The 114,364-nt window shown below is 23.0% G+C and carries 97 protein-coding genes, 1 tRNA gene and 1 other RNA gene; 63 read left to right on the forward strand and 36 right to left on the reverse strand.

The features are described 5' to 3' along the window. The 8 genes from N3A58_02185 to N3A58_02220 all read left to right on the forward strand — a co-directional run. The coding region (locus N3A58_02185) for a hypothetical protein (protein MCX8058206.1) at positions 1-469 on the forward strand (469 nt) is incomplete at its 5' end. Between the two features lie 208 nt (positions 470-677). Further along, positions 678-1,562, forward strand: a complete 885-nt coding sequence (gene dapA / locus N3A58_02190; protein ID MCX8058207.1) for a 4-hydroxy-tetrahydrodipicolinate synthase — start codon at positions 678-680, stop codon at positions 1,560-1,562. A gap of 56 nt (positions 1,563-1,618) precedes the next feature. Next, the gene (locus N3A58_02195; protein MCX8058208.1) at positions 1,619-2,266 is read left to right on the forward strand and encodes a class II aldolase/adducin family protein; all 648 of its coding nucleotides are present in this window, start codon (positions 1,619-1,621) and stop codon (positions 2,264-2,266) included. Between the two features lie 36 nt (positions 2,267-2,302). Then, a complete protein-coding gene (locus N3A58_02200) occupies positions 2,303-3,427 on the forward strand; it encodes an Ldh family oxidoreductase (protein ID MCX8058209.1) in 1,125 nt (374 codons plus the stop codon). A 221-nt stretch (positions 3,428-3,648) separates the two neighbouring features. Beyond that, positions 3,649-4,944: a malate dehydrogenase gene (locus N3A58_02205; GenBank protein ID MCX8058210.1), complete on the forward strand. Its 1,296-nt coding sequence runs from the start codon at positions 3,649-3,651 to the stop codon at positions 4,942-4,944. Positions 4,945-5,080: 136 nt separating this feature from the next. After that, positions 5,081-7,771 (forward strand): pyruvate, phosphate dikinase, encoded by a 2,691-nt coding sequence (gene ppdK / locus N3A58_02210; GenBank protein ID MCX8058211.1) that lies wholly within the window; start codon positions 5,081-5,083, stop codon positions 7,769-7,771. Positions 7,772-8,016: 245 nt separating this feature from the next. After that, complete coding sequence (locus N3A58_02215; protein MCX8058212.1) at positions 8,017-8,556, forward strand: macro domain-containing protein; 540 nt, start codon at positions 8,017-8,019, stop codon at positions 8,554-8,556. A 33-nt stretch (positions 8,557-8,589) separates the two neighbouring features. Then, positions 8,590-10,476 (forward strand): HAMP domain-containing histidine kinase, encoded by a 1,887-nt coding sequence (locus N3A58_02220; protein ID MCX8058213.1) that lies wholly within the window; start codon positions 8,590-8,592, stop codon positions 10,474-10,476. Between the two features lie 14 nt (positions 10,477-10,490). Here the strand turns inward: N3A58_02220 and N3A58_02225 are convergent, their stop codons facing one another. Continuing rightward, positions 10,491-11,249, reverse strand: a complete 759-nt coding sequence (locus N3A58_02225; protein ID MCX8058214.1) for a transporter substrate-binding domain-containing protein — start codon at positions 11,247-11,249, stop codon at positions 10,491-10,493. Positions 11,250-11,418: 169 nt separating this feature from the next. Here N3A58_02225 and N3A58_02230 point away from each other — a divergent pair, with 169 nt between their 5' ends. The 3 genes from N3A58_02230 to N3A58_02240 are packed head-to-tail and all read left to right on the forward strand — an operon-like array spanning position 11,419 to position 14,308. Then, positions 11,419-11,730 (forward strand): hypothetical protein, encoded by a 312-nt coding sequence (locus N3A58_02230; protein ID MCX8058215.1) that lies wholly within the window; start codon positions 11,419-11,421, stop codon positions 11,728-11,730. An 8-nt stretch (positions 11,731-11,738) separates the two neighbouring features. Next, positions 11,739-12,656 (forward strand): GNAT family N-acetyltransferase, encoded by a 918-nt coding sequence (locus tag N3A58_02235; protein ID MCX8058216.1) that lies wholly within the window; start codon positions 11,739-11,741, stop codon positions 12,654-12,656. Between the two features lie 8 nt (positions 12,657-12,664). After that, positions 12,665-14,308, forward strand: coding sequence for a FapA family protein (locus N3A58_02240; protein MCX8058217.1), 1,644 nt, complete (start codon positions 12,665-12,667; stop codon positions 14,306-14,308). Positions 14,309-14,329: 21 nt separating this feature from the next. Here N3A58_02240 and N3A58_02245 read toward each other — a convergent pair whose 3' ends face one another. The 6 genes from N3A58_02245 to N3A58_02270 form a co-directional block, all read right to left on the reverse strand. Beyond that, positions 14,330-17,167: an ATP-binding protein gene (locus tag N3A58_02245; protein MCX8058218.1), complete on the reverse strand. Its 2,838-nt coding sequence runs from the start codon at positions 17,165-17,167 to the stop codon at positions 14,330-14,332. 67 nt (positions 17,168-17,234) lie between these two features. Further along, positions 17,235-18,011 (reverse strand): alpha/beta fold hydrolase, encoded by a 777-nt coding sequence (locus N3A58_02250; GenBank protein MCX8058219.1) that lies wholly within the window; start codon positions 18,009-18,011, stop codon positions 17,235-17,237. 122 nt (positions 18,012-18,133) lie between these two features. Next, entirely contained in the window at positions 18,134-18,874 is a 741-nt protein-coding gene (locus N3A58_02255) for a hypothetical protein (protein MCX8058220.1), read from the reverse strand. 77 nt (positions 18,875-18,951) lie between these two features. After that, positions 18,952-19,998, reverse strand: a complete 1,047-nt coding sequence (locus N3A58_02260) for an ABC transporter ATP-binding protein (GenBank protein MCX8058221.1) — start codon at positions 19,996-19,998, stop codon at positions 18,952-18,954. A gap of 26 nt (positions 19,999-20,024) precedes the next feature. After that, complete coding sequence (locus N3A58_02265; GenBank protein MCX8058222.1) at positions 20,025-21,437, reverse strand: hypothetical protein; 1,413 nt, start codon at positions 21,435-21,437, stop codon at positions 20,025-20,027. Between the two features lie 2 nt (positions 21,438-21,439). Then, entirely contained in the window at positions 21,440-23,002 is a 1,563-nt protein-coding gene (locus tag N3A58_02270) for a VCBS repeat-containing protein (protein ID MCX8058223.1), read from the reverse strand. A gap of 177 nt (positions 23,003-23,179) precedes the next feature. On the opposite strand from N3A58_02270, the gene N3A58_02275 reads away from it, so the two are divergent. Both N3A58_02275 and N3A58_02280 read left to right on the forward strand, forming a co-directional pair. Then, complete coding sequence (locus N3A58_02275) at positions 23,180-24,610, forward strand: AAA family ATPase (protein MCX8058224.1); 1,431 nt, start codon at positions 23,180-23,182, stop codon at positions 24,608-24,610. A gap of 26 nt (positions 24,611-24,636) precedes the next feature. Continuing rightward, positions 24,637-25,638 (forward strand): site-specific DNA-methyltransferase, encoded by a 1,002-nt coding sequence (locus tag N3A58_02280; GenBank protein MCX8058225.1) that lies wholly within the window; start codon positions 24,637-24,639, stop codon positions 25,636-25,638. Position 25,639: 1 nt separating this feature from the next. On the opposite strand, the gene N3A58_02285 is transcribed toward N3A58_02280, so the two are convergent. Together N3A58_02285 and N3A58_02290 are read right to left on the reverse strand one after the other, a co-directional pair. Further along, positions 25,640-26,821 (reverse strand): permease, encoded by a 1,182-nt coding sequence (locus N3A58_02285; protein MCX8058226.1) that lies wholly within the window; start codon positions 26,819-26,821, stop codon positions 25,640-25,642. A 68-nt stretch (positions 26,822-26,889) separates the two neighbouring features. Next, the gene (locus N3A58_02290) at positions 26,890-27,135 is read right to left on the reverse strand and encodes a thioredoxin family protein (protein ID MCX8058227.1); all 246 of its coding nucleotides are present in this window, start codon (positions 27,133-27,135) and stop codon (positions 26,890-26,892) included. Between the two features lie 172 nt (positions 27,136-27,307). On the opposite strand from N3A58_02290, the gene N3A58_02295 reads away from it, so the two are divergent. Next, complete coding sequence (locus tag N3A58_02295) at positions 27,308-28,912, forward strand: DUF4147 domain-containing protein (protein MCX8058228.1); 1,605 nt, start codon at positions 27,308-27,310, stop codon at positions 28,910-28,912. A gap of 78 nt (positions 28,913-28,990) precedes the next feature. Here the strand turns inward: N3A58_02295 and N3A58_02300 are convergent, their stop codons facing one another. The 4 genes from N3A58_02300 to N3A58_02315 form a co-directional block, all read right to left on the reverse strand. Further along, positions 28,991-30,427: a TolC family protein gene (locus N3A58_02300; GenBank protein ID MCX8058229.1), complete on the reverse strand. Its 1,437-nt coding sequence runs from the start codon at positions 30,425-30,427 to the stop codon at positions 28,991-28,993. 125 nt (positions 30,428-30,552) lie between these two features. Then, a complete protein-coding gene (locus N3A58_02305) occupies positions 30,553-31,836 on the reverse strand; it encodes a carboxypeptidase-like regulatory domain-containing protein (protein ID MCX8058230.1) in 1,284 nt (427 codons plus the stop codon). A 16-nt stretch (positions 31,837-31,852) separates the two neighbouring features. Beyond that, a complete protein-coding gene (locus N3A58_02310; GenBank protein ID MCX8058231.1) occupies positions 31,853-35,008 on the reverse strand; it encodes an efflux RND transporter permease subunit in 3,156 nt (1,051 codons plus the stop codon). 5 nt (positions 35,009-35,013) lie between these two features. Next, positions 35,014-36,072, reverse strand: coding sequence for an efflux RND transporter periplasmic adaptor subunit (locus N3A58_02315; protein ID MCX8058232.1), 1,059 nt, complete (start codon positions 36,070-36,072; stop codon positions 35,014-35,016). Between the two features lie 235 nt (positions 36,073-36,307). On the opposite strand from N3A58_02315, the gene N3A58_02320 reads away from it, so the two are divergent. After that, positions 36,308-36,952: a lactate utilization protein gene (locus N3A58_02320; GenBank protein ID MCX8058233.1), complete on the forward strand. Its 645-nt coding sequence runs from the start codon at positions 36,308-36,310 to the stop codon at positions 36,950-36,952. Between the two features lie 26 nt (positions 36,953-36,978). Continuing rightward, positions 36,979-37,875 carry a PHP domain-containing protein gene (locus N3A58_02325; GenBank protein MCX8058234.1) on the forward strand — a complete coding sequence of 299 codons (897 nt, stop codon included), beginning with the start codon at positions 36,979-36,981 and terminating at the stop codon, positions 37,873-37,875. Here the strand turns inward: N3A58_02325 and N3A58_02330 are convergent. Together N3A58_02330 and N3A58_02335 are read right to left on the reverse strand one after the other, a co-directional pair. Next, the gene (locus N3A58_02330) at positions 37,842-39,152 is read right to left on the reverse strand and encodes a TIGR04013 family B12-binding domain/radical SAM domain-containing protein (protein ID MCX8058235.1); all 1,311 of its coding nucleotides are present in this window, start codon (positions 39,150-39,152) and stop codon (positions 37,842-37,844) included. The genes N3A58_02325 and N3A58_02330 overlap by 34 nt on opposite strands. Positions 39,153-39,192: 40 nt before the next feature. Continuing rightward, the gene (locus tag N3A58_02335) at positions 39,193-39,732 is read right to left on the reverse strand and encodes a flavin reductase (GenBank protein ID MCX8058236.1); all 540 of its coding nucleotides are present in this window, start codon (positions 39,730-39,732) and stop codon (positions 39,193-39,195) included. Between the two features lie 463 nt (positions 39,733-40,195). On the opposite strand from N3A58_02335, the gene N3A58_02340 reads away from it, so the two are divergent. From N3A58_02340 to N3A58_02370, 7 genes are all read left to right on the forward strand, one after another. After that, complete coding sequence (locus N3A58_02340) at positions 40,196-42,358, forward strand: sodium-translocating pyrophosphatase (protein ID MCX8058237.1); 2,163 nt, start codon at positions 40,196-40,198, stop codon at positions 42,356-42,358. Between the two features lie 125 nt (positions 42,359-42,483). Next, positions 42,484-42,571, forward strand: a tRNA-Ser gene (locus tag N3A58_02345). 10 nt (positions 42,572-42,581) lie between these two features. Next, positions 42,582-42,677, forward strand: an RNA gene (gene ffs / locus N3A58_02350) — signal recognition particle sRNA small type. Positions 42,678-42,801: 124 nt separating this feature from the next. Beyond that, entirely contained in the window at positions 42,802-44,664 is a 1,863-nt protein-coding gene (mnmG, locus tag N3A58_02355; protein MCX8058238.1) for a tRNA uridine-5-carboxymethylaminomethyl(34) synthesis enzyme MnmG, read from the forward strand. A gap of 32 nt (positions 44,665-44,696) precedes the next feature. After that, positions 44,697-45,344, forward strand: coding sequence for a 16S rRNA (guanine(527)-N(7))-methyltransferase RsmG (rsmG, locus tag N3A58_02360; GenBank protein MCX8058239.1), 648 nt, complete (start codon positions 44,697-44,699; stop codon positions 45,342-45,344). Beyond that, positions 45,329-46,090, forward strand: coding sequence for a ParA family protein (locus N3A58_02365; protein MCX8058240.1), 762 nt, complete (start codon positions 45,329-45,331; stop codon positions 46,088-46,090). Before rsmG ends, N3A58_02365 begins: the two co-directional genes overlap by 16 nt. Before the next feature lie 48 nt (positions 46,091-46,138). Beyond that, complete coding sequence (locus tag N3A58_02370; GenBank protein MCX8058241.1) at positions 46,139-46,996, forward strand: ParB/RepB/Spo0J family partition protein; 858 nt, start codon at positions 46,139-46,141, stop codon at positions 46,994-46,996. A 10-nt stretch (positions 46,997-47,006) separates the two neighbouring features. Here the strand turns inward: N3A58_02370 and N3A58_02375 are convergent, their stop codons facing one another. Further along, positions 47,007-47,864, reverse strand: coding sequence for a lipoate--protein ligase family protein (locus tag N3A58_02375; GenBank protein MCX8058242.1), 858 nt, complete (start codon positions 47,862-47,864; stop codon positions 47,007-47,009). 159 nt (positions 47,865-48,023) lie between these two features. Between N3A58_02375 and N3A58_02380 the strand changes: the two genes are divergently transcribed. Further along, positions 48,024-48,605 carry a SelB C-terminal domain-containing protein gene (locus N3A58_02380; GenBank protein ID MCX8058243.1) on the forward strand — a complete coding sequence of 194 codons (582 nt, stop codon included), beginning with the start codon at positions 48,024-48,026 and terminating at the stop codon, positions 48,603-48,605. Here N3A58_02380 and N3A58_02385 read toward each other — a convergent pair. Then, entirely contained in the window at positions 48,576-49,760 is a 1,185-nt protein-coding gene (locus N3A58_02385) for a phosphoribosyltransferase family protein (protein ID MCX8058244.1), read from the reverse strand. The two genes, N3A58_02380 and N3A58_02385, sit on opposite strands and share 30 nt — an antisense overlap. A gap of 569 nt (positions 49,761-50,329) precedes the next feature. Here N3A58_02385 and metK point away from each other — a divergent pair. From metK to glgP, 15 genes are all read left to right on the forward strand, one after another. Continuing rightward, positions 50,330-51,481, forward strand: coding sequence for a methionine adenosyltransferase (metK, locus tag N3A58_02390; protein MCX8058245.1), 1,152 nt, complete (start codon positions 50,330-50,332; stop codon positions 51,479-51,481). Between the two features lie 160 nt (positions 51,482-51,641). Continuing rightward, positions 51,642-53,510, forward strand: coding sequence for a methyl-accepting chemotaxis protein (locus N3A58_02395; protein ID MCX8058246.1), 1,869 nt, complete (start codon positions 51,642-51,644; stop codon positions 53,508-53,510). A 269-nt stretch (positions 53,511-53,779) separates the two neighbouring features. After that, entirely contained in the window at positions 53,780-54,208 is a 429-nt protein-coding gene (gene rpsF / locus N3A58_02400) for a 30S ribosomal protein S6 (GenBank protein ID MCX8058247.1), read from the forward strand. Positions 54,209-54,220: 12 nt separating this feature from the next. Continuing rightward, entirely contained in the window at positions 54,221-54,757 is a 537-nt protein-coding gene (locus N3A58_02405; protein ID MCX8058248.1) for a single-stranded DNA-binding protein, read from the forward strand. A 70-nt stretch (positions 54,758-54,827) separates the two neighbouring features. Next, complete coding sequence (gene rpsR / locus N3A58_02410; protein ID MCX8058249.1) at positions 54,828-55,076, forward strand: 30S ribosomal protein S18; 249 nt, start codon at positions 54,828-54,830, stop codon at positions 55,074-55,076. Between the two features lie 112 nt (positions 55,077-55,188). Next, positions 55,189-56,166, forward strand: a complete 978-nt coding sequence (locus N3A58_02415; protein ID MCX8058250.1) for a hypothetical protein — start codon at positions 55,189-55,191, stop codon at positions 56,164-56,166. Continuing rightward, complete coding sequence (rplI, locus tag N3A58_02420) at positions 56,163-56,723, forward strand: 50S ribosomal protein L9 (protein MCX8058251.1); 561 nt, start codon at positions 56,163-56,165, stop codon at positions 56,721-56,723. Before N3A58_02415 ends, rplI begins: the two co-directional genes overlap by 4 nt. Positions 56,724-56,726: 3 nt before the next feature. Continuing rightward, on the forward strand, positions 56,727-58,079 hold the full coding sequence (gene dnaB, locus N3A58_02425) for a replicative DNA helicase (protein ID MCX8058252.1): 1,353 nt from the start codon (positions 56,727-56,729) through the stop codon (positions 58,077-58,079). A gap of 15 nt (positions 58,080-58,094) precedes the next feature. Further along, the gene (locus N3A58_02430; GenBank protein MCX8058253.1) at positions 58,095-59,900 is read left to right on the forward strand and encodes a hypothetical protein; all 1,806 of its coding nucleotides are present in this window, start codon (positions 58,095-58,097) and stop codon (positions 59,898-59,900) included. 67 nt (positions 59,901-59,967) lie between these two features. Then, entirely contained in the window at positions 59,968-60,681 is a 714-nt protein-coding gene (locus N3A58_02435; protein ID MCX8058254.1) for a TrkA family potassium uptake protein, read from the forward strand. Between the two features lie 93 nt (positions 60,682-60,774). Next, the gene (locus N3A58_02440; GenBank protein MCX8058255.1) at positions 60,775-61,764 is read left to right on the forward strand and encodes an asparaginase; all 990 of its coding nucleotides are present in this window, start codon (positions 60,775-60,777) and stop codon (positions 61,762-61,764) included. Between the two features lie 159 nt (positions 61,765-61,923). Then, positions 61,924-64,047, forward strand: coding sequence for an amylo-alpha-1,6-glucosidase (locus tag N3A58_02445; protein MCX8058256.1), 2,124 nt, complete (start codon positions 61,924-61,926; stop codon positions 64,045-64,047). A gap of 147 nt (positions 64,048-64,194) precedes the next feature. Further along, entirely contained in the window at positions 64,195-65,511 is a 1,317-nt protein-coding gene (locus N3A58_02450; protein ID MCX8058257.1) for a glycosyltransferase family 4 protein, read from the forward strand. A 43-nt stretch (positions 65,512-65,554) separates the two neighbouring features. Next, a complete protein-coding gene (locus N3A58_02455; protein MCX8058258.1) occupies positions 65,555-66,760 on the forward strand; it encodes a glycoside hydrolase family 57 protein in 1,206 nt (401 codons plus the stop codon). 301 nt (positions 66,761-67,061) lie between these two features. After that, positions 67,062-69,590: an alpha-glucan family phosphorylase gene (gene glgP, locus N3A58_02460; protein ID MCX8058259.1), complete on the forward strand. Its 2,529-nt coding sequence runs from the start codon at positions 67,062-67,064 to the stop codon at positions 69,588-69,590. Between the two features lie 10 nt (positions 69,591-69,600). Here the strand turns inward: glgP and N3A58_02465 are convergent, their stop codons facing one another. Then, the gene (locus N3A58_02465; protein ID MCX8058260.1) at positions 69,601-71,166 is read right to left on the reverse strand and encodes an HD domain-containing protein; all 1,566 of its coding nucleotides are present in this window, start codon (positions 71,164-71,166) and stop codon (positions 69,601-69,603) included. Positions 71,167-71,186: 20 nt separating this feature from the next. Next, a complete protein-coding gene (locus tag N3A58_02470) occupies positions 71,187-72,254 on the reverse strand; it encodes an HDOD domain-containing protein (protein MCX8058261.1) in 1,068 nt (355 codons plus the stop codon). A gap of 199 nt (positions 72,255-72,453) precedes the next feature. Here N3A58_02470 and N3A58_02475 point away from each other — a divergent pair, with 199 nt between their 5' ends. The 3 genes from N3A58_02475 to N3A58_02485 are packed head-to-tail and all read left to right on the forward strand — an operon-like array spanning position 72,454 to position 75,078. Further along, positions 72,454-73,071, forward strand: coding sequence for a hypothetical protein (locus N3A58_02475; GenBank protein ID MCX8058262.1), 618 nt, complete (start codon positions 72,454-72,456; stop codon positions 73,069-73,071). A 32-nt stretch (positions 73,072-73,103) separates the two neighbouring features. Next, positions 73,104-74,465 (forward strand): MiaB/RimO family radical SAM methylthiotransferase, encoded by a 1,362-nt coding sequence (locus N3A58_02480; protein MCX8058263.1) that lies wholly within the window; start codon positions 73,104-73,106, stop codon positions 74,463-74,465. Continuing rightward, positions 74,449-75,078: a ribonuclease HII gene (locus N3A58_02485; GenBank protein MCX8058264.1), complete on the forward strand. Its 630-nt coding sequence runs from the start codon at positions 74,449-74,451 to the stop codon at positions 75,076-75,078. The genes N3A58_02480 and N3A58_02485 overlap by 17 nt, the downstream gene beginning before the upstream one ends. Here the strand turns inward: N3A58_02485 and N3A58_02490 are convergent. Continuing rightward, positions 75,075-76,175 carry a sensor domain-containing diguanylate cyclase gene (locus N3A58_02490; protein MCX8058265.1) on the reverse strand — a complete coding sequence of 367 codons (1,101 nt, stop codon included), beginning with the start codon at positions 76,173-76,175 and terminating at the stop codon, positions 75,075-75,077. The genes N3A58_02485 and N3A58_02490 overlap by 4 nt on opposite strands. Before the next feature lie 20 nt (positions 76,176-76,195). Continuing rightward, positions 76,196-77,929 (reverse strand): proline--tRNA ligase, encoded by a 1,734-nt coding sequence (locus N3A58_02495; GenBank protein ID MCX8058266.1) that lies wholly within the window; start codon positions 77,927-77,929, stop codon positions 76,196-76,198. Positions 77,930-78,080: 151 nt separating this feature from the next. Between N3A58_02495 and N3A58_02500 the strand changes: the two genes are divergently transcribed. Continuing rightward, on the forward strand, positions 78,081-78,860 hold the full coding sequence (locus tag N3A58_02500; protein MCX8058267.1) for a hypothetical protein: 780 nt from the start codon (positions 78,081-78,083) through the stop codon (positions 78,858-78,860). Here the strand turns inward: N3A58_02500 and N3A58_02505 are convergent. Further along, on the reverse strand, positions 78,857-79,576 hold the full coding sequence (locus N3A58_02505) for a DeoD-type purine-nucleoside phosphorylase (protein MCX8058268.1): 720 nt from the start codon (positions 79,574-79,576) through the stop codon (positions 78,857-78,859). The two genes, N3A58_02500 and N3A58_02505, sit on opposite strands and share 4 nt — an antisense overlap. Before the next feature lie 228 nt (positions 79,577-79,804). Here N3A58_02505 and N3A58_02510 point away from each other — a divergent pair, with 228 nt between their 5' ends. The 3 genes from N3A58_02510 (at position 79,805) to N3A58_02520 (ending at position 81,472) form a co-directional block, all read left to right on the forward strand. Continuing rightward, complete coding sequence (locus N3A58_02510; GenBank protein ID MCX8058269.1) at positions 79,805-80,431, forward strand: hypothetical protein; 627 nt, start codon at positions 79,805-79,807, stop codon at positions 80,429-80,431. A gap of 59 nt (positions 80,432-80,490) precedes the next feature. After that, positions 80,491-80,793 carry a transcriptional regulator gene (locus N3A58_02515; protein ID MCX8058270.1) on the forward strand — a complete coding sequence of 101 codons (303 nt, stop codon included), beginning with the start codon at positions 80,491-80,493 and terminating at the stop codon, positions 80,791-80,793. A 91-nt stretch (positions 80,794-80,884) separates the two neighbouring features. Next, on the forward strand, positions 80,885-81,472 hold the full coding sequence (locus N3A58_02520; GenBank protein ID MCX8058271.1) for a hypothetical protein: 588 nt from the start codon (positions 80,885-80,887) through the stop codon (positions 81,470-81,472). A gap of 170 nt (positions 81,473-81,642) precedes the next feature. Here N3A58_02520 and csrA read toward each other — a convergent pair whose 3' ends face one another. The 5 genes from csrA to N3A58_02545 form a co-directional block, all read right to left on the reverse strand. After that, positions 81,643-81,888, reverse strand: a complete 246-nt coding sequence (gene csrA / locus N3A58_02525) for a carbon storage regulator CsrA (GenBank protein MCX8058272.1) — start codon at positions 81,886-81,888, stop codon at positions 81,643-81,645. 90 nt (positions 81,889-81,978) lie between these two features. Beyond that, positions 81,979-82,428: a flagellar assembly protein FliW gene (fliW, locus tag N3A58_02530; GenBank protein MCX8058273.1), complete on the reverse strand. Its 450-nt coding sequence runs from the start codon at positions 82,426-82,428 to the stop codon at positions 81,979-81,981. A gap of 146 nt (positions 82,429-82,574) precedes the next feature. Then, the gene (gene flgL / locus N3A58_02535; GenBank protein MCX8058274.1) at positions 82,575-83,798 is read right to left on the reverse strand and encodes a flagellar hook-associated protein FlgL; all 1,224 of its coding nucleotides are present in this window, start codon (positions 83,796-83,798) and stop codon (positions 82,575-82,577) included. A gap of 20 nt (positions 83,799-83,818) precedes the next feature. Further along, a complete protein-coding gene (gene flgK / locus N3A58_02540) occupies positions 83,819-85,642 on the reverse strand; it encodes a flagellar hook-associated protein FlgK (protein MCX8058275.1) in 1,824 nt (607 codons plus the stop codon). Between the two features lie 11 nt (positions 85,643-85,653). Continuing rightward, on the reverse strand, positions 85,654-86,151 hold the full coding sequence (locus N3A58_02545; GenBank protein ID MCX8058276.1) for a flagellar protein FlgN: 498 nt from the start codon (positions 86,149-86,151) through the stop codon (positions 85,654-85,656). Between the two features lie 148 nt (positions 86,152-86,299). Between N3A58_02545 and N3A58_02550 the strand changes: the two genes are divergently transcribed. The 11 genes from N3A58_02550 to N3A58_02600 all read left to right on the forward strand — a co-directional run bounded on the left by N3A58_02550 (position 86,300) and on the right by N3A58_02600 (position 97,321). After that, the gene (locus N3A58_02550; GenBank protein ID MCX8058277.1) at positions 86,300-87,463 is read left to right on the forward strand and encodes a hypothetical protein; all 1,164 of its coding nucleotides are present in this window, start codon (positions 86,300-86,302) and stop codon (positions 87,461-87,463) included. Between the two features lie 45 nt (positions 87,464-87,508). Then, positions 87,509-88,654 (forward strand): hypothetical protein, encoded by a 1,146-nt coding sequence (locus N3A58_02555; protein MCX8058278.1) that lies wholly within the window; start codon positions 87,509-87,511, stop codon positions 88,652-88,654. Then, positions 88,644-89,684: a DegT/DnrJ/EryC1/StrS family aminotransferase gene (locus N3A58_02560; protein ID MCX8058279.1), complete on the forward strand. Its 1,041-nt coding sequence runs from the start codon at positions 88,644-88,646 to the stop codon at positions 89,682-89,684. The genes N3A58_02555 and N3A58_02560 overlap by 11 nt, the downstream gene beginning before the upstream one ends. Positions 89,685-89,840: 156 nt before the next feature. After that, positions 89,841-90,191 carry an STAS domain-containing protein gene (locus tag N3A58_02565; GenBank protein MCX8058280.1) on the forward strand — a complete coding sequence of 117 codons (351 nt, stop codon included), beginning with the start codon at positions 89,841-89,843 and terminating at the stop codon, positions 90,189-90,191. A 108-nt stretch (positions 90,192-90,299) separates the two neighbouring features. Continuing rightward, the gene (locus tag N3A58_02570; GenBank protein MCX8058281.1) at positions 90,300-91,220 is read left to right on the forward strand and encodes an NAD(+)/NADH kinase; all 921 of its coding nucleotides are present in this window, start codon (positions 90,300-90,302) and stop codon (positions 91,218-91,220) included. Next, entirely contained in the window at positions 91,217-92,926 is a 1,710-nt protein-coding gene (gene recN / locus N3A58_02575; GenBank protein MCX8058282.1) for a DNA repair protein RecN, read from the forward strand. The genes N3A58_02570 and recN overlap by 4 nt, the downstream gene beginning before the upstream one ends. Before the next feature lie 25 nt (positions 92,927-92,951). Then, positions 92,952-93,617: a hypothetical protein gene (locus N3A58_02580; GenBank protein MCX8058283.1), complete on the forward strand. Its 666-nt coding sequence runs from the start codon at positions 92,952-92,954 to the stop codon at positions 93,615-93,617. 182 nt (positions 93,618-93,799) lie between these two features. Continuing rightward, on the forward strand, positions 93,800-94,600 hold the full coding sequence (locus N3A58_02585) for a hypothetical protein (GenBank protein MCX8058284.1): 801 nt from the start codon (positions 93,800-93,802) through the stop codon (positions 94,598-94,600). After that, positions 94,590-95,780, forward strand: coding sequence for a ribonuclease H-like domain-containing protein (locus N3A58_02590; GenBank protein ID MCX8058285.1), 1,191 nt, complete (start codon positions 94,590-94,592; stop codon positions 95,778-95,780). The genes N3A58_02585 and N3A58_02590 overlap by 11 nt, the downstream gene beginning before the upstream one ends. A 6-nt stretch (positions 95,781-95,786) precedes the next feature. Continuing rightward, positions 95,787-96,788 (forward strand): hypothetical protein, encoded by a 1,002-nt coding sequence (locus N3A58_02595; GenBank protein MCX8058286.1) that lies wholly within the window; start codon positions 95,787-95,789, stop codon positions 96,786-96,788. Positions 96,789-96,790: 2 nt separating this feature from the next. Then, on the forward strand, positions 96,791-97,321 hold the full coding sequence (locus N3A58_02600; GenBank protein ID MCX8058287.1) for a hypothetical protein: 531 nt from the start codon (positions 96,791-96,793) through the stop codon (positions 97,319-97,321). 99 nt (positions 97,322-97,420) lie between these two features. On the opposite strand, the gene speE is transcribed toward N3A58_02600, so the two are convergent. Next, the gene (gene speE, locus N3A58_02605; protein ID MCX8058288.1) at positions 97,421-98,275 is read right to left on the reverse strand and encodes a polyamine aminopropyltransferase; all 855 of its coding nucleotides are present in this window, start codon (positions 98,273-98,275) and stop codon (positions 97,421-97,423) included. Between the two features lie 67 nt (positions 98,276-98,342). Continuing rightward, positions 98,343-98,726 carry an adenosylmethionine decarboxylase gene (speD, locus tag N3A58_02610; protein MCX8058289.1) on the reverse strand — a complete coding sequence of 128 codons (384 nt, stop codon included), beginning with the start codon at positions 98,724-98,726 and terminating at the stop codon, positions 98,343-98,345. Between the two features lie 480 nt (positions 98,727-99,206). On the opposite strand from speD, the gene N3A58_02615 reads away from it, so the two are divergent. Further along, positions 99,207-99,944 (forward strand): hypothetical protein, encoded by a 738-nt coding sequence (locus tag N3A58_02615; protein ID MCX8058290.1) that lies wholly within the window; start codon positions 99,207-99,209, stop codon positions 99,942-99,944. A gap of 57 nt (positions 99,945-100,001) precedes the next feature. Here the strand turns inward: N3A58_02615 and N3A58_02620 are convergent, their stop codons facing one another. The 3 genes from N3A58_02620 to N3A58_02630 form a co-directional block, all read right to left on the reverse strand. Then, on the reverse strand, positions 100,002-101,528 hold the full coding sequence (locus tag N3A58_02620; GenBank protein ID MCX8058291.1) for an LPP20 family lipoprotein: 1,527 nt from the start codon (positions 101,526-101,528) through the stop codon (positions 100,002-100,004). Positions 101,529-101,717: 189 nt separating this feature from the next. Beyond that, positions 101,718-102,815 (reverse strand): tRNA 2-thiouridine(34) synthase MnmA, encoded by a 1,098-nt coding sequence (mnmA, locus tag N3A58_02625; protein ID MCX8058292.1) that lies wholly within the window; start codon positions 102,813-102,815, stop codon positions 101,718-101,720. Between the two features lie 31 nt (positions 102,816-102,846). Beyond that, positions 102,847-103,533, reverse strand: coding sequence for a hypothetical protein (locus N3A58_02630; GenBank protein ID MCX8058293.1), 687 nt, complete (start codon positions 103,531-103,533; stop codon positions 102,847-102,849). 135 nt (positions 103,534-103,668) lie between these two features. Here N3A58_02630 and N3A58_02635 point away from each other — a divergent pair, with 135 nt between their 5' ends. Beyond that, positions 103,669-105,072 carry an SLC13 family permease gene (locus N3A58_02635; protein ID MCX8058294.1) on the forward strand — a complete coding sequence of 468 codons (1,404 nt, stop codon included), beginning with the start codon at positions 103,669-103,671 and terminating at the stop codon, positions 105,070-105,072. Here the strand turns inward: N3A58_02635 and N3A58_02640 are convergent. Further along, on the reverse strand, positions 105,035-107,614 hold the full coding sequence (locus N3A58_02640) for an AAA family ATPase (protein ID MCX8058295.1): 2,580 nt from the start codon (positions 107,612-107,614) through the stop codon (positions 105,035-105,037). The two genes, N3A58_02635 and N3A58_02640, sit on opposite strands and share 38 nt — an antisense overlap. A gap of 585 nt (positions 107,615-108,199) precedes the next feature. Here N3A58_02640 and N3A58_02645 point away from each other — a divergent pair. Both N3A58_02645 and N3A58_02650 read left to right on the forward strand, forming a co-directional pair. Further along, positions 108,200-108,928, forward strand: coding sequence for a DUF3300 domain-containing protein (locus tag N3A58_02645; GenBank protein ID MCX8058296.1), 729 nt, complete (start codon positions 108,200-108,202; stop codon positions 108,926-108,928). A 188-nt stretch (positions 108,929-109,116) separates the two neighbouring features. Further along, positions 109,117-109,845: a hypothetical protein gene (locus N3A58_02650; GenBank protein MCX8058297.1), complete on the forward strand. Its 729-nt coding sequence runs from the start codon at positions 109,117-109,119 to the stop codon at positions 109,843-109,845. 123 nt (positions 109,846-109,968) lie between these two features. Here the strand turns inward: N3A58_02650 and N3A58_02655 are convergent, their stop codons facing one another. The 3 genes from N3A58_02655 to N3A58_02665 form a co-directional block, all read right to left on the reverse strand. Next, positions 109,969-111,099, reverse strand: coding sequence for a SpoIID/LytB domain-containing protein (locus N3A58_02655; GenBank protein MCX8058298.1), 1,131 nt, complete (start codon positions 111,097-111,099; stop codon positions 109,969-109,971). A gap of 70 nt (positions 111,100-111,169) precedes the next feature. Continuing rightward, entirely contained in the window at positions 111,170-111,964 is a 795-nt protein-coding gene (flgG, locus tag N3A58_02660) for a flagellar basal-body rod protein FlgG (GenBank protein MCX8058299.1), read from the reverse strand. A gap of 36 nt (positions 111,965-112,000) precedes the next feature. Further along, entirely contained in the window at positions 112,001-112,804 is an 804-nt protein-coding gene (locus tag N3A58_02665; GenBank protein MCX8058300.1) for a flagellar hook-basal body protein, read from the reverse strand. A 187-nt stretch (positions 112,805-112,991) separates the two neighbouring features. On the opposite strand from N3A58_02665, the gene N3A58_02670 reads away from it, so the two are divergent. Then, positions 112,992-113,849 (forward strand): hypothetical protein, encoded by an 858-nt coding sequence (locus N3A58_02670; GenBank protein ID MCX8058301.1) that lies wholly within the window; start codon positions 112,992-112,994, stop codon positions 113,847-113,849. A 97-nt stretch (positions 113,850-113,946) separates the two neighbouring features. Beyond that, positions 113,947-114,364, forward strand: a 418-nt coding sequence (locus N3A58_02675; GenBank protein MCX8058302.1) for a PTS sugar transporter subunit IIA, incomplete at its 3' end; no start/stop codon positions are given.

The following is a 114,364-nucleotide window of genomic DNA, read 5'->3' on the forward strand; positions in this document are numbered from 1 at the left end:
TTATATAATTTCAAAAGCAAATATGTTAATAATGTATTCATATTATAAAGATAATATTTTGTATCTTGAAAATGATATACATTTAATTCCAGAAAAACTGTATAATGAACTAGATATCCCAGAAAAAGCAAAACTTCTTATTTTCAACGATTATTTTAATTATAATAAAAAAAATGTTTCTATAACTTTTTTTGAGGATCTAATTAATTTAGACTCATATAAAATTAAAGAAGATTTAATCCCACTAAAAAGTGAAGATAAAAAAAATATTTTAAATAAATTTATTTTAGAAAATAAAGATAAATTAGAAAATTTTTACTTACTTACTGAAGAAGAAAAAATATTTTTTATAAATTATTTTTATCATCAAATACTTGAAAAAATAATCAAAAAATACCCTGAAAATTGGATGCTCATTCATGAAAGATGGAAAAAACAGCCTGAAAATTTTAGTAATCTTTATAAATAATATTACAATTGAAATAATAAACTAAATAAATTTATTAAAAATAATAAATAAAATAAAGACAGACTCATTTTAATAAAATATAAACTTTGTTTACAAAGTTATTAATTATATTGCTTAAATTTTTTTTTGATATATAAAATTGATTGATTTATCTTAAATATAAATTTTTTTAAAATAAAAAAGGTTTTATTATAAAAAAGGAGAGTTTATGTTTAAAGGTGTTTATACGGCAATTATTACTCCATTTAAGAATGGAAAGATTGATTTAGATAATTTTGAAAAATTGATTGAAAGGCAAAAAAATGCTAAAGTTTCTGGAATAGTAATAGGTGGTTGCACAGGGGAATCTTTTACATTAACTTTAGAAGAAAAAATTGAATTAACTAAATCCGCCTTAAAATTCAGAGATAAAGATTTTAAAATTATTGTAGGAACAGGAACAGCTTCAACTTCAGAAACCATTGAGACCTCAAAAAAGATTGAATCTTTAGGAGTTGATTGTCTTCTTATTATTACTCCATATGGTAACAAACCATCTCAAGAAGGTTTATATAATCACTATAAGAAAATCGCAGAAAATGTTTCAACACCTATTATGTTATATAATGTGCCTGGTAGAACTTCTGTAAATATGCTACCTGAAACTATTGCAAAACTTTCAAATATAAAAAACATTGTTGCTCTTAAACAAGCACTAAATGATATGGATACAATGAGTAAAATATTACAAATTGCACCAAATATAGATTTATTGTCGGGTGAAGACTCTATAACATATCCTTTACTTGCAATAGGTGGTAAAGGAGTAGTTTGTACATGTTCAAATATTATTCCAGAGACTATGGTGGAGTTATGTAATTCATTCTTTAATTCAAACTTAGATAAAGCAAGAGAAATCCATCTAAATATACAAAATTTTATTAAAGCTTGCTTCATAGAAAGTAATCCTACTCCATTAAAATATGCTTATAAATATCTTAACCTTTCTAATGGAGAACTGCGAGAACCTTTAATTGAAGTATCTGAGTCATCAAAAAAAGTTATAGAAAATGAAATAAATAAGCTTAAAGAGATAGGATATTTAAAAATTTAAAAAATATAAATTAAAACTATAAATATTAATTAATAATTATTTAATTAAGGTAAAGAATGAAATATTTATATGAAAGAATAATTTTATTAAAAACATTAAAAAAAGTTCAAAAAGAAAATTTAGTAATAGGAACTTGGGGCAACTTTTCTATAAGAGTTAACGAAAATATTTTTATAATCACACCTTCAGGAATGAATTACAATAAAATAAAATTAAATGATCTAGTTGTCCTTGATATGAATGAAAATATTATCGAAGGTAAAAGAAAACCATCTGTTGAATATTTCCTTCATTTATCAATATATAAAAACAGAAAGGATATATATGGAATTTGCCATACTCATTCTGACTATGTAAAAGTTTTTTCTATTTTAAGAAAACCTATTCCTCCAGTATGTGAAGATCTTGTACAACTTACAGGAGGCGAAGTTCCTGTTGCAAATTATTTTTTACCTGGAACAAAAGAGCTTGGTAAAAACGCTGTTTTAACTTTGAAAGATAAAAATGCATTAATTTTACCCAACCATGGTCTGGTTACTTGTGGAAGAAATATTGATGAAGCCTTAAAAATAGCAGAAGTAATTGAAAGAAATTCAAAAACAATAATCTTATCCTATATTATTGGAAATCCCATTCCATTAGATCAAAATGATATTGAAACCATGAGAAATTTTTATATAAACAAATATGGACAAAAAAAGTAAAAACCAAAAATTTTATATAAAATGAGGAATAAATATATGGAAATTCTCAATGAAGAAAAAGTCTGGTGGGTTCAATTCGATCTGCTTGAAAAATTTATGGTAGATGTATTTAAATGTGTTGGTGTACCTGAAGAGGATGCAAAAATATGTGCAAAAGTATTGATAAATTCAGATAAAAGAGGAATAGATTCTCATGGAATTGGTAGATTTAAACCTATTTATATTGATAGAATTGATGCAGGACAAATTAATCCTGTAACAAAAATAGATATAATAAAAGAAACTGAAACAACTGCAGTTATTGATGGTAATAATGGAATGGGGCAAGTTATTGCTCATAGATGCATGGAAATTGCAATTGAAAAAGCAAAAAAATATGGACTTGGAATGACAGTTGCTAGAAACTCAAATCATTATGGAATAGCTGGTTATTATGTCTTAATGGCCATTGAAAATGATATGATTGGTATAACTGGAACAAATGCAAGACCATCAATAGCTCCAACTTTTGGAGTTGAAAATATGTTAGGAACAAATCCATTAACTTTTGGTATTCCTACAGATGAAGAATTCCCATTTGTACTTGATTGTGCAACTTCCGTCACACAAAGAGGTAAGATTGAAGTTTATGCAAGATTAAATAAAGAGATTCCAGATGGATGGGTAATTGATCAAAATGGAAAATCAAGAAGAGATTCCAAAAAGATACTGGAAGATCTTATTAAAGGAACATGTGCTCTTGTACCCTTAGGAGGTATAGGTGAAGAAACTGGGGGTTATAAAGGATATGGTTATGCAACAGTTGTAGAAATTTTATCCGCAGCTCTATCAAATGGTTCATATTTAAAAGATTTGCTTGGTTATGATAAAAATGGCAATAAAATTCCATATAGATTAGGTCATTTTTTTATAGCAATCAATATCGAAAGTTTTATAGAACCATCCATATTTAAAAAAATAGCTGGAAATATTTGTAGAGAACTTAGAAATTCTAAAAAAATGCCTGGAGAAAATAGAATATACACAGCTGGAGAAAAAGAATATCTTGCTTGGTTAGAAAGGAAAGAAAAAGGAGCTTTAGTTGATGAAATATTAAAAGATCATATAATTGAATTAAAAAAAAGATTTAATTTAAATAAATATAGTTTTCCATTTGAATAATAATCTATTAGATATTAAAAATATTCTATAAAAATTTTATTTTAATAAAAAAAATAAATCTTATTATAAAAGAATCTTAAAATAAATAATTTTAATAAAAAATTTAATTTAATAATAAAATAAAAAAAATCATTTTTTTTAAGAAAAACAATATAAATAAAAAATAATAATAAAAATAAATTAGATTATAAATTTATAGCATTAAATTTTAAGGTATAAAAATGAAAATTAACAATTTAAAAGAAAAATCTCTTATATACCATTCAGAACCAATTCCTGGTAAAATAGGAATAGAATTGTTAAAAAGTTGCAAAGATGCTTATGATCTTTCATTAGCTTATACCCCTGGAGTAGCATATGCTTCAATAGAAATTGCAAATAATTTAGAAAATGCTTACAAATATACAAATAAAGGGAATTTAGTAGCTGTTATATCAAATGGAACTGCAATTTTAGGTCTAGGAAATTTAGGAGCACTTGCTTCTAAACCTGTAATGGAAGGAAAAGCTGTTTTATTTAAAAGATTTGCTGATATAGATGTATTTGACTTAGAAATAGATACAAAAGATCCAGATAAATTTATTGAAATAGTTAAATCCTTAGAACCTTCATTTGGAGGAATAAATCTAGAAGATATAAAAGCTCCTGAATGTTTTTATATTGAAGAAAAATTAATAGAATTAATGAATATCCCAGTATTTCATGATGATCAACATGGAACAGCTATTATTGCAGGAGCTGGACTTATAAATGCACTTGAAATAGTTAATAAAAAAATAGATGAAATTAAAGTTGTTTTTAATGGAGCAGGAGCCGCTGGTATATCCTGTGCAAAACATTTTATTTCTTTAGGTGTTAAAAAAGAAAATATTATTATGTGCGATACAAATGGCGTCATTTATGAGGGAAGAAAAGAAAATATGAATAAATATAAAGAATACTTTTCTATAAAAACAAATTTAAGAACCCTTGAAGAGGCAATAAGAGGGGCTGATGTTTTTGTAGGAGTTTCTGTAAAAGATTGTTTAACACCAGAGATGTTAAAATCAATGAATAATAAACCTATTGTTTTTGCTATGGCAAACCCGGATCCAGAAATAAAATATGAACTTGCTAAAGAAATAAGAAAAGATATAATAATAGCGACAGGGAGATCTGATTATCCAAACCAAATCAACAATGTATTAGGATTCCCATTCATTTTTAGAGGGGCCTTAGATGTTAAAAGTAGAAAAATATCTGAAAAAATGAAAATTGCTGCAACATATGCTTTAGCAAATTTAGCAAAAGAACCTGTAATAGAACCTGTTAAATTAGCATACAATGGTGAAAATTTTAGTTTTGGACCTAATTATATTGTCCCAAAACCTTTCGATCCAAGAGTTATTGAATGGGAAGCTTTTGCTGTAGCTAAAGCTGCTTGTGAAGAAGGAATTGCAAAAGATCCAATAATAAATTGGGATAAATATAAAAATGATTTAAAAAAAAGAATTGAAAAATATTGGAAAACCTATTAAATTTTTTTAGGTTAAATTTTTATTTTATAAATTAAAAAATAGATTTCTTTAATTATATTTAAAATTATTAACTTTTAAATAATTTATTGATTTATTAAGCATAAAATTTATTAAACATAAAAAAGGAGGATAAAAAATGGCTAAAAAGAAATATGTTTATTTTTTTGGTAATGGGAAAGCTGAAGGTAACAAAGATATGAAAGATTTATTAGGTGGGAAAGGTGCTGGATTAGCTGAAATGACAAGCATTGGATTGCCTGTGCCAGCTGGATTTACTATTACAACTGAAGTTTGTGACCTTTACTATAAAAACAATAAAAAATATCCTGAAGGATTAGAAGAGGAAGTATTAGAAAATATTAAAAAACTTGAAAAAGTTACTGGTAAAAAATTTGGTGATCCAGAAAATCCTCTTTTAGTATCTGTTAGATCTGGAGCTCCTATATCGATGCCAGGAATGATGGAAACAATTTTAAATCTAGGGTTAAATTCAAAAACAGTTGAAGGTTTAGCAAAAAAAACTGGTAACAGAAGATTTGCCCTTGATGCTTATAGAAGATTTATTATGATGTATGGTTCTACTGCAAGAGGAATCGAAAGAGAAAAATTTGATCATATTTTTAATGAAATTAAAGAAAACTACACAAGGAAAAGATTATCTATTCCTTCAGATAAAAAAGTAAATGATGTTGATGTTAATGCCGATGAACTACAAATTGTTGTTGATAAATTCAAAGAGTTATATAAAAAAGAGTTAAATGAAGATTTTCCAGAAGATCCTATGGTACAATTATGGGGAGCTATAGATGCTGTTTTTGGTTCATGGATGGCTGAAAAAGCAGTTACATATAGAAGAGTTGAAAATATAAAGGGAGTTATCGGTACAGCAGTTAATGTTGTACAGATGGTTTTTGGAAATATGGGTGATAATTCCGGTACTGGAGTTGCATTTACAAGAGATCCTAACACAGGGGAAAATGTTTTTTATGGGGATTACCTTATAAATGCTCAAGGTGAAGATGTTGTTGCTGGAATTAGAACACCAATGAAACTCTCAGAACTTGAAAAAAAGGACCCATCTGTTTATAAACAATTACTTGACATTAGAGATAAACTTGAAAGACACTACAAAGAAATGCAAGATATAGAATTTACTGTAGAAGAAGGAAAACTTTACATGCTCCAATGTAGAAGTGGTAAAAGAAATGCAAGAGCTGCATTTAAAATAGCATATGATATGGTAAATGAAGGGTTAATAACAAAAGAAGAAGCTATATTAAGGATAAAAGATAAAGATATAGAAGGTTTGTTTTATCCTATTATCTCCCCCGAAGAAAATGAAAATAAAAAGAAATATCTTCTTGTTACTGGTATAGATGCAGTTCCTGGAGCTGCTTCTGGCAAAGTTGTTTTTGATGCTAAAACAGCTGAACAGTGGGCTTCAAAAGGCGAAAAAGTTATTCTTGTGAGAAAAGAGACAAGTCCAGAAGATGTTGGAGGTATGCATGCTGCAGTTGGTATTTTAACTGCTACCGGTGGGAAAACTTCACACGCTGCAGTTGTAGCTAGAGGGTGGGGAAAATGTTGTATTGTAGGATGTGAAAAACTAAATATTGATTACAATAAAAAATTAATGAGTGTTGGAGATAAAATAATAAAAGAAGGCGATGAAATTACTTTAGATGGTTCTACAGGTGAAGTTTTCTTAGGTTCCTTAAAGCTTGTTAAACCAGAATTCCCTAAAGAATATTACGAAATTATGAAATGGGCTGATGAAATCAGAAAAATAAAAGTTAGAACAAATGCTGATACCCCCTATGATTCTGAAAATGCTAGAAAACTAGGCGCTGAAGGAATAGGTTTATGTAGAACAGAGCATATGTTCTTTGACACTGAAGAAAGAAGATTAGCAATCCAAGAAATGATTTTAGCAGATAATTTAGAAGGAAGAAAAAAAGCACTAGATAAATTGCTTCCTTTCCAAAAAGAAGATTTCATAGGTATTTTTAAAGCAATGGATGGTTATCCTGTAACCATTAGACTTATCGACCCACCTCTTCATGAGTTCGTGCCTCATGATGAAAAAGGACAAAAAAAATTAGCAGAAGTTACAGGAATACCATTTGAAAAAATAAAGTCAAGAGTTGAACAATTACATGAAGCAAACCCTATGCTTGGTCATAGAGGTTGTAGATTATGTATTACATATCCAGAAATTCTTGATATGCAAGTAAATGCTATTATTCAGGCTGCAATAGAATGTAGTAAAAATAATGTTAAAGTCTACCCAGAAATAATGATTCCACTTACAATAGATGCAAAAGAATTTCATATTTTAGAAGAAAGAGTTAGAAAAATAGCAGATGACTTAATAAGTAAATCTGGGTTAAAAATTAATTATTTAGTTGGTACTATGATTGAAGTTCCGAGAGCTGCACTACTTGCAGATAAAATTGCAGAATATGCTGAATTTTTCTCTTTTGGAACTAATGACCTAACTCAAATGACTATGGGGTTATCAAGAGATGATGCTGGAAGATTTCTTCCAGACTATGTAGATGAAAAAAAGACTGGTATCTTTAAATATGACCCTTTCCAGGTTCTTGATCAAGAAGGAGTTGGACAATTGGTAAAACTTGCAATTGAAAGAGGTAGATCAACAAGACCAGAACTTAAAGTTGGAATTTGTGGTGAGCACGGTGGTGAACCAAAATCTGTAGAATTCTGTGTCAATGTTGGAATGAATTATGTTTCATGTTCACCATTTAGAGTACCTATAGCAAGACTTGCTGCAGCTCAAGCAGAGATAAGAAAGAAAAAAAATTAATAAAATAAGTATTAAATTAAAAAAATGGGAGAAAGTGTTAAAACTTTCTCCTTTTTTATTGTTTTTATTTAAAATAATAAAATTTATTTAATAAATGCTCTTCAAATTAATGTTTTATTCATTAATTTTTATTAATTTTTTTATTTAATATATTGAAATAGTTAATTTTTAGTAATAAAATTATTTATATAAAAATATTTTGTTTTCTTTTTAATATATATTTAAAATAGATTAATATAAATATTATGATTGAATTATTCAAAAAAAAACTAATTATTAAAATAGGCGATATTACTGAACAAAATACTGATGTAATTGTTAATGCAGCAAATCCTTCTCTAATGGGTGGAGGGGGTGTCGATGGAATGATACATAAAAAAGGAGGACCTAAAATCTTAGAAGAATGCATTAAAATTAGGAAAACAATATATCCAGAAGGACTACCTACTAGCAAAACTGTTGTTACATCAGGTGGATTGTTAAAATCAAAATATATAATTCATACTGTAGGACCTATTTGGAAAGGAGGAAATGAAAATGAAGAAAATTTATTATATGATACTTTTTTAAACTGTATGAAGGAAGCTGAAAAAATTAAAATTAATTCTATATCTTTTCCATTCATTTCCACTGGAGCTTATGGTTTCCCTAAAAATATTGCTGCAAAAGTTATATTAAATTTTTTCGAGAATTATTATAAAGAAGAAAAATATATTATTACCAATCTTATTTTATTTTCCAATGATGATTATCAAATATTTTATAACTTAGTTAATAAAAAATAATCAATATTAAATTAAATATTAATAAATTATTAGATGAAAATTTCCAAAAATAGCAAAATTACCTTAATATATGCAACTTCAATAAACCTTATAAAAATAATTACTTTATTAAATATTATTGGATTAATAATTTTATTTTCTTACCAATTTATAAATACCAAAAATAACTTAAATGAAGAATTTAAAGTTCTTTTTGAACAAATTAAAGAAACTTTAACTCCTCATATTTGGGTTTATGATGAAAAGGAAATAACAAAAATTCTTAATTTTTATATTAAATATGATATAATTTATCAAATTCAATTATTCTATAACCCATATTTTCACATAAAAACAAAAGAATATAAACCCAACTATTTTAAATTATTTGAATCCCCAATAATTTTTAATAATAATGAAATAGGATATTTAAAAATAATATTTTATTATGATTATCATTTTAATTTATTAATCAAAAGATATATTATATACTTTTTGATATTTTTTATATATTCACTTTTAATAACATTTATAATGAATCTTATAATAAATAAAAAATTAAAAAAAACATTTGATGAACTTGAATATAATCTTGAATCGATTTCTAAAGGATTCTATAAAATTAAAATAAAAAAGTCTAAGTATTATGATATAAATAAAATTCTTGAAAGTTTTAATAGAACTATAAACGAAGTAGAAAAAAGAGAACTTAAACTTAAAGATTTATATAACTATTTTAGGAATACCCTCAATTCTTTTTCATCAATGATTTTAATTTGTGATTCTTCATTTTTAATTGAGTTTATAAATAAAAATATGTATAATTTTCTTTACATGCTCATAGATTATAGATTCATTAATCTATCATATGAATCATTAAATGACATTTTAGAAAAACAGGATCCATCAATTTACAATAATAATTATAATATGTTTGAATTACTTCCTTTTTTAAATAATAAAGAGATTCTAGATAGCCTTAATTTAAAAGATCACTTTTCCAAAGTTAATTTCCACCTTATAATAGATCAAAAAAATAGCAATAAAAATATAGAGTATTATTTAAATATATTTATGGATAAACTATTAATGGGAGAAGAAATAAAATATATATTAAGGATAGATGATAATACTTCAACATATTTTACTTACAAAAAGTTAGCATTTCTCGATAAAATTAATACTTTAAGTTTATTTATAAATTCTTTAACCCATGATTTAAATAATATAATTTCAGCAATTTCACTTTTAAATAATGATTCAAAACATATTTTAGAAAACAATCAATTTATTAAACAAAATGAAAAAAATGAATTGTTAGAAAATATTAACTATATTGAAAATACCTTAGACAAAGCTAGAGAGCTAACAAAAAAATTTATAAATTTATCAAAATCCAAAGAATTTAATGAATCTAAATTTGAAAAAATAAATCTAATAAACCTTTTAAATAATTTATTAGATATTACAAAAAAATCATATAAAAATATCAAAACCGGTTTAGTTAATGAAATTGAATATGAACCTTATTTATTAGGAGACTATCCATTGCTTGACAATGCATTTTTAAATATAATAATAAACGCATTTCACGCTATGACAATAATGAAACAAGAAAAAGGAGAAAAGGAAGAAGGTGAATTAAAAATTATAATAAAAAAATTTGATAATAAATATTATAATTTTAATTTAAATTTAAATCCTAATACAGATTATCTAATTATTGAAATTAAAGATAATGGAGTTGGAATAAAAAAAGAGCATATAAGCAAAATATTTGAACCTTATTTTACCACAAAAAAAGAAACCATCGGGTCTGGTTTAGGACTTTTTATGGTATACAATACAATTCATTTGCATAATGGGGCAATTGAAGTAATATCAGAAGAAGGCAAAGGAACAACATTTTATATTATTTTGCCTGAATTTAAAGGAAACTAAATATAGTTTTCAATTTATTTAAAATTATATTTGATAAAAATATCATTATAAGTTTTAGTTTTTTTAAATTCCGCAAATACTTTATCAAATTTTTCAACAAAATGTTTATCTAAATTAATTCTTGAAAAAGCTATATATAAAGGTTTTCTAGAAATAAAAGGAGTCAAAAATTCAATTTTACTTCCATCTATATTTAATTCCTTAATAATAAATTTTATAACATGAATATTTCCAATCCCTAAATCTATCCTCTTATTTATAAGCATTTTGACTATGGTTTCATCATCTTTTAGATATATTTTTTTTAAGTCTTTTTTATTATCAAATTTTTCCTCATATGAATAACCTAGCACACATCCTATCAAATAATTCTTTAAAGAATCATAATTATTATTCCATTTAATTTTATTCTCTTTAAGTGTAAAAAAAACATTTTCTTCAAAAGAAAGATATTCTTTTGGATAAAGCAAGAATTCAGCTCTTTCTTTTGAATATAAGAGAGAAAAAATAGCATCAGCTTCACCATACTTTAACATATTTAAACATCTTTCCCAAGGGAGTTGATTAAATAAAATTTTAATATTTAATATTTCGAAAGTATTTTTAACAAGTTCATAATCAATTCCTTTCATTTGGTTATCTTTTTGATCTAAATATTCATAGGGTGGATAGTAACTAAAAACAACTTTTAATTCCATAGATGCTTTTACTTCTTTTATATATATCAAAATTATAAACAATAATAATATAAAAATAAAATTTAATTTTTTCATAAAATTACCTCTAATTTTTAATTTCAAATAAAAATAATATATTATTAAGAAATATATAATCAATTTAAACTATAATATAAATTTTTAATTTTTATATTTTTATTTTTAATTTAAATAATAAATTTTAATATATATTGACATTTACAAAGCTTATTATATAATATTTTATATGATTAAAGAAGAATTTTCTATTTTTATAAACTACAATTTAAACCCAAATACTATTCAAATAGAAGCAAATATTGCATTAAAATTTAATTTAATCAACAGTGAATATAAAATAAATTTATTAATTTCAAAATCATTGGATAATCTTAAAAATAAAATTATTGAAAAACAAACCGTTAATTTTCAAATTATTAATAATTTTAATCAAAAAACATTATCAATAAGTTCAAATTTATGGAAAATACTTGATAAACCAAAAATTGTTCTACTAATACTTAAAAATGAATGTTTTTTTTTAATAAAAAAAGAATAAAAAAGAAAATGTATTATCAAAGAAACTCAAAAACAATCAATTATTTAACTAAAATTATTGATAGAGATAAAAATAATATTATTAGAAATTTATATGAAAACAATTGTACTAATGTTTACTTATTATATAATATATATAAACACCTTAATAAAATAAATTGTCTTTATAAAATAGATTTATCTTTTTTTTTAGCATATAATTTTCAAACAAAAGAGTTTTTTGTATTTTTTAAAGATAATGATTTTATTAATATAATAACAAAAGAAATTATTGAAGAATATCTAACTAAATTTAGCAATATAAGATATATTTCTGGAGATTCTTTATCGTTGAATTTATTTCTTACAAAATTTAATTTTTTAAAAAAGGATATAATATTTGATGAAGATTATTTTACATATAAATTTGAATTAAATGAAAAAAGTATTATTAATTTATCAAAGAACTTATCAAATATTTTAGTAAAAAATTCTATTAATTATGAAGATATAAAATTTATTGTACCATTCGATTACAAATCTATAATAAATTTAGTCAAATTACAAGAGGGATATTTGATTGAGGAAATGAGATTTTCATCTGAAAAAATAAATAAAATTGCAAAAGAAAAAATTTCTAATATTTTTAAAAATTTTAAAATATTTTATATAACTTATAATAATTACCCTGTTGCTAAATGTGAATGGAATGCATATACAGAAGATATTTTTCAAATAGGAGGGGTATATACAGATAAGTTCTTTAGAAATAAAGGTTTTGCTTCAGTTTTATTAATAGAGATGTTAAAATACTGTTATTATAATTTAAATTATAAATTTGCAAATCTTTTTGTTCGAAAAGATAATGTAAAAGCAATAAATTTATACGAAAAAGTAGGCTTTGAAAGAAATTTATCTCTATTAAGATGGATAATATTAAAAAATTAGGGAAATAAATGGGATTAAAAGATGCAATATTTTTAATTGAAAAATCTGTAAATGTAAAAAATACAATAAATGAAATATTAAAAAATCCTAGGGATAACTCTTTATTTGATAAATTAAAAAATAATTTTGTCCTTCCAAATCAATTGATCATTCAAGGGACAGGAATTGAAAATTATTTTAAGTGTGAAGATTTATATTACAATTTTTCATTAGGTGGTTTTTGCTCAAATAAATTTGGTTTTGCTCAATTTCTTGGAGTTTCTGTTCAAATAATTTCACCTCTTGTAGCAACTAATAAAAATATGTTTCTATATCTCATATTGCCTCCATTAAATGAAAAAACATCATCTTTAACAACTGAATTAATAATGGAAGAGATAGATAAGCTTAAAATAAAAACAGAAGTAAAAAAAGAAAATATAGAAAAAGCAATTAATATAGCTAAAAGTGGCAAAGGATTTGTAACTTTGTTAACAAAAGGGAAGGAACCTATTAATGGATCAGTTTATAAGGTAAAACTTTATTTTAATCCAACTGCTGAAATAGGTCAAAAAAAAGAAGATGGTTCAATAGATTTTAAAGAAAGACACATAGTTAAAAACATTAAAAAGGGGGAAATATTAGGAGAATATACTCCAGAAATCAAAACAGAAGATGGTTACGATATATTTGGAAATAGAATAGAAGCTAAAAAAGATACTAATTATACTTATATTGTTGGTAATAACATTCAAATGACTGAAAATAATAAACTTGTATCACTTATTGATGGAATATTTCAATTAAATGATAAAACTATCTCTATTTCAGATACTCTTGTTATACCTCAAGACATTGATTTGACAATTGGAAATATTAACTGTTTAGTATCAGTCCACATTAATGGGAAAATAAATCAAGGTTTCAAAATTGAAGTAGGCAAAGACCTTATAGTGGATGAATTTGTTAATAGATCAGACCTAAAAGTTTTAGGAAATTTAAAAGTCAAAAATGGACTAATAGGAGAAGGAGATAAATATAAAATTATTGTGAGAAATAATATAGATGTTGAATATATTGAAAATTGTTATGTTTGGTGTGGAGGAGATATTAATTTTGATAAAAATATTACTCACTCAACTATAAATTGCGGTGGTAAAATTATAGCAAAGGGGAAAGGAGTTATAATTGGTGGTAAAATATTAGCATCTAAAGGAATAGAAATTAATGAATTGGGATCTAAAATGTCTGTAGCTACAGCGGTAATAGTAGGAATTGATATTAAAAAAGATATAAGAAAACAGGAAATAGAAAAAAAATTAAAATTATTAGAAATTCAAATATCTAAATTAAAAAACGATATTGGAGATGCCTATTTTAATAACCCCGAAGATTTTATAACTAAATTACCTGATGATAAATTAGAAAAATACGAAATTCTTATTAATAACTTCACTAATTTAATGGAAGAAAGAAAAAACCTATTAAATGAGCTAGAAGAATTAAATAAGAATTTAAATTTTAAAGATGCAAAGGTTATTGTTAGAAACATAGCTTATGAAAATGTATCAATATATTTTGGAAATACTAAATACGAAATAAAAAATCCTATTAGAACTACTGTATTTTTTTGGGATGATAAAGAAAAGAAAATTGCTACAAAACTTCTATAAAAATATTATTGAAATTTAATTTTAATTTTTTTTCTTTATTTTATTAACCTCAATTTTAAGTTTTTCATAAAGTTTTTTTAATTCTATAAAATCCTCATTTTTACAAGCCTCTGATATTTTTTTACCAATTATTCCAATTGAATTAAAACCAAAAATAGGTGCTGTGCCTTTTAAATTATGACCTATAAACCTAATATCTGTTATATTTTTATCATCTATGCATTTTCTAAATGAAATAAGCTTTTTTTCAGTTTCTTCTATAAAAAGTTTTTTTAATTTATCATAATCTGAAACACCAATATAGTCATTAATTTTTTTATTTTTTATTTTATCATTTTTTAAAGATATTTTTTTATTTAATTTTTTTATATTTAAAATTTTTTCCTTCTCTTTATTGGTTATTAATTCATTTTTATTGTCTTTCTCATACTTTAATACTCCAATATGCTTTATTAATATTTTAAGAATTTTTTCCTCATTATATGGTTTTTGATATATTTCATCAAAATAGATTTTATTTTCATTTTCAATGAAATCTTCATCAAAAGCAGTAAAACCCACAATAGTAATTGGTAAGGCCATTTTTTTAAGATTTTTAGAAAGTTCTATCCCATCCATTTTAGGCATTTGTACATCTGTTATTAATAACTTATAAATATTATTATTTTTTAATTCTTCTAAAGCTTCTTCTCCATTTTTAACAATTTTGTATTTTATCTGTTTAATATTTTTGAGGATATTATCGATTATATTAATATTTATATCATTATCCTCTGCTATTAATATATTTGCATCAATAAAATTGACATTTTTAATATTTTCCAAACACTCATTTTTACTATAAGGAATTAATTTCTCTATTTCTTCTTTATCTGGTATTTCAAGGTTTATGTCAAAAAAAAACTTAGTACCTTTTCCTACTTCAGATTCACATTTTATATCTCCATTCATTAATTCAATCAATTTTTTAACTATAGAAAGACCTAGACCTGTTCCTCCATATTTATATTTTATTTCTTCATTCTCTTGTTCAAATGGTTCGAATATCTTATTTATCTTGTCACTTTTTATCCCAATCCCTGTATCTTCTACCTTAAAAAATAGTTTTATATAATTCCTCTCTATAAAATTACAAGATACACTTAATTTTATATAACCTTTTTCTGTAAATTTTGATGAATTACCTAATAAGTTATACAAAATTTGTTTAATTCTTAAGCTATCTCCAATTAAATATTCAGGCACATTATTTTCTTTTTCAAAAATTAATCTAATATCTTTATCTGCAATTTTAGCTGAAATATTATCATAAAGTTCTTTTAATAATTCATCAAAATTAAATAATTTTTTAGATAAAGTTAACTTACTTTCTTCAACCTTAGAGATTAACAGTAAATCTTCGATTAATGAAATTAGAGTTTCTATTGATCTCTTCATCTTAAATAAAATATCTATTTTATTTTTATCTTTCTCTATTTTGATTAGATTATCTAGCATAGAATCAATACCATAAATAGGTGTTTTTAAGTCATGAGTAATCGAAGCAAAAAACTTACTTTTAATTTTTATTGCTTCATCAGCTCTAATTTTCTGAATCATTAAATTCTCAGAAGTTCTATTTAAATCATTAAACAAATTAAATAAATTGCTTTTTGTTTCCTCTAGAGAATTTTGTAATAATTTTATTTTATTATTAAAGTCTCTATTTTTTATAGAGAGTATTTCATTTTCATATATCAAATTATTATAAAGTTCAAAAAAAACTGTCGGATAAATTGGATTATTATTATCAATTGAGATTTTACTTTTGGTTAGCATAGATCTTATTAGGGATTCAATATAATTCTCCAAATATTTTTTATCAACATTAACACTTCTATTCGATTCTATTTCATAGTTTACTTTTACATTATTATTTTCTTTTCCTTCCAATTCTTTATTCTTAATTTTTTCATCAATTAAATTTTTTAAACTTTCATTAGATAAATTTTTTAAATAAATAAATGGCAAAATATAGTCTTTTTTATCAGCAACTTCTCTTATTAAATCTTCATTATAAACAAAATTATTTTTTAAATCCTCAGAAATTAAAAATATCTCATCAATTGAAATTCTATTATATATTTTATTAAAATCTGCCCAAAAATCTTGATTATTAATAAATATATTTAGCCCTAAAAAAAGATTTTGAAAAAAATTCACTATATATTCTTCTTGCTTTTCTAAAATGTAATCGCTTAGATAAAAATTAATACAATTGCAAGATATATCTTGTTCTACTAAATTAGAAACTATTCCTAAATTTTTTTTAATAATTTCAAAACTATATGGTGCTATCGATAAACCAATATTTATATCCTTTTTTTCAAAAAAATATTCTACATCTTTTTCGTTAGTTGTTTTAAAAATAATTCTTTGATATGAAAAGTTATTATTTTTTAAATAATTTAAAATAAAACTTTTAAAATATTCACTATCCTCTGGAATTCCTGCAACAATTTCACATTCTTCAAATGTACTTGACCTTTGATCTCTATGTAAAAGTAAGCTCTTATTAAAAAATATTTTATAAAAATTTTTAAAAGCAAAAGGATATATTAATATTTTATTAATTTCTTTAAAAAGACTTAACTTTTTATAATTTGGTTTTAATTCATTATTAAATTTTAAAACATTCTCAGAATATCCTGAATCACACAATATGATATCAAAATATCCTATTTCAAAAAGTGACTTAAGGACTCCATAATTATCAACTGGAATGAAAGTAGGATTAATCTCTCCAAAAAATCCTTTATCTTTTATAAAAGAAAATAAATAAAAGAAAATATTATTTAAAACTCCAATTTTAATATTCATAATTTTATTAAAACTATTAATCCTAATAATTTATAAATAAATTATGATTTAATAATAAATTATATAATTAAATATTAAAAAAGCTACATATATTATCAAAAATAATATCGACCTCATAATCAAGAGAAAGTACATGATTTGATTTTTTAAGATAAATTAATTGTTTTCTCTTTGATCCAATTTTATTATAAATCATTTGAGGAGATCTATAAGAAACAATTTTATCTTTTTCAGAATGAAAAATAATAGAGTCCGCTTTTACTTTTTTCAAAATTTTTCTAAAAAAATTAATAGTTTTTTTAAGTTCAATTAAAGATTTTATAGAATAATAGTCTTTATAATATATCAAATAATTTTTATTATTTAAGTTATTTAAGGCTGGAGCACTATTTGGTTGTTTAATTCTATTGAAAAAAGGTTTAATTAACCATAAATATTTAAATTTTTTATCAGGGTAATCATAAGGTGTTGCAAGAAGTGCAATCTTTTCTATATTAAAAAGGTAAGCTAAATAACTTGAAAGTATTCCTCCCATAGATAATCCTACTAAATAAACATTCTTAACTCTTTTTGAAAATTCAAGATAAGCATCAGTTGCACACCTAAACCAATCTTGCATTTTAGTATCTTCAAAATCCTGAAAATTTGTACCATGTCCTGTAAGTCTTGGGCAGTAAACAGAAATCCCCCTATCTTCAAATTTCTTAGCTAAAATAAGCATTTCAGATGGAGATCCACTATATCCATGAAATAAAATTATACCTCTTTCCTTATTTTTTATATTTTTATATGACTCGGCTCCATCTATAATCTTATAATCACTCCCTATTTTTTTTGTTATCATAAAAAACCTTTAAATACATTTTATTTTTTTAATAACTTTTATTTAATTTGGTTCTTTAAATTATTTAACAAAAAATTCATAATAATTTTTTATATAAAAATTATAATTATATATCAAAAATTTCAAAATTCTCTTTTATTAATATTTTTAATAATAATAATTAAAATTAAACTATTTGCAATTACTAAAAACAATATATATCTTATTATTTCTTTTTCAATTATTTGAAAATTATTATAAAAATTGTTATGAATAATTATTTTAGAAAAAGGATAAAATATTGACATAATATTTTTAAATGGAGATAATAAAAGATAAAGTACAATAAAAACATAAAAAATTAGAGAAAGGGATGATAATTTGAAAAAAAAACCTGAAAAAAATGTAATATTTGCAATAAAAAAAAATAGTGGTAAAAGTAAAAGATAATTTGTTATAGCATTTTGCAAAAAAAGATTTTTATCCATATAGTTACCATTTAATAATATGGGTAACCTACCAAATGGGTAAGAAGCTATTAGATAAGAGTATAAATAAAATAAAAGCATAAAAAAACTAAAAAATATGAAATAAAAAAAAACTTTACCAATATAGAATTCAATTCTTGTAATATTTCCTGTTAATAAAAAATATATTTTATTTGTATTTATTTCGTCTTTAATATCAAAATCAAATAAAAGTGAAAAAATAAAAAAGAGAAAAATAAAACAATAATAAAACAAAAAACCACCATAAGAAATATTTAGTGGTACATTTTGATTTCCACTTGAACCAATTCTTGTAAGATGGAAAATAAAACCAAAAACAGTATAAAATATTAGAAAAATTATAGAATATATAAACAAATTAACATTTTTTTTCATTTTAATAATTTCCGATAAAAAAATACTTTTAATCATAAAAAATAACCTCAAAAATTTTTTAATTAATTTATTATTTTTCAACTTTGGCAATGTTCAACTTCATCTATAAAAAAGCACTCAAGAGATTTAACTATAGGTTCTATATACAATATTTCATTCGGAAGTAATTCATTTATTTTACTATTTAATAACCCCAAAATATTTTCTTCAAAATCTTTATAATTATTAGAAAATAAGATATTAATTTTATTTTCATATTTAAATTCCAAATTAATACTTTCATTCAAAATATTGTATAAATTACCATAATAAAATTTATCTTTAATTAAATCCTTATTATTATTTACGAATGAAAATATTAGATTTATTATATTTTCTTTTTTAAATATATCTTTTATTTTTTCATTTATCTCTAAGTTTTCAAATAGATTTCTTTTAAATATATAACTTACGCCAATTCTTGCATTTTTTCTAAATTGATAAATATTGTCATCAAATAATTTCTTACCTTTATTAATAATTATAATATGATCAGATAATCTTTCTATCTGCTCAAGATAGTGGGAGGATAATATTATTGTTGTTCCATAATTTTTATTTAAATCTTTAAAATATTTTTCAAGCTCCATTATTCCTTCAATATCAAGACCATTTGTTGGTTCATCAAGAATTAATAGTTCTGGTATACTCATTTCAGCCATAGCTATCGCCAACCTTTGTCTCATCCCTCTTGAAAATTTTTTAACAGTAGAATTCACCCACTTTGATAAACCAACCTTCTCAAGACTATCTATTATCTTCTTTTTATTATAAATTCCATTATATCTAGATATTATTTCTAAGTTTTCATATGCAGTTAAATTTTCATAAAAATTTTGATTATCAAAAATAAATCTAACTTCAGGTAAGCAACCAATATTTTTTTTTCTTTCTCCCTTATATATTATTTCCCCTTTATATTTAGTTAATAAACCAGCAAGTATCTTTATAGTAGTAGTTTTACCTGATCCATTTGGCCCAAGATAACCGACAATATCTCCTTTTTTTATATTAATACTTATTTTATCCAAAGCTTTAAATTTACCATAATATTTTTCAAGTTCTATAATTTGTACTAAATACATAATTTTCCTTTAATAATTTTATTTTATTAGAAAAAAATATTTACAGGAAAAAAATTTATTGTAAAAAATTTATCTTCAAAAAATTTATCTTGCCATCCATATTTTAGAATAATATCAGAACTAAAATTAAAAATAGATATATTCAATAAAATATTAATTCCAAATAAATTTATCAGATTATTTTTATAATAAAAAAAATCATAAAACATTCCTCCATAAAGATTAAAAAAATAAATTTTTAATAAATTATAAAAAAAAGAATTCTTAAATAAAATAGCAAATTTCTCAGTATAAATATCACTAAAATACTTAATATTAAATTTACTTAAATCAGATACAAAAAATGGAATTGTTAAATAATTAGAATTTGTAAAATATATAAATTGATTATTTAGAGTTAAATTAAATATTCTTTCATTTTCACTATTGCTTTTAATTATATATAAAAATTCAAAACTGAAATAAAATAGAAACTTTTTAATTTTTAATTTTTCAAGAAGATCCATTCCTAAATAATTTTTATATTTATTACTTTTATTATAAAATGAAAAAATGAAATTATTATCTAAATTTTTTATTTTTTTATTATTAAAATAAAAAATTCCATACAAAAACTCATAATTCAATGTAGGATTAAGATTTATTAAATTTTTATCAAGAAAACTTTCATAACTCAAAAAAATATAAAAGTCTCTAAATATTTCTAAACCTACAAAAAATCCAAAACTATAGGGCATATTAAAATAATTATTAAAAAACTCCATATTATAAAATAATCTTTTAATATAAACTTTTGAATATATACCTATAAAATACGAGGAAATTATAAAAGGTTGCTCAAAAAGTAGGGAAAGTCCTATACTATCATACATTATTAGCCCAAAAGAAAATTTTCCTTTCCTTGTAAGATTTATATAAATTTTTAACGAATCTCTTTCCTCTTTTATATCAATATTTAAATTTGAAAAATATTTTATATTTGAAATATTTTTTAAGTCTTCTTCAAGATATATTGGATTAAAAGGTTTATTAACTTTAGTTTTAAAAAAAATAAGCAAAGAATCTACTTTAAACTTATTTATAAATAAATACAAGCCTTCTATTACCTTATTTTCAAAAACAATGATATTAATGATAACATTATTTTCTTCCTCAAGATCAAAAGATACAGTAACAGATGAAAAATAACCCCAACTTTTTAATTTCTCTTCAATATTAAGAAAAAAATCAATTTGATAAAACTTTTGTTCTTCTATTTTCAAATATTCAATAATTTCTCTTTTTTCAAGATATTTTAATCCATATATTTTTATTTCTTTAACTTTGTAATAAACATCATTTGCATATAATCTATTTATAAAAAAAGAAAAAAATATAAAAATTACTTTAAAGAAAATAAAAATTATCTCAGCTTTTAAAATCTTATTTATTCTTCTCATAACTAAATTTCAATTAAATAAATTTTACCCAAAGCTTTATTAATAATAAGTAACACATTTTTGTTTTTTGCAAACAAAAATTCTGAATATGGTCCAGCCAAATAATATATCTTTTTTAAATCATTTGATACAAAAATAATATTATCCTCTTTTTTATTAAAAATATTTGGGTTTTTTAAACTTGAATAAAATATAGAATAACTCCCATCAAAATTATAAACAAGTAAATCTATTATACCATCATTATTAATATCTGTATTAAATTTTCCAAATATAGAATTAAAAAAATCTGTTAAATTTATTATAGCATAACTGGAAAAATCTATTTGACTTGAATCCTGAGTAGTTTCAGAATCAAGAGATATATTCCTGCTCAAACTATATAATGGAGATAAATTAATGTCTCCCTCTTTACTTACAGAATAAATATTAATACTAATAAGGAATGATCTCTTAACAGTTAAACTTAGGATAAAATTTGAAGAAAACAGTTTCGTACCAATATTTATCAAATCCTTAACCCCATCTTTATTTACATCATAAAAAAGAAAAAAACTTTCAATTCCAGACATTTCATTTAAATAAATCTTCTTATCTGGTTGCTCTTTCCAATTTCCATCATTATTACCATAAAAAATATATACAATAGTTCCAAGTTTATCTGTGTTAAAAACAGCAGCCATAGAAAAATTCATCACAATAACATCTATTGTTTTATCTCCATTAAAATCATCAAGTATTATGTATTTATTTATTGGAGAATAACCAGATCTAATTGTTACATAATTTTTTAAATTTAAATCCTGGTTTTTTAAAAATCTTTTGCCCTTATCATAATAAATATAAGATATTAATTTATCCTGAAAAATTAAAACGAAGTCTCCAAAACCATCATTATTAAAATCATTAAAAAATATATCTGGAATTAAAATTGTTATAGAATGAATAACATTAAAACCGCCAAAACTTAAGCTATAATCATAAAATGCTCTTAAATCAATATTAATTTTTTGTATTAAGTTTTTATCTTTATATATATTTATTCCACTTTCATCAAAGATAAAAAATTCATCCTTTTCATCATTATCAATATCATATGAAATATTTAAATATGGAAATCTATCATCAAAATTAAACTTATATATATGATTAATATCAAATAATTTTATAATCTTTTTATCTTTTGATAAATAAAATAAAGAATTCTTTGATAAAAATACTATATTAAAGAATTGCGATGATTCTATTTTTGAAAATGAGAAACAATAGTAAATATCTTCAACTTCTTCATCAAAAATTTTAAATAAGTTATTACCCTGATATTTATATATTGAAAAATAAATTTTCTTTTTAAACAAATTTTTATAAATTATTATAAATTCTTCATCTTTATCCTCATCAATATTTTTTTTAAAATATTCTATAATTTTTCCTCCAATTGATATAGATTTTGCTTCATTTTGCCCAAAACAAAGAATTAATTCACCAAAACTTAATGAAAAAATAACTAAAATAATCAATACTATTCTAATAAATAAAATTCTTGAGACAATATTATTTTTCATAAAAATAACCTTTTATATTTTATCATTATTTTATTTAAAAATTTAATCTATTTTTTATTTTTTCAAACATATATTTTTGATTATTTACAAAATTAAATAAAAAATTATATTTACATTAATAAAAAATAAATAAAGTTTTATTTTGATTAATAAATGGTTTATCTATAATTAAATTTTATGAATACAAAAAAATTACCTTTAGCTGAAAGAGTCAGGCCAAAAAATATTAACCAATTAATAGGTCAAAAACATTTACTTGGCCAAAATAAACCTTTATATAATATATACAATGAAGGAATCTTACAATCATTTATTTTATATGGACCCCCTGCAACAGGAAAATCAACATTTGCAAAATTATATTCTGAAAAATTATCTATTAAAACTTATTATTTAAATGCAAATATTTTGAATAAAAAAGAACTATCTGATATTATAAAAAATACTGAAAAAGATAAAAGTGTATTAAAAAAAAAAGAAGAGGATTTATTTCAATTAAATAACACTTTTAATAATTCACATAATAAAGATAAAATTATACTTATTATAGATGAAATTCATAGAATTTCTAGACCAAAACAAGATACTCTTTTAGAACCCTTAGAAAAAGGAGATATTTTAATTATTGGAACAACTACAGAAAATCCTTTTTTCTTTCTTCAACCTGCTTTAAGATCAAGAATTTTTATCTATGAATTTTACGATCTTTCTTATGAAGAAATTAAGGAAGCAATTTTATCTTCATTAGAAAGAGACATTTTTTTTAAAAATTATGCAATAAATTTTGAAGAAGAAGCTTTATTTTCTCTTATAAATAAAGTAAAGGATATAAGAAAAATCCTTAATATAATTGAAATAATTGTTAATTCAAAAATTAAAAATAAAATATTAGATAAAAGCACAGAAAATATTAATATATCAATAAATGATCTTTACAATTTTCTCGAATTAAAAAATACAAAGTTAATAAATAACTATTCTCTTAATGATGCTATTTCTGCATATATAAAATCTATGAGAGGAACAGACCCTGATGCTTCTATTTATTATTTATCTTTAATGTTAGAAAACGGAGAAGATCCAGAATTTATTGCAAGAAGGCTTATCATCTTCGCTTCAGAAGACATTGGACTTGCATATCCTTATGCTTTACCTATTGCTACATCATGTCTTGAAGCAGTTAAAAATATAGGTATGCCTGAAGCAGCAATCATTTTATCTCACATAACCATATTATTCTCTTTATTAAAAAAAAATAATTCTACTTATAAAGCATATTTAAATGCAAAAAATTTTATTCAGAATGGAAATTTTTTAAATATTCCTTATTACTTAAGAGGTGGAGCAAGAAAACTTTTTGATAAATATTTAATGAAAGATATTAATTCTGAAAATAATAAATTAAATAATACTACTTTAAATGAAAATTTACAAAATGATGAAAATATTGAAGAATATTTATACCCTCACGATTTTCCAGATCATTATATAAAACAAAGATATATAGAAAAAGAAGTTAAATTTTATTTCCCAGAATTAATTGGATTTGAAGTTGACTTGATTAAATGGTATGAATATTTACAAAATAAATATAATAAAAAAAATTAATAATTTTCATTACTAAGGGAAATCAAATGAATAAAAATAAATACAGAGCTCCAAGAAATAGAACTCTTTTTTTATCAAAAGAAGAAGAAAATTTTTACTCTTCTAAAATCTTATATATCAATGATTATGACTTGAACTCAAATGGAAGAAAAAATAATAGATTTTATTTAGAGGATATTTTAAATAAAACCATATGTGCTGATTTTTTCAAAGTTATAGAATATTTTCCATATGAAGTATTTGATTTAATTATACTCGATCCACCATATAATATCTCGAAAAAATTTGATAAATTTGAATTTAAAGAGATAGATGAACTTGAGTATAAAAATTATTTTGAAAATATTATAAATAAAATATTTCCTCTCTTAAAAAAAACTGGTTCAATCTATGTATGTTGTGAATGGAAAACTTCTTATGCAGTTTATGAAGTCCTGAAGAAATATTTTAAAATCAGAAATAGGATTACATGGGAAAGAGAAAAAGGTAGAGGAGCAAAAAAAAATTGGAAAAACTGTTCTGAAGATATATGGTTTGCTACAAAATCTAACAAATATTTTTTTGATGTTGAAAAAGTTAAATTAAAAAGAAAAGTAATAGCTCCATATAGAGAAAATGGATTACCAAAAGATTGGATAGAGGTTGAAAATCACAAATATCGATTAACTTATCCTTCTAACTTATGGTCTGATATTACGGTACCATTCTGGAGTATGCCTGAAAATACTGATCATCCAACTCAAAAACCAGAAAAACTTATTGCAAAACTTATCTTAGCATCTACAAAAGAAGAGGATTTTGTATTTGACCCATTTGCTGGTTCTGGAACTACTCCTGTTGTTTGTAAAAAACTTGGAAGAAATTATTGTGGCATTGAAATTAATGATTATTATGCTAAAATTACTGAAAAAAGACTGCTAATGGCTGAAAATGATAAAACGATACAAGGTTATTATGATGGATATTTTTTAGAAAGAAATATGTATAATGCTTTTTTAAGAAAATTAAAAATAAAAGATAAAAATTAGATTAAAAAATGATCATTCCCACTATCCAACCAACAATAGTAGACATCAAAATAACTAAAAAGATATAAGCTAAAGTTTTTTTTGCACCAAGCTCTCCCCATATTACAATTATAGAAGGTAATGATAATGATGGTCCAGCAAGCAATAAAGCTAATGCAGGCCCGTAACCCATACCTGCACCGATCAATCCCTGCAAAATTGGAATTTCTGTTAAAGTTGCAAAATACATTAATGCACCTGATAAACTTGCAAAAAAATTTGAAAATAAACTATTGCCACCTACAAGCTTTATTATCCATTCATTTGGAATCAAAGCCATATGTCCTGGCCTACCAAGCAAAAAACCTGCTATTAATATTCCAAAAAATAAAAGAGGGACAATTTGTAAAGCAAAATCTCTCGTTACGAAAACCCAATTATTTAGTTCATCTTTTTTAAACCAAAGGCCTAATATTAAAAATAATATTAATAATAAAATACCAGAAATTATCCATTTATTTTTATAAATAATATCCCAAACAGGAAGGGTGCCTTTACTTGGTGCCCAATTTAAAAAAATTAAAATTAGGATCATCACAACCATAAAAATAATTTGTTGCCACAATTTTCTAGATTCTGAGATTTCAAATTTAAACATTTTTTCATCTTTAAATCTAACTTCATCTTCTTTTTTAAATAAAAGATGCATTACTATTCCTATAACAAAGGCAAAAATTATAGCTCCAATAATCCTTGCAACTCCAAGCTTAAATCCTAATACTTTTAATGATAATATCATAGCAAGGATATTTATTGCTGGACCTGAATATAAAAAAGATATAGCAGGACCTAAACCCGCACCTTTTTTATAGATACCTTTAAAAAGGGGTAGAACTGTACATGAACAAACTGCTAAAATACTTCCTGATATTGAAGCAATTGTATAGGATATAAACTTATTTGCATTTGGGCCAAGATATTTTAATATAGCATTTTGATTTATAAAAACACTTATAGCTCCAGCAATAAAAAAAGCGGGTATTAAACAAAATAAAACATGCGACTTTGCATAATCAAGTAACATTTCAAATGACTCTAATATTGCACTATGAATAATTTTATTTCCAGGAGGTAGAAAATATAGTATAAAAAATATAAATAGATAAAAAAAAGTTCTTTTATTTTCATTTTCTTTTAAAAACATCAATAATACCTCTTATTAATTAATAATTTAAACAATATTTTAAAGAGCAAAATATCAAAATAAAATAACTATTTCCTTATCTCTTTCTTTATTAATTCTATAATCTCATTTTTACTTAACACTTTGCCTGAACTTTTTACTTCTCCATCTATAGCAAATCCTGGTGTTCTTAAAACCCCCATTTCAATTATTCTATCAATATTTGATATTTTTTCAAATTCTGCATCAATGCCTAATTCCTCAACTGCTTTTTTTGCATTTTCTTCCAATTTCTGACAATTTATGCAACCCTTGCCAAGTATTTGAATTTTCATAAATATCTCCTTTAACAAATAATTAATTTAAATTAATTTATTTTAAAAAAACTTCAATCCCAACTATATTTTTTATTTATTGAGTTTAATAAATAAACTATCTTTTCATTTAAAAAAATATCTATAAATTATTTTTTTGTTATATTATAGAAAATGAAATTTTAACACTATTATGAAAATAAAAATTAAAAAATATATAAAAAAAAATTCAATAAAAAAATTAAAAACTATTAGAAAGGATATTCTGGAAAGTTTAAATTTTGGATTAAAAAGTATTGATCCTATTAATTTATTAAATAATTTTATAGACGAAAAAAGGAATATATTAAAAATTGATTCAAAATATATAAAATTAGAAAATTTCAAAAATATCTACTTAATTTCAACCGGAAAAGCAGCTATTAAAATGGGTATTTCTATAATTAACAAACTTAAAATAAAAGAAGGATTAATTGTATCAAATGAAAAAATCAATAATTTAGAAAAAAAGATAATTCATATAATTAAAGAAAATCATAATAATGGAATTTTTAACATTAAACTTATTAAGGAAAATATTAAAAAAATAAATTATATAAATGGAGGACACCCTTTACCTGATGAAAATTCTGTTATAGCAGGCAATAACATTTTAAAAATTATTAATAAATTAGAAGAAGATGATTTACTTATATTTCTTTTATCAGGAGGAAGTTCTTCTATAACAGAAGTTCCTTTAATACCTCTTGATATCTTAAAAAAATTAACTATCGATTTATTAAAAAGTGGAGCTGATATTTACGAATTAAATACTATTAGAAAGCATCTATCAAAATTAAAAGGAGGAAAATTACTTAAAATAGCAAAGTCTACAATTATTTCTTTTATTCTTTCTGATGTACCAGGGGACAACCTTCAGATTATAGGGTCGGGCCCAACTTATTTTGATAATTCAAACTTAATCAATGCTTATTCTATACTCAAAAAATATAATTTGGATAAAAAATATAAAGAAGTATATCTATTTTTTAATAATAAAATTAATAATGAAAATTTTGAAACTTTAAAAGAAGAAGAATACAATATTTTAGTTTCACAAAATAAACTCTACAATATTTTAATAGCCTCTAATTCTTATTGTTGTTATAATATATCAGAATACTTATTAAATAAAAATTATAATATAATCCAAATTAATGAACCTTTATCAGGGAATGTTAAAAAAATTTCTAATTTAATCTTAAATATTCTTTATTATTTAATAAATAATAAAATTGAAAATAACAATAATATTTTTTTAAATTTTTATGGTAAGATTTTAGAAAAAAATATAAAAACTGATTTTCCTATTGCAATAATTTGGGGAGGTGAATTAACAGTAAAAATTAAAGGTAAAAGTGGAATTGGGGGAAGAAATCAGCATTTTGTTCTATCTTTTTTAAATAACATTATAAAATCAAGAAATATTAAATATTTAGATTTACTATATATTCCAAGTTTTAAATTTAATAAAAAAAATAATAAAAATAATGAATCAAATTTATATGAAAAATATTTATTTTGTATTGTAAGTTTTGGAACTGATGGTATTGATGGAGTTTCAAAAGCTGCTGGAGCAATCGCTGATAATTGGACTTTAAGCTATATTTATAAAAATAAGATCAAAATAGAAAAATATATTAATTCTTTTGATTCATTTAATTTTTTTAATAAGATAAATGATTCTATAATAACAGGTCCCACAGGAACAAATGTTGCAGATGTTGGAATTTTAATAATAGATAAATTCTTATTATAAAAAAATTTATTAAACTTTTTTAATAACCAATATAATTAATTAATTTAAATAATACTTAATTTCAAAAAATATTTGTCTTTAGTTTTCTATGTAGAGAAAAGCTTCAAGGTTAAAATAATTCAAATAGTAATCCATTAATTCTAAATAAAAAGATATATTATCTAAACAAAGAGCCATTTTATATTTTAAAAAATCAATTTCATTTAGTTCTCCTTGTTGAAATGCAAACTCTTTTGATTTTATCAATTCTATATCTGCAATAATTTTAGAAAAATAATAATAAATTTTCATTTTATTTATTTCTAACTTATAAATTAAAGACTCAAGAAAATTTATTATATATTGATTAGAATATTCAAGCTGCCCAATTACCTTTTCAATTTCATTTCTAGCCTGTTTAATTTTATAATCTAAAGTTCCTGCATCATAAATTAACATAGATATTCCAAGAGAAATTGTTATATTGAAATCATTTGAAGTATACCATCCTATCTCAACCAATGGTATTCTTGGACCATTATAAGAAATCTCAACTCTTAAACCCAAATCAGGTTTAAAATAGCTACTAGATTTTATAATTTCATATTGTAATTGAACAATTTTTTTAAATATTTCAAGCTGTTTTAACTGTAAACTATTTTGGATAGATAATATCTTATAGTTTTCAGGTAATTTATAAAAAAAACTTTCTATATCATTTATATTAAATTTTCTATCAAGTTCTGTAAAATCAATAATTATATTTAAATCTTTATCATAATTTAATACACTTTTTAATTCTAATAAAATCTTTTCTCTTTCATTTCTTATTTTAACATAGTTATATTCAAATTCTTTTTGATTAATTAAAATTTGAAGAAATTCAGAGTATGTTATAAAACCATTTTCATAATTTTTTTTTGATAAATTTATTATTCTTTCAATTAATTTTCCTTGTTCATCAAAATAAAAAAGTACTTTATCCATTAAATAAATTAAATGATAATATGATTTAATTTTTGTTTTAACCTCATTTATTTTTTCTAACTTCTTCAATTTAGCTGATTCGACTAAAAGTTCATAAATCTTTATAGAATTATCAATCTTTCCCCAAGTAAAAATAGCTTGGTCAATAATTAATTTAAATTGATAAAGTGTCTTCTCCATACCTTTATAAATAATTGTATCTTGAGGAGGAATTAATATTTCACCCCCTGAATATAAAAATGATCCAAATTGCCCTGCATTTATTGAAATAGGACCTATTGGATTAGATAAATAACTCATACTAACTGTTAAAGAAATAGATGGATATTTTTTTGCTTTTGCTATTAAAAGATCATATTCTGCTTTTTTAATATCTAAATCTATATTTTTTATTTCTATATTATTATTTAATGCATAATTAATAAGTTTTTGCAAATCAAATTTATATACTTCATCAGATAAACAAAATATAGAAAAATAAATAAATAAAATAAAAAATATAGATATTTTTATAAAATTTAAAAAAATTTTTTTTATAAAATTTATCATAATAAAATCAATGAAAATAAAAAATTTTTAATTCTATAATAAATAAAAAATAAAACAAAATTAAAAATATTTTTTATATAAAAATATTCTAAATATCTTTAATTATTTTAATTTTTATTTTATTTTTATATATTTATTTCTATATAATTATCAGCATTTTCATATATTCTGAAATTATTTATTGTTGTTTTTAAATTGTTCATAGAATCATAAACCTCTATTTTAATATCTTGATAATTTTGATTTCCCTCGACTCCATCAGGATAAAGCTCAATATTTTGAATTTCAAAGTAACCTGGAATAGATGTTTGATTATTAGGATAAAAAGTATATGTTCTTGTTGTTTTCGATGTTTGTTCATTATTTCTTGTTTTATAAGTTATTTTAACTTTATAACCATTTACACCACTTCCTGATAATTTTACAACTCCATTAATTGACTCTGTAAAAATTAATTTCCTCATTTTAAGAGGAGGTAATTGAACTGTAGCATCTTTATTAATAACAAAACTTTGATAATAATCTTCATAAATTCCATTTCCATCAGGATCCCAACTGGTATTATCAGTTAGATTTGAATCTATATTTGACGAGGTTTCATAATCAGTTAAAGAAATCAAAACTCTTACTTTAGTCTTCTTTTTATCATCCTTCAAATTAGGAACTTTTGGAAATGATATTTTTATAGAATAATTTCCATTTGAATCTGTTAAAACAGTATAGGTTGGTTTGTTGTTAAAATTAGAATCATTAACAATTGGATCACCATTTACATCAAAGGACCAACTTTCAGGAACATATATATTAACACTTACATTTGGTATTCCTTCTCCACTGGATATATCTATTATTTTACCTCTAATTATTGCGCTATTTTTTATTCTTTCAACTTTAATTGGAGGAATTCTAGTAGTTGAATCCGAAATAATCCTGTGTCTCGTATAAGAAACTCCATAGTCTTCGTGATAAAAAACTAATATTATATCCATTATATCAGCATCTTTTCCAAAATTAGGAAATAAAGTCTTCCAAACTATTGCATTAAAATTAAATACTCCACTTTCATTACCTTGATTTGAAGTTGTAATTGATGTAAAACAATTATTGAAAAAAATTAAATAATTTGAATTTTTTTGATAATTATTCCAATCTTCCTTAAAATTATTTTCTTCAGTATATAGAAATACATAACCATCATTTATTCCATTCCCTGTTTCAGAATCAATATATTTTCCTGTTAAAGATGCCCTAAAAACACTTGAACATGAAAATAATATAAAAAAATTAAGTAAAAGATAAAAAACTATTATTTTCTTAATATTATAAAATAAATAACTTAATATTTTTTTTATTAAATTAATTTTATCTTTAAAGTACTTTTTAATAATATTTTTTATATAATTTAACATAAATCAATCCTCTAATCTACTTTTTATACTCTTTTTTACTTTCAAAAATATAATATATTAGAGGAACAATAACCAAAGTTATTAATGTTGAAGTTAGCAATCCTGCAGCAATCACAAGACCCAGTGGCCTATATACATTTGCTCCTTCTCCAATACCTAAAGCCATAGGTAAAACTCCTAGAATAGTAGTTAAGGAAGTCATCAAAATAGGTCTCAATCTGCTACTTCCTGCATTTATAACTGCATCTTTTAATGATTTTTTATAATATTTTCTATTCAATTCTATAAAGTCTATTAAAACTATAGCATTATTAACTACTGTCCCTGCAAGAGTTATCAAACCTAAAAAAGAAACTATTGATAAAGTTGTTTTCCCAATTAATATACCAAGTGTAGCACCAATAAGCATAAATGGAATTGATACTAAAATAATAAATGGATGAGAAAATCTTTCAAATTGTATTACCATTACCATATAAACTAAAAAAATACCTATTAATAAAACAACAAATAATGATTGGAAAGATGTTTTAATCTCTTTTGCACTTCCAATAATTTCCCAATTAACCCCTAATGGAAAAACAATATTTTTTAATATAGGTTTTATCCTTTTTTCTATGCCTCTCAAATCTGGATTAGATAAATAAGCTGTAACAACTATTGATTTTAACCTATTTCTATGATTAATCAAAGAAACAGATGGTTTTAAATTTAATTTTGCAAAACTTGAAAAAGGAACAAAATTTCCACTTTTTGATTTAAGAAAAATTTCATTTAAAATATTTGAAGTTATTTTTTGATCAGAAATATCAGATTTTAAAAATATAGGAAATACTTTATCATTCAACCTAAATTTACCAGCATTCATTCCATAAAAATATATTCTTGATGCTATTGCTGCTTCATATGGAGACACCCCTAAATTACCCATAAAATCTAATTTCATCTCTGAAAGAAGTTCTATTGAATCAAAAGATACAGAAAGATTAGTTTGCAAAACAGATTTATCATTTGCAAGTATCTGCTCTACCATTTTAGCTGATTTATAAATAGAATCAAAATTTGTACCATAAACTTCAATCATAAAACCTTTTCCACCTAGAGCAATTGAAGCAAGAGAACCTAAGCCCCCATTAGAAATAGAAATATTAAAATCAGGAATTGTTGCTTCTGCCTTTTTTTGTAAAAATTTAATAATTTCAAAAACAGACCTTTTTCTCTTTTCCACAGGAACCAATCTTATCTTACCATAAGCAATATTAGACTTTGAACTTATTCCAAAAAAATCACCCCTACCTATTAAAAAATAAGTAGACTCTATTTCATTAATATATTCCTTTATTATTTTTTCAAATATTAAGACTTTTTTCCTTGTTTTTTCAAGAGAGTATCCTACAGGAGTTGATATTTTTACTTCAATTTCACTCATATCTGATTCACTTAAAAATTCAAATCCAATAATATCAAGAGTTATTAAAGATATTATAAGTAAAACAACAGCTATTGTTATTACAAATTTTCTCTCAGATAAAGCAAAAGACAATATATTTTTATAAAAGTTAATTAATTTACTTAATAGTTTTTCAATAGTATTTGAAAATTTAATAAAAATGTCTTTAGTTTTAGTAAGAAACTGACTCAAAGCATATTTTTTTCTATCATTAAAATTTTTGTTGTAAAAATTTTTTATTTTTTTTTCAGGAAAAAAATAAGAAACTGCATATGGCACAAAAATTATTGCTACAATCAAAGAACCAGCTAAAGCTAAAGATATTGTTAAAGCAATATCTTTTAATACAAGACCTGCTATACCTTTTATAAAAATCATAGGAATAAATACAGCAAGAGATGTTGTAGTAGAAGCTAAAACTGCTCCTGCAACCTCCTTAGTTCCTAAAAATGCAGCTTCTTTATAATTTAAATTTTCTTTAATTTTTGTATCTATATTTTCTAAAACAACTATTGAAGCATCTACAACCATTCCAATTCCAACAGTTAAACCACTTAATGTCATTAAATTTATAGATCTTCCAGTTAATTTCATTCCAATAAAAGCAAATAATAAAGAAAGAGGAATTGAAAAAGATACAACTAATGTTGCCCTTAAATTTCTCAAAAACAAAAATAATATTAAAATTGCTAAAAAGCCTCCCATAACAGCAGAATCTCGAACAGTATTAATAGACTTTTTTATGTCCCATCCTTGATTTGAAATAACTTGAAATCTTATAATACCTCCATAAATATTTTCAATGTCTTTAAATTGTTTTATTATATTCTGAGTTGTTTTTAAAGTATCTTTACCTTGTTGTTTCATTATATCTATAACAATAACCTGTTCGCCTAGAGAAGATGTATACTCATCAGGCTTTGGAATAGAAAGTTCTATTTTAGCTACATCTTTAAGTCTTATAAATGTTTTATCAAAATATCCAACAACAAGATTTTCTATATCTGATATAGACTTAAATTCCCCAAAACTCCTTATATTAATATCTTTACCTTGAAAGGTAACAATTCCACCTGGAAATGAAATATTATAATATTTTAATATTTGGAAAATATCTAAGATTGAAATATTTTTTGAATTTATTAGATCTTTTTTAACTGTAATTATTAATTTTTTTTTCTCTCCACCATGAAGTATTATCTCTGAAACCCCTTCTATTCTAGCAATTCTACTTCTTATCTGCTTTTCAAAAAATTCAGTTAATTCCTCTTTATTTAAAGAACTTTTAAGAATAGCAGTTACTATAGGTAATTTACTAGGATCCATTTTAAGAATTTCTGGAATACCAGAAATACCTTCTGGCAAGTCATTAGCAACGCTATTAAGTTTTTCTCTTACCTCAGGAAATTTCTTATCAATATCTACTCCCCAATTAAAACTAATTTCAATTAAGGACAGGGAATCAAAAGAACTTGATTGTATAGAATCAATCCCAGATAATGTAGATAAAGCATCTTCAATCGGGCTTGTTACATCTTTTTCAACATCAATAGAACTTGCTCCTGGATAAGTAGTTATAATTAAAAGAGAAGGTAAAAAAATATCAGGAAACATTTCTTGTCTTAAAGAATATAAAGATAATATACCAAAAAAAATTAAAGCTATTACTAAAATAGTTATTATAACAAAATGTTCTATCGAAAACTTAATTAATTTTTCCATATTGTTTAATATACAGTATGTTCTTCAATAATATTAACTTTCTGTCCTTCTTTAAGGAAATGTTGGCCATCTATAATAAACTTATAATCTTTATATTCTTTTGGTATTTGAAAGTATTGATCATTTGAAAAAGTTACATCTAGTTTTATTTTATAAGCTTTAGAGGATTTTTCATCAACATAAAAAGCAAAATTATTTAACAATAATACTTCTATTGGTAAATAATAAACCTTTTCTCTTTTATCAATTACAAAATTAACATTTAAAGACATCCCAGGTAAAATCTCTTTAATATCTTGAATAGAACAAATTACAGTGAAAGTTTTTGTCTCAGGAGATATAAATGGAGTAATGTATTTTATTTTTCCTTTAATTTTTTTATCAATAAAATCTTGGAAGGTTATATAAATTTCCATCTGATTCTGCAATTTTGAAAATAAAAAATAATATTTTTCCGGAACTTTAACTTCCACTACTAAATTAGATAAATCACCTATTGTAACAATTGGTACTTGAGGGGCAACAAGAGATCCTGGAACACTATGTGTCATCAAAACTACACCATTCACAGGTGATACTATCTTAGTATATCCTAGCTGTAATTTTGATAATTCATATTGGGATCTATAAGCCTCATATTGAGCTTTTGCCTGTTCATAATTTTGTTTTGAAGTAGCTCCATTTTTATAAAGAGTTTCTACTCTTTCAAAAGTAGATTTAGCTGATTCAAAGGCAGCTTTAATCTGCTCATATTGAAGAAGGTATGGCCCCTGATCAATTTCTCCTATTATTTGCCCCTCTTTAACTTTATCTCCAACCGAAACTAACAAAGAAATTAATGAACCAGAAATTTTAGGTAAAATAGTTACAACTGATTCAGATTTAACAAATCCAGAAACTACTAATGTCTTTTCAATATTTCCATACATCGGTTTAATTGTTTCAACTGGAATCACTATTTCTTCATTATTTGGTATTTGTTTAGCTCTTGATAAAAACCATATAATAATAATTATTAATAATACACTAAATAAAATAAAATATCTTATATTTCTGTTTGTCATAGATTTTAATAAAAAATTGAATATTATAAAATCAAATTCTTCCTATAAAAATTATAATTTAAATATTATTTAATTCAAAATATTTAATATAAAATCAATATTATTTATTGAAAAAAATACAATTAAAATTAAAATATATTTATGAAAATTTAGCACTTCTATCAGATTTCTAAACTAATCTTTTATATAAAAAATTTATTCATTTCATTTAATATTTTTTTAAGGAGTTTTTAATATGGAAACTTCTGAAAGAAAAAAAAGACTTGAAATTAAAGTTTTAAGAACAATTGAAAATCTTAGAAAAAGAAATTTTGGAGCTGAATTTTTTGAAACAAAAGAAGAAGCTATAAAATATTTTTTAACAAAAATTGATAAAGATAAAAGCATAGGATATGGCGGTTCAAGAACTCTTGAACAGATTGAAATAATTCAATACCTAAGAGAAAACAATTATAATCTTTTAGATAGAAATAAAGATGGTTTAACTAAAGATCAAAGAGAAGAAATTCAAAAAAAAATACTAACATGTGAAATATTTATTTCTTCATCAAATGGCATTTCTGAAACTGGGGAAATTGTTAATATTGATTTATGGGGAAATAGAATATGTCCCATAATTTATGGTCCAAAAAAGGTTTTTATTTTTGCAGGATGGAATAAAATAGAAGATGACCTTGAAAAAACAATTTATAGAGTTAAAAATATTGCTTCAGTTCAAAATGCAATAAGATTTAATAGAAATACTCCATGTACTAAAAGTGGTAGATGTTTTGATTGCATTTCACCAGAAAGAATTTGTGGAACATTAACTATCATTAGCTATTGTGGTGAAAAAGAAAGAATAGAAGTATTATTTATTAAAGAAGATTTAGGATTCTAGTTAAACAAATCTTTTAGGAATATAATTTGGACTTCATAAATATTGATTTTCATATTCACTCTTGTCTTTCACCATGCGGAAGTCTTGAAATGGGACCTTTTAATTTAATTAATAAACTTAACCAATTTAATATTAAATTAGCCTCTATTACAGATCATAATACAATAATTAACTTTCCTTCATATTTTATAAATGGGTTAAAGAATCAGATTCTTTTTTTACCAGGTATTGAAGTTCAAACAATGGAAGAAGTGCATCTTGTTATTATATTTCCTACCTATATTGAAGCAAAAATTTTTTATGATTCATATTTAAAAGATAAAATTAATATTATTAAAGCAAATTATGAAATATTTGGAGATCAACCAATAATTGATGAAAATGAAAACATTATATCAGAAGAAGAAAATCTTTTAATACAATCACTCAATATTTCTTTTAACAATATTTGTAAGATTTTAGAAAATGAAGGCTATATCTATTTTCCTTCACATTTTTTTTCTGATTCATTTTCTGTTATTTCTCAACTTGGTTTTTTACCTTCAGATTTAAATATTAAACTTATAGAAATATCGAATACAAAAGATATAGAAAAATTAAGAGAGGATTATATTCTCAATAATAAAAATATTAATATCATCACAAATTCTGATGCACATTATTTAAATGATATTGGAAGGAAATATTTTAAAATCAAAAATAAAGAATTATCTGAATTATTTTTAAATTTTAATATAGAGTATAACAAATATTTAATAAATGAGAAGATAGATTATTTTAGTATTATAAATAGTAATATCTACTTTAAATTTCCTCAATTAAGAGATAATATTATTGTAATTTATAATAAAATTAAAGAAATACTATATTCTGATAATAATTTTTTTATTCAAAATGTAGAAAATATTTTTTCTGCAATTTGAAGTTGTTTTTTCCATTCTCCATACATCTTTTGAGTCCCTTCTAATTTATATATTTTGCAAACAATTTCATTTTCTAAATTTAGGGGTTTACTTTTTGCAAGGATAGTACCAGGTAGTGGCATAAAAAAATGGGAGTGAATTTTTGCTCCCATATTAACAAGTTTTTCTATAAATCTAAGAGATTCAATTTGAAACTCTTTATTTTCAAAGGGAAGACCAAAAATAAAATCTACATGTGGTTCAAATCCATTTCTTAATATTATTGAGGTCGCCTTAAATATAATTTCTTTATTATGTTCTCTTTTAATTTTCGAAAGAACAAAATCGCTTCCACTTTGAGCTCCAATAATAATTCTTTTATTGTTAGCATATTTCTTAATAATTTTTAGTAGGTCATCTGAAATATTATCTGGTCTAATTTCAGAAGGAAATGATCCAAAATAAATTTTAATTTTATTCCCTGAAATTTTTCTAATACTTAGAAGTAAATTTTCAATTTTTTCTAAATTTACCTCATTTTTTTTTAATGACATATATGATGAAGCATCAGGTGAAATAAATCTTAAATCCCTAATGTTATTCTTAATAGAAAGTTTAACCATTTCTACTATATTTTCAATATTTCTATGTCTTACCAATTTGGCTGTAATTTGTGGTGTCTGACAATAAGCACAATTAAAAAAGCACCCTCTTGTTATTTCTATTGGACCATAAAGCTGATATTTATCAGAAAAATATCTAACATTATTCAAATCATCAATATTTTTAATTCTTTTATTTATAAATACTTTATTATCATAATATAATGATAAATTATTGAATTTTTTATCTTTCAAATGCCCAATAAATTCTTCTTTATTTTTTTTATTGAATTTTTTTTTAAAAAAACATTCGATTAATTCTTTAATAGTAATTTCACTTTCATCAATAAAACCTATATCACTGTTTAAAAATTTTATTGAATCAGGCTTTCCAATTATATGAGGACCTCCATTAATAATAAAAAAATTTTTATCTATTTCTTTTTCAAGACATTTAATTTCTGATATTAAAAATTTATATTTTAACAATTCTGAAGTTAATATTGAAAAAAGAAAAAAAAAGTTTTCATATTCGTTTTTATTTTCTAAGATAAATTTTTTAATAAGATTAAAATCATAAAAAATCTTAATATCAAAATCAAAACTTTTTTCTAATTGTTCAATTGAAGGAATAAGAGCATTAAAACTATATTTGTTATTATTCTCAAGAAAAGCAACTATAACTAATTTTTTCATATTTGAAAAAAATTTTATATATTTTAACATTTAAAGGCTTTTATTCTCTTATAAAAATTTTTAATATTCTACCAACATACATTCTATGATAATCATTATTATTGTAATGTTTTTCAATTTCTGAATCCAAGAAGTTTTTATTATCTAAATCTTGAAAATATATTTTCTCACATAAGAATAAAATTTTAGATTCTTCTACAAATGGAATTCTAATATTTTTAACAAAATTTAACTTATCTTCTACTGAATAAAAATTTAAATTAAATTTACATTTATCAAACTTATTTTCTAATCTACCACTTTTCATTCCGCAATACTCAAGTTTGTCTTTAAAATTATCATCAAAAAAAGAAACAGAAAAAAAATTTGATTTCTCAAAAATGGTATATGTATATCTTGTAGGCCTTATAAATACATTCACAATAGGGTAATTCCATAATATTCCTAAACTTAACCAACTTGCGGTCATACAATTATTATTTTTTTCATTTCCAACTACAATAAGTGCCCATTTATTATCTATATAATCAAAAACTTTAAAAGAAAAATCGTAAAAATTAATTTCTTTAAACTTATCCATTTTTAACTCCTTTATCAAAAATTACATTATTTTTAAAAATTTACTAACAAATTAACAAAAAAAAAATAATTTTATTCACAAACTTAACATTCATATTTTAATAATAAATATTATTTTTAAAAAAATTAAATTTTTGAAAAAATAAAATATTTAATGTGAATAAAAAACAAAAATTTTCTATAAATAAATAACAATTTAAGTTATTTACAGTAAAAAAAATAATAAGAATTACAATAAATTGTTCATATTAATACTAATACAATCAATAAAAATAATTTGAAAAAAACATATACTTAAATATTCAATATAAAAAACTAAATTTAAAAAATTAATAATTATATGTATTTAAATATAAAAAATAAACTTAATAAGATTAAAATTATTAAAAAATTAAGCTAAAAAATATAGTTGATTAATTTTATTTTAAGTATATAAATTTTTACAAAAAAATTAGGAGGTTAGAATGATAATTTATGGATGGATAGGATCTATTCTTGCATTAATTTTTTCATTTTCACTTGTTATTTACCTTGATAAACAAGAATCTGGAAATGAAAAGATGGTCAAAATTTCAAAAATAATACAAAATGGAGCTAAAACATACTTAACACAACAATATAAAGTAATTTTAATAGTTTTTATTTTTCTATCAGCTATACTATCTTATATTTCTTTTTTCTTAAAATTATTATCACCTTTTGTACCATTTGCATTTATAACTGGTGGATTCTTTTCAGGTTTATCAGGATATATAGGTATGATGATTGCTACTAAATCTAATCAAAAAACAACTCAAGCTGCAAGAAAAAGTTTGAATAAAGGCTTAAGGATCGCTTTTTCAGCAGGCACTGTTATGGGAATGACTGTAGTTGGATTTGGACTACTTGATATTTCAATATGGTTTACTTTATTAAAATATGTTTTTAAAGTAGAAACTTTTGAAATACCATCTATTATGATTACTTTCGGTATGGGTGCATCTACAATGGCTCTATTTGCAAGATTAGGTGGAGGTATTTTTACAAAAGCAGCTGATGTAGGAGCTGATATTGTTGGTAAAGTTGAACAAGAAATTCCAGAAGATGATCCAAGAAATCCAGCTACTATTGCAGACAATGTGGGCGATAATGTAGGTGATGTTGCTGGTATGGGTGCAGATCTTTATGAAAGTTATGTGGGTTCAATTGTAGCTACAATGGCACTATCAGTTTTTGCTTTTAAAGATGTTGTTTTTATGATATTACCTATAATAATAGCTGGTATTGGAATAATTCTTTCTATAATAGGAACATTTTTTGTACAAACAAAAGAAGATGCTAATCAATTAAATCTTTTAAGAGCTCTTAGGAGAGGTATTTATTTTTCTTCATTCGGAATTGTTATACTTTCATTCTTATTCATATTTTATGTTATAGGAAAGCAATATTTAAACATATGGCTTTCAATGTGTTCAGGTTTATTAGCTGGAGTAATAATAGGTTATTTTACTGAATATTTCACTTCTGATAATTACAAACCGACAAAAGAATTATCTGAAAAGTCACAAACAGGAGCAGCAACTGTTATTATAGATGGTATAGCTTTAGGTATGAGATCAACTGCAATACCTGTATTAACAGTTTCAATAACTATTATTTTAGCCTTTTTTATTGCAGGAGGGTCTAAAAGTGTAGCAAATGGATTATATGGAATTGGTATTGCAGCTGTAGGAATGTTATCTACACTCGGCATAACTCTTTCAACAGATGCTTATGGACCTATTGCTGATAATGCTGGTGGAATTGCTGAAATGGCTGAACTTGGTGAAGAGGTGAGACATAGAACAGATAATCTTGATGCTTTAGGAAATACAACAGCTGCTACAGGGAAAGGTTTTGCTATAGGTTCAGCAGCATTAACTGCTCTTGTGCTTGTTGCTGAATATAAAAATAAGATAATAGAAAATTTGTCAATTGTAGCTTCAAAAGGACCACTATTTTCGGACTATATAAAAAAATTTTTAGATAAAGCAGGTTATCAATGGAATAATAGTTTAAACGTTAACTTTCTTGATCCATTTATCGTTGTGGGTTTATTTATTGGAGCCTTAATGCCTTTCTTCTTTTCATCATTAACTTTAAGGGCAGTAGGTAGAACTGCACATCAAATGGTAAAGGAAATAAGAAGACAATTTAAGGAAAAACCAGGTATATTAAAAGGAACTGAAGATCCAGATTATATTTCCTGTATTAAAATATCAACTATTGGAGCTCAAAAAGAAATGGTAATTCCATCTTTAATTGCAATAATTGTTCCAGTATTAACTGGTATTATTTTAGGTCCATTAGCTGTAATTTCTTTATTAATTGGTTCATTAATTTCTGGTTTTATTTTAGCCATAATGATGGCTAATTCTGGTGGAGCTTGGGACAATGCTAAAAAATTTATAGAAAAAGGCAATTTTGGAGGAAAGAATTCTGAACCACATAAAGCATCAATTGTTGGAGATACTGTAGGTGATCCATTTAAAGATACAGCTGGGCCTTCACTAAATATTTTGATAAAGTTAATGAATATGGTATCTATTGTTTTTGTTTCTGTTTCAATCTATTTAAATGCTATGATATCAAAAATTATATTTAAATAGTAAAAAATTTTTTATATTAAAAATATTTAAAATAGAAGTAAAAATATTAAATATAAAAAAACAAAATAATAAAAATAAGAAATAAAAAATTGACAAATAAAATATGATTATTATATTTAAGGAAAGGAAAGGTGTCCGAGAGGCCGAAGGAGCACGCTTGGAAAGCGTGTGTAGGTGATAAACCTACCAAGGGTTCGAATCCCTTCCTTTCCGATACTGCACTTAAGGTAACCCAATGGTAATTCTTTCTCAAACCCCGCCAGGTCCTGACGGAAGCAACGGTAGAGAATAGAGTTGCTGATTGGAAATTATCTTAAGTGCAGTTTTTTTTAAATTAAAAATATTTAATTTTTAAATTTAAATATAATATAATATAAATAATATTTGCTTAATTAAATAATAAAAATATATAAATATTATTTATTTTAAAAGTAGGAGAAATAATGGATTATGATGTTATAGTTGTGGGTGGAGGTCATGCTGGAATTGAAGCTTCTTGGGCAGCGACTAATTTTGGATTAAAGACACTTTTAATTACATTAAATATTGATAATATAGGACAAATGTCATGTAATCCATCAATTGGTGGAATAGCAAAAGGGAATATAGTTAGAGAAATCGATGCTTTTTGTGGACTTATGCCAGAAATTGCTGATTTAACAGCAATTCAATTTAGAATGCTAAATACAAAAAAAGGACCTGCTGTTCAATCTTTAAGAGTTCAGTCAGATAAAATACAATATATGAATGAAATTATAAAAAAGATTTTGTCTAGAGATAATCTATTTGTATACCAAGATGAGGTCATTGATTTAATTTTAGATGAAAATAAAAAAAAAGTTATTGGTATAAAAACAAGAAGAGGTCTTCAAATTACTGCTAATGCAATTATATTAACTACTGGAACTTTTTTGAAAGGGAGAATATTTATAGGCGATTATAATGGAGAAGGAGGAAGAATTGGAGAATATTCTGCAAATTATTTATCCGATTTTTTATTAAAAAATCAGTTTAGATTAATTAGATTAAAAACAGGAACTCCACCGAGAGTTAATGGTAGATCTATAAATTTTAATAAAATGGAAGTACAAAAAGGAGATGAAAACCATGAATATTTTTCAATAGCCTCATATGTTAACAAAATTAATAAATTACCTCAAATAGATTGTTATATAACTAGAACAAATGAAAATACTTCAAAAATTATTCTTGAAAATATAGATAAATTACCATTATACTCTGGGAAAATAAAAGGAATTGGGCCAAGATATTGTCCATCTTTTGAAGATAAAGTTATTAAATTTAAAGATAAAAGTTCTCATTTGATATTTGTTGAGAAAGAAAGTTTATTATCAAATATTTATTATTTAAATGGTATTTCAACATCTCTTGCAGAAGATCTGCAAATAAAATTACTCAGAACAATAGATGGTTTTGAAAATATTGAAATAATTAAGCCAGCTTATGCTGTTGAATATGATGCTATAGATCCAACATATCTTAAACCTACACTTGAAAGTAGAATAATTGAAAATTTATATTTTGCTGGCCAAATTAATGGTACTTCAGGTTATGAAGAAGCAGCTGGTCAGGGATTGGTTGCAGGTTTAAATGCTTCTTTAAAAATATTAAAAAAAGAACCATACATATTTTCAAGATATAAATCGTATATTGGAGTAATGATAGATGATTTAACTACTAAAGGAATAGATGAGCCATATAGAATGTTTACCTCTAGAGCAGAATTTAGATTAAATTTAAGGTTTGATAATACTTTTGAAAGATTATATCCTGATGCTAGAACTTTAGGATTAAAAAAAGAAACACATGAACAATATTTTAATAATTTTGTTAATCAAAAAAAGTTTTTTATTGAAAACTTTTTAGAAAGGAAATATAATAAAACTGATATTAGTGACTTTAATTTAGAAAAAAGTTTAAATGAAATAAATCCTCCATATACCATAAAAAATTTAATTATTCAAGATGCTATTGATCTTGTTAAAAATAAAAAAAAGTTTATCAATATAGATGAGTATGTGTTAAAAAATATTCAAATTGAAAATAAATATAAAGGTTATATTGACCATGAAAATAAACTTATAGATGATTTAATGAAAAATGAAAATTTAAAAATTCCTTCAAATATTGATTATGATAAAATAGAAACTCTTTCAAAAGAAACAAAAGATAGATTAAAAAAAATAAAACCTGAAAATATTGGTCAAATGTCAAGAATAAAAGGAATAAAACAGACTGATCTATTAAATGTTTTAATTTATATTAAAAAGAAAAATAAAAATTGAAAAATTAAATAAAAATGTTACACATGTAACATATGGAATTGTTTTTAAAATTTGAAGATATTATTGATGGATTGTATAAAAAAAACATTGATAAATTTTTAGATTATTTAATTATAGAAAATAAAAAATATAATTTAACTTCTATTTTAAATAGAGAAGAAATGTATTATAAGCATATTCTAGACTCATTGGCAGGATATTTTTTAATGATTAAAATTTTTGGTGATACCATTTATGGAAAAAAAATTGCTGATCTGGGGGCAGGGGCAGGTTTTCCATCAATACCTATTATTTTATATGACTCAAAATTACATTTCTATTTAATAGAATCAAATAATAAAAAGTGTAACTTTTTAGAAAAAGTAAAAGATAATTTAAACCTAAATTATGTTGTAATAAATAAAAATTTTAAAGAGATTAAAGAACAAAAATTTGATATTATACTTTTTAGAGCTCTTGATTCTATTCCAAATGTTATAAAAAACTCAAAAAATATTTATTCTAATGTAACTTTTATTTTTTCTTATAAGGGGAAAAAGTCTTCAATAAAAGAAGAGTTATATTGTTTGGACAAAAATAAAAAATTAAAAGATTTTATAAAAAAAATAGAAATTCATAATATTTATGGTATAAAAGAAGAGGAAAGAAATATTGTGGAGATATTATGGGAGAAATTATAACAATAGCTAACCAAAAGGGCGGTGTTGGTAAAACGACTACAGTTGTTAATTTGAGCTACTCTTTATCATTATTAAAAAAGAAAATTCTCGTTGTTGATCTTGATCCACAGGGTAATGCAACTTCTGGTTTTGGTATTAAATTGAAGGATGATAATTTAACAAGTTACAATGTAATAGTAGGAGATTGTTTAGTAAATGAAGCTATAATGAATATTGGTGTTCTTGACCTTTTACCAGCAAATATAAATCTTGCTGGTGCTTCAATTGAACTTTTGAATATTAATAATAGAGAGTATAAATTGAAAGAAGCATTAATTAAGATAAAAAATTCATATGATTATATTCTTATAGATACTCCTCCATCATTGGGTTTATTAACAATTAATGCACTCGTTGCTTCAGATTCATTTTTAATACCTGTGCAGTGTGAATATTATGCTTTAGAGGGGTTAACACAACTTCTAAAAACAATTAAAATTGTTCAAGAAAGATACAATGGGGATTTAAAATTAAAAGGGGTTTTATTGACAATGTACGATCCAAGAACAAATCTTTCTAAACAAGTTAAAGATGAAGTATTAAATTATTTCGACAAGTTTGTATATCAAACTATTATTCCTAGAAATATAGCTCTTTCTGAGTCACCATCATTTGGTAAACCATGCTATGAATATGATCCTAAATCTAACGGAGCATTATCGTATTTAACTTTTGCTAAAGAGTTTCTTAATCCAGCAGTAAGTTAAAAAAAAATTTAAATTCTAAATTTTATATTAAAAATTAATGGAGATTATATGGCTAAACAGGCATTGGGTAGGGGTTTGGATGCTTTATTTAATAATAATCCTTTAAATGTAGAAGAAGTAAAATCAAAAGAAAATATTAAGCTTATTCAAATTGATAAAATAGAAAGAAATCCAGATCAACCAAGGAAGTTTATTAATGATGAAGAAATAGAAAACTTAGCTAATTCGATAAAAGAAAAAGGAATATTGCAACCAATAATATTGGTACAAAAAAATGATAAATATATGATTGTAGCAGGTGAAAGAAGGTATCTTGCTGCTAGAAAAGCTGGCCTTTCTGAAATACCTGCTATTATTAAAAATTTAACTGATAATGAAATTCTTGAAATTGCCCTAATAGAAAATTTGCAGAGGGAAGATTTAAATCCAATAGAAGAAGCTTATGCATTTAAGAATATTATTGAAAAAACTAATATGACACAAGAAGAGCTTTCTCAAAGAATTGGAAAGAGCAGAGTTTACATTACTAATTCTATGAGATTATTGCAATTGTCTTTTAAAGAAAGAGATAAAATTGTTTCAGGTAAAATCTCAAAGGGACATGCTATTGCTTTGCTATCAATTGAAAATGAATTAGATAGAGAAATTTTGATTAATGAAATTGAACAAAAAGGATTATCTGTTAGAGAAACTGAAAAATTAGTTAGAGATTTTTTAAAAAGGGCTAATAAGGTGGAAAATAATAAAAATAATAAATTAAAAGAAAAGGATCCATTTATAAAGGAGATAGAAGAGAAGCTGTCTTATAAATTTAATACAAAAGTATATATTAATGGGGACCTTACTAAAGGAAAAGTTATAATAGAATATTTTGATAGAAATGTATTAGATAAATTGATTAGTTAAGATTTTAATTTTAATTATAAAAATATTTTAAATTGTTTTCCTTATTAAGGTTCCATTCAGTAGTTTTATATTTTTTTTCTATTAAAAAATAAGTTTCTTTTTTTTCTTCATCTGTTAATTTATCATCAATTAACTCTATTGGTAGTGCTTCTTTAAAACCATTATAAAAAGCTTCTTTTACTTTTTTAATTTCAGGGATGTAACAAAGTTGCTCTGAAATAGATGTTGCTTTATTTTTAAATATATTTTTTAATTGTTCCCTTTTTTCTATTGGTTCAATATTTAATAAATCAAATAATTTATCTATATTTAAAATTATAGGAATAGAACCATGTTGTAAAAGTAAACCATTAAATCTTTTTTGAGCAGATCCTATAATTTTTTTATTATTAGCAAGTAACTCATAAGAGGATGGTGCATCAAAACAGGCTGATGTAGTATGAGGTATTTTTCCATTAATTGGCTTTGAGATATTAGCATTAATACCTAAATTTTTTAAACCTTGTAAAAGTGCATTTGATAAAATTTTATATGATTCATTAATAGATGATGGTATCCAATCATATTCAAGAGGGATTATTATTGTGTAAGTTAGTTCTATATCATGTAAAACAGCTCTTCCACCAGTAATTCTTCTTACAAGATCAATTTTATTTTTTTGTAAACTGTCAAAATTAACTTCTTTGTTTGCATCTTGAAAATATCCTATTGATAAACATGGGGGGTTCCATCTATAAAATCTTAATATAGGAATAGATAATTTTTTAAAAACTTTATAAGAAAGAACTTCATCTAAAGCCATATTAAAATAGCCATCATTTATATCAGTATCGATAAATCTTAGTTTATAAATGTTTTTTTTATGCATTTTTTTGTCCTCTATATAAAAAATTAAAATTGTTCAAATCGATAAAATATTTATTTAGAATAGCATTTTTTACAATTATCAAATAATTAAAACATAAATTAATATTTATTAGCAATAATTAACTTTACTTTTTAGTTCTATGTTTATAATCATTATTTAATGAAAGGTAAAAAAATAGATAAAATTTTCAATAATTTTTATGAAAATAATCCTTTAAGATTTGGAATGAGAAAAAGGGAAATAGAGAAACATTTTTCAGTAGATTTCTATAATTTTTTTAATATTATGAAGGAATATAATGATAAATATGATTATAATGGAGTAGTATTTTATAAAAAAAATAGAGAAATATATCTAAATGAAAGTTTGGAAAAATTAAAAAATGAAATTTTAAAGTATTTCGTAGAAATAAATAAGCTTGATTTAGATTATTTTGAAACTAGCTTTAAAATAAATAAAAAAGCTATATTAAATATAATCGATTTTTTAATTGATACAAAACAGTTAATAGAATTGATAAGTGGTAGGTATTATCTTAAATCTCAAATTTATAAAAAATATTTAAACATTGTCATAAATGAATTAATGTCAGGTCCTAAAGAAACTTCCTACTTAAAAGATAAACTTAATATTTCTAGAGAAAAAGCTGTTATTTTTCTTGAATATTTAGATAATCAAAGTATAACAAAATTTCAAAATAACAAAAGAGTTTTAATCAAAGCTATAAATGAGATTGTATAGTTCTGGGAAGGTATTTTTAAGTTGTTTTAGAGGGTTTGGCAGTTTATGGATTGAATGAGGGAAAATTATTTCTCCTTTTGTTTCTTTTAAATAAAAGTGGGGTTCAGTGAAATTAGGTTTTACGGTCCATGTATAATTGGAATCTTTATCAAAATATAGTGAAGCAATTCTTATATTTTTATGATTTAAATTTCTTTTTAGTCCACTTTTTAATTTATCAACTACAGGATTTACATCTTTGCCGGACTTAAATAATGTATCTATAATAAGAATTTTGTCATCATAATTAATGTTATCTATTAGATATTGTAAACCAATAATATTAGATTTATAAGATAAATGTGATGAGGTTGTATTTATTGCAACATGATCTGGGAGCTTTCTAAATTGACCTGTTAATTTATTTAAATATTTATAAGCTTCATGAATATAAATTCCAGTCAAAACTCCACCTGGCCACAATGCAATTAAATAATCAGGTTTAAAATCAGAATAGAAAATATTTACTCCAAGTTTAATAGAATCATAAAAAACTTCTTCCGGTGTTAACCAATGATAAGGAGAATAATCAACTGATTCTGTTTTATAGTTTTTTTTATTAAGGATTTCAAAAGCTTCTTTATCTCTTTCTATTAAATAATTTTCTTCATTTGAAAAGAATAAATCTGAAATTTCATGAGGATAATTGACCCATATATCTTTATCATAAGAGTTTAAAAATGTTACATCTATTTTATGCAAATTTTTTTCTGGTTTAGAATCGAGAGTAGCTATTTTAATATTTTCTGGCATATTTTTACGTGTTTTTATTTTTAATAGATCAATTAAAGTTTTTATTGTTTCTCCTGTATCAAAAATATCATCTATAATAAGAAGATTATCTTCAGGTACAACAACTTTAATAACATGTTCAAGTCCTTTAATAATAATATCTTTTTGCTCAAAATTTTCATTATATGATGATGTTGTTATAGAAGTATGATTTATAAAAATTCCTTTTAATCTAAAGTATTCGTTTACTCCAAGACCAATTATAGTCCCACCTCTCCATAAAGATATAGCATGATTTGGTCGAAATCCGTTCTCATATAATTTTTTACCGAGTTTAAAAGATTCAATTAATATTTCTTTAGGGTTTTTATATAAAAATTTCATTTTATTGACCTTTTTATTATTATTTTTTTTGTTATTAATTTTTCTTTTATTATTTATTAAAATATATCAAAAAAAATTTTTTTTAAAATTAAATTTAAAATTAATATTTTTATAGTGGGAGTATGATGGTTGTTTTTGGAATTAAAAAACCAAAAGAGAATCATGCAACAAAAAATTTACTGGCTTAAATTGAAATGCGAAATGTAGTATTAAAATTAAATCTTAAAATATAAGAAGAATGGAAATTCTATTTTTAGATTAATAAATTTATATTATATTTATATAAAAACATTAAATAAGAGGGAAATCTAAAAAATTAAATATTTATTTTTATTTAGAAAATTTTTGAATTTAATATTGTTTTATAATAAAATAATTTTATTTAACTTATTAAAAAAATAATATTTATTGTTTTAATTTAAATGATTTGACATTGTAAAAAGTTTTATTAATATTTTTATCACAGATATTGACTTAAAAAATATTTATTTGTAACTAAATATCATAGTAGAATTGATTACCTAATTAATATATAGTTTATTTAATTAATTTTTTATGGAGGTAATAAAATGAGATATTTATTTACTTCTGAATCTGTTGGCGAAGGACATCCAGATAAACTTTGTGATCAAATATCAGATGCAGTACTTGATGAAGCTTTAAGGCAAGATCCAAAGGCAAGAGTTGCTTGTGAAGTTATGGCAACAAATGGTGTTATCATTATTGGTGGTGAAATGACTGTTGATGGTTACATTGATATACAATCTGTAGCAAGAGGGGTTATTAAATCAATAGGTTATACTGATCCTGACTATGGTCTTGATTATAAATCATGTGGAATTTTATTAAATATAAATTCGCAATCTCAAGATATAGCTATTGGTGTAGATGAAGATCCAACAAAAAATAAAGATATAGGTGCTGGTGACCAAGGAATGATGTTTGGTTATGCATGTGATGAGACACCTGAATTAATGCCAGCGCCTATAATGTTTGCACATAAGATTATGTTAAAGGCAGCTGAAGTAAGGAAATGTGGTGTTCTCCCTTTCTTAAGACCTGATGGTAAATGTCAAGTTACTGTAGAATATGATGGAGAAAAGATTAAAAGGATACATACAGTAGTTCTGTCTCATCAACATGATGAAGATGTTCCTTATGCTACTTTAAAAAATGAATTAATAGAAAAAGTTATTAAAGAAGCTCTTCCTAAAGAATTGTTTGATGATAAGACTATTTATTATATTAATCCTACAGGAAGATTTGTTATTGGAGGCCCTCAAGGAGATACTGGTTTAACAGGAAGAAAGATAGTTGTAGACACTTACGGGGGTATGGGTAGAGTTGGTGGGGGAGCTTTTTCAGGAAAAGATCCTACAAAAGTTGATAGATCTGCTGCATATATGGCAAGATATATAGCTAAAAATATAGTTGCAGCAAAAATTGCTAGGAAATGTGAAATTGAACTTGCTTATGCAATAGGAATATCACATCCTGTTTCAATTAATATTAATTTTTTTGGTACAGGAAATATTTCTGAAGAAAAAGTTGAGAAAATTATTCCAGATATATTTCCATTAACTCCACATGGTATTATAGATTATTTAGATTTAAGAAAACCGATTTATAAAGAAACAGCAACTTATGGTCATTTTGGAAGGTCTAAATTTAACTGGGAAAAAACCGATAAAGTAGATGAATTATTAAAAAAATTAAAGTAAATTTTTAAAAAGAAGATAAGTTTTATTTATTAGTAAAATTTATATTAAAAATTTACAATAATTAAATTTGTAATTATTATAAATTTTTCTAATTATTTTTATTTTATATGTTATAGTGATTATAAGGTTGAGAAGATAATAAATATTTAAGGTAGAGATAATGAAAAAGAAAAATGGTAAAGGAAATTTAAAAGAGAGTTTAGAGCTTGAACAAAAGGCGTTACTAAATATTAATGAAAAAGATGATAAAAAAACTGAAAATGATGTTTCTAAAATGAAAGTAAAAAGTAAGAAAAAAGAGAAAAAAATAGAAACGATAAATAAAAATGATTATTTTTCGAGACTAAAATATTATTGTGAAAAGAAGAGTTTAAAAAATCATTTCTGGAAACAGATTTACAATATTGTATCAACAAAAAATGATTATAATTCTTTGGAATTATGGGAACAAAAATTATTTGACTCAGCAATAAAAAAAAGAAATAGAGCTATAAACAGAAGAATATTTTATTATATTTTTCAAGGTTTAATTTTATCATATTTTTTTGTTAAAATAACATTGATTGATCAAAAATTTTTGGATTTATCTTTCGGTCTTGTTACTCCAGGGATTCAATATTTTTTAATTGTAGCTTTAGGTGTTATTTTTAGTTTTTTTGAATTTAGATTAGGTGAATATGAAACATTTTCTCTTTCTTTTATGGTCCCATATATATTAATTATTCTTTATAATCCTTTTTTTGCAATGCTAGGTATAGCATTTATTTTTTTAATAAAAACTATTAGAACATATATAAAAGATTATAAAGAAGATAGAAGCTTAATTAATTTAAGATATTATTTTAATACTTTTGGTGGTTTTTTACTTGATATTTCTCCATATTTCATAATTACCATATTTGTCAACTATTATATTCATAAATTTATTCATAATATCTATGAATTTACTTTTATTAATCTTTTCTTTTTTATAGTTATGTTTTTTATATCTGCTTTAATTCAAACATTTTGGGTGCTTTTTTTTATTTCAACTGTAGGCTATAACATTAGAAAACTAATAAATTCTTCAATATTTGCTGGTATTTTTATAGATGTAATTAACTGTTTATTAGGAATGGTTTTTATTCTTTTTATTAGAACCTATCATTATTCTGGATTTCTTTTAATATTTATTATTCTCTTTGGAGTTAATCTTGCTTTGTTAAAGCTAACTGATTTAACAAATCAAAATATAAAGGCAAAAAAGGAAATAGAAGAGGAAAGATTAAAATTTAGAAAAGCATTACAGGAAGTATCTATTATTTCAGATAAAATATTAAATTTGATGGATAAAAGTAAGAAAAACTCATCTAAAATTGATGAAGTTATTTATAACTATGAATCTGAATTTAAAAATACTAAAAATTTAATTGATAGTATAAATGAAAGACTTTCTTTTTTATCTAAGAATTTAAATTCATTAAAAGATAAACTTGGATCAGTTTTTGATAAAATAGAAAACTCTTCTGATATTTTGATGAGCTTTAATGAAATATTCAATAGTTTAAATAAAACATTTGAAGAAATGCAGGAATCTCTTTTATTGATAGATGATATTTCAGAACAAACAACTTTGCTTGCTTTAAATGCTTCAATAGAAGCAGCAAGAACTGGAGAAGCAGGTAAAGGTTTTTCAGTTATAGCTGGTGAAATTAGAAAATTAGCTGAAAAATCAAGTTCTACAACTTCTAATATTTATGAAAATATTAAGTTAACTCTTGATGAATTAAAGAAATCTATTCAAATACAAGTAAAACTAAATGATACTTTTTTTACTCTTCAAAATGAGGTAAGTGGTTTTGATATTTATTTTGATCAGATTTATGTTAATACTGAAAATATACAAGAGAATACAAAAAATTTAGTTGGTAAACTTGATAGTTTTCTCAAAATAGCTTATGATTTTAATTCTTTAGCTGGGCAATTTAGAACTTTATTTAATGAAATAAAAGTTGAACTTGATTCAATTAAGAATATTATGAGAGCTTAATTTATAAAATATTAACAAATAAAAAAATATTTCTATTAATGTTATAATATTTAGAAATTGAATATTAATGTTTCAATATTATTAAGAATTAAATAATATTTTTGTTAAAATTATTCAATTTTAATTTCTATTTAATTCATAATTATTTCTCTTAATAAATATTTACCTTGACAAAATATTATTAAAGTATAATCTTTTTTAACCTCTTATCCCTTAAGTGAGATATAATAACTTGGGGTTAAGGGATCAAAAGACCATGGGAGGTAATAATGTTTAATGCTTATGAAATGTTAGTTGTTTATTCTTTAAAGGAGGCTTCAAGACTTGATAGTTTCAAAGAAGAAACTAGGAAAATATTTAAAGAAAATGGTTTTGAGATTTCTAAAGAAGAGGAGATGGGGAAAAAGATCCTAGCATATCCCATCAATAAAGAAAAAGAAGGCTATTACTATCTTTTTTATCTTAAGAATTCAAAAGAAGCAAATTATCAAGATTTGCACAAACAGATTAAAAGAAGAGATTTTATTTTAAGGTATTTAATGCTTGGGGTTGATGAATCTAAGATTCAAAAGTTAAAAAAGAAAGAAGAAGAATTTAAAAATCTTAAAATTGAGATTAGGAAAAAGAAAATGCAAAAAGAACAGGAATCTAAAAGTAATCAATCACAAGAAAATAAGGTAGAAGAAAATTTAAATTAAAAGGAATCATTTATGAGTTTTGATTTTATAAATTTGGTTATAAGTGGAAGATTAACAAGAGACCCTGAGATAAAAAAGATAGATAATCCAAATGGCCAGTTAAATATTATGAGATTTACGATTGCAAATAATTTTAAAAGAAGAGAAAATGAAGCTAATTATTTTGATTGTGAATTCTGGTTTAGAGATATTTCAAATTATTTTTATGACAGATTAAAAAAAGGAACATTTGTTGTATTGAATGGTTATTTAAGGCATGATAGATGGACATCTAAAATTGATCAAACTCAAAAAAATCGAATAATAATAGTTGTTACAAATATTTTAAGTCTTGTAACTAAGGATAATAATAGAGTGAATGATGGTTTCGAGAAAAAAGATGTTAAAAATGGTATTTCTGAGAAAATTTTAGATTCAACCAAGGTAAATAATTTTTCTGATAATTATGATAATATTGATCACAATATAGAAGAGTTCAGTGATTATGGAGGTGAAGATCCAGAGTTTGAAAACTATAATTCTTTCGATGAACCAAATAATTTTTCATAATGTAAAAAGTTAAGTCTTATTAGTAAAAATTAATTTTTTAAAAACATTAATAAGATAATTGGAGGAAAATATGATGGATAAAATAGACTTAGAAAATAAAAGAACAAGGTTTTTGTTAAAAAAGAAGGTTTGTAGATTTTGTACAGATGGAATTTTTTATATTGATTATAAGGATGTTAATTTATTAAATAAATATATAATGAGTAATGGTAAAATTTTACCACGAAGAATAACTGGTACATGCGCTAAACATCAAAGACTAGTATCTCTTGCAATTAAAAAAGCAAGACATGTTGCTCTTTTACCTTATAAAAAATAAAGAGTTAAATTAGTAATAATTTAGTCAAAATTAATTTTTAATTTTCAATTTAGAAAAAGAGATAGTTAATGGTGTGATTAATTAGTATGCTTTATTAAATTAAATTAAAAATATGTTTAGTAAAAAAAATGAAATAAAAAGGTTAAATTTTTTATCAATTTTATTTTACTTTTTAATTCCTATTTTTTCTATAGGTCCTTTTGTTAAGTTATTTAAAAATAGTGGTTTTAAAAAAGGATTGTTGGTAAATTTATTTTATTTTTTAACTTTTGATTTTATATTAAAAGTATTAATTTTTTTATTTTCATTAAAAGATTTAGAAATATTATTAATACAAGTCTTTTTTGATTTTATATTTTACTTAGTTTTTGTAGTGTTAATAGGTATTTTTGTTTTTAATATTATAGAGAATAAAAAATTTGGTAATTTATTAAAGATTTTATTAATTTCAATATTTCCACTGGTATTTTTAATATTAATATTTTTTATAAAAGATAATTTTTTAAATGAAATTATTCTATCAAATTTTTACAAAATATTTGATTTACAAGATAGTTTAAAATTAAATAAAAATTTTATTTTAGAAATTACTGAAAATTTAAAGTTTTTAATAAATTATGTATATCCAAAAATTATTTTACCATTTTCTTTAATTACTGGTTATTTAATTTATCAGAATGTTTTATTTTATAATTTTTATGAAAATAAAGTAACAATTTCAAATATTAATTTAAATAATTTTTTTTCTTGGTTATTCTTAGTATTTTTATATATATTTATTTTTATCGTTTTTATAATTAAACAAAAATATATTATTTTAGAAAATATAGTTTACAATCTATTTTTTGGATTTACAATACTATTTTTTTTTCAAGGATTGGGTGTTATTTTTTATAGATTAGAAAATAGTAAGTATGATTTAAAATTTATTAAAAATATTAAAGTTCTGTTTTTTTGTATTTATGTTTTGCTTATTATTTCCAGTATTTATTTATTTATTATTTTATTTTTTTTAATTTCTTGCCTTGGAATTCTTGAAAATGTTTTTAAATGGAGAAATAAATTAATTACTACAGGAGGAGATAAATGAAAATAATTTTATTGAAAGATGTTGAAAACTTAGGTCTAGAAGGAGAAATTAAAGAGGTAAAAAATGGTTATGCTAGAAATTATTTGCTTCCAAATGGGTATGCTATTGAAGCTACAGATAATAATATCAAGAATTTGCAAATAAAATTAAAAAAATTGGAAGAAATTAGAAAAAAAAGGCTTGCTACTGCTTCTGAGAAAAAAGAGATGCTTGAAAATATTCATGTTATAATAAAAGCTAAGGTTGGAGAAAAAGGCAAATTATATGGCTCAGTAACTACGAGTGAAATAGCTGAATTTATTAAAAATTCTGGTTATACAGAAATAGATAAAAAGGATATAAGGATTCCCCATATTAAGGAAGTAGGAGAATATATAGCTTCTGTAAAAATAATAGAGGGTATTACTGCAAATGTAAAAATAAAAGTTGAAGGAGAAGTTGTAAAAGAAGAAACAAAGGAAGAAAAAAAAGATTTTAAGGGTAAAAGAAAGACTTACTCAAAAAATTTTAATAGAAAAAGTAATAAAGAATCAGATAATAAAAATAAAGAAGAATAGAATATGTTAAAAGTACCCCCATATTCTGAAGATGCGGAGAAAGCTGTACTTGGAATTTTATTAACTGATTCAGAAAAAATATATGATTTAATTTATTACCTTGATGAGGAAGATTTTTATCTTCCTCATCATAAAGTTATAATAAGAATTATTAAAAATTTAGCAATAAAAAACAAAGCTATAGATATTCTTACAGTTTCACAGGATTTAAAAGAGAATAATTTGCTTGATAAAGCACTGGGTATTGATTACTTAACTTCATTAACTGAAATAGTTCCTACAACATCTAATTTTTCTACATATTTTGATATATTAAAAGACAAATCATTAAGAAGGAATATAATATCTTTATCAAATCAAATAATATCTGAGGCTTATGATCTTTCTACAGAAACAAAAGTTTTAATTGATAAAATTGAATCAGAAATATTAAAACTTACTGAAATAGATTATAAAGATAAATTTATTATTTTAAAAGAACTACTATTAAGAATTATTGATGATATTGAAACAAGAATAAAAAACAATGTCAAATATACGGGTCTGCAAACTGGATTTAAATTACTCGATGAATTAACTTCTGGTTTTGAAAAAGGTAAGCTTATAGTTATTGCAGCAAGACCTTCAATGGGTAAGACAACTTTTGCCTTAAACCTTGCTGCTAATATGGCTTTATACTTTGATTATAATGTTGGTTTTTTTTCTTTAGAGATGCCAGCAACTGATTTAGGTTATAAAATTATATCTCAGGTAACTAAAATACCCTATGAAAATATAAAAAGAGGTATATTACAATATTCCCAGATGCACGATTTAATTGAGAAGATATCTTCTATATATATAAAAAATTTGATATTTGATGATACTTCTAATGTAAGTTCTTTTGATATTAAACAAAAAGCAAGAAGATTAAAGATTAAAAAAAATATCGATATTATTTTTATTGATTATCTCCAGATTATATCTCCACCTAGAGGTGTACAACATGATAATAGAAATGTAATTATTGGGGAGATTTCAAAAAGTTTAAAAATTCTTGCAAAAGAGCTTGATATACCAATTGTTGTTTTATCTCAACTATCAAGACAAGTTGAAAGAAGAGAAGATAAAAGACCACTTTTGTCTGATTTAAGAGAATCTGGTGCAATCGAACAAGATGCTGATATTGTTGCTTTTTTACATAGAGAAGATTATTACAAAAAAAAAGATAAAAATAAAGAAAACGAAGAAATTAAAACTAGAAATATAACTGAATTAATAATTGAAAAACATAGAAATGGTCGAAAAGGTAAAATTTTATTTGAATTTTTTCCGGAATATTCACTTTTTAAAGAACTTGAACATGAAATTGTTTAATTAAATATATTTATTATGGTAGAAAAGAGGAAAAATACTTTTTTCTTGTTATTTATAGTTTATTCATTGATATATTTTTTTATCCTTTTTATATTTTATAAAATAAATAACTATAAAGAAATTATTTCTTATTTAATAGTGCTTGATGAAATATTTTTTATAATTTTTATATTGCTTGAAATCGAAAGATTTATTTATTTTAGTAGAGTATATAAAATAATTGAGTATGATTTTATAAAGAAAATTTCAAATTTTATTAATCTTTTTTTTCTTTTTTTAAAAGAAAATTTTATAAACTATATTATAGTTATTTTTTTTACTATTATTTTTCACAAGATAGGTGATCAATTTAATTTAAATTTTCAAAATCTTTTTTGGAAAAACTTATATATATTGTTGAAACAAATTATACTATTATTAGTTTTTTTTGTATTGAGAGCTTATTATTTAGATTTTTTTGTTAAAATTAAACTTAAAACTAATCAGATAATCGTTATTGGGTTTTTGTTTTTAATTTTTTTCGGAGCTTTTTTACTTATTCAAAATTTTTCAATTAAAAACGAAATTAGTTTTGTTGATGCTCTATTTATGTCTACCTCTGCTGTTTGTGTAACAGGATTAGCAGTGAAAAGTGTATCTAATGATTTTTCAAATATTGGAAAAGTTATCCTATTATTTTTAATGCAGATAGGTGGTTTAGGAATAATGTTCCTTTATGCTTCAATTGTTAATTTGCTACCTGAAAAAGTTTCATTGAAAACTTATATTTATACTCATGAGGCTTATGATGTTTCAACTAACAGAATCAATGTAAATTTAATTTTTAGGTTTATTTTTATTTATACTTTTTTTATAGAATTAATAGGTTTTATTTTATTTTTCATTAAGTTTTATTTTTTATTTAATAATTTTGCTAAGTCAGTCAAATATTCTTTGTTTCATTCTATATCAGCATTTTGTAATGCAGGTTTGTCTTTGTTTGACAATTCTTTTGAAAATTTTTACAATGACACATATATTAACTTAACATTAATTTTTTTAATAACAGCAGGAGGTATAGGTTTTTATGTTGGCTATGATATTTTAAGAGTTTTAATGAATAGGATTAAAATTAAATATGATAAAAAAAGCAAAATTAAAAACAAAATTTACTTAACTTCTCAAAGTAAACTTGTTTTGTTTTTTTATCTTATATTAAATATTTTTGGTGCTATTTTATTTTTTATAATAGAAAAAGATAATAGCTTAGCCAAATTTAACTTAAAAGATAAAATATTAGCTTCACTTTTCCAAGTTGTAACATCAAGAACTGCGGGATTTAACACAGTTCCTATTGGAGGATTAAGAGTTACCAGTTTAATAATATTATGTATCCTTATGTTTATAGGTACAGCATCTGGATCTACAGGAGGGGGAATAAAAGTTTCTACATTTGGAGTTATTATTTATACTTTTGTTTCTTATATTAAAAATAGTAATATTATAAGATTTCATAAGAATAGAAGAATAAGAAATATTACTGTAAGAAAGGCTTTTTCACTTTTTTTTGCTCAGATATCATTTATTGTTCTTTGGATTATTATTTTAACATATATTGAAAACTTTAGAGAAATTAATATAATTTTTGAAACTTTTAGTGCTTTTGGGACAGTTGGACTTTCAACAGGAATAACTACTAAGTTAAAAGACATTTCAAAAATATTTATTATTATTGCCATGTTTATTGGGAGAATTGGGCCATTAACTTTAGTATCTGCTATGAGCAGGGAAGAAAGAACTGTTCAATATAATTTACCACCTGCTGATATTAATATAGGTTAAACTTTTTTAAGTATATTAAAAAATATATTTATATTAAATAATTAATAAAAAGAAATTTGAGGTATTTATGAATAGAGTTTTAATTTTAGGATTGGGTAGTTTTGGAATGTCTTTGTGTGAAAATTTAGTCAAAGAAGGAGTTGAAGTAATAGCAATTGATAATAATCCTTCAAAAACAAATTTAATTAAAAATATGGTTGTTGCTGTATATGAAATAGATATAAGAAATGAGGATTTTTTAAATATAATTTCAGATATTAAGAACATAGATTATGCTGTAATATGTGTCGGTGATAATATGGAAGCATCTTTACTGTCGGCCCTAACATTAAAAGAAAATACAGATATTCCTGTTATTGCAAGAGCTACTTCAAAACAACATCAAAAAATTTTAAAAGCAATTGGGGTTGATGAAATAATATTTTTAGAGGAAGAAGTTGGGGAAAGGCTAGCTCAACGTATTTCTAAAGGTCATGTTTATAATTATGTACCTTTAAGTGGAGATCATAAAATAATTGATGTAAAAGTATCACCAGGGATGGTTGGTAAAATGATTAAAGATTTAAATATTAGAGAAAAATATAAAGTTAATATTATTGCTATAAAATCAAAAATTGCTGTTCTTGACAAAGAAACTTTTGACAATGTATTTAAAGAAGAAGTGAAAGAAGTTCCAACTGGAGATTATGTTCTTAAAGACAATGATATAATGGTAGTTGTTGGAAAGAATCTTGAAGTAGACTCTTTTGTAGAAGCAGTTGAAAGAGATGCTCTTGATTGAAAAAAATTTATAAAAAATAACTAAATTTAAAATAATGTTAATTGTTTTAAAATATTTTAAAATAAATATTATTTATTTTATAAGATAAAAATTATGAAAAAAAGTATTGATAAGCCTATTTGTTTCATATCAACTGGTGGTACAATTTCTATGAAATTTGATAAAGCTTCAAGTGGTTTTGTCCCAGGTATAAAAGGTGAGGATTTATTTGAGTTTTTAAAAATGCAGAATATATCTATTACTTATGAAGTATTTGAATATAGCAATAAACCATCTCCCCATATTACTATTGAAGATATGCAGAATTTAGCTGATTTTATTATTAAAAATAGAGATAAATATTATGGCTATATAATTACTCATGGTACAGATGTTCTTGAGGAAACAGCATTTTTTCTTGATATAACTTTGCCAAGATCAATAAAATGTGTAGTAACTGCTTCTATGAGATCAAACTCAGAAATTGGTGTTGATGGTCCAAGGAATATTCTTGGATCAGTCAAAACACTTATTTCAAAGGAATCTGATAATTATGGGGTTCTTGTTGTTTTAAATGATGAAATACATGATCCTTTAACAGTTACAAAAACTTATACTTCAAATGTTTCAACATTTAACTCTCCTGCTTTTGGAATTCTTGGTATAGTGGATGAGGATAAGGTTTTTTTTGGCAGGAATAAAATTAACAATATAATGCTTGATTATAAGAAATTTGAGAAAGGTATATACTTATATAAAACATATATTGGTGATGATGGAGATTTATTAAAATATTTACTAAACAAAAAAGACTTAAAAGGAATAGTTATTGAGGGATTTGGAAGAGGTAATGTACCTCCTAATATTCAAGATATAATTGAAGAATATTTAAAAAATAATAAAGTAGTAGTAGTAACTTCTAGATGTCATATAGGGAGAACTTTAGGTGTATATGCTTATAAGGGAGGGGGTAAATTACTTGAAGATTTAGGAGTTATTCTTTCAAAGGATATAAAATCACACAAAGCTTATCTTCTTTTAGGATTATTACTTGGGAAAAACTTCGATTTAAATAAAATAAAAAACATCTTTTCTTTATATTAAAAATATTATTTCTTTAATATTTATTAACAAATTTTTCTTTATTTAAATTAAGTTTAATAACACTTGAAAAATTATATTTTTATTTTAAAATTATATTTGGTAATTTAAATAAATCTTAATAATTATTAATTTTTATTAAATAATACAATTGAGGTGAGTATGGAGCTGATGAATTTAATTGAAGGTAAAATTAAAGAATCATTTTATCATGAATGGTTAATTTCAAATATATTAGGAAGTTATGGTTTAGGTACAGGGAACTTAATTCCAAATAGGAAATATCATGGGTTACTTATTGCTAATATAAATGATAACAAGTTTCACATATTATCATCAATAGAGGAAAGAGTAAAGATTTTATCTGAGTCTATGTATTTAGATTCAAATCAATATCCTGATATTATTTATCCAAATGGGTACAGACACCTTGTAAAAAGTTGGTTATTACCATTTCCAACATTTCTTTACTCTTCATATCCTTTTGATGAAAATGTCTTGATATTAAAAATAATTCAGATGGATGAGGAAAAAAATTTAGTTAGAATAAATTATAAGAATTATGGCACTGTAAATTTTAAATTATATTTAAGACCAAAGTTTACATTTAGAAATCATCATAGTTTAAATAAACCAGGTTCAATAAAATCTGAAGATATTGAAATAAATTTGAAAAATGAAAAACAAGTTATTATTTTTCATAAAAATAGTGGTAATAGTGTTTTTCTTTTAATTGATAATGGTGTCATTAGAAGTGAACCTTTAATTTATAAAAACATATTTTATCCAAATGAAGAAATACGTGGCTATGATTCCTTAGAAGATTTATATGCTCCAATAATAATAAAAATAGAATTGCAACCAGATGAGGAAATAAATTTATTTTTTATGCTTGAAGATGAATTAAAAGAATTTAAAAACAAAATAGAAAAAGAAAATAAAAGTATAAATTTAAATGATTTAATCTTAAAAAGATTTGATAATTCTTTTAATAGAATAATAAAAGAAAAGATTATCCCAGTTGACTATCCAATTAAAATGAAAAAGAAAAAAGTTAAATCTGAAGAGGAATTTAAAAGCATTTTTGTAAATTTAAAAGATGATGATGAGTTTATTTTTAATGAAAATGAAAGAGAAAATATACTAAAGTTAATGTTAAGTAGATTTATGTTAAAAGATGATATAATAGCTGGTTTCCCATGGTTTGGAAATTGGGGCAGAGATACAATGATAACATTAGAAGCTTTGAATTTTGAAGAAGATGAAGATACCAAAAACTTCTATTTAAAAGTCCTATTAAAATATGGTAAAAAATTAAAAAATGGATTGATTCCTAATGTTATTGATAAAGATGGCTTTGGAGAAAATTATAATTCTATTGATGCTTCTTTACTATTTTGTAATAGAATTTATGATTATATAACTAACTTTAAAGAAGAGAATGAAAAAAATATAAATTTATTAATTAAATATTTTATAGATGTTATTTTTAATTACTTTTTTAATAAGGATTTGCCATTTGAATATGATAAAGAAGATTCTTTAATAAAAATAAAGCCTGACTGTAAATTAGCTTTAACATGGATGGATGCTAAAATTTATGATTATATAGTAACTCCTAGATTTCATAAACCTATTGAAATACAATTTTTATTTTATAATTCTCTTAAAAATTTATTAAAATTGCTAAAAAAGTATGAAATAGAAATCCCAAAAAAATATTCAAAACTAGGAAAAGATTTTGTAAATGAAGTTATATCAAAATTGGACAAAAATTTAATTAATTATTATTTTGATGGTGAAATATTTGGGGACACTATATATAATAAAACTTTAATTAAAGAGATAAGACCAAATTACTTAATTGGTTTATCTCTTGAAAATGTTAGTTTATCTAATGAGATATACGATAAGGCTATAATTCAAGCTGATAAATATTTAGTTACAGACTATGGTTTAAGAACATTGAACAAAGAGAATCCATCATTTAGAAAGAAGTATATTGGAAATCAAAAAATGAGAGATATGGCATATCATCAAGGAACTGTTTGGGCATGGTTAATTTTACCATTTTCAAAAATATTATACAAAAGATACAAGGATAAGAAAATTGTAAAAGAAGAAATATTAAAAAGATTTAGAAGACCTTTTGATGGATTATTAAAAGGGCATTATGGTTCTATAGCAGAAGTATGGGATGGTGATGAGCCACATTTCCCAAAGGGAGCACCAGCTCAAGCATGGTCAGTGGCTGCTTATTATTATGTAGTGAAAAATTTCTTTTAATATTATTAAGTTTATTAAAAATTTATATTTATTAAATTTGGATAATAGAAAGATTAATTAAATAATATTTTTGGATCTAGATTATTTTATAAATAAATTTTATTTATTTATAAAAATAATAAAAAGCTATTTAATTGAGGTTATTATATGAAAATATTAATGTTAAGTTGGGAATTCCCTCCTCTAATTGCAGGTGGATTAGGGATGGCTGTCTATGGTATGGTGAAACATTTGATAGAATTGGGAAATGAAATATTATTAATTTTACCTACTAAATATGATGTTTATTTTCATTTAAAAAATGAATATGATTTAGATAATTTAAATCCAATATTTTTATCAAAAGATGAACACATTTTATTTGAAAAAGACATTTCTGAAAATAAGTATTCAATATATAAAGCTCTTGGTTTATCTATAATTCCTGAAACCTATTTTAGTGATGCTGATTATTATAAATTTTACGAATTTTTTTATGAATCCTTCGATCTATTTTCAAGGGGTATACCTTTTTATATAGTAAAAGAAATAGAAAGTACTCTTGAAGAAAGAGGTGGTCTATTTGGTAAGGTTAGAGACTATACATTAAGAGTTAGTAGAATTGTTAACAAAATTAATTTTGATATTGTTCACTGCCATGATTGGCTCACATATCCAGCTGGGCTTGTATTGAAAATGAAATATAACAAAAAACTGGTAGCTCATATTCATGCAACAGAGTTTGATAGAGCTGGCAATAACCCAGGAGATGATAGAATTCATAAAATTGAATATGCAGGTCTTACTTATTCAGACAGAGTTATAGCTGTTTCAAATTATACTGCAAATATAATTGTTTATAGGTATAAAATTGACACTAGAAAAATTAGAGTAATTCATAATGCTTTTTACCTTAAAAATCCGGAAAAAAGAAGTGAGATAAAAAGGTTTTTTAAAAGACCTGTTGTTTTATTTTTAGGAAGAATTACTTTACAAAAAGGACCAGATTATTTTATTGAGGTTGCAAAAAATGTAATTTCTCAAATTCCAAATGTTTTGTTTATAATGGTTGGTGCTGGAGATATGCAAAGAAAACTTATTCATAAATCAGCATATTATAAATTAAGAGCCAATTTACTTTTTTCAAATTTTTTAAATAGGCAACAAGTAGAAAAAATATTATCAATGAGTGATATATTTGTTCTACCTTCTGTTTCAGAACCATTTGGGATTGCTCCACTTGAAGCTATGGCAGCTGGACTTGTTGCTATAATTTCTAAGCAATCTGGTGTATCAGAAATAGTTAATAATGCGTTTAAAGTGGATTTTTGGGATGTTAATAAAATGAGTGAAATAATAATAGATCTAATAAAAAATCCAGATAAGATGAAAGAGATTGCTGAAAAAGGAGCAAAAGAAGTAAATAAGATAAATTGGTTGAGAGTAGCAAGGGAGATAAATAAAGTTTATATGGAAATTATTTAAATTTAATAAATTTTTTTACTTAAATCAGAATAGGGGTATTTATATGCTTAATATTGTATTTTATTTTCAAGTTCATCAGCCTTATAGGTTAAAAAGATTGTCTATCTTTGATATAAATAATGTAGATGATTTATTTGATGAAGAATTGAATAAATATGTAATACAGAAAGTTAGTAAAAAATGCTATATACCAACAAATGAACTTCTACTTAAATTAATAAATAAATATGAAGGTAGATTTAAAGTTGCATTTTCAATATCCGGCGTTACAATTGAGCAATTTAAAAAATATTGTCCTGAAACTTTAATTCTTTTTAAGGAATTAGCCAAGACTGGATGTGTAGAGTTTTTAAATGAAACCTACTATCATTCTTTATCATTTCTGTATGATGAGGATGAATTTAAACATCAGATAAAGATGCATTATAATTTGATAAGAGAAGAGTTAGGATGGTCTCCAATTGTTTTTAGGAATACTGAGTTGATTTTTTATAATAAAATTAGTGATTTATTAAAAGATTATGAAAATATTAAAGTAATTTTAACAGAAGGCACAGAAAAAGTTCTTGAGTGGAGATCCCCATTATATCCATATAGAACAATTAATGATAAACATTTTCTTTTAATGAAGCATTATGCATTATCTGATGATATAGCTTTTAGATTTTCAAACAAAGGATGGGTTGAATGGCCCTTAACTGTTGATAAATTTGTAAAATGGGTTGACCATTTGGGCTTGATAGAAAAAAAAGGAAGAAATATATTTCTTAATTTGTTTATGGATTATGAAACATTTGGGGAACATCAATGGGAAGACACTGGTATTTTTAAATTTTTAGAAAAACTCCCTTCTGAAGTTTTTAAATATAAACACCTTGGTTTTTGTTGGCCTTCTGATATAATTGATGCTGTAAATTATCCTGTTGAAAAAATAGATATTCCATATCCTATTTCATGGGCTGATACTGAAAGAGATCTTTCAGCATGGTTATCTAATGATATTCAACATAATGCTATAGAATCTTTTTATAAAATATTTTCATTATTAAAGAATAAATTAAATGATGAGGAATTGAATTATATTCGAAGATTATCTACTTCTGACCATTTTTATTATATGTGTACGAAATATTTTCAAGATGGAGATGTTCACAAATACTTTTCACCCTATGAGACACCTGAAAATGCTTATATTTATTATTTAAATGCTCTTGCAAGTATTCAAGAAAAATACGAAATAATTGTTTAATTATAATTTATTAAAAATGTATGTTTTCTTTTAACTATCTTAATTTTATAAATTAAAATTCTTTTTGATAAAAATATTTGAAATTATTTTTATAATTGTTTTATTATTTATGTGTTATTATTTCTAAATAATTAAATAAAATTATTTTTTTGAATGTTTATTTTAATTAAAAGATTTATATTAAAATATTATAGTAAAATTTATTAAATTTGATAGTACAAAATTGAGTAGTTTTTATAACAATATATTTAAAATTATTTGAGAATAATATATATTCAAATAATAAAAAGAGAGGAAAAAGATGCAATTTAAAGATTTTTTCGTTTATCCAAAATATCCTAAAAATTTAGAAAAATTATATAAAATAGCATATAATTTATGGGTTACATGGGATAATGAAGCTTATAAGCTTTTTATGAGGATTGATTCTAAACTCTTTAGAAAATGCAATAAAAATCCTATTCTATTTTTAATGAAATTAAATGAAGAAAAGTTAAAAGAATTATCTGAAGATAAGAGTTTTTTATATAACCTTGAAAAAGTATCCGAAAAATTGAATGAATATCTTAAATATACTGAAACTTATTATCCTGATTTAAATGGAAAGATAATAGCATATTTTTCAACGGAGTATGGCTTACACCAATCTCTACCTATATATGCAGGAGGGCTTGGGATTCTTTCAGGAGATTATGTTAAAGGAGCATCTGATTTAAATATACCTATAATATCTGTTGGACTGTTTTATAATTATGGATATTTTACTCAAAGAATAAATATTAATGGTATTCAAGAAGAAATTTATTCTAGGAATAATCCATATTTTTTACCTCTTAAGGAAATTAAAGATAAAAGTGGAAATAAGTTGTTTTTAAAAATTGAATTATTAAATAAAGAAATTAAAGTTAAACTATGGGAATTAAGAGTTGGACAAAATAGAATAATTTTATTGGATACAAATTTAGAAGAAAATCCAATTGAATTTAGGTCTATAACTGACCAACTTTATGTTGCTGATAGAGAAAAAAGATTGTTACAAGAAATTGTTCTTGGTATAGGTGGTGTAAAAGCTTTAAAATTGATTGGTATAAATCCTGATATTTATCATTTAAATGAAGGACATTCTGCTTTTTTAATTTTTGAAAGATTAAGAAATTTAATTTGTGATGATGGATTAAGTTTTGAGGAAGCTTTCCAATATGTTAAACTTACTAATATATTTACAACTCATACACCAGTAGAAGCAGGAAATGAAAATTTTGATATACCTTTAATTAAAAAATATTTTGAAAATGAAGTTAAAAAAATAGGAATCGACTTTGAAAAGTTTCTTTCTTTTGGATATTTTATTGATAAACAGAAATTTTGGTTACCTGCTTTTGCAATAAGATTTTCTTCCTTTGTTAATGGTGTTTCTAATATTCACGGAGAAGTTTCAAAGACTATGTGGCAATCTTTATTTCCTTCCTTAAATAAGATAGAAATTCCTATAACAGGGTTGACTAATGCTGTTCATTATTCATGGCTTTCTCCACAAATGCAATATCTCTTTGAAAGATATGTTTCACCAAATTTTTATCATTTAAGTTCAAAAGAAAAAATATGGGACAATATTTTAGATATTCCAGATGAAGAAATTTGGGATGCACATATTAAGAGAAAAAAAGAGATGATTTCTTTTATAAGAAAACATATGACCAATATTTTTCTTTCTAAAGGTTATTCTAGTATTAAAATAGAAAAAATAAATAAAATTTTGAATATAAATTATTTAACAATTGGCTTTGCAAGAAGATTTGCAACTTATAAAAGGGCAAATCTAATTTTGAAAGATAAAGCAAGATTAAAAAGAATATTAACTAATCCAGAAAAACCTATTCAATTAATATTTGCAGGTAAAGCACACCCAGCAGATTTAGCTGGTAAAAATTTAATTAAAGAAGTTATTGATTTTGCAAGAGATTATGATTTAGAAGATAGAGTAATATTTGTTGAAGATTATGATATAGAAGTTGCTAAGCATTTAGTGCAAGGTGTAGATGTTTGGTTAAACAATCCTGTAAAACCAAATGAAGCATCAGGAACTTCAGGAATGAAGGCAGGTATTAATGGAGTTTTAAATCTTTCTGTTCTTGATGGCTGGTGGCCAGAATGTTTTAACGGTGAGAATGGGTGGGCAATTTCGGCTGGTGAAAATATTACAGATCCAGAATTGAGAGACCTTACAGAAGCAAATCAAATTTATGAATATTTAGAGAATGAGATTGCTAATCTTTTTTATGAAAGAAATGAAAATGATATCCCTGAAAGTTGGATAAAAATGATGAAAAAATCTATTTATACAGTTTATAAAAATTTTAATATGAATAGAATGATAGAAGATTATGTTGAAAAATTTTATCTTAAAGCTATTCAGAATGCTGAAATATTTTCAAAAGAAAACTATAAAAATTTAAAAGCCTTAAATAATAATTATTATAAACTCATTAATCATTGGGAAAAAATTTACATAAAAGATGTTTTTTTTAAAAATGATACAAATGATATATTAAAATCAGGGGATAAACTAAAAATAGAGGCATATATATATGTTGATGATATTGATATTAGTTTAATTAATATAGAAATTTTTTATTTGTTAAATGATGAGAGGGATTTTGAAACATTTAAACTGAAATTTATAGAAAAATACGATGATAAAGTAGCAAAATTTGAGGGAGAACTTGAGTTAAGAAGCTACGGAATACAAAAAATCAATTTAAGAATTATTCCATCAAGTGATGAATTAAAAATTATTTATCCTAATTTAATAAAATGGTATTTAAATTAATCTTTTTATGTTAGATTTTTATTTTTAACCCTTTGATAAAAGTTTCAACAATTAATTTATCGAATTTTTTACCAATATTTTCTTTTAGTTCCTTTGCAGCATCTTCAAAAGATAATCCCTTTCTGTAGGGTCTATCTGAAACCATAGCATCAAATGAATCTGCAACAGCACCTATTTTAGCAAAAAGAGGCAACTTATCACCTTTTAATCCCATAGGATAGCCAGAACCATCAATTTTTTCATGATGAGATAATATAAATGGAAGTCCTTTTTTTAAATATTCAATTTCTTTAACAATATTATACCCTATAATAGGATGTCTTTTCATTATATTGAATTCTTGATCATTTAATGGACCTTTTTTAAGAATGATATTTTCAGGTATCCCTATTTTACCAACATCGTGGAGAATTGAAGCAAGTCTAATTATTTTTAGATCTTCTCTCGATAGCTTTAGCAATTTCCCTATTAATAATGAAAAATTAGTGACTCTTTGAGAATGACCTTTTGTATATGGGTCTTTTGCTTCAATTGCAGAAGCTAAAGCTAATGTTGTTTGTAAATAAGTGTCATTAATCTTCTTATAAAGAAAAATATTTTCAATAGTTATTGATATATTGGATGCAATAGATTGAAGAATATCGTAATCATTATAATCAAAACTTTTTTTGTCAGAGTTTCTTAAAAGAATGATACAACCTTTAAAATATTTAGTGTTAAAAGGTGTAATTATTAAGGAACCAAAGTCAGGTTTTAAAATTTTAAAAGTGTCTTTAAATCTAATATCCTTTTTAATATCATGAATTAACAAAGATAATTTGTTTTTTATAACAAATGAAAAAATATCATTATCTAGTTTCCAACTATTTTTTATTATTTTTTCGAAAAATTTGGATGAAATAATTTTAAAAAATAATTTGTTTGTTTTTTCATTAAAAAGAACAATTGCTCCATAATTTGCAATTATTCTATCTATAGAGATTTTTAAAATATATCTTAAGTTTGATTCAATATCAATATTAAAGTTTAATCTTTTATTGGAGTTAATAATTAATTGTAAATTATCTTCTTTTTTTTTAATTTTAATTTGAGAAATTAAAAAGTATAAATAATGATTATAGCTGTTAAAAATATTGTTTAATAATGGATTTAAGGTACTTTCTAAATTAGTTTTTTCTTCATTTAAAAATAATATATAAACCCCAAGTTTTAAAAAAAGATAGTTAATTGGTATAATTAAATAATGTTTGGGAAAATTTGAATATATATTTTTAATTATTCTTGGTTTAGCCGTTTCAACAATTAGATTAATAATTCCTTCTTCAAAAAGTTTTTCTATATTTAGCATGGTTTCACTATTAAAATTAAAATTAGAATGAAATTCGAGATATTTTGCAAAATCAGAATCATAAATATAAAAAATAAAATTTAAATTTGATTTTAAATTTAATGCCTTTGAAATTAAATCTAATATAAGATCTATTAGCTTTTGTAGAGAGAGTTCAAAATCTTTATCTTTATTTAATATTTCTAAAATATTTAAATTAGAAACATTGTTATTATTTGATTCTTCCATAAAAATATGAGTATTTAAAATTATTCAATGGCAACTTTTAAAATCTCATTATCCTCCATATTTGTTTTAACTTGTTCTATATATTTTTCAATATCAGTTTTGTTAAAATCTTTTTTAAATCTTTTAATTATATTAAAAGAATGCATTGATATTTTTGGGGGCATATTATCTCCATCAAATCCAATTTTTGCTAATTTAACAATACTATTGGCGAGGTTGACAACACAAATATTTTCTTCGAGTTTTTGAGATAAGTTTGTTGCATGATGGAATCTTATAGGATAGATAAGTTCTTCAGGTAAGTTCCATCTTTTACCAAGTCTAAATCCTATAATACTATGGTCTATCTTAATGAGCTTTTCTTCTGCTTCTATAAATGATAAATTATTTGAAGATGCATAATATAAAATTTTATTCATTTCTTCAGGGAAATATGAATCCAAAATAACTTTACCAATGTCATGCAAAAGTCCAGCTACAAAAAGCTCACCAGGAATTCCAACACCAGCATCTTCAGAAATAATTTTAGAAGCAACCGCAACTCCTATAGAATGTGACCAGAATGCTTCCCTTGGAAAATTACTTTTCTGTTTGATACTCTTAAATGCATCAAATACAGAAGCAGATAGAGCTAAATTTTTTACTGCATCGAATCCAATAATTACAATAGCTTGATCTACAGTTTTTATTTTTTTTTCAAACCCATAATATGCAGAATTAACAAGTTTTAATGTTTTAGCAGTTAAACTTTGGTCAGAATTAATAATTGCTCCAATCTGTTTAGCTGTTGATTCTGGATCATTTATTAGAGATAAAATTCTTTGGACTACAATGGGTAAAGTAGGTAAATCTTGAATAGAATTGAAAAGCTTCTCCAGTCTTTCCTCAAAAGACTTTGTATCTGATTGTTTTGCTAGATTATCTTTATCTATATTTTCAACTTGTGTTGAATTTGAAATACTAGAATCACTTAAATCAATATGAATAAAATTCTTACAATTTGGACATGGAAAAGCAACTTTTCTTCCTAATAAAGGCTTTTCGTTAAGATTAAATTGTGTATTGCATTTGTTACATTTAATAATCATATTTTTAAAATAATATAAAAATATAAAAATTTCAAGTTAATTTTCGGAGAAAATTCTTATTTTAATTAATAATATTAAATTTATTATTAATAATGGATTTAAAAATTAATTGACATAAAATAAAAAAAAATTATAAATATTACTGCAATTAAACGATAAAATATTCATATTATATAATCTTTAATAGATTGGATTTATTATGAAAAGAAAATTATTAAAATATTTAACTAAATTGATTTTACTTTTAATTTTTATTTTATTTGTTTCCCAAACTGATCAAATTAATGAGTTGATAAATCTATATAACCAGAAAAAATATTATGATGCTGAAGTTTTAGCTTTATCTTTACTTGAATCTAATCCTGAAAATATAAAAATATATGAAATTTTAAGTTGGTCGTTATATAGACAAAATAAATTTAAAAAAGCTATAGAATATAGTAATCAAGGATTATCTATAGAACAAAATAATATATCTTTGCTTAATGTTAAAGGTAGAGCACTTATAGATAGTGGCAGTTATATAGAAGGTGCTAAAATATTTGAAAATTTGCTTACTTTAAATAGTCAAGATGCATGGAACTATTATTTTTATGGTAAAAGCCAGTTTTTTCAAAATAAGTTTTATAGTGCTATAGTAGCTTATGAAGCAGCATTATATCTAAAAGACGATGTAGAATATTTTTATTATTATTTAGGATTATCTTATTATAAAGTTGGTGAAAGGAAAAAAGCTCTTGAAATTCTTGAAAAAGGAAAATCAAAATTTCCATATTATCAAAATATTAATAATTTGATTATAGAAATAAAAGGTTAAGTAAAATTTTCTAAGAATAAAAATATAATTAAATGTTAAATTTTTATTTAAAAACTTTTGGTTGTAGATTAAATATTGCAGAGTCTGAATCAATTGCTTTTCAATTAAAAAGGAATAATTTTGCTGAAACTTTTGATAAAGAAAAAGCTTCAGTTTTTATAATAAACTCTTGTACTGTAACATCTAATGCAGATAAAAAAGTCAAAAATTTTGTAAATGGTTTAAAAAAGTATGGTAAGCCTATATTTATAACTGGTTGTGGCAATTATCAAAATATCCCTGAGAAAAATATTTTTTTTATAGATAACAATCAAAAAGGGAATATTGTTAAAATAATTATAGAATATTTTAATGAAAAAGGGAATAATGATCAATTATTTTTAAATCTTGATAAATATGAAAATAATCAATTTTTTGATCCATCTTACGAGAGCATTTATCATACAAAAGCTTTTTTAAAAATCCAGGATGGATGTAATCAAAATTGCTCTTATTGTAAGGTTAGATTAGTTAGAGGGAAATCTGTTTCTCTTGAAAAAGATAAAATTATTGATTATATTGAAAGATTATCAAATTCAGGCTTTAAAGAAATCGTATTAACAGGGGTTAATCTATCTTCTTATAATTTTAAGACTGAAAGAAGTATTATTAATTTTTCTGATCTTATTGAGGATCTACTAAAAAAATTTGAGAATAAAATATTAATAACATTGTCTTCTCTTGAGGTTAATTTTTTAGATGATAAATTTTTTGAACTTATAAAAAGTTACTCTATTAAGCCATATTTTCATTTGCCTATTCAATCTGGTTCTGAAAAGATATTAAAATTAATGAATAGGGAATATAAGATTTCCGAATATATTAGAATAGTTGATAGAATCAGAAAAATAAAAAAAAATTCTTTTATATCTACAGATGTAATAGTTGGTTTTCCATTAGAAGATTATAAGGATTTTAATAAAACTTTGAATATATGTAAAGATTTAAGTTTTAGTTATATGCATATATTTCCATTCTCTTTTAGAGAGGGAACAGAAGCTTATAAAAAATATTATTCTAATAAAATTGATGAAAAAATTATAGAAGAAAGGAAATTTGAGCTTGAATCTTTAAATTTTATCTTGAATAAACAATATATTGTAAATTTAATTAAAGAAGGCTCTGAAGGTTACAATAAGTTTTTAATAGAAAATAAATTAGAAGTAAATAATAAGCTTTATTTAATTGGAACAAATTATTATAATATAAAATGTATTTTGGAAACTAAAATTGAGAAATTATCAGATAATTCAATATTTTCTATTGGTGATTATTTATATAATAAAGATATTAAATATTTTTATAAAAGAGATTTAAACGATAAAAAAGGAATTTTATATGGTTCTTGGTATTGATGAAGCTGGAAGAGGGCCAATTGCTGGTCCTTTAGTTGTAGGGGGTGTAATTTTTGATAGTAATAAATATTTTTTAGATGATTCAAATTATTTAAGTATTAGAGATTCAAAGATTTTGACTCCCAGTAAAAGAGAGGAATTATTTAAATATATAAAGTCAATATCTATTTTTTCTGAAGTTGTATGTTATAACAATAAAATTATTGATAAATATGGAATTTCTTATGTTTTAAAGCTATCTATAATAAAAATAATAGAAAAAGCATTTGAGAGGGGACTAAAATTATCAAAAATTATTTTTGATGGTAATTTTAATCCAATAAAAAATAGTTCATTTTATAAGGAAAATATTTTAGATAAAGAAATAGTTTTTCAAAATATTATTAAAGCAGACAGAAAAATTAAAGAAGTTTCTGCTGCATCAATTTTAGCAAAAGTAATTAGAGATAGAATTTTGAAAGGATATTCAAAGGTTTATCCACATTATAGATTTGAGAAAAATAAAGGCTACGGTACAAGTGAACATATTGAATTAATAAAAAGATATGGTTATTCTGAAATACATAGAAAAAGCTTTTTAATCAAGAACCTTAATATTCAGAATTTGTTTTAATTAATTTTATTTTGTTCATTTCCTATTTCATTTATTTTATATACTATGAATTTGTTATTTTTGTTAACTATTGTTTTATTTTTACCTGTTTTTTTTGCATAATACAGAGCTTTATCCGCAAGTTCTATAAAATCGTTTGGTGTTATATCTTTTTTTTCTATACTACATACACCAGCAGATATAGTGAATTTTATAAGTTTGTTATCATAATAAAATGATGAATTCTCAACTTTTTTTCTAATTCTTTCTGATATTTCATAAGCTTTAAATGAATCACATCTAGGTAATAAAATGGAAAATTCTTCTCCTCCATATCTTACAGGAAGATCTATATTTTTTCTTATAGATTCAGATATAATTCTAGCAAGTTGAATTAAAATAAAATCTCCTGTTACATGTCCATATTTATCATTTATCATTTTAAAATTGTCAATGTCCATAATAATAAAAGAAAATATTTCATTGTACCTTTTATATTTTTCTATTTCTTCAATTAGTCTTTGAATTAGATAATGATAAATAAATAAACCTGTTTTAAGATCAGTTATTGCTTTAAGATAGTTTTTTTTGTTTTGAATAGCAATAGATGCAAAATTAATTATTGTAGAAATATATTCTATATCTTCTTGTGAATATTTTTTATTGTCAGGTTGAGCAGAGAAAAGAATCATCCCAAAAACTGATTCAATAGTTTTAATAGGGAAGACAATTTCTGGTTTAAAAGGAACAAACTCATTTATGATATGAGAAGGTATAAGAAATGAAAAAGTAGAAAAGTCTAATTGATTAGGATGGGAAAGAAAAAAATCTACTATTTGTGAAAAATCAGTTATTTTAATATCTTTTTCTAGTGGTTGAAAATTTTTGTATGCATAATATTGAGGAAGTTGGTTTATTTCATCAGGGAAAAATACAATTAATATATACTCTGGTTTAAATTTTGTAATTAAACCATAAATAATTTCTTTAGAAATATTTTCTAATTTTTGCTCTGAAGCGATTATTAAACCAATTTCTAGTAAAGATTTTAAATCAGTAATCTTATTGTTTAACTTTTCAATAACAGCATTATCACTTATTTCTTCTTTTTTTTCCATATATATTTAATTAAAATAATTTATTTTATACAATATTTTGAATACTCTTCAAATAAATGCCATTTTATATGTTTTATGTAATCTTTATTTAATTCAATAAAAATGGATTTTTTATCTTTTCTATATCTTAATTCAATAATATTGTTTTTCAAATTTTTTTCGGAAATTATAAGTTGGAAAGTTGTACCTATCAAATCTGCATCAGAAAATTTTACTCCCGGAGATTCATCTCTATCATCATATAGAACATCAATACCGTTTTTTTTAAGATCTTTATAAATATTTTCGACAAATTCATTATTATTTTTAAGTAAAGATATAAAATGAATCTCAAATGGAGAAACTGTTATTGGCCAAATGAGTCCATAATCGTCATGTGATTCTTCTGCTATTGCAGCCATTAACCTTCCAATACCTATTCCATAAGAACACATTTCTGGGATTATTGCTTTCCCATCTTTATCTAAAACTTTAATATCATAAGATTTGGTGTATTTATCCCCTAATTGAAATATATTACCAATTTCAATACCTCTTTTTATTGAAAGTTTACTTTTACATTCGGGGCAGTTTAAATTTTCATTAACTTCATAGAGATCTGCAATTTCATATTTTTCAATATGATCTCCTAAATTAAAATTTAAAATATGATAATCTTTTTTATTTGCTCCTACAACGAAATTTTTTATGCTTAGTATTGATTTATCTAATATTACTCTAATATTATTATTGCTATTATCAATGTTTTTAATTGAAGAAAATCCAGGAACACAACCTATACTTTTGATTTCTTCATCAGTTGCAAATCTTATATTTTTTGTTTTTAAATAATTTTTTAATTTTGTTTCATTTAAATTTAAATCCCCTCTAATAGTAATGAAGATAATTTTTTTATTATCTTCATCATAGTAGAAAAGAGCTTTTCCTGTTTTGTGTAAAGGAATATTCAAAAATTTTGCTACATCTTCGATTGTTGATTTATTTGGAGTATATACTTCTTCCTCTTTTTTTAATTCTTCTTTTTCTTCTGGGAAAAAAGCTTGAGCAATTTCTCGGTTAGCTTTATAACCACATTTATCACATATAATTAATGTATCTTCTCCATTTTCAGATAAAAGCATAAACTCATGTGCTAGTTTACCCCCCATCATACCAACATCGGATCTAACTGATATAAAGTTTTTAAGACCAACTCTAGTAAAAACATTTTCATAAGCCCTGTGAACTTCATAATAGTATTTATTTAATTCTTCTTTATCTATGTGAAAAGAGTAAGCATCTTTCATTGTAAATTCTCTAACTCTTATTAAACCTCCCCTTGGTCTTGGTTCATCTCTATACTTTAATTGAAATTGATATATCATAAATGGGATTTGCTTATATGAAAATAATTCTGTTTTTGCCAAAAATGAAACTGCTTCTTCATGTGTCATTGCTAAAACCATATCTTTTTCATTTCTATCTTTGAATCGAAATAATTCTGGTCCTATGCTTTGATATCTCCCAGTTTTTTCCCACATTTCTTTAGGATTGATTGATGGTAATAGAACTTCTTGCCCATCAATTTTATTCATTTCTTCTCGAATAATATTGATAATTTTATTGGTTACTTTAAACCCTAGAGGCATTATAGAATATATTCCAGATGCATTTTGTCTTATAAATCCAGCTCTATATAAAAGAATATGGGATATAATTTGAGCATCTTTGGGGGCTTCTTTTAATCTATTACCAAATATTTTTGATAGAAGCATAAGCATTCCTTTTAAAAAATTATTTTATATTCTTATTAAATTTATTTAATTAAAAATTATTTCATAGTCAAGTAAAATAATTTTTAAAATTATGTTGAAAATAAAATAAACTTATTATAAAATATTTTATAAAAGAAAAGAGGGAAATTTTATGATAATTAAGTGGAATAATAAAATGATTTTGTCTTTTATAATATTATTTTTATTAATGCAGTTTTGTTTATTATCATCATGCTATTCTATTGTTAGTGATTTAATTGAAAGTAAAATTGAGCAGAAGATTAATCAGAAGGTATCAAAAACATACGTTTATAATGAAGTTAGATTTATTTTAAATTATAATTTTTTTTATGGAACTATATTTTATTTAGATGATTATAAAGAAGGTTTTGGAACAATATGGGAATACTACATTTATGATAAAGATAAAAAAAATACAGAAACATTTAAAATTGAAAGAGCATTACTTAAAAAAACAAAAGATAGACTTTTATTTAAACTTGGTTATATGAGGAAAGATGGAGATTCTTTTTATGAAGTTTTGACAGATTATAATTTTAATGTCCTTGATATATGGGTATATGATATTGAATCAAAAAAAGTTTACCATTATACATATGAACCACCAAAAACAAAAGAACAAACAACAAAAAAAGAAAAAGATAGTGATGAAAAAGTATTATTTGATAAGAAATATTTTATAGGTAAAGAAAATTTAAAAATTGCAGGAGAAACCTATAATTGTGATTATTATAAAATTATAGTAAAAGATGATAGTGGAAAAACTGTTACATATGAATTCTGGTTAACAAATAAAATTCCTGGAAGAATTGTTAAATACAAATTTATTGATGTTGCAGATAATAATTATTTTGAAGCTTTATTAATAGAAATAAGATACAATTATAAAATAAATTGGTCTGATTTTTAATCTTTACCAATATTATTACTATTTATTGTTTCTAAAATAATTTTGATCATTGAATCAACACCTTTTTTTATAATATCTTTTTCAGCTCTAATACCTTTATATACAAGATCTGAAACAGTTAAAATAGTTGCACTTTTAGTTCCATGTTTAGCGCATATTGTAAATAAAGCATAAGATTCCATTTCTACAGCCAAGGTCCCATATTTTGAAAATTTTTTATAAAGATCAAAAGATTCCTCATAAAAAGTTTCACTTGTTAAAATAGGGCCAACAAATATATTATAGTTTAAACTTTTGGATTTTTCATATATTAAAGATGTTAAAAAAAAATCTGGAATCCCTGAAAAGCAAGCACCATTAAAAAAGAAACTATTTATATCATGACTTGAATGAGCACCAGATACTAATATTAAGTCTCCAAGTTTTAAATTTCCTAATAATGAACCACAAGTCCCAATTCTTATAAAATATTTCACTCCTAACATATGTAATTCTTCTACTATTATTGATAGTGAAGGAGTTCCCATTCCAGTTGCTTGTATGGATACTTCTGTATCTTTATATAATCCAGTATATCCATATAATAATCGATTTTCATTATACATTCTAAAATTTTGTAGATAATTTTCTGCTATATATTTAGCTCTTAGTGGATCTCCTGGTAGTAAAACAACTTTAGCTAAATCGGATTCTTTAGCTTCTATATGTATTGGCATAAAAGTCCCCTTTTTAAAATAAAATAAGTATTTACTATAAGAATAGTAGAAATAAAAAAAAAATCAAAATTTAGAAATATATTAATTATTATAATATATTATAAGATTAGAATTTATAAATATTTTTTATTTAAATAAAAAAAAAATTTTATTTTTAAAGTTGATTTTTTTAAAAAGTACTTTATATTTTAAAGTGAATAGAAAATAATAAAAATATAGGTGGTTTTTATGAATAATTTAAATTCAAAAGATTTAAAAGACATAGAAGAAAAGCTTGATATTATTAAGTCTTTGCTTCTTGAAAGTGAAAAAAAAATTTATGAAAATGGTTTTTATTACATTTTATTTGGTTTTTCAGCTTTACTTTTTACAATTCTTTCTTACTTATTATTTAATTTGAATCTAGAAAAATATTTTGTTCCTTATTCTATTTTATTTGTTTTTATTTTATTTACTATTGTCTTTTTATATTCAAAAAAAAGATACAGTAAATCTTCTTCTTCAAATATTAAAAATATTTTTATTAAATTTTTAGGATATTTATGGTTATTCAATTCAATTGGTTACTTTTTGGTTATTTTTGTTTCTTTAATGTTTTATAGAAAGTTTAATTTTAAAATTTACTTTTCTATTATTTCTATTTATCTTGGAACTAATTTTATATTATCAAGTTATCTTGTTCAAAATGGTAAAGTTATAAGATTTTCAGGTTATCTATGGTATATTACTTCTATTATTTTTTTATTTATAAAAGAGAGTATTTATTTCCCAATATTCTTTTCTATATCAGTGTTTTTTTTAGAATTATTACCTGGAATAGTATTATATAGGAACTATAAGAAAATAAAAAAATAATAATTAAGTATAAGATTTAAAAATTCTGTAGTTAATCATATAAATGGAGAAAATTTAATATGGATGAATTAAATAAGATTATTCATTCAAAAACAAGACTTTCAATATTAACTTATTTATATAGAAATAAAGAAGCTACATTTAATGAATTGAAAGAAAAATTAGATATAACTGATGGGAATCTTTCTATTAATTTATCTAAACTTGAAGAAGCTAAATATATAATAATAAATAAAACTTTTTTAGGAAAAGTTCCTTTAACTAAATGTAAGATAACAAATGAAGGTGAAAAAGCATTTATAGAATATATAAATTCTATTGAGAAAATTATTAATGAAATAAAGAAAATTAATAATAATTAATAAAAATATTAGATAGAAAAGTTAAATGATAAATTTAATAAATAAAAGGGCATGCCTTTTTATAAATTAATAAATTAAAAAGGAGAATTTTATGAAAAAAAGAGAAAAAAGTTTTGTTTCAAAATTTTTATCAATTTTAACATTATTAATTGTTTTTTTGTTTGTTTTTATATTTTTTACAAATGGAATTTATGCTCAGGAATCAAAAGTTAATAATTTTTCAATAGGTTACTCTATAGGAAGAAATGACAATGATTTTTCAATAGGTTTAACTTTTACATCTCCATTCATTTTTAATGTTGCTGCAATTAGAATAAATGGATATGTATGTTTTAATCAATTTATTGATTCGTCTTACAACACATGGTTTCCATATTATGTTTTAAAAATTGGTTTGTTAGGTTCTTCTGGAATTGTTAATAATAATATGAGATTTTATGGTGAAGGAGGATTAGTAATTTTATTTGCAAATGAAAATGTCTCTTCTAAAAAGATCAATTATGGGGGTTATGGACTGTTTGGGTTTGAGTTTTTTATAAATTATAATCTTTCCTATTTCATAGAGTTAGGTTCAAATGGTTTGCCTGTTTTGGCTGATAAACTAATAAGCTCTAATGATTATAATAGAAAATATTTCAATGGGTTTTTTACATTTGTAGGATTGAGGTTTTATTTCTAAAATAAATTAGAAAAATAAAAAAACTATAAAATGTCAAAATAATTTTGCTAAATTATAGAAGATTTTTATTAATTTAGAAAAAATATGCCTTGAATATTTATTAGTGCCATTAGATTAAGACTAATGAAATAGTTTGTTAAAATTAAGGTTATTTATATAAAAGGGGGGAATTAATTTGAATCCCCCTTTTTATTTTTTTTTAGAAGATTTCTTATTTGGTTAGCATTGAATTTTTTTTCAAGAGCTTCTTTATTTGCAAGTTGGATTTCAAGGTAAATTTCTTTTCTATATATTTTGATATCTTCTGGTGCAATTATACCTATCTTAACTTGGTCTGGTTTTATGTCAACAACTATTATTTCTATATTATCTCCAATCATTATTGATTGATTTTCTTTTCTTGAAAGAACTAACATTTTATCCCCTTTTAATTTTTATTTACTAAAGCTTTATGGAAATTATTTTTTATTTGTTAAATAACATTATTTATTTAAATAAATTTAACTTTATTTAATATTATTTTTAAATAATTTATGTTTTGTAGTATATTTATCAGAATTGATAATATATTGAATTCCTATATGTTTTTTTCTATTTATAACAAGTGGACCTAAAAGATTGGTTGTAATCTCTTCCATTTTATCTGAAAGAGTAATTATTGTCAAAACCAATATATCATCATTTGAATTTGCTTCAATTATTTTTAATGTGCTTTCATCAAGATCAAATTCATAATCAGGGAAGAAAAGAAAAGGTTCACAAACAATAAATCCAATGTTTTCATCATTTTTTTCCTGTAATAAAAGAAAGGGGGATATGTTTACATCTACAAGATAATATTCTTTATGATTCTCAAAACCAAATAAACCCATAGGAAAATAAAGCTTTTGAGATTCATTAACTTCTATTTTTCCAAAATTTACATTTTTAATAATTTCAGTTTTTCCACTTGACACAGAAAGCTCCTTTATTTTTTATTAAAATCTAATATATTAATATTAAATATTACTATTAAATTATAACTATATTTTATTTATATTTATATTATTATTTACAATTAAAATTTTTTATTATAAATATTTAATTTATTTGAAAAAAAATTTTATCTTAAAAAATACATTAATCCCAATTTATCAAACATTGTAGCTATCTGCAATGAAGCTTGGTAAACTGTTTCAAAAGATTTTAATTTTGATATAGCCTCTGTAATGTCTGTACTTTCAATTTCTGATAGTGATTCTGTTAAGTCTACTTTTTGAAATTCAAGAAATTTTTCAGTTAACTGAATTCTTTCATTTTTGGCACCATTAATAGCTAAATATCTTGTAAGATTCTCAATTGACATATCAATAAATTGTAAAGTCCTTGTAGAGATAGCTTCTGAATCATTTCTTGCAAGGCTATCTCTAAACTGTATTAATTGATCAAATAGAGAACCACCATATTTTTTAGCAGAGTTTGAAATATTGAAAGGCGGTTTATTTAATGGGTCTATGATATTCATCTTTTCTAAAAGATTTCCTTCGATGTCTTCAAGAAAAGGTTTGTGTGGATAAACTGTTTTAATATAAAGTTCCCCAGTATCTAAGTCAATATTAGCTACTACACCAGCATTAGCTTTATTTATTCTTGAAATTATATCTTCTATTGTATCACCTTTAAATATTTTAATTTCAGTATTATTTATTTTTATTTTATAATCTGAATCGGCAACAAAATTAAAAAAATCACCTTTTGGTATTATAGTTGAGTTTTCTGAATAGAAAAGTTTATTCCCAGTTATATTATATTCAAGAACATCTGATGGACCAATATCTATTTTCATTATACCATCATCTCCAGCATAGTATATATCTTTAATTTTTTCTCCATCGATATTAGCAACAAAGGGTTCTCTTAATGTTTTAAATCCTGAAAATAAATATTTATCGTTAAATTTTTCATTTGAAAGACTATAGATCTGTTTTAAAAGTTCATCGACTTCTAAAGCCATTTTTTGTCTATCTTCTGCCGAATAAACACCGTTTGCAGCTTGAACAGCTATTTCTCTTATTCTTTGTAAAACTTCATTAATATTTCTTATAACTCCATCAGTATAGTCAAAAATTCCTTTAATATCTCTGATATTTTTTAAATATTGATCCATATGGGAAAAAGTTTTTTGATATTTAAGCACATTTCTTGTTATATCAGGATTATCTGAAGCAAAACTTACTAATTTCCCCGATGTTGTCTGTTTTTGTAAATTAAAAAGATTATTTTCGGTGTTTGTTAATGTGCTTCTAAAATAAGCAGATTGAAGGCTGTTAGAAACTCTTGTATACATTATAGACCTCCATGTCAATATTATCTAACGATTCCAATTAATGTTTCGTAAATGTCATTTAAAGTAGTTATAAATTTTGCTGTTGCTTGATACATCTTCTGAAATTTCATCATATTAGAAAACTCTTCATCCATATTTACACCAGAATAAGATAATTTTAAGTTTTCAAAATTACTTAATAATAATTTATGATTATCCATATTTTGTTTTGCAATAAATCCAAAAGAAGCATAATCATTAATCATGTTTTGATAAAAGTCAGCTATTGAATATGAGTTTTGAACAAAGAAATTTTCTTTATTTAAAAGACTTATTTTTAAAGCAATAGACCCATCTCCTTCTTTTAAATCTTTGTCAATTGAAGCAGCTGCAATGTTGTTTAAATCACTTTTAATATCTTTCGATAATTCAATCCAACTAGCAATATTTTTTTCTGGAGAAATAAGATAGATTTGTCCATCAAAAAAATTCTCATATGCATTTAAATTATTTTTGTCAAAAATTGCATTTTGTTTTAAAATACCTGAAAATGATGAAAGAAATAAACCAGAATCTTCAAGGTGTTCTATAGAAAATATTCCATTTGAAGAAGCATTTCCCTTTATTTCAAGATACCCAAAAGAGTTTAATTGTATATTAACCCCAATGTTTGCAAGATTTACTCTTTTAATTAAATCCTCAACAGTATCATTTTCATAATAATTTATTTGTTTACCATTTATATTCAAAGTCCCAGAGATCATTAATTTATCAGTCAAATTAAGTTTTTTTGTTCCTATAAGTTTATAGATAACATTTCTATCGGAAAAGCCATCAGAATTTGAATCATATTCACCATTTACATAAAGAGAAAGAGGAAGTTCTTTAAAAAATGAAACTCCATTTTTGCCTGAGAGAGTTTTTCCTTGTTGATGAATATTGTTTACTCCTTCTAAAATAGAAAGTGCTAATTGGTTTATTTTTGTAAGTTGTTCTTCAACAATATTGTCCCTCATTGTGATTAAAGCTGCAATTTTTGCATTATTTATAAACAATCTTTCACCGAATAAACCTGCATAAACAAAACCTTTATTATTATTGTCATAAATTTTTTCAAGTTCATTATATTCTTTTCCTTGTATTATAATTTTACCATCGAGATAAACATAAAAATCTTCTGAATCTTTGGTTGATATTGGAATTATATTTGAAAGCTCAATAATAAGTTTATCCCTTTGGTCTTTAAGGTCATTTGCTCTCTGTCCTGTTGCTTCGATTTTTTTTATTTTATCATTTAATAGTGCAATCTGCTTTATTAGTTGATTTGCTTTATCAATTGTTAAATCAAGATCTTTATTTAAATCTTCCTGAATAGATTTAATTTTATCAAATTTGTCATGAAATAGATCAATCATATATTGAGCTTTTTCAACTAGTAGAGCTCTTTTTGAAACACTTTCAGGATCTTTTGATAATTCATTAAAAGCATTGAAAAATTGATTTATTGCTTCATATAAAGATTTCCCATATGGTTCATTGTAAATTGAATCAAGTCTTTGTATATATGAAACAATTGTTGAAAAGTTAGAAAGAAATGAATTTTCATTCATTATTTTATTTTCTAGAAAAAAGTCTTTTACTCTTTCAATTGCTTGTAAAAAACTTCCTTGTCCTACTTGTCCTGCTACTGTCGGCATAGAAATTTGAGGTAGATATAATGGTTCAAAAGTTGAAATAGTTACAACTTGTCTTGAATAGTCAGGATTATTTGCATTTGCAATATTATTTTGTGTTATGTATAGAGATGATTGAGCTGTTTGCATCGATCTTTTACCTATTTCGATACCCATAAATGTGGAAAACATATTTTTCTCCCTTATATATTTTTATAAAACCTGACAAATTCTTTTTTATCAATATTTCCTTTATTGTTATAAATAGTTGTTGTATTAAATGATTCATTTAATGTTTTATAAATAGAGTTTATAAATGAGATGCCACTATTTAATAGAATCATTATTTTGTTGTTTATTATTTTTGAATTTTTTAAAACAATACTAAATTTTGTTCTTAAAATTTCAAATTGATCAAGTTTTTCTGGGAAATGATTTTTAATCAAAAGATAAATATCATTATTATAATTATTTTTTATATTAAGACTATGAATTAACTCATTAAAGACTTCTCCCTTTTCTTTTTCTAGATTTATAATAGTATTTATAAGTTTTTTTGAATTTTCATTTAAAGTATTAAATGTTGAAATATCATTTATAAAAAGTAAGAAGCCTTTATCAATTTCATTGAAAAATATTTCTGTATACACATCATATTGCTTAGTTATTATATTTATTAAATCATCTATGCTTCTTTTCATATTAGCCTCTATTTAATTCCTTATCTATAATTTCGACTGATTACAAAATTATTTAGTTTTATTGAAAATTAAATAAAAAATTATAATATTAAATATGTAAAAATATATAAAGATATAAAATTAATATAAAAAATAAAACAATAAATTTATGATAAAAAAAAATAATTTAAAAATAAAATTTTTTTCGAAAATATTAAAAATATTTTCTATACTATTTTTAATATTTTTTCTTTCTTATTCACTAGAAGATCTACTAAAAGATATCCAGATAATTTCTGATCCAAGAATGAATATTGCACAAAAAGAAGCAGCTATAATGAGAATAAACCTTTTTTTAAACTCAAGAGAAAAAGATGATTTATATAAAGATATTTATGTTCTTTATATTGATTTTGGATATGAAAAAATAAAAAATTTGTTTTTAGAAATTAAGAAATTTTTTCCATTACCCTTATATAATGATATAATAGCTTATATTGAGAAGTTGTATAAAGAGCAAGTTAAAGATGATAAAATTAGTTCATCTGGAAACCAGGATTCGCAAGAAAATAAAAATCAGCAACAAAGCAATATTCAACCAAAAAATGAAAAGAATGAAGAAAATAAAAAAGAGGATAAAAAAGAAGAAAATAAAAAAAATGAGTCTTCAACTCCAATTAAAACAGATAAGATTGAAACAAAGGATATACCTCCTAAAGTTACGATAGAGGATATATTAAAAAAATATGGAGTGATAAATTCAAATATTCAATCAAAAGAAATAAATACAAATAAAGACCAAACACAAAAGATTATAAATGAAAAAATTGAAAAAAAATATAGTTTTGAAGAACTAGAATTGATTTTTAGACAAGGAATTACCAGTTATTCGCAAAAAGAATATGATATAGCACTTGAAAAATTCTTAATTACACTAAAAAATGAATATAATAGTTTATCAAGTTCATATTATATAGCATTGATTTATGAAATAAAAATTGAATATGATAAAGCCATTGATTTTTTTATTCTTTCAATAAATATAATTCAAAAAAGTGGAAAGATAGATTTCAGGTTTTTAAGTTTTCTACATAAGAAAATAGGAATTTTATATTCATTAAAGAAAGATTTTTTTTTGTCAAAAAAGTATTTAATTAAAGCTCTTGAATATAATATGAATGATGGAGATATTTATTATTGGCTTGGTTTTTTATATTATTCTGAAGGTGATTATCAAAGTGCATTGGAATATTGGAAAAGAGGGAGTAATCTTAATAATCAAAAATGTTATGATGCCTATAAATGGCTAACTGAGAAAATGAAAAATAAATAATTATTAAATTTTGACAAAATAATTAATTTTAATAATATTAATTTGATGAATAATATTAATATACATGCTTATTTATATCTTCCAAATAATATAAAAATTGATATAACTGGGATATCTGATTATATAAATCCACTCGAGATACCAATATTTTTAAATTTTAACTTTTATCAATTATCAATAATAAATTTCTTATCTATAGATAAAATAAAAAAAGTAAATGTTTTTCTAGAAGAAGATTATAGAAAGTATAATGAATTTACCAAAAATTTTAAACTTTTAGAAAAAATTAATTATGAATTTTATTACGATTTACAGGAAGGCAATAATTTTATTGAAATTTTAAAAAATAATATTTGTAGAATTGAAGCAGGTGATAAAAGAAATACTTATATTCTTATTTCTCCAATCTTAATAAATACTTGGTTGTATTTAGAAGAATTTAATTTTAATAAAATAATTTATAAAAAAATAATATTAGATGATAATTATCCAGTGTATCTTATAGAACTTGAGTATTTTAAAAATGTATTAAATAAGCTTGATAATAGGTGTAAAAATTTTAATTATATTATTTCATTATTTAAAAATTTAAAAACAGAAGAATTTAATATAAAATTTTATAGTTTGAATTTTTCAAATTTAAAAATGTATATTCTTAATCATTTTAAATTAATTGAAAAATCGGGGGAGAATTATAGAAATTTTTTCTATTATCTTATGAATTTTTTTGAAAGTACACCGATGTCTTATGTTAAGGAAAAAGGTTTTGTAAGAAATAGTTTGATAGGAATAAATTGTGAAATTAATGGGGAGATTGAAGACTCAATAATATTTAAAGATGTTGTTGTTCATAATGGTACCAAAATAATTAATTCTATAATATTACCTGGAAATATTATAGGTAAAGATGTTTATATAAAAAATTCTATTATTGGATTAAAAAATAATGATAATGATACAATTAATATTGGTAGCAAAGTTACAATAGGCTCAACAATAACTAAAGAAAAAGAATTTGAGAATTCAAAATATAAAGATATTTTACCAGAAGGTTTTGCATTAGTAGGTAATTTTATTAATCTTCCGCCTGGGTTTAATGTTGGAAAAAATTGTGTAATAAAGGGCAAGGTTGATTATCTTCAATTAAAAAAGTTAGGTAGACTTGTGGAAGGAGGAACAATTGAATTCTGATCTGGTACATCTTAAAAAACCTTCCTTAAAGAGAGATGATTTTTTATCAGTATTAGATGCATTAATTGAAAAGAAGATTTATCCTGGTGAATTATATAATAAGATAGTTTCTTATATTAATGAAAAATTTGGATTAAAATATTTTTCTCTTTTGCCTTCTAGATGGGTTGCTATAAAACTATTTTTACAATATGAAAATATAAAAAGAAATTATAAAAAGATATTTATTTCTAATAACTCTAATCCTTTTTATTACCAAATATTTAAAGAAGAAGGAATTGAAATAATTCCTTTAGATCTTAATGAGTATTCATTAATCCCTAATATTGAAACTTTACTTAATGAAAATAAAGATAAATCATTATTAATATTAAGTTATCCTTATGGTTATCCTGTGGATTTTTCTCCCTTTGAATCTTTAGGTATAAATATTTTAGCTGATTTATCTGGTTCATTTGGTGTTAAATATAAGAATAAGTTGTTAGGAAAAAATTTTGATTATGTTTTATATTCCTTTAATGATGAAGATATTATTACTTGTGGAGATGGTTGTCTTTTTTTAATTAATGAAGAAAAAAAATTTATTGAATATTTTAAATTAATTAATGAATTTAATTTAAAATTATCAGATTATAATTGTGCTTTATTACTTTCCCAAATGGAGAAAATAGATAAGATTATAAAATCAAGAATGAAATTATTTGAATTTTATAAAAGCAAGATTAAGAATAGTGAAAAAATAGAAGTTCAATTTGATAATTTATATGACGAAGAGAATTATCCAAACTATAACCAATTTATAATACATTATAAAACTGGTTATGAAAACATTAACTTTTTGGCAAAAAATTTTAATATTGAAATTGAGCCTTTAATTAAAAAACCTATATCTTTTGTTTTGAATAATTCAAAGAATTGTCCAAATTCTTTAAAATTTTCATCTGAATATTTTAAAATTCCATTTTATCCTTTAATTGATGAAAAAGCTCTTGAAAGAGTTTCATTATTTTTGAATAAAATTAGTGAATAATGGAATATTGATAAATAAAATTAATAATTTATAGTTTAGTAATTGAAATAATTCTTATAACGCTATATATTAGAAATTATTATAAAACAATAATAAAGAAATGATAATTAAAAACTTTAAAAATCAAAATATACTAAAAATTAAGAGGAAATAATTATGGCTTATGTTATAGAAAGAAGAAATGATATAATTTATATAGCAATAGAAGATAGGGTTTCTATTTCCGAGTCTGAAATGCTAGAGAGAGAAATAAAAGATAAAATTAGTGAAAATGAAAAATATTTTATTATAAATCTTTCGAAAGCTACTTATTTATCTTCAGGTTTTATAAGACTCCTATATTCTACTTATAAATATTTAAATGAAAGGAAAGGTGTACTAATCCTTTCAAGTTTATCTGAAGATATAAATAGGTTATTTTCAATTATGGAACTTAATAGTGTTTTCATTATTAAAAATAGTGATGAAGAATGTTTAAATTACTTAAATGAAATTTTGAATAAATAAAGTTTTATATAGAAAAAAATAATTATTTGATCAAAAAAAAAGTTATTATTAAAAAAATTTAATAAAAATATTTAATTTAATTTTCAAAATGATAATAGAGTAAATATTATGGGCACAGATAAGTTTTTTACTATTTTTTATTTTAATAATCAAGTAGCAAAGATGGAACTTGAAATTTTACTAAAAGATCTTCTTAATAAGAATAAAAAAGCTGCATTAGTAAAGGTTAATAGAAGCAATGATGGTTTTTTCATTGAAGAAATAAAAGTAAACGGTTTGAATAGAATTATTACGAATGATTTTGAAAATAATATTGATAAAATTCTAAAAAATACAGACTTCGTTTTTTCAATAGGTGGGGATGGTACTTTATTATTTGTTTCTTCTATTATATATAAATACTCTTTACCTCTTGCTGGAATATATATGGGGACTCTTGGATTTCTTACTTGGTTTGATAAAGAAGATATTCCTCAACTTGTGAATAATTTAGTCAAAGGGAACTATAAAGTGGAAGAAAGAATCATGCTTGATGTTTCAAGAGTTTATACTGATCCTGGAGACGAAGAAGAAATCATTAATGAATTTGTTTGTATGAATGAAGTTTCTCTATCAAAATATCATCTTGCAACACCGCTTGATGTATATATATATGTAGATAATGAATTTCTTTCTAAATTTAAAGGAGATGGAATAATAGTTTCTACTCCAAATGGTTCAACAGGCTACTCTTTGTCAGCTGGAGGTCCAATTATATGTCCAGGTTTGAGCTCAATTATAATAACTCCAATAGCTCCACATTCATTTACAATGAAACCTATTATAATTAGAGATTATCATGAAATTCAAATATATTTTAAAAGAGTGGATAAAGCTTATCTTACGTGTGATGGCCAAAGAGGAACTATAGTTTATTCTGGGGATAAAATAAAAGTTTCTAAATCAAAATACACTATTAATTTAATTAAAAAAGAAGGTTTATCGTTTTTTAAGATAATTACTTCAAAATTAAATTGGGGTGGAATATGATTGGTTCTCTTATAATAAAAAATTATGCTTTAATTGAAAATTTAAATATAAATTTTAAAAAAGGATTCAATGTTATTACTGGTGAAACTGGTGCAGGAAAATCAATTATAATAGATGCTCTTTCTTTATTATTTGGTGAAAATTTAGATGTTACTTTTATAAAGGATCTTAGTAGAATGGTCTACATTGAAGCTGAATTTTTTATTAATAATTTGGAGCTATTAAATATATTAAAAGAAAATGGCATAGAAGAATCGGATGAAAAAAAATATATAATAAAGAGAATTTATGAACCTCAAACAAGAAAAAATATTTATAAAATAAATGATATAAGTGTTACAAAGGAGCTTCTTAAAGAGGTTACAAATAATTTAGTTGATTTAATAGGCCAACATGAACATCAAAATTTACTAAATGTTAAGAACCATATATTCTTACTTGATTCATTTGCAAAAATTGAAAATGAAGTATCAGAATTTAAATTATTATTTAATAATTATAAAATAAAGAATGAAAAGTATAATAATCTTCTAAATAAAAAAGAAGAACAAAAAAGGAGAAGGGATTACCTTGAGTTTGCAATAAATGAAATAGAGAATTCTAAACTTTCTCTTGAAGATGAAAATATTTATCAAAAAAGAAAGGAAATTTCAAATATTGAAAAAATTGCAAATATATTATCTGAACTTCATGATCTTATTTCAGGTGAAGATGCTTTTCTATCTAAGTTTGGTAAAATAAGAAAAAATATAAATAGTTATTCTAACCTTAGTGAAGAATTAAAATTAATAAATGATCTTTATGAAGAGTCTTATATAAGACTTGAAGAGTTAAGTGAGAGTTGTATTGCTTATCTTGAAAAAATTGATTATTCTGAAAATTATGTAAAAAAACTTGATGAAAGAATTGATATCATTGAAAAATTAAAAATTAAATATGGCAAGACGATTGAAGAAGTTTTGAAATTTAAAGAAAATTCTATAAAAGAGTTAGAAGAGATAACAAATATAGATGAGGAAATAGAAATATTGAAAAAAGATATTGATACAATTAAAAATGAGTTAATAAATTTAGCTAAGTCTATATCTGCTAAAAGAAGGGTATGGGCTAAAAATCTTGAAGTTTCTATTGAAAATTATCTTGAAAAAATTGGTATGTCAAAAACTAAATTTTCTGTATATATTTATTATCAAGAAGATCAAGAAGGATTAGTAGAGATTGATAAAAAAAGATATAAAATACATGAAAATGGTCTTGATTATGTTGAGTTTTGTATTTCTACAAATATAGGAGAACAACTTAAACCTTTAAGAAAAATAGCATCTGGAGGCGAACTTTCGAGAATAATGCTTGCTATTAAACTCTCTCTCTCTAATGTAGATAAAATTTCAACTTTCATTTTTGATGAAATAGATGTAGGTATAGGAGGTGAAACAGCAAATTTAATTGGTAAGCAAATTAAGGAGCTTTCTGAAAAGAAACAGATAATATGTATAACTCATTTGCCTCAAATTGCAAGATTCGCCGATAATCACTTTTTTGTAGAAAAAAAAGTTGAAGATAATAAAACAAATATTTATGTATATGAGCTTGAAGGAGAGTCTAAAATCAATGAAATCGCAAGAATGTTGTCAGGAACTGGTTCACCCAAAGAAGCTTATGAACATGCAAAATCTCTTATTATAGAAGCTCAAAAAAATAGATAATTAAAAAAAATAGTATGGAGAAAAAATGAATAAAATTTTTAATAAAAAAAAATTATTTTTTAATTTATTATTTTTAATTTCTATTTTATGTTTTTTTAGTTTATTAAAATTTTATATTAATGGTGCTGAAGATGCAAAAAATTTATTTTTTAATCTTATTAAATCAATGGAAAAAATGCTACCGAATAAATTTACTTCTAAATTGATTACCAATATTTTTGATCAAGATATAAACACAATGCCAGATTCATTTTTTATAAATAAAAAAAATGTATATTTTACTATTAATTATGAAAAAGGGAAGGATATAAGAATAGATGCTGTTAATATAAAAGATGAATATAAATCATTTTTTATCTCAAAATTATCTAATGAATATTTTTTTATTTTTCTTAAAGATAGTAAATATATAATTGATAGTTTTAGTGAATATAATATTGATTTGATTAATGAAAAAGATAATAAATGTTTTTATATTTATCAAGAATATAATGATTTTAAATATAATATTTATTTTGATAAAAATAATATATTTTCGGAGCTCCTATTAAAAATATCAGACAAAGATTTTCTAAAAGCTAATTTTTATTACAAATTAAGAGATAAATTATTAATCCCAGAAAAAATTGATATATATTTGTTTGAAACAAAAGAAAAGATTTTTTTTAAATTTGAAAATTTAAAATATTAGAAAAGTAATTTTAAATTAATCATAAATAAATAAAGAAAAAAAGATTAAAGGATATTTTTATTTTATAAAAAGCAAATTTAATTAATATAAAATAATTTATTTTTTATTTATTCGATAATAGAATAGGGGATATGTAGATTTTGATTTAGTTAAAAAATTTTATTTATTGAAGGGGAATATTTATGCCAGTTTCAGAGGATAAAAAAAAGCTATTTATTGCAAAATCAAAGGAATTTAAGGAGATAATAAATAAAATAGAAGCAGATATTTCAAATTTCTTGAGCCAAAAAGATCAAGCTTCAGAAGAAGAAAAACCCTATTTTGAATTTAAAATAATTGATCTTTATATGAATCAAATTACCCAATACATAGGCATAAATGATCTTGCTCAAAGTATAATGGGTATAAAACATGAAGATTCTCTTGATGAAGCAAGAAAGTTAATATACAAAATATTTGTAGCAATTGAAAAATTGGTCACACCTGTAATTGATGTTTCACTTGCAGATGTTGATAAAGAACAGCAAAAATTTGTTCACTTCACTGATGCTGAAAGATTTAACCTTGTACAAAGATTATTTTTTCTTATAGAAAAACTTGAAGAAGGATATGGACAAAATTCTAAATGGAAGCTTTCTTTTGTTGAGATGAAAGGAAGGGCTGCGATTTGTGCAAGAAATTTGTTAGATTATAGAGCATTAAAATCAAAAAGTGATCCAAGAATTGAAGGTTATCTTGAAAGAAAAAAGTTAAGAGATCTTGTAGAAAATTCCCTTATCGATGCTGCTTCAGAATATAGAAAGAAATATGAAATAGCAGGACAATCTATGGAGGATATGAAAAAAGCTATAGATTTATTAAGGGCCGTAGGAAGGTTATATATATTAGAAAATAATACTAAAGCACTTGAAAAAGTAAAAAAAACAATTAATTTATGGAAAGATAAGCTTGAAAGTGACATAAAGAAAAAAAGTGGAAAATAAAAATATTTTTGAAGAAAGTTTAAAGAAAGAAGATTACTTTATTTTTAAAAAAAAAATATTTATTATTAATAAAGAGATAAAATTCAATTTTTTTACAATTTATCTGGAAAATTATTTAATTGATAATAATCAAACGTTATCGCAAATTGAGAGCTATAAAACATCTTTAGAAAATAAAAAAAATTTTGACAAAGAAAAAATTATTTTTATCGATCTAGAAACTAATGGTCTTTATGGTAGTGGGAATTTAGCTTTTTTATATGGATTAGGATTTTTTTCTAATAATAATTTTAATATTTATCAAATTATTATAAAAGAATACTCTTCGGAAAAAAAATTACTTGATTATTTAACTGAATTTCTTGAGAAATTTGATATAATAATAACATACAATGGTGATAGATTTGATCTTGAAATATTAAAAACTAGAGCAATTCTTAATAGAAACAATAAATTAATTAATGTAATAGATAATAAATATAAAATCGATCTATATAGATTATTAAAAATAATTATAAATAAAAAATTATATAAAATTTATGGAAATTTTTCTTTATCGTTAAAAAATATTGAAAAAAATTTGCTTAAAATAGAGAGATTAAATGATATAGATGCATCAATTATTCCCGAATATTTTAAAATATTTATGAATACAGGTGACATATCTTATATTAATAAGATATCTTTCCATAACTTTATTGATATTTATTCTATGAAAAAATTATTGTTTTTTATTGAAGAAAATTTTTTTAATGAGAAATATTTTGATTTATTTAATTTAGTAAATTATTTTATTAGAAAGAAAAATTTTGAAAAATCAATAAAAATATTAGAATTAATATATAAAAATAAATACTTTGATAAAATAAAATATTATTACTATTTAATCAAAATATATAAGAAAAAAAGACTATACAATGAAATAGATTCTTTATTTAGTTCAATACCATATAATTTAATTATAAATTATTTTCCCCTTCTCGATGAATTTATAAAATATTATGAGTGGATCAAAAAAGATTATTACAAAATTATTTCTTTATATAATAAAAGTATTCATTTACTTAATTTAAATTTTGAACCTGAAAAAATTGACTTAATAAAAAAGAAGATTAAAAGAATAAATAATAAAATAGAAACTAATAATACAAAAAATAAAGAAGATAAAAAATATTTTTAGTTTATTATGAAAAAAATAGAAATAGCAGTAGAAAATTTTGATTTCCTTTTTGGATTTGAGACTAAAAAATGTAAAAAATTTATAAAAAAATTAATATTTAATATTTTATTTTGTAATAATTTAGAAAATATTAAAATAGAAATTTTAAAAAATAAGGAAAAGTTGGGATTTGATTTATATAATTTTTTAAAATTTTTAATCTATTTTAAAGAAAAAGATATAAGCTCTGCAATAAATTTAGTAGATCAATATTTTACTTCAGAATATAATGAAGATTATTATTTTTCAATGATAATTTATCTTTATTTTTTAGGTATTAGACTTTATGATGAAATTATTTTTAGAGATGAGATAAAAAATACAATATTTCTTTCAATAAAATATTACTTTGAAGGTCTTTATAAAGAGTCATATGAAAAATTGCTTATTTTAAAAAATAAGGAAAAGTATGCTACTCTTGTGGAAGTTTTAATTTTTTTAAATATGATAAAATTAAAATTTTTTAATGAAGCAGAAAAAAAGATAAAGATTTTATATAAATCAAATAGAAAGAATCCATATTTTATATTTTTAATTTCTGAGCTATTTGTTAAAATAGGTGAGTATTATAAAGCATATAAAATTTATAAAAGCAATATTTATTTAATAATAAATAATGAAAAATTAAGAAAGAATTTCCTTTTTATTTCAAGAAAAATAAATAAAATGGATAAATATACTTATTTATTTTTAAATTATAATAATATAATAAAATTTACAGAGGAAGAAATATTTGAAATGGGTTTATTTTTTCATGAAAAAGGAGATTTGAAATTAGCTTGTGATTGCTATAAAAAAGTAAATCCTAAAAAGTTTCCTGTAAATAAAATGTTTGCAATAGTTGGATTACAAACAAATAATTTTAAATTGTTTTCTGAAAGTATAGAAAATGAGAAGAATATAAGAGGGGAAGATTTTGAACTGGTAAAAATGAATAAACTGCTATCCTATTCAGATATATGGAGTTAAATATGAATATTAATTATAAGAATGAAAATATTAAAGATATTTTTATTTATGAAATTAAAAATAAAAATGATGATATAAATGAAAATATAAAAAAACTAGCATCATTGGTTCTAAATATAGAAGAAAAAAAGGAAGCTATTGATTTGATATTATATTTAATTGTGATTGCAATTAATAATAAAAAATATAAGAAACTTAAATTTTTATATGGTTTATTGAATAAATTTGAAATAGAATTTTTTGTTGAATTTATTGATGATTTAAAAAATATTTTTAAATCTATTTTTGATAAAAGACTTTATTCAGAAATATTTTTAAAAGTTTTATCTAAGTATAGTCCGTTATGGTTATACAATTTTTTACAACAGAGAAAAGGTTTATGTGATAATCTATGTCTAAGTTATTTAGAATATTTAGAAAATGAAATAAAAAATTTTGAAAGTACTAAAAAGGAATTAGATGAAATTATATATTCAAATATAAAAAAAATTAATTTAAATTACATAGATTATGATTATTTCTCTTTTATTTAATAAAATAAAATTTGTTTACAAAGTTAATTTACTTCAATTTTTATAAATTATTAGTTTTAAAAATATAATTTTGAAAAGATAAATATTTTAATATTTTTTTTATATATTTAATTTTTTTTTCATAAATTCTGGAATAGCAAGTGCAGCGTAATGAATATCTTCATTGTAATACATTAAATTAAAATCTTTTATTTTTTCCTTTATTAGAATTTTATCAACTTCAAGTGGATTATATCTTTTAGAAGCCATTAATACAGTAAAATAACCAGTAGGGTACATAGGTTCAGGGAAGAAAACAAAATTAATATATTTATATATTGTTTTTAAAGTTTTGTAAACTCTCTTTTGCATATCATCATAAGAGGGATGATATGGAGGTTCACTCTGATATATGGAGATGCCATCTTCTGTTAAAGCATCATAGACAGATTGATAAAAGTCACCACTAAAAAGATCTTTTGCAATAGTCTCAGGATCTGTAGAGTCAATAATTATTAAATCATAACAATTTTTTTTATTTTTTAAAAAAGCAAATCCATCGTCTATAATTAAGTTTGCTCTTTTGTCAGAAAGAGATTTAGTTAGGTGGGGGAGGTACTTTTGAGATAATTTCACAACCATTTCATCTATTTCGACCATATCAACCTTTTCTACATTTTTATGTTTTAAAACATGAGTTAAAGTACCACAATCTCCCCCTCCTATAATTAAAACATTTCTTGGATTTTTATGAGTAAAAGCAGCAGGGTGAACAATCATTTCATGATAAAAAAATTCTTCTTTTTCTGTTAATTGAATAATATTATCCAGGGTAAAGAGAACTCCATAATCTTTAGTTTTATAAAAATCAATTTGTTGGTAAGGGGATTTAACTGATTCTAATATTTCATCAATTTCGTAAACCTTACCACAGTTATTACTAGGTGAAAGAAGTTCAAAATATAATTTTTTCATAAAAGCTCCAAACCAAAAAATTATATTTTTAATAATTTTATTAAGAAAAAGAAAACAATAATAAAATTTAGGGTTTATGTTTTAATGTAACACCAGCTGGAACTTCAAATTGTCCTCTTTTTAATTCTAACCTGGAAGAACTACTTGCTTCAAATTTTTCTTCTAAATATTTATATATTATCCAAGGATCAATTGTTTCTCCGCATGTAAAAATATCAACTGCAGCATATTTATATTCCGGCCATGTATGAATAGCAATATGTGACTCTGCAATAACAATAACACCAGAAACACCGTGTGGTGAGAATTTATGGAATGTTGAAGAAATTATTGTTGCTCTAGCTTTTCTTGCTCCTTCTAGCATTTCATTTTCTATATAAATTTCATCGTTTAATATTTCAGGGTTACAATCGTAAAATTCAACTAAAATGTGTCTACCTAAAGCTTGCATCTTTATCTCCTTATAATTATTTTTAATTTTAATTTAATATATATTTTTTTAATATTAATACTAATTTTAATAATTAATTTTTTTAAAACTTATTCATTTTCATTTATATTTTTTTATAATTAATAATTAAAACATATCTTTCAATTAATACCTTTAATTATATTTTAAAAATTATATAGAAGCATTAGAAACAAAAACAAGAAAAATAAATGATTTTACCGATTTGTTATTGTATATTTGATAATTTCTCTAATAGTGATATATTGAGAAGATATAAAAAGATATTGACAGCATAATGAATGATAAATAATGTCAATAACACTTTCAGTCAATTCATAAAACCTCTAATTTTATTAACAAATCAAGAAAATTAGATATTATAATTTTTTAAAATGTCAATAAAAATTTTTGATAATTTAAAAAAATTTTTTTTATATTAAAATTGGAATATATAGAAGTAATTAATTATGAGGTGAAAATATGAATAAACATAATAATATATTTTATTTAATAAAAAAATTATACATTTTACTTATATTTTTTATTTTATTAACAATATTATTTTTTTCTTATGATCTTCCAGATGAGAAACCTAAAGAATTATATAATGATTTAATTAAAGAATCTACTATATATGATATGGGCATGTACTATAATTTTTATGAGCAAAATGAGCTCGTAGGTACTATTGTTGTTTATTGCAAAGATAACTTTAGAGTTGAATATAAAACACATCCACAAGAAAATATTATAATGTTTGTTTTTTCTGGTAATGATAAAAATTATATTTCAAGAAAAAATATTTTTTCAGATGATAATATTTTAAAAGATTGTTATAATATAATTAATTTTTCTTTTACATATTTTACTAAAATTATTAATAGTATTACTTTTGAGGATCTCAATAGTAAGAAAGTTGGGATAAAGATAGAAAAAGATCAAGGGTTGTACAAAAATTATAATAATAAGAGAGAAGTTAATATTATTAAAGTTACTTTAACAACCAATGAATGGGAAATATATTTTGAGGATGTCGGTTTAGATTTTGTTTTTGATTATTTAAGGGCTGTTTCTAAAAGGAAATCAAACTTTTCATCATTTTATACTTATTACGAATTCAAAGGAGGAGGATATAACACTTTTACTTTTTATACTACAAAAATGATAGAAAGTATTCAGTTAAAAAATAGAGTTATACAAGATATATATGATAAGTAAAAAAAATTTACAAAAAAATTTATTATAAGAAAGAAAAATTTTTTGTAAAAGAGTATTCTATAAAAATCTTAGAAGTATATTGTAAAGTTTTTCAAGTCCTTTTTGGTAACCATCTAATATTGCAAGCATTATATTATCTCCATTACCTGTTGTATTTACGTATAAATAATTAAGTGTATCATCTTTTGGTATATAAATATATGAAGTTATATCAATAGATGCAATTTGTTTACCAGCATACTCTTTTATGCTTTTTGTTTCTCCTCTTATAACTATAACTCTTTCAATATCATTTTTAATAAAATCATTTTTATAAAATATTAAAAGGTTTTGAATATTATCACTTTTTTCAATAGATATATTTAATGATTTTGAAAACTTTATTCCGAGTTTAGTTAGATTTGCTAAGAAGTTACTAATATTTAAGCTTTGAATTTTATTATTTGAATTATCATAAAAATCAAATATAAAAAATGTTTTTAAGGTAATAGTTTTAGAAGAGATATTATAATTTTTAGATTCTTTAAGAGAAGCAAAATTGTTTCTTATAAGATTTGCTTTTTCTCTTAAAACTTGGTTTTCATTAATAATTTTAATATAATTATCAATTAGGTCGAATATATCTAAAAATGCAATAATTGAAGAGTTGCCAGCAAATGGAATCTTTGAATATGAAAAATATGCTTTACCAAAATTATTAGTAGTTGTTTTATATTCTTTAGTTATAATATCTCCAACATTATTTAAATCTTTATAGAAAAATGTTATGGGTATATTTCTTACAGGTTTTGTTTCTCCTTTATCTAAAAACAAAACTTCATAAGTAAAAGGTTCTGTCTGTTTTTCATTTAAAAAAAGCATTGATGATGGAATATAAAGATTTGATTTTAGTTTTTTTGATATCTCAATAATTCTATCTAGATTTCTTTCAGCAACAATAAGCTTATTTTCATAATCAGATAGAAAAGCATTTTGAGAAGCTTTTAATGATTCAAATATTGCTTCATAGTAAAGCCCTTCTTTCAAATAATTGTTAGCTTTTTGTTCTGGTATTAAGAAGTACTCAAGTTTTTCTTGATATATCTTTTCAAGTCTTTTCTGTTCTTTTATTACAGCATCTTTAGAAATCCTTGCAAGAATATATACTATTATTTTATTATCAGATGTTTTCTTTAAATATTTATCTACAATTTCGAATTTAGAAATAATACCTTTTCCTTCAACATTAACTACTGATTTTAAGTAGTTTGAAAATTCTTCCTTATTTTCTGATATTTTATAAATTTGATTATTTTCTAAATAAGTATTAACGGTAGCTCCTAATAATAAAAATAGTTTAGATTGAATATCATTTAAGGCTATCTTTTCACCTTCTGATTCTTCCAAAACTGGTCCCCCAGAGCCAACAAAATAATAATAATTATCATCTTTTGGAATTTGAGAGATCCATTGTGGTTCTTTTGATGAAGAAATTTTTGATATATTAGTATCTTTACTTGTACAACTATAGATTAAAAAGTTAAAAATTAAAATAGATAGAGTTATTATAATTATAAAAAATTTTGATCTCATGAATTTACTCATAATTATACCTCATGCATATATTAGTTTTTTTAATAAAATTATTAAAAGCTAATTATATAGCTAACTAATAATATTAAATATATAAAAAACTATAATTAATATATTATATAATTAATATATTATTAAATTAAATAGCTTTTATATAATAAAATATTTCATAGAATAATAATAAAATAAAATAAAATAAAATCAACTTAGATAAATTTTTTCTATTATTCCTCCACCGATCACAATATCATCATCATAAATAACTGCAGATTGACCGGGGGCAGAAGCTTCTACATCCTCAAGTATATTTATATATAAAAAAGAATTTAATGCATTATTAGAACATAGTTTTGAGGAATTAAAATCGATTTTACATTTGACCTCTTTAGTTCTATATCGTATTTTAATATTATAAAATTCTTTTAAATTGATTGGATTTAAAAAAAGGTTTAAATTAGTTATTTTTATTGATTTTACAAAAGGTTTTTCTCCAATTATAATATTTCCATCTTCTTTTATCTCCCTAATATAAGTTTTTTTCCCAATAGCAATATTCAATCCTTTTCTCTGACCAATTGTATAATATAATGTTCCTTTATGTTTAGAAATAATTTCCCCCTCTTGACTAATAAAATATCCATTTTTTATAATATTATTTTCAGAGTTTGATAAAAGAAAAGGGACATAGTCTTTACCTTTTATAAAACAAATATCATAAGATTCCTTTTTTGAATATGGATTAATAAGATTATTGAATGCAATTATATCTTTAATATCTTTTTTATAAAAATTTCCACAAGGGAAAATTATTTTTTCTATTTTATTTTTAGGAATTCTATATAAAAAGTAGGATTGGTCTTTTTGAGAATCTAGAGCTTTTGAAATAAAAGACTTATTTTTTATTCTTGCATAGTGTCCTGTAGCAAAATAATTAACTTTAAGGTTTTCTAAGCAATAATCCATTAATAAACCAAATTTTATTTTTTCGTTACAAATTATACAAGGATTTGGAGTTTTTAAATTATAAAAATCATTAATAAAAGGTTTGATCACATTTTCTTCAAATTCTTTAGTTAAATCAACAATTACATGATCAATATTAAGTTTTTTTGCAATTAATTTTGCATCTTCGATATCAGAGAAAGAACAACACTTTCCTATCTCATACTTTTCTTTTGATCCAAGCATTGTGACACCAATAACTTCATAACCTTCTTCTAAAAGCTTATAAGCAGCAAAGCTTGAATCTATACCACCTGACATTCCAACTGCAACTTTTGTTTTCATATTATTATAAATTATAATTTTCTTAATATTATATTTTATTGAATTATTTCAAATATTTAAAGTATTTCTCAAGATTAATTCTAGAGAATTGATATAATTGATAATTTTGAAATATAATTTTGTTTAGTTTAACATTATTATCATTGTTTGAGAGCAAATGGTTCCATGTATTAACAAATATTACAATTCTATCATTTATTTTGTAAAACTGACTTGCAGGTAATTTTTCTGAATAATGTTTTATATTTTTGGTAAAATAATTTTGGTTATTTGAAAAAGTATTAGGAAAATTTATTTCTACAGGAATCCATCTTTTTTGCTTTAACTCTTCTAAATATAAGTATCTAATATAAAATGATTCTATATCAACTATTCTTTTATATTTAAAACTTCTGAAAAAATCATATATTATATCAATTAAAAATGAAGGATGATCTTCATCTTTAAATACTAAAGAATATTCTATGATTTTATTTTTTTTATCAATGTTTATCTCAGAAAATGAGATAAAAAGTAAACTGTTTTTGCTATCTATCTCTGGATAAATAATTATAGGACAAAAGTATGGGTCAAAATTATTTATTTTATTATTTTGATTTAAAAAATTGGTTAATTTTTTGGTTTTTTCGTTTATTTTATAAAAATGATAAATATTAAAAAAAAATAATAATAATAATAAAATTGAAAGATAAAGTATGTTTTTATTAATTTTTTTCTTGATATTTAACATAATATATCTTTTTCTTAAATATAATATAAAAAATTATTTAATAAATTCAAAAATTAATTTAATAGTAATTTTGTTAATGTTTGCTTAAAAATTTTATTTTATTAAAATATCTGAGACTATAAATAGGAGTAAAAATTGAGCTATAAACAAATATTATGTTTAATTATCTATTTTTTTGTATATATTTTGATTTCATCAAAAAGATTTAAGTTTTTCAATTTAGGTAGAACTGGAGTTGCTCTTTTTGGTGTAGTATTAATGTTTATATTTAAGCTTTTTTCAGCAAATGAATTTATTTCTTTAATAGATTGGGACACTATAATTTTATTATTTAGCTTAATGATAATAATAGAATATCTTGATGAATCTGGGTTTTTTGATTTTTTGTCTTTTTATATTTTTAAAGACTATTATGATCCAAAAAAACTTATATTTTTAATTGTGTTTCTTGTTGGATTATCTTCAGCTTTTTTTATAAATGATATTACATGTTTGATTCTCACTCCGATGATATTAAGAGTTTTAATAAAAAAAGGTTTAAATCCATTACCTTATCTTATTGCAATTGCAACATCTTCAAATATAGGAGCAATTATTGCATATACTGGAGCTCCTCAAAATATGATAATAGGAAATTTATGCAGTCTCTCTTTTTCAAAATATTTTATTTTAATGTTTCCTTTAGGCCTTATTTTACTTTATTTTAATTATATTTTTATTTTTTTATTTTTTAGAAAAAAATTAATATTAAATAAAAATATAAACCATCAAATTTATGAGAATAAAATAAGCTTTTCTAAAATTAATAAAATTATAAATTTAGAAAATATAGAAAAAGAAAAAAGTAAAGATAATAATAAAATAAAAATTAAAAACAGTATTTTTATCAATAAAAAAATAAAAGAAAAGATAGATTTATTTATTCATGATTTGAAGAGAATAAGAAGGCCTCTCTTTAGAAGATCTGTTACAGTTGCTTTATTAACCTTTTTATCATTTTTTATATTTAAACCAATATCGTGGGTTGCATTGATTGGAGCTGTTATTTTAATTGTTATTTCTAAAAAAAATGAAACTGAATATTTAAAAAGAATAGATTGGAATTTATTAATTTTTTTTATATGTTTATTTGGACTCATTGGTGCATTAAATGAATCTGGATTAACAATTTATCTATTTGAGAAATTTATAAAAAATTTTGAGCTAAATTTAAAAAATTTCTTTATTTTTAATTTAGTTTCACTTATTTTTTCAAATATATTTTCAAATGTCCCTTATGTTTTAATTGTTAAAGAAATAATACAAAAGATACCTGATAATAATATTTGGTATCTTTTTCTTGCATTTACAAGTACTATAGCAGGCAATATGACTTTATTAGGTGCAGTGGCAAATATTATTGTAGCAGAAAAAGCTAAAAACGAAGTACAAATATCATTTAAAGAATTTTTTATGTATGGGTTTCCTTCAACTTTAATTCTGTTTATTTTAGGTTTTTTTATTATTTATTTATATTGGTTGGTAATTCCTTTTTTATAAAAATAAAATCATTGTCTTTAATATCGACATATACATTTGATTTTTCACTGATTTCTCCAGAAAGAATTTTCAAAGCTAGTTTGTTTTCAATATTGTTTTGAATATATCTTTTGAGAGGTCTTGCTCCTAAATCTTTTTCAAATCCTTCCTCTACAATTTTATTAATGCAATTTTCTGTAAATATTAAGTTAATATTTTTATCTCTAATTCTTTCTGAAAGTTTTTTGAGCTCTAACTTTACTATATTTTTTGATACTTCTTTATTAAGTTTATTAAAAATGATAATTTCATCTATTCTATTTAAAAATTCTGGTCTAAAAAAGCTTTGAAGGATTTTTTTAAGTTGGGACTCTATTTCACTTATTTCACCTTTATGATTAAGTATTATATCTGAACCTAAATTTGAAGTCATAATAATAATTGTATTTTTAAAATTTACTGTTCTTCCATGCGAATCAGTTAATCTACCATCATCAAGAATTTGAAGAAGTAAATGAAAAACATCGGGATGAGCTTTTTCAACTTCATCAAATAGTATAACAGAGTATGGAGCTCTTCTTATTTTTTCAGTTAAAGTGCCACCTTCATCATAACCAACATATCCTGGAGGAGCTCCAATTATTTTAGAAACAGAATGTTTTTCCATGTATTCTGACATATCTAATCTTATTAAAGCTTTTTCTGAATCAAATAAAAATTTTGCTAAAGTTTTTGCAGTTTGAGTTTTTCCAACACCTGTAGGTCCAAGAAATAAAAATGAACCTATAGGTCTATTTGGGTCTGAAAGTCCAGCTTTATTTCTTTGAATAGCATGAGATAAAGAGGAAATAGCATGATCCTGACCTACTACTTCTTCCTTTAAATGTGTCTCTATTTTTAAATATTTTTCTCTCTCAGATTCTAACAATTTAGATACAGGTATTCCAGTCCAAGAAGAGACTATAATAGCTATATCATCTTCTGTAACTTCTTTTTTTAACATACTTTCAGAACTTTTTAATGTATTTAAAATAGCATCTATCTTTTTTTGGGCCTCAGGTATTAAAACATATCTTATTTTAGCGACTTCATCAAAGTTTCCTTTTCTTTGTTCTATATCCGCTTTAGCTTTAAGAGAATCAATGTTTTCTCTAAGTTTATTAACCTCTTTTAGTCCATTTTTTTCTATTTCCCATTTATCTTTTATTAATTTTATCTCTCCCCTTAGTTTTTCTATTAATGATTCAACTTTCTGAAGTCTTTTTTGAGAACTTTCGTCTTTTTCATTTGATAAAGCTCTTTTTTCAATTTCAAGTTTTATTAGCTCTCTTTGAAGTTTATCAATAGATTCAGGAACAGATTCAAGTTGAACTCTTAATCTTGAAGAAGCTTCGTCAATTAAATCGATAGCCTTATCTGGTAAAAATCTATCTTGAATATATCTATCAGATAAAATTGCAGCAGCAATTATAGCTTTATCTGAAATTTTGATCCCGTGATGAAGTTCATACTTTTCTTTTATTCCTCTTAAAATTGCAATGGTATCTTCAACAGTAGGTTCAGAAACTATAATAGGTTGAAATCTTCTTTCTAATGCGGCATCTTTTTCTATGTATTTTCTATATTCATCTAAAGTTGTAGCACCAATGCAGTGAAGTTCACCTCTTGCTAATGCAGGTTTTAGCATATTTGCAGCATCTACAGCTCCTTCAGCCTTACCTGCACCAACTAAAAGATGAATTTCATCAATGAAAAGAATTATTTTACCCTCTTGTTTAGCAATAGTTTTTAATAAAGCTTTTATTCTTTCTTCAAATTCTCCTCTGTATTTTGTTCCAGCAAGAAGAGCTCCTATATCAAGAGAAAGTATTCTTTTATCCTTTAAAGATGAAGGTACATCATTGTTTACTATTCTTTGAGCTACTCCTTCAACAATTGCAGTTTTACCAACACCTGGTTCTCCTATTAAAACAGGATTATTTTTTGTTCTTCTTGATAATACTTGAATAATTCTTCTAATTTCTTCATCTCTCCCTATAACAGGATCTAGTTTGCTTTCTGAAGCTTTTTTTGTTAAGTCTATAGTAAAATTTTCAAGGACTTTAAAGTTTTTATCTCCATCCTGAGTTTGAATAGTTTCTCCTTCTCTTTCCTTCAAATAATAATCTTTTAGTTTATTGTAATTTATGCCATACTTTTTAAGGATGTTTCCAGATTCACAATCTGTTAATAGGAATGCATAAAGGATATGCTCTGTAGATAAAAATAGGTCACTGATTTTCTTGGATTCTTGATCAGCTATAGCAAATATTTTCTGGAGAGTTGGGGAAGGATATATATTTGTATTAGATCCTGAAACTTTGGGTAATCTGTTCAAATATAAGTTTACTTCATTTTTTAAATTCTCTACATTTATTCTATTTGTATTTAAAAAAGATGTAAAAAGGGAATCATTTATCTCAATTATACCATATAATAAATGCAAATCATTTAATTCTGGATTACCGTTTATTAAAGCAAGATCATACCCTTTTTGAAAAGATTCAATTAAAGATTGTGTCATTTTTTCAAAATTAATCATACTACCCCCTAACCTAATTTAATTTTAAAATAATTGTTTAATATAAAAAAATTTATTAAAGTATTATAATATAAACTATAGTATAAATAATATACATGCTTGATAAAAAATATGCAATTTACTAATAAATAAAATAAAAAACATTTAATAAATAATTTTTATTTGTAAATTTTATAATATTACTTAGCAATTAAAATACCATCAAGTAAAATTTTTAAACTAAAATATAATTAAACATTATTTATTATTAAAAATATTATTTTAATTTTTATGAATATATATTTTTTAATTCAATAATCTTAAAAAAATGTTTAATTATTTTAAATTAAATAGTACAAAATATATACATGTGTGTAATTATTTTTAATATAAAATTTTTTAATTATATAATTTCATTTTAATATTTTTAAAATAATTAAAATGACAAATTATTAAAAAAATTATTTTCTAAAAAGTTGTTTTAAAAAAAATTTGATTTAAAATATAAATATAAAGAAATAATAATTTAATTTATTAAATAAAATTTTATTTTTAAAAATTAAAAAAATTTAAATTAGGAGGATAAAAATGAAAAGAATTAAATTTATTTTAGCGTTTTTTTTATTTTTATTTGTTTTCTCTGCTAATGTTTATGCTTTCCCAATGCTTGGGTTTGGTTTTGTTGGTTTGAGCCAAACAGTTCAAGAACAATCACAAACCGGTTTTCTTGATAATGCTTTATATGGTATAACTATAAGGTATAAGGGTTTTGGTATGCTTGGTTTTATTTTTGATATATTATATCTTGATACTAAATATTGGGTTCCATATGGGATGAACCCCACTGTTGTATATGGTCCTTGGCCATGGAATGATGTTAATAATACAATATATAATCCTGCTAAGATTGCTCAAGATGATTGGGAATATTATCATGACGAATTCATAGGTATGTTTGATCTTGCCTTCTTTTTAGCTTTAGGCAGAACTATATCTTTCCATTTTGCTTTTGGACCTACATATTGGTGGGCAACTCCATCTGATGCCTATAAAACAGATGATGATTTTAAGAAAGCTTATGATGCATGGTATGGTAAAGGTGGTTTTAAACTTGGGATGAACTTCAAACTTGGAGCAAATCTTGTTTTTGGTTTGATGGGAATTACTTTAGAGTACAACTATATAGCAAAAAGCATTAATGAATTTTTTGGTAGAGTTTTTGGAGATGATCCAAACCCCAATGATAAAGATTATTATGGAATGGATTATTTAAAAAGAATGGGATATTTAGAATTTGGGATTATTTTGTGGTTATAGTTAAAAAATGAGTAGATTTAATTAAATAAAATTAAAACTTTTAAAAAGAACTACCTTTAAGGTAGTTCTTTTTTTATTATAATTGGATTTCAAAAATAATATACAAGAAAAAAATATGATTTGGTTGATTAATTTAAAATGAGTGCTAATTAGAAAAATGATATAATAGTTTTTGAAGGAGAAATTTTATGAAAAAAATTATTGTTTTATTATTTTTTTTATTTTGTTTTTTTACTTCTATTTATGCATACCCTTCATATTTCTTTGATGATATTTTTGGTATAGGATTGGTAATTCACTCACAAGTAACTTCATCAGAATCTAGTACAGGTTTGTTTGATAGGTCTTTATGGGGAATAACTTTTAGGTATAAGTCTCCTAGTTTTTTAGGGGTATTGATTGATTTATTATATTTTAAAAAGATGTATTGGACTACTTATGGAGCATCACCATATTTTTATCCATATCCCTACTCAGAAGCTGAGTTTAAAAGTGCTTTTCCATCAATAAATTTAAGTGATTGGGATTATTATCATGAAGAATTTTTTTTACACCTTGATTTAGCATTATATTTTCCTCTATATCCATTTATGTGCCATTTTGCAATAGGACCATCTTTTTGGCTTGCAGGTGCAAACGAGGATGTATATGAATCGAATGCTTATTTTAAAATAGCATTTGATGAGTGGTATAAAGGAGGATTTACAGTTGGCTTTAATACGAAACTTGGTTTTTCTTTATTTTTAGAACCAATTTCAATTGGTCTCGAATGGAACTATATGACAAAAAGTGTTTCTGAATTTTTTGAAAGAGTTTTTAAAGATGATCCTGATTACACAGACAAAAAATACTATGGAATAGAATATCTTAAAAGAATGGGATATATTGAGTTTTTTTTAATATTATGGTTTTCTTGATATTTTTATTAATAAATTGATTGTAAAGAAAACTAGATAAAAATAAAAATTAAGATTAAAAATATAAAAAAGGGTTGCAACTTAAAAAGCAACCCCTTTTTTTAATAAAATTAAATATAATATCTATTCACTGTAGATTAATTTTGATATTTTACAATTATTGTAATAAAATTTTAATATATCTATAAAATTTTTTTGTTGTTTTGCCATATTATTTGCACCCCATTGGGACATTCCTATTCCATGTCCATAACCCTTACCATTAAAATAAACCATATTATTTTCAATTCTTGTATCAAATAGCAATGATTTAATAATAGTAGTACCAAATTTTTCCCTAAATGTTCTCCCTTTAATAGATAAATTAGTTCCATCATTAAAGATAAGATTTATTTGGTCTACTCTTCTATCTTCGTTTCTTTTTGTCAAAGTAATGCTAAATAAGTCTTTTTTTGTATTTAGGAGATTATATTTTATAAGTAAGTCTATAAACTTATTTACTTCTATATTATATTCCCAATTAATTGTGTTTTCTGAATATTCATCTAGTTTTATCTTATAATAAGGCAGGTCATTACCTCCCCATTCATATTTAGGAATAGTTAAAATACCACCTGATGAAGAATGGAAAAAAGCTTTAATTATTTCTTTGTTATAAGATAAAATTAGGTCTTTTGTTTCATTAGAATATATCAAAAAATCTTTATAAGAACTCAAATTAAAAACTTGATAGTTTGTAGAGTTTGTTATTTTAAAAGAAGGATTTGTAAGGATCTTTTCTACAACATATGTTCTTGAAACTACAGCTTGTGCTTTTAAAGCTTCTCTTTCAAATTTTGGTCCCATTTCTGCAGCTAAGACAGAAGCGACATAATCATCAAGCTCCAATTTTGATACTAGTTGCAAAAGAGAATTGTTTCCATTTTTGTCAATAAATATCTCTTTTCCAATATATTTATTCTTATAATAAAATCCAGTGTCAGTTAATATTGTGTTATTTAAATCTTTAGCTGTTAAATAATAATCTTTTTTATTATCTGTGACATAAAAATAGGTAGCTTCATCTATTAGTATGTTTACTTTATTAACATATTTAGGAACTTTTAATATATCAGTAATTTCATATAAAGTAGGTCTAACTTCATATGAATAGTTTAATTTACAGGAAAAAAAATTAATAAAAATTAAAAGTAAGAAAAATAATAAAATTAACTTTATTTTGACTTTTTTAGTTGTATTAAATAATTTATTCATATGCTCCTTTTAAATATAAATTTAAATTAATTTTTATTCAAAAACTTATTCATAAATATAAAAATAGATTTTATCTTTTCATTCCAATTGCAGTTTGTAGCAAAGAATCTGAAGTTTGAACAGATTTTGAATTAAATTCATATGCTCTTTGTGCAACTATCATTTGAACCATTTCATCTACAAGATTTACATTTGACATTTCAAGATATCCTTGTCTAACAGTACCAAATCCATCAATATTTGGCATACCTCTAATAGCTCTTCCTGAGTTTGGGGTTTCTTTAAATAAATTTTCTCCTATTGCATCAAGTCCTGCTGGGTTAACAAATCTATATAGATCAATTTGCCCAATTAATACAGGTATATCGTTATCATAAGTTTTTACAAAAATTTTACCTTGTGGAGTTATATTTATTGATTCGTAAATAAATCCATCGGGAAGAATGATTTCTGGTACAATTCGATAACCTTGAGATGTAACAACTTGACCGTTTTCATCGATTTTAAAAGAACCATCTCTTGTATATGCGAAGCTTCCATCTGGTAGTTGTACTCTGAAAAAACCTTCTCCTGCAATAGCAATATCTAATTTATTTCCTGTATGTTCTAAAGCTCCTTGGTGAAAAAGTTTTTGAGTTGCTGAAACTTTAGAACCATATCCTACCATCATTCCAACTGGTCTTACAGTTTCTTCTTCAATTGTAGTTCCAGCCATATAAAGCTTCTGGTATAATAAATCTTCAAATTCTGCTCTACCTTTTTTAAAACCGTATGTATTGACATTGGCTAGGTTATTTGATATCACATCTATGTTTACTTGTTGGGAACTCATGCCAGAAGCACCTATCCATAATGACCTTATCATTTTATCCTCCCAAAATTTTTATAAAATTATTATTTTTTATCTAACTACACCAACTTGATTTACCGTTTTTTCTGCAAGCATATCGTGAGATGTTAATGCTTTAGAATTAGCTTCAAAAGCTCTTTGAGCTTCTATAAGTCTTACCATTTCAATTATTGGATTAACATTTGCTGTTTCTAGATAACCTGAAAGAACATGCATATCTTTATTATTAATTAAATAGGGAACACCAGAATATTGAGTTTCTCTATACATTGAATTACCAATTTTTTCAGCATATTTAATTTCAGGGAAATTGTAGAATAAAATTTTATCAAGATACGAATATTCAGATTTGTTAAAATCTTTAACAAATATTTGACCAAATCTATCAATTATAAAATCTTTATCTAAAACATTTATATAGCCTTTTTCGCCTAAAACTTTAAATCCATCCTTTGTAACTATATAACCTTCACTATCAAGATTTAATTCACCATTTCTTGTATAAAATATTCCATAAGGAGTTTCAACTGAGAAAAATCCTTCTCTAAGTAAGGCAATGTCAAGTTTATTTTCAGTTTTGAGTAAATTACCTTGACTATAGTTTATGAATTTTTCATTAACTTCAACACCTGTACCAACTTTTCCAACTATAGGAGCAACATCAACTGAACCAAAGTCAAAAACTAAAACTTTATCATTCATTCTTCTTAGGAGCATTTGAGGGAATTCTTTAAATATTAATTGTTCTTCCTTATAAGATGTAGTATTGACATTTGCAAGGTTATTTGAAATAGTTGCTATTTTTTCAGCTTGTGTGATCATTCCAGAGGCAGATGTGTAAATTCCTCTAACCATATTTCCCCCATTTTAATTATTCAAACACTGAAGAATATTAACTTTAAAAATTTACTTATTAAAGCTTGTTTAGTTTATTAAGTTATCGGTAGATTATAAAAAATTAAACTTTTGCTATTGACAAAATTGAAAAAAGAATAAAAATAATAATATGGAAATTTTAATATTATTTATAAAAATATTTCTTATGATTTTTGTTTTATTCTTCTTCTTTTCATTAAAAGAAGTTTTTCTTAAGCTATACTTTTTAATTTTTTCAATTATGATTTTATTTTTTATAAGATTATTTTTAATAAATTCAATTTATTATGATTATATTTATTATCCAATTTCTTTTATTACTATTTCTATAGAATATTTTTTATTTGTAAAAAGTAGTATTTTTTTTAATTTTGGTTTAAAAACTTATATTCGATTTTATGATTATTTAAAGATTCCTGTCTATATTATAGATTCGTCATGTATTATGGATAATAGATTAAATTTTTTAATAAAAGAGCATGTTATAAAAGGAGTTTTTATAATTTATGATTTTATATATGAGGAACTCAAAAGAATTGCAACGAAAGAAGAGAATAAAAATAACATTATAATAGAAAATATGAGCAGATTAGATGAGCTTAAAAAGAAATATCCTCTTTTACTTATTGAAACAAAAAAAAATGAATTTAGGGGACCTGTAGATGATAAGTTAATTTATTATACAAGAAAAAATAGAGGTATTTTGATTACAAATGATTACGAATTGTATCAAAAAGCAAAAATGTTTGAAGTTGAGGTTATAGATATAAATATAATTGCAAACAACATGAAGATATTGAAAGTTCCTGGAGATAGAGTTTGTATAAAAATTATAAAAGATGGTAAAGAACCTGATCAAGGGGTAGGATACCTTGAAGATGGGACAATGGTCGTTGTTCATCAAGGCAAAGAATTTCTTGGTAAAAATATAAATGTAGTAATTGATTCAGTAATACAGACTCCAGCAGGTAGAATTTTATTTGGTAAAAAAATTGATGATGAAGTAGTTTCCGAAAACAAATGAAAAATCTTTATTAGATAATTTTCTTTATAAAATTATTTGAATTAAGTTAAAACTATATTAAAATAAAATTAATCTTAGATGAAAGGTTATTTTTTTTATGGTTAGACTTTTTGATTATTTGAAACTTGAAAATGTTATTGTTGTAGAAGGATTTAATAATAAAAGCGAGATATTTACTTTTATTGCTGAAAAATTTTCCAAGATTACTGGATTTGATAAGGAATTTTTATATGAAGAATTTATAAAAAGAGAAGAAAGCTTATCTACAGGTATTGGTCATTCCATTGCTATTCCTCACATCTTTATTGAAGGACTTGATGATATTTATGTTCTTATTATAAAATCAAATAGATTGTTAAATTATGGCTCTGTTGATAAACAACCGGTATTTTTAATTATTTCTTTTGTAGGAGGACTAAAAACTAGTAATAAATATTTAACTTTACTTTCACAAATTATAACAAATATTCAAAATAGAGGTTTACTTGAAAAATTGCTCGAAATTAAAGATCCTC

This window comes from Spirochaetota bacterium (assembly GCA_026415295.1).
Lineage (GTDB): Bacteria > Spirochaetota > JAAYUW01 > JAAYUW01 > JAOAHJ01 > JAOAHJ01.

What these genes read in the sequence shown, in the direction of transcription:
- N3A58_02640 (MCX8058295.1), bottom strand. Translation starts at nt 107,614, where the DNA reads ATGACACAATCTTTAATTGAATCTTTTCAAAAAGGGTATGATCTTGCT.
- N3A58_02655 (MCX8058298.1), bottom strand. Translation starts at nt 111,099, where the DNA reads ATGAATAAATTATTTAATACAACTAAAAAAGTCAAAATAAAGTTAATT.
- N3A58_02280 (MCX8058225.1), top strand. Translation starts at nt 24,637, where the DNA reads ATGAATAAAAATAAATACAGAGCTCCAAGAAATAGAACTCTTTTTTTA.
- N3A58_02555 (MCX8058278.1), top strand. Translation starts at nt 87,509, where the DNA reads ATGAATAATATTAATATACATGCTTATTTATATCTTCCAAATAATATA.
- N3A58_02365 (MCX8058240.1), top strand. Translation starts at nt 45,329, where the DNA reads ATGGGAGAAATTATAACAATAGCTAACCAAAAGGGCGGTGTTGGTAAA.
- N3A58_02490 (MCX8058265.1), bottom strand. Translation starts at nt 76,175, where the DNA reads ATGGAAAAAAAAGAAGAAATAAGTGATAATGCTGTTATTGAAAAGTTA.
- N3A58_02395 (MCX8058246.1), top strand. Translation starts at nt 51,642, where the DNA reads ATGAAAAAGAAAAATGGTAAAGGAAATTTAAAAGAGAGTTTAGAGCTT.
- N3A58_02255 (MCX8058220.1), bottom strand. Translation starts at nt 18,874, where the DNA reads ATGAAAAAAAATGTTAATTTGTTTATATATTCTATAATTTTTCTAATA.
- speE (MCX8058288.1), bottom strand. Translation starts at nt 98,275, where the DNA reads ATGAAAAAATTATATTTTGAACTTCTTTCACCTAGTAATAACTGTGGT.
- N3A58_02595 (MCX8058286.1), top strand. Translation starts at nt 95,787, where the DNA reads ATGAAAAAAATAGAAATAGCAGTAGAAAATTTTGATTTCCTTTTTGGA.
- N3A58_02310 (MCX8058231.1), bottom strand. Translation starts at nt 35,008, where the DNA reads ATGGAAAAATTAATTAAGTTTTCGATAGAACATTTTGTTATAATAACT.
- ppdK (MCX8058211.1), top strand. Translation starts at nt 5,081, where the DNA reads ATGGCTAAAAAGAAATATGTTTATTTTTTTGGTAATGGGAAAGCTGAA.
- N3A58_02265 (MCX8058222.1), bottom strand. Translation starts at nt 21,437, where the DNA reads ATGAGAAGAATAAATAAGATTTTAAAAGCTGAGATAATTTTTATTTTC.
- N3A58_02215 (MCX8058212.1), top strand. Translation starts at nt 8,017, where the DNA reads ATGATTGAATTATTCAAAAAAAAACTAATTATTAAAATAGGCGATATT.
- N3A58_02665 (MCX8058300.1), bottom strand. Translation starts at nt 112,804, where the DNA reads ATGGTTAGAGGAATTTACACATCTGCCTCTGGAATGATCACACAAGCT.
- N3A58_02500 (MCX8058267.1), top strand. Translation starts at nt 78,081, where the DNA reads ATGATAATTAAGTGGAATAATAAAATGATTTTGTCTTTTATAATATTA.
- N3A58_02220 (MCX8058213.1), top strand. Translation starts at nt 8,590, where the DNA reads ATGAAAATTTCCAAAAATAGCAAAATTACCTTAATATATGCAACTTCA.
- N3A58_02315 (MCX8058232.1), bottom strand. Translation starts at nt 36,072, where the DNA reads ATGACAAACAGAAATATAAGATATTTTATTTTATTTAGTGTATTATTA.
- N3A58_02295 (MCX8058228.1), top strand. Translation starts at nt 27,308, where the DNA reads ATGAAAATAAAAATTAAAAAATATATAAAAAAAAATTCAATAAAAAAA.
- N3A58_02285 (MCX8058226.1), bottom strand. Translation starts at nt 26,821, where the DNA reads ATGTTTTTAAAAGAAAATGAAAATAAAAGAACTTTTTTTTATCTATTT.
- N3A58_02630 (MCX8058293.1), bottom strand. Translation starts at nt 103,533, where the DNA reads ATGTTAAATATCAAGAAAAAAATTAATAAAAACATACTTTATCTTTCA.
- N3A58_02515 (MCX8058270.1), top strand. Translation starts at nt 80,491, where the DNA reads ATGGATGAATTAAATAAGATTATTCATTCAAAAACAAGACTTTCAATA.
- N3A58_02650 (MCX8058297.1), top strand. Translation starts at nt 109,117, where the DNA reads ATGAAAAAAATTATTGTTTTATTATTTTTTTTATTTTGTTTTTTTACT.
- N3A58_02570 (MCX8058281.1), top strand. Translation starts at nt 90,300, where the DNA reads ATGGGCACAGATAAGTTTTTTACTATTTTTTATTTTAATAATCAAGTA.
- N3A58_02550 (MCX8058277.1), top strand. Translation starts at nt 86,300, where the DNA reads ATGATAAAAAAAAATAATTTAAAAATAAAATTTTTTTCGAAAATATTA.
- dapA (MCX8058207.1), top strand. Translation starts at nt 678, where the DNA reads ATGTTTAAAGGTGTTTATACGGCAATTATTACTCCATTTAAGAATGGA.
- N3A58_02440 (MCX8058255.1), top strand. Translation starts at nt 60,775, where the DNA reads ATGAAAAAAAGTATTGATAAGCCTATTTGTTTCATATCAACTGGTGGT.
- N3A58_02385 (MCX8058244.1), bottom strand. Translation starts at nt 49,760, where the DNA reads ATGAAATTTTTATATAAAAACCCTAAAGAAATATTAATTGAATCTTTT.
- N3A58_02205 (MCX8058210.1), top strand. Translation starts at nt 3,649, where the DNA reads ATGAAAATTAACAATTTAAAAGAAAAATCTCTTATATACCATTCAGAA.
- N3A58_02510 (MCX8058269.1), top strand. Translation starts at nt 79,805, where the DNA reads ATGAATAATTTAAATTCAAAAGATTTAAAAGACATAGAAGAAAAGCTT.
- N3A58_02380 (MCX8058243.1), top strand. Translation starts at nt 48,024, where the DNA reads ATGAAAGGTAAAAAAATAGATAAAATTTTCAATAATTTTTATGAAAAT.
- rpsR (MCX8058249.1), top strand. Translation starts at nt 54,828, where the DNA reads ATGATGGATAAAATAGACTTAGAAAATAAAAGAACAAGGTTTTTGTTA.
- N3A58_02250 (MCX8058219.1), bottom strand. Translation starts at nt 18,011, where the DNA reads ATGATAACAAAAAAAATAGGGAGTGATTATAAGATTATAGATGGAGCC.
- rplI (MCX8058251.1), top strand. Translation starts at nt 56,163, where the DNA reads ATGAAAATAATTTTATTGAAAGATGTTGAAAACTTAGGTCTAGAAGGA.
- N3A58_02545 (MCX8058276.1), bottom strand. Translation starts at nt 86,151, where the DNA reads ATGAAAAGAAGCATAGATGATTTAATAAATATAATAACTAAGCAATAT.
- glgP (MCX8058259.1), top strand. Translation starts at nt 67,062, where the DNA reads ATGCAATTTAAAGATTTTTTCGTTTATCCAAAATATCCTAAAAATTTA.
- N3A58_02240 (MCX8058217.1), top strand. Translation starts at nt 12,665, where the DNA reads ATGGGATTAAAAGATGCAATATTTTTAATTGAAAAATCTGTAAATGTA.
- N3A58_02330 (MCX8058235.1), bottom strand. Translation starts at nt 39,152, where the DNA reads ATGAAAAAATTAGTTATAGTTGCTTTTCTTGAGAATAATAACAAATAT.
- N3A58_02450 (MCX8058257.1), top strand. Translation starts at nt 64,195, where the DNA reads ATGAAAATATTAATGTTAAGTTGGGAATTCCCTCCTCTAATTGCAGGT.
- flgL (MCX8058274.1), bottom strand. Translation starts at nt 83,798, where the DNA reads ATGTATACAAGAGTTTCTAACAGCCTTCAATCTGCTTATTTTAGAAGC.
- N3A58_02230 (MCX8058215.1), top strand. Translation starts at nt 11,419, where the DNA reads ATGATTAAAGAAGAATTTTCTATTTTTATAAACTACAATTTAAACCCA.
- N3A58_02455 (MCX8058258.1), top strand. Translation starts at nt 65,555, where the DNA reads ATGCTTAATATTGTATTTTATTTTCAAGTTCATCAGCCTTATAGGTTA.
- N3A58_02600 (MCX8058287.1), top strand. Translation starts at nt 96,791, where the DNA reads ATGAATATTAATTATAAGAATGAAAATATTAAAGATATTTTTATTTAT.
- recN (MCX8058282.1), top strand. Translation starts at nt 91,217, where the DNA reads ATGATTGGTTCTCTTATAATAAAAAATTATGCTTTAATTGAAAATTTA.
- speD (MCX8058289.1), bottom strand. Translation starts at nt 98,726, where the DNA reads ATGCAAGCTTTAGGTAGACACATTTTAGTTGAATTTTACGATTGTAAC.
- N3A58_02645 (MCX8058296.1), top strand. Translation starts at nt 108,200, where the DNA reads ATGAAAAGAATTAAATTTATTTTAGCGTTTTTTTTATTTTTATTTGTT.
- N3A58_02620 (MCX8058291.1), bottom strand. Translation starts at nt 101,528, where the DNA reads ATGAGTAAATTCATGAGATCAAAATTTTTTATAATTATAATAACTCTA.
- flgG (MCX8058299.1), bottom strand. Translation starts at nt 111,964, where the DNA reads ATGATAAGGTCATTATGGATAGGTGCTTCTGGCATGAGTTCCCAACAA.
- N3A58_02415 (MCX8058250.1), top strand. Translation starts at nt 55,189, where the DNA reads ATGTTTAGTAAAAAAAATGAAATAAAAAGGTTAAATTTTTTATCAATT.
- N3A58_02335 (MCX8058236.1), bottom strand. Translation starts at nt 39,732, where the DNA reads ATGGATAAGTTTAAAGAAATTAATTTTTACGATTTTTCTTTTAAAGTT.
- N3A58_02470 (MCX8058261.1), bottom strand. Translation starts at nt 72,254, where the DNA reads ATGATTATTAAATGTAACAAATGCAATACACAATTTAATCTTAACGAA.
- N3A58_02495 (MCX8058266.1), bottom strand. Translation starts at nt 77,929, where the DNA reads ATGCTTCTATCAAAAATATTTGGTAATAGATTAAAAGAAGCCCCCAAA.
- N3A58_02585 (MCX8058284.1), top strand. Translation starts at nt 93,800, where the DNA reads ATGCCAGTTTCAGAGGATAAAAAAAAGCTATTTATTGCAAAATCAAAG.
- metK (MCX8058245.1), top strand. Translation starts at nt 50,330, where the DNA reads ATGAGATATTTATTTACTTCTGAATCTGTTGGCGAAGGACATCCAGAT.
- N3A58_02520 (MCX8058271.1), top strand. Translation starts at nt 80,885, where the DNA reads ATGAAAAAAAGAGAAAAAAGTTTTGTTTCAAAATTTTTATCAATTTTA.
- N3A58_02300 (MCX8058229.1), bottom strand. Translation starts at nt 30,427, where the DNA reads ATGATAAATTTTATAAAAAAAATTTTTTTAAATTTTATAAAAATATCT.
- N3A58_02430 (MCX8058253.1), top strand. Translation starts at nt 58,095, where the DNA reads ATGGTAGAAAAGAGGAAAAATACTTTTTTCTTGTTATTTATAGTTTAT.
- N3A58_02435 (MCX8058254.1), top strand. Translation starts at nt 59,968, where the DNA reads ATGAATAGAGTTTTAATTTTAGGATTGGGTAGTTTTGGAATGTCTTTG.
- N3A58_02225 (MCX8058214.1), bottom strand. Translation starts at nt 11,249, where the DNA reads ATGAAAAAATTAAATTTTATTTTTATATTATTATTGTTTATAATTTTG.
- N3A58_02370 (MCX8058241.1), top strand. Translation starts at nt 46,139, where the DNA reads ATGGCTAAACAGGCATTGGGTAGGGGTTTGGATGCTTTATTTAATAAT.
- N3A58_02565 (MCX8058280.1), top strand. Translation starts at nt 89,841, where the DNA reads ATGGCTTATGTTATAGAAAGAAGAAATGATATAATTTATATAGCAATA.
- mnmG (MCX8058238.1), top strand. Translation starts at nt 42,802, where the DNA reads ATGGATTATGATGTTATAGTTGTGGGTGGAGGTCATGCTGGAATTGAA.
- N3A58_02615 (MCX8058290.1), top strand. Translation starts at nt 99,207, where the DNA reads ATGAATAAACATAATAATATATTTTATTTAATAAAAAAATTATACATT.
- N3A58_02305 (MCX8058230.1), bottom strand. Translation starts at nt 31,836, where the DNA reads ATGTTAAATTATATAAAAAATATTATTAAAAAGTACTTTAAAGATAAA.
- N3A58_02505 (MCX8058268.1), bottom strand. Translation starts at nt 79,576, where the DNA reads ATGCCAATACATATAGAAGCTAAAGAATCCGATTTAGCTAAAGTTGTT.
- N3A58_02195 (MCX8058208.1), top strand. Translation starts at nt 1,619, where the DNA reads ATGAAATATTTATATGAAAGAATAATTTTATTAAAAACATTAAAAAAA.
- dnaB (MCX8058252.1), top strand. Translation starts at nt 56,727, where the DNA reads ATGTTAAAAGTACCCCCATATTCTGAAGATGCGGAGAAAGCTGTACTT.
- N3A58_02405 (MCX8058248.1), top strand. Translation starts at nt 54,221, where the DNA reads ATGAGTTTTGATTTTATAAATTTGGTTATAAGTGGAAGATTAACAAGA.
- rpsF (MCX8058247.1), top strand. Translation starts at nt 53,780, where the DNA reads ATGTTTAATGCTTATGAAATGTTAGTTGTTTATTCTTTAAAGGAGGCT.
- N3A58_02670 (MCX8058301.1), top strand. Translation starts at nt 112,992, where the DNA reads ATGATTTTTGTTTTATTCTTCTTCTTTTCATTAAAAGAAGTTTTTCTT.
- N3A58_02375 (MCX8058242.1), bottom strand. Translation starts at nt 47,864, where the DNA reads ATGCATAAAAAAAACATTTATAAACTAAGATTTATCGATACTGATATA.
- csrA (MCX8058272.1), bottom strand. Translation starts at nt 81,888, where the DNA reads ATGTTAGTTCTTTCAAGAAAAGAAAATCAATCAATAATGATTGGAGAT.
- N3A58_02270 (MCX8058223.1), bottom strand. Translation starts at nt 23,002, where the DNA reads ATGAAAAATAATATTGTCTCAAGAATTTTATTTATTAGAATAGTATTG.
- N3A58_02290 (MCX8058227.1), bottom strand. Translation starts at nt 27,135, where the DNA reads ATGAAAATTCAAATACTTGGCAAGGGTTGCATAAATTGTCAGAAATTG.
- N3A58_02465 (MCX8058260.1), bottom strand. Translation starts at nt 71,166, where the DNA reads ATGGAAGAATCAAATAATAACAATGTTTCTAATTTAAATATTTTAGAA.
- N3A58_02260 (MCX8058221.1), bottom strand. Translation starts at nt 19,998, where the DNA reads ATGTATTTAGTACAAATTATAGAACTTGAAAAATATTATGGTAAATTT.
- N3A58_02340 (MCX8058237.1), top strand. Translation starts at nt 40,196, where the DNA reads ATGATAATTTATGGATGGATAGGATCTATTCTTGCATTAATTTTTTCA.
- N3A58_02275 (MCX8058224.1), top strand. Translation starts at nt 23,180, where the DNA reads ATGAATACAAAAAAATTACCTTTAGCTGAAAGAGTCAGGCCAAAAAAT.
- N3A58_02475 (MCX8058262.1), top strand. Translation starts at nt 72,454, where the DNA reads ATGAAAAGAAAATTATTAAAATATTTAACTAAATTGATTTTACTTTTA.
- flgK (MCX8058275.1), bottom strand. Translation starts at nt 85,642, where the DNA reads ATGTTTTCCACATTTATGGGTATCGAAATAGGTAAAAGATCGATGCAA.
- rsmG (MCX8058239.1), top strand. Translation starts at nt 44,697, where the DNA reads ATGGAATTGTTTTTAAAATTTGAAGATATTATTGATGGATTGTATAAA.
- N3A58_02245 (MCX8058218.1), bottom strand. Translation starts at nt 17,167, where the DNA reads ATGAATATTAAAATTGGAGTTTTAAATAATATTTTCTTTTATTTATTT.
- N3A58_02235 (MCX8058216.1), top strand. Translation starts at nt 11,739, where the DNA reads ATGTATTATCAAAGAAACTCAAAAACAATCAATTATTTAACTAAAATT.
- N3A58_02580 (MCX8058283.1), top strand. Translation starts at nt 92,952, where the DNA reads ATGAATAAAATTTTTAATAAAAAAAAATTATTTTTTAATTTATTATTT.
- N3A58_02485 (MCX8058264.1), top strand. Translation starts at nt 74,449, where the DNA reads ATGGTTCTTGGTATTGATGAAGCTGGAAGAGGGCCAATTGCTGGTCCT.
- N3A58_02445 (MCX8058256.1), top strand. Translation starts at nt 61,924, where the DNA reads ATGGAGCTGATGAATTTAATTGAAGGTAAAATTAAAGAATCATTTTAT.
- N3A58_02200 (MCX8058209.1), top strand. Translation starts at nt 2,303, where the DNA reads ATGGAAATTCTCAATGAAGAAAAAGTCTGGTGGGTTCAATTCGATCTG.
- N3A58_02480 (MCX8058263.1), top strand. Translation starts at nt 73,104, where the DNA reads ATGTTAAATTTTTATTTAAAAACTTTTGGTTGTAGATTAAATATTGCA.
- N3A58_02320 (MCX8058233.1), top strand. Translation starts at nt 36,308, where the DNA reads ATGGAAACTTCTGAAAGAAAAAAAAGACTTGAAATTAAAGTTTTAAGA.